This is a genomic window from Allomuricauda sp. MMSF_3307, assembly GCF_030733585.1.
GTDB lineage: Bacteria > Bacteroidota > Bacteroidia > Flavobacteriales > Flavobacteriaceae > Flagellimonas.
On the sequence record NZ_JASHIQ010000003.1, the window covers coordinates 1 to 115,343 of the forward strand.

General features: G+C 44.2%; 103 protein-coding genes, 3 tRNA genes and 1 pseudogene (1 of these 107 running past the window's edge). 57 read left to right on the forward strand and 50 right to left on the reverse strand.

Translation table 11 applies throughout. The features are described 5' to 3' along the window. The 15 genes and pseudogenes from RBB12_RS08380 to RBB12_RS08450 form a co-directional block, all read right to left on the reverse strand. Positions 1-2,180, reverse strand: a pseudogene (locus RBB12_RS08380) (hypothetical protein); the annotation flags it as partial. A gap of 292 nt (positions 2,181-2,472) precedes the next feature. Next, entirely contained in the window at positions 2,473-4,659 is a 2,187-nt protein-coding gene (locus RBB12_RS08385; protein WP_306013808.1) for a DUF5723 family protein, read from the reverse strand. Between the two features lie 562 nt (positions 4,660-5,221). Next, positions 5,222-5,551: a YegP family protein gene (locus tag RBB12_RS08390; RefSeq protein ID WP_179383551.1), complete on the reverse strand. Its 330-nt coding sequence runs from the start codon at positions 5,549-5,551 to the stop codon at positions 5,222-5,224. Between the two features lie 281 nt (positions 5,552-5,832). Then, the gene (locus tag RBB12_RS08395) at positions 5,833-7,032 is read right to left on the reverse strand and encodes a glutamate-5-semialdehyde dehydrogenase (protein ID WP_306013806.1); all 1,200 of its coding nucleotides are present in this window, start codon (positions 7,030-7,032) and stop codon (positions 5,833-5,835) included. Positions 7,033-7,037: 5 nt separating this feature from the next. Further along, the gene (gene proB / locus RBB12_RS08400; protein WP_306013805.1) at positions 7,038-7,808 is read right to left on the reverse strand and encodes a glutamate 5-kinase; all 771 of its coding nucleotides are present in this window, start codon (positions 7,806-7,808) and stop codon (positions 7,038-7,040) included. Positions 7,809-7,811: 3 nt separating this feature from the next. After that, entirely contained in the window at positions 7,812-8,618 is an 807-nt protein-coding gene (gene proC / locus RBB12_RS08405) for a pyrroline-5-carboxylate reductase (protein WP_179383554.1), read from the reverse strand. 39 nt (positions 8,619-8,657) lie between these two features. Next, a complete protein-coding gene (locus RBB12_RS08410; protein ID WP_179383555.1) occupies positions 8,658-8,849 on the reverse strand; it encodes a hypothetical protein in 192 nt (63 codons plus the stop codon). A 32-nt stretch (positions 8,850-8,881) separates the two neighbouring features. Further along, positions 8,882-9,079: a 30S ribosomal protein S21 gene (gene rpsU / locus RBB12_RS08415; protein WP_127140807.1), complete on the reverse strand. Its 198-nt coding sequence runs from the start codon at positions 9,077-9,079 to the stop codon at positions 8,882-8,884. An 8-nt stretch (positions 9,080-9,087) separates the two neighbouring features. Further along, positions 9,088-9,531 (reverse strand): GNAT family N-acetyltransferase, encoded by a 444-nt coding sequence (locus RBB12_RS08420; protein ID WP_306013804.1) that lies wholly within the window; start codon positions 9,529-9,531, stop codon positions 9,088-9,090. A 443-nt stretch (positions 9,532-9,974) separates the two neighbouring features. Further along, complete coding sequence (locus RBB12_RS08425; RefSeq protein WP_306013803.1) at positions 9,975-10,478, reverse strand: pyridoxamine 5'-phosphate oxidase family protein; 504 nt, start codon at positions 10,476-10,478, stop codon at positions 9,975-9,977. 265 nt (positions 10,479-10,743) lie between these two features. After that, positions 10,744-10,817: transfer RNA gene (locus tag RBB12_RS08430), tRNA-Asp, on the reverse strand. Positions 10,818-10,942: 125 nt separating this feature from the next. Then, on the reverse strand, positions 10,943-11,872 hold the full coding sequence (locus RBB12_RS08435; protein WP_306013802.1) for a DUF58 domain-containing protein: 930 nt from the start codon (positions 11,870-11,872) through the stop codon (positions 10,943-10,945). Positions 11,873-12,106: 234 nt separating this feature from the next. Next, on the reverse strand, positions 12,107-12,424 hold the full coding sequence (gene trxA / locus RBB12_RS08440) for a thioredoxin (protein ID WP_127142161.1): 318 nt from the start codon (positions 12,422-12,424) through the stop codon (positions 12,107-12,109). 102 nt (positions 12,425-12,526) lie between these two features. Beyond that, complete coding sequence (dnaE, locus tag RBB12_RS08445) at positions 12,527-16,912, reverse strand: DNA polymerase III subunit alpha (RefSeq protein WP_306013801.1); 4,386 nt, start codon at positions 16,910-16,912, stop codon at positions 12,527-12,529. 148 nt (positions 16,913-17,060) lie between these two features. Further along, the gene (locus tag RBB12_RS08450) at positions 17,061-17,516 is read right to left on the reverse strand and encodes a ferritin-like domain-containing protein (protein ID WP_293288564.1); all 456 of its coding nucleotides are present in this window, start codon (positions 17,514-17,516) and stop codon (positions 17,061-17,063) included. A 265-nt stretch (positions 17,517-17,781) separates the two neighbouring features. Between RBB12_RS08450 and RBB12_RS08455 the strand changes: the two genes are divergently transcribed. Both RBB12_RS08455 and rimM read left to right on the forward strand, forming a co-directional pair. After that, positions 17,782-18,351: a 30S ribosomal protein S16 gene (locus RBB12_RS08455; RefSeq protein WP_306013800.1), complete on the forward strand. Its 570-nt coding sequence runs from the start codon at positions 17,782-17,784 to the stop codon at positions 18,349-18,351. A 12-nt stretch (positions 18,352-18,363) separates the two neighbouring features. Next, a complete protein-coding gene (rimM, locus tag RBB12_RS08460; protein WP_306013799.1) occupies positions 18,364-18,891 on the forward strand; it encodes a ribosome maturation factor RimM in 528 nt (175 codons plus the stop codon). Positions 18,892-19,047: 156 nt separating this feature from the next. Here the strand turns inward: rimM and RBB12_RS08465 are convergent, their stop codons facing one another. Next, positions 19,048-19,557: a hypothetical protein gene (locus tag RBB12_RS08465; RefSeq protein ID WP_306013798.1), complete on the reverse strand. Its 510-nt coding sequence runs from the start codon at positions 19,555-19,557 to the stop codon at positions 19,048-19,050. A gap of 190 nt (positions 19,558-19,747) precedes the next feature. Here RBB12_RS08465 and RBB12_RS08470 point away from each other — a divergent pair, with 190 nt between their 5' ends. Further along, positions 19,748-20,458, forward strand: a complete 711-nt coding sequence (locus tag RBB12_RS08470; RefSeq protein ID WP_306013797.1) for a tRNA1(Val) (adenine(37)-N6)-methyltransferase — start codon at positions 19,748-19,750, stop codon at positions 20,456-20,458. A 44-nt stretch (positions 20,459-20,502) separates the two neighbouring features. Then, the gene (locus tag RBB12_RS08475; RefSeq protein ID WP_306013796.1) at positions 20,503-21,681 is read left to right on the forward strand and encodes an acyl-CoA dehydrogenase family protein; all 1,179 of its coding nucleotides are present in this window, start codon (positions 20,503-20,505) and stop codon (positions 21,679-21,681) included. 9 nt (positions 21,682-21,690) lie between these two features. On the opposite strand, the gene RBB12_RS08480 is transcribed toward RBB12_RS08475, so the two are convergent. From RBB12_RS08480 to hutH, 8 genes are all read right to left on the reverse strand, one after another. Next, positions 21,691-23,991 (reverse strand): FdhF/YdeP family oxidoreductase, encoded by a 2,301-nt coding sequence (locus tag RBB12_RS08480; RefSeq protein WP_306013795.1) that lies wholly within the window; start codon positions 23,989-23,991, stop codon positions 21,691-21,693. 5 nt (positions 23,992-23,996) lie between these two features. Further along, entirely contained in the window at positions 23,997-24,365 is a 369-nt protein-coding gene (locus tag RBB12_RS08485) for a DUF7009 family protein (RefSeq protein WP_306013794.1), read from the reverse strand. Positions 24,366-24,405: 40 nt separating this feature from the next. Next, positions 24,406-27,405, reverse strand: a complete 3,000-nt coding sequence (locus RBB12_RS08490) for a DNA polymerase III subunit alpha (RefSeq protein WP_306013793.1) — start codon at positions 27,403-27,405, stop codon at positions 24,406-24,408. Positions 27,406-27,570: 165 nt separating this feature from the next. Next, positions 27,571-28,785: a DNA polymerase IV gene (dinB, locus tag RBB12_RS08495; protein WP_306013792.1), complete on the reverse strand. Its 1,215-nt coding sequence runs from the start codon at positions 28,783-28,785 to the stop codon at positions 27,571-27,573. 775 nt (positions 28,786-29,560) lie between these two features. Further along, entirely contained in the window at positions 29,561-30,532 is a 972-nt protein-coding gene (gene hutG / locus RBB12_RS08500) for a formimidoylglutamase (RefSeq protein ID WP_306013791.1), read from the reverse strand. A 4-nt stretch (positions 30,533-30,536) separates the two neighbouring features. Next, the gene (locus RBB12_RS08505; RefSeq protein ID WP_306013790.1) at positions 30,537-32,540 is read right to left on the reverse strand and encodes a urocanate hydratase; all 2,004 of its coding nucleotides are present in this window, start codon (positions 32,538-32,540) and stop codon (positions 30,537-30,539) included. A gap of 10 nt (positions 32,541-32,550) precedes the next feature. Next, positions 32,551-33,777: an imidazolonepropionase gene (gene hutI / locus RBB12_RS08510; protein WP_306013789.1), complete on the reverse strand. Its 1,227-nt coding sequence runs from the start codon at positions 33,775-33,777 to the stop codon at positions 32,551-32,553. Position 33,778: 1 nt separating this feature from the next. Continuing rightward, positions 33,779-35,356 (reverse strand): histidine ammonia-lyase, encoded by a 1,578-nt coding sequence (hutH, locus tag RBB12_RS08515; protein ID WP_306013788.1) that lies wholly within the window; start codon positions 35,354-35,356, stop codon positions 33,779-33,781. A gap of 216 nt (positions 35,357-35,572) precedes the next feature. Between hutH and RBB12_RS08520 the strand changes: the two genes are divergently transcribed. Both RBB12_RS08520 and RBB12_RS08525 read left to right on the forward strand, forming a co-directional pair. Beyond that, positions 35,573-36,460: a LysR family transcriptional regulator gene (locus RBB12_RS08520; protein ID WP_306013787.1), complete on the forward strand. Its 888-nt coding sequence runs from the start codon at positions 35,573-35,575 to the stop codon at positions 36,458-36,460. Positions 36,461-36,635: 175 nt separating this feature from the next. Then, positions 36,636-37,190, forward strand: a complete 555-nt coding sequence (locus tag RBB12_RS08525; RefSeq protein ID WP_306013818.1) for a nitroreductase — start codon at positions 36,636-36,638, stop codon at positions 37,188-37,190. Here RBB12_RS08525 and RBB12_RS08530 read toward each other — a convergent pair. Continuing rightward, positions 37,187-37,699: a DUF456 domain-containing protein gene (locus tag RBB12_RS08530; RefSeq protein WP_306013786.1), complete on the reverse strand. Its 513-nt coding sequence runs from the start codon at positions 37,697-37,699 to the stop codon at positions 37,187-37,189. The genes RBB12_RS08525 and RBB12_RS08530 overlap by 4 nt on opposite strands. 115 nt (positions 37,700-37,814) lie before the next feature. On the opposite strand from RBB12_RS08530, the gene RBB12_RS08535 reads away from it, so the two are divergent. The 9 genes from RBB12_RS08535 (at position 37,815) to hemW (ending at position 47,134) form a co-directional block, all read left to right on the forward strand. Beyond that, on the forward strand, positions 37,815-38,267 hold the full coding sequence (locus RBB12_RS08535) for a hypothetical protein (protein ID WP_306013785.1): 453 nt from the start codon (positions 37,815-37,817) through the stop codon (positions 38,265-38,267). A gap of 91 nt (positions 38,268-38,358) precedes the next feature. After that, positions 38,359-40,584: a TonB-dependent receptor gene (locus tag RBB12_RS08540; RefSeq protein ID WP_306013783.1), complete on the forward strand. Its 2,226-nt coding sequence runs from the start codon at positions 38,359-38,361 to the stop codon at positions 40,582-40,584. Between the two features lie 380 nt (positions 40,585-40,964). After that, positions 40,965-41,327, forward strand: coding sequence for a BlaI/MecI/CopY family transcriptional regulator (locus tag RBB12_RS08545; protein WP_179383761.1), 363 nt, complete (start codon positions 40,965-40,967; stop codon positions 41,325-41,327). Next, positions 41,324-43,270: a M56 family metallopeptidase gene (locus RBB12_RS08550; protein WP_306013782.1), complete on the forward strand. Its 1,947-nt coding sequence runs from the start codon at positions 41,324-41,326 to the stop codon at positions 43,268-43,270. The genes RBB12_RS08545 and RBB12_RS08550 overlap by 4 nt, the downstream gene beginning before the upstream one ends. A 22-nt stretch (positions 43,271-43,292) precedes the next feature. Further along, positions 43,293-44,444 (forward strand): tetratricopeptide repeat protein, encoded by a 1,152-nt coding sequence (locus RBB12_RS08555; RefSeq protein ID WP_306013780.1) that lies wholly within the window; start codon positions 43,293-43,295, stop codon positions 44,442-44,444. A 44-nt stretch (positions 44,445-44,488) separates the two neighbouring features. After that, complete coding sequence (locus RBB12_RS08560) at positions 44,489-44,968, forward strand: hypothetical protein (RefSeq protein ID WP_306013778.1); 480 nt, start codon at positions 44,489-44,491, stop codon at positions 44,966-44,968. Position 44,969: 1 nt separating this feature from the next. Further along, positions 44,970-45,521: a crossover junction endodeoxyribonuclease RuvC gene (ruvC, locus tag RBB12_RS08565; protein WP_306013777.1), complete on the forward strand. Its 552-nt coding sequence runs from the start codon at positions 44,970-44,972 to the stop codon at positions 45,519-45,521. A 60-nt stretch (positions 45,522-45,581) separates the two neighbouring features. Then, a complete protein-coding gene (locus RBB12_RS08570; RefSeq protein WP_306013776.1) occupies positions 45,582-45,938 on the forward strand; it encodes a four helix bundle protein in 357 nt (118 codons plus the stop codon). Between the two features lie 53 nt (positions 45,939-45,991). After that, positions 45,992-47,134: a radical SAM family heme chaperone HemW gene (gene hemW / locus RBB12_RS08575; RefSeq protein ID WP_306013775.1), complete on the forward strand. Its 1,143-nt coding sequence runs from the start codon at positions 45,992-45,994 to the stop codon at positions 47,132-47,134. Between the two features lie 62 nt (positions 47,135-47,196). Here hemW and RBB12_RS08580 read toward each other — a convergent pair whose 3' ends face one another. Both RBB12_RS08580 and RBB12_RS08585 read right to left on the reverse strand, forming a co-directional pair. Continuing rightward, the gene (locus RBB12_RS08580; protein ID WP_306013774.1) at positions 47,197-47,679 is read right to left on the reverse strand and encodes a hypothetical protein; all 483 of its coding nucleotides are present in this window, start codon (positions 47,677-47,679) and stop codon (positions 47,197-47,199) included. After that, entirely contained in the window at positions 47,669-48,448 is a 780-nt protein-coding gene (locus RBB12_RS08585; protein WP_306013773.1) for a hypothetical protein, read from the reverse strand. Before RBB12_RS08585 ends, RBB12_RS08580 begins: the two co-directional genes overlap by 11 nt. Before the next feature lie 162 nt (positions 48,449-48,610). On the opposite strand from RBB12_RS08585, the gene RBB12_RS08590 reads away from it, so the two are divergent. From RBB12_RS08590 to RBB12_RS08615, 6 genes are read left to right on the forward strand one after another with little or no spacing between them, the layout of a single operon-like run. Next, on the forward strand, positions 48,611-49,363 hold the full coding sequence (locus RBB12_RS08590) for a cyclase family protein (RefSeq protein ID WP_306013772.1): 753 nt from the start codon (positions 48,611-48,613) through the stop codon (positions 49,361-49,363). After that, positions 49,364-49,714 (forward strand): DUF4260 domain-containing protein, encoded by a 351-nt coding sequence (locus RBB12_RS08595; protein WP_306013771.1) that lies wholly within the window; start codon positions 49,364-49,366, stop codon positions 49,712-49,714. It abuts the gene before it with no gap. Between the two features lie 2 nt (positions 49,715-49,716). Beyond that, complete coding sequence (locus RBB12_RS08600; RefSeq protein WP_306013770.1) at positions 49,717-50,340, forward strand: DUF4230 domain-containing protein; 624 nt, start codon at positions 49,717-49,719, stop codon at positions 50,338-50,340. Between the two features lie 2 nt (positions 50,341-50,342). Beyond that, positions 50,343-50,744 (forward strand): Dabb family protein, encoded by a 402-nt coding sequence (locus RBB12_RS08605; protein ID WP_306013769.1) that lies wholly within the window; start codon positions 50,343-50,345, stop codon positions 50,742-50,744. Beyond that, positions 50,741-51,100, forward strand: coding sequence for an MmcQ/YjbR family DNA-binding protein (locus RBB12_RS08610; protein ID WP_306013768.1), 360 nt, complete (start codon positions 50,741-50,743; stop codon positions 51,098-51,100). The genes RBB12_RS08605 and RBB12_RS08610 overlap by 4 nt, the downstream gene beginning before the upstream one ends. Positions 51,101-51,106: 6 nt before the next feature. Then, positions 51,107-52,876 carry a MutS-related protein gene (locus RBB12_RS08615; protein WP_306013767.1) on the forward strand — a complete coding sequence of 590 codons (1,770 nt, stop codon included), beginning with the start codon at positions 51,107-51,109 and terminating at the stop codon, positions 52,874-52,876. Here RBB12_RS08615 and RBB12_RS08620 read toward each other — a convergent pair. The 3 genes from RBB12_RS08620 to RBB12_RS08630 all read right to left on the reverse strand — a co-directional run bounded on the left by RBB12_RS08620 (position 52,873) and on the right by RBB12_RS08630 (position 56,170). Then, on the reverse strand, positions 52,873-53,973 hold the full coding sequence (locus tag RBB12_RS08620) for a DUF4407 domain-containing protein (RefSeq protein ID WP_306013766.1): 1,101 nt from the start codon (positions 53,971-53,973) through the stop codon (positions 52,873-52,875). The genes RBB12_RS08615 and RBB12_RS08620 overlap by 4 nt on opposite strands. 119 nt (positions 53,974-54,092) lie before the next feature. Further along, positions 54,093-55,805, reverse strand: coding sequence for a M56 family metallopeptidase (locus tag RBB12_RS08625; RefSeq protein WP_306013764.1), 1,713 nt, complete (start codon positions 55,803-55,805; stop codon positions 54,093-54,095). Beyond that, entirely contained in the window at positions 55,805-56,170 is a 366-nt protein-coding gene (locus RBB12_RS08630) for a BlaI/MecI/CopY family transcriptional regulator (RefSeq protein WP_179383589.1), read from the reverse strand. The genes RBB12_RS08625 and RBB12_RS08630 overlap by 1 nt, the downstream gene beginning before the upstream one ends. Positions 56,171-56,330: 160 nt before the next feature. On the opposite strand from RBB12_RS08630, the gene RBB12_RS08635 reads away from it, so the two are divergent. Continuing rightward, positions 56,331-57,533: an NAD(P)/FAD-dependent oxidoreductase gene (locus RBB12_RS08635; RefSeq protein ID WP_306013763.1), complete on the forward strand. Its 1,203-nt coding sequence runs from the start codon at positions 56,331-56,333 to the stop codon at positions 57,531-57,533. A gap of 158 nt (positions 57,534-57,691) precedes the next feature. Beyond that, entirely contained in the window at positions 57,692-58,270 is a 579-nt protein-coding gene (locus RBB12_RS08640; protein ID WP_306013762.1) for a PhnA domain-containing protein, read from the forward strand. On the opposite strand, the gene RBB12_RS08645 is transcribed toward RBB12_RS08640, so the two are convergent. After that, a complete protein-coding gene (locus RBB12_RS08645) occupies positions 58,267-59,655 on the reverse strand; it encodes a dipeptidase (protein WP_306013761.1) in 1,389 nt (462 codons plus the stop codon). The two genes, RBB12_RS08640 and RBB12_RS08645, sit on opposite strands and share 4 nt — an antisense overlap. Before the next feature lie 97 nt (positions 59,656-59,752). On the opposite strand from RBB12_RS08645, the gene RBB12_RS08650 reads away from it, so the two are divergent. The 3 genes from RBB12_RS08650 to RBB12_RS08660 all read left to right on the forward strand — a co-directional run bounded on the left by RBB12_RS08650 (position 59,753) and on the right by RBB12_RS08660 (position 62,222). Beyond that, a tRNA-Leu gene (locus tag RBB12_RS08650) sits at positions 59,753-59,834 on the forward strand. Positions 59,835-60,320: 486 nt separating this feature from the next. After that, a complete protein-coding gene (locus RBB12_RS08655; RefSeq protein ID WP_179383593.1) occupies positions 60,321-60,710 on the forward strand; it encodes a response regulator in 390 nt (129 codons plus the stop codon). A gap of 54 nt (positions 60,711-60,764) precedes the next feature. Further along, positions 60,765-62,222, forward strand: a complete 1,458-nt coding sequence (locus RBB12_RS08660; protein WP_306013759.1) for a sensor histidine kinase — start codon at positions 60,765-60,767, stop codon at positions 62,220-62,222. 4 nt (positions 62,223-62,226) lie between these two features. Here the strand turns inward: RBB12_RS08660 and RBB12_RS08665 are convergent, their stop codons facing one another. From RBB12_RS08665 to RBB12_RS08675, 3 genes are all read right to left on the reverse strand, one after another. Beyond that, entirely contained in the window at positions 62,227-63,162 is a 936-nt protein-coding gene (locus RBB12_RS08665) for a pyridoxal-phosphate dependent enzyme (protein ID WP_306013758.1), read from the reverse strand. Between the two features lie 62 nt (positions 63,163-63,224). Continuing rightward, complete coding sequence (locus RBB12_RS08670; RefSeq protein ID WP_179383596.1) at positions 63,225-64,133, reverse strand: universal stress protein; 909 nt, start codon at positions 64,131-64,133, stop codon at positions 63,225-63,227. Positions 64,134-64,214: 81 nt separating this feature from the next. Further along, a complete protein-coding gene (locus RBB12_RS08675) occupies positions 64,215-64,904 on the reverse strand; it encodes a Crp/Fnr family transcriptional regulator (RefSeq protein ID WP_179383597.1) in 690 nt (229 codons plus the stop codon). Between the two features lie 119 nt (positions 64,905-65,023). Between RBB12_RS08675 and RBB12_RS08680 the strand changes: the two genes are divergently transcribed. From RBB12_RS08680 to RBB12_RS08720, 9 genes are all read left to right on the forward strand, one after another. Further along, a complete protein-coding gene (locus RBB12_RS08680) occupies positions 65,024-67,408 on the forward strand; it encodes a heavy metal translocating P-type ATPase metal-binding domain-containing protein (protein WP_306013756.1) in 2,385 nt (794 codons plus the stop codon). A 59-nt stretch (positions 67,409-67,467) separates the two neighbouring features. Further along, a complete protein-coding gene (ccoS, locus tag RBB12_RS08685) occupies positions 67,468-67,677 on the forward strand; it encodes a cbb3-type cytochrome oxidase assembly protein CcoS (protein ID WP_179383599.1) in 210 nt (69 codons plus the stop codon). A 2-nt stretch (positions 67,678-67,679) separates the two neighbouring features. Then, entirely contained in the window at positions 67,680-69,866 is a 2,187-nt protein-coding gene (gene ccoN, locus RBB12_RS08690; protein ID WP_293287337.1) for a cytochrome-c oxidase, cbb3-type subunit I, read from the forward strand. A 96-nt stretch (positions 69,867-69,962) separates the two neighbouring features. Further along, positions 69,963-70,151 (forward strand): CcoQ/FixQ family Cbb3-type cytochrome c oxidase assembly chaperone, encoded by a 189-nt coding sequence (locus RBB12_RS08695; RefSeq protein WP_179383601.1) that lies wholly within the window; start codon positions 69,963-69,965, stop codon positions 70,149-70,151. A gap of 4 nt (positions 70,152-70,155) precedes the next feature. Beyond that, entirely contained in the window at positions 70,156-71,130 is a 975-nt protein-coding gene (locus RBB12_RS08700; RefSeq protein WP_179383602.1) for a cbb3-type cytochrome c oxidase N-terminal domain-containing protein, read from the forward strand. Positions 71,131-71,180: 50 nt separating this feature from the next. Then, a complete protein-coding gene (ccoG, locus tag RBB12_RS08705; RefSeq protein WP_179383603.1) occupies positions 71,181-72,590 on the forward strand; it encodes a cytochrome c oxidase accessory protein CcoG in 1,410 nt (469 codons plus the stop codon). 12 nt (positions 72,591-72,602) lie between these two features. Beyond that, the gene (locus tag RBB12_RS08710; protein WP_293287333.1) at positions 72,603-73,049 is read left to right on the forward strand and encodes a FixH family protein; all 447 of its coding nucleotides are present in this window, start codon (positions 72,603-72,605) and stop codon (positions 73,047-73,049) included. Between the two features lie 2 nt (positions 73,050-73,051). Further along, positions 73,052-73,762 (forward strand): sulfite exporter TauE/SafE family protein, encoded by a 711-nt coding sequence (locus RBB12_RS08715; RefSeq protein ID WP_293287331.1) that lies wholly within the window; start codon positions 73,052-73,054, stop codon positions 73,760-73,762. A 15-nt stretch (positions 73,763-73,777) separates the two neighbouring features. Next, on the forward strand, positions 73,778-75,046 hold the full coding sequence (locus RBB12_RS08720) for an acetyl-CoA hydrolase/transferase family protein (RefSeq protein ID WP_293287329.1): 1,269 nt from the start codon (positions 73,778-73,780) through the stop codon (positions 75,044-75,046). Positions 75,047-75,138: 92 nt separating this feature from the next. On the opposite strand, the gene RBB12_RS08725 is transcribed toward RBB12_RS08720, so the two are convergent. Both RBB12_RS08725 and hemN read right to left on the reverse strand, forming a co-directional pair. Continuing rightward, positions 75,139-75,963: a universal stress protein gene (locus RBB12_RS08725; RefSeq protein ID WP_306013755.1), complete on the reverse strand. Its 825-nt coding sequence runs from the start codon at positions 75,961-75,963 to the stop codon at positions 75,139-75,141. An 18-nt stretch (positions 75,964-75,981) separates the two neighbouring features. After that, on the reverse strand, positions 75,982-77,340 hold the full coding sequence (gene hemN / locus RBB12_RS08730) for an oxygen-independent coproporphyrinogen III oxidase (protein WP_306013754.1): 1,359 nt from the start codon (positions 77,338-77,340) through the stop codon (positions 75,982-75,984). Positions 77,341-77,525: 185 nt separating this feature from the next. Here hemN and RBB12_RS08735 point away from each other — a divergent pair, with 185 nt between their 5' ends. Next, positions 77,526-79,373 carry a CBS domain-containing protein gene (locus tag RBB12_RS08735; RefSeq protein ID WP_306013753.1) on the forward strand — a complete coding sequence of 616 codons (1,848 nt, stop codon included), beginning with the start codon at positions 77,526-77,528 and terminating at the stop codon, positions 79,371-79,373. A gap of 1 nt (position 79,374) precedes the next feature. After that, a complete protein-coding gene (locus RBB12_RS08740; RefSeq protein ID WP_306013752.1) occupies positions 79,375-80,577 on the forward strand; it encodes a succinylglutamate desuccinylase/aspartoacylase family protein in 1,203 nt (400 codons plus the stop codon). 50 nt (positions 80,578-80,627) lie between these two features. Here the strand turns inward: RBB12_RS08740 and RBB12_RS08745 are convergent, their stop codons facing one another. The 3 genes from RBB12_RS08745 to RBB12_RS08755 all read right to left on the reverse strand — a co-directional run bounded on the left by RBB12_RS08745 (position 80,628) and on the right by RBB12_RS08755 (position 83,255). Next, a complete protein-coding gene (locus RBB12_RS08745; RefSeq protein ID WP_306013751.1) occupies positions 80,628-81,359 on the reverse strand; it encodes an energy transducer TonB in 732 nt (243 codons plus the stop codon). Between the two features lie 111 nt (positions 81,360-81,470). Continuing rightward, complete coding sequence (locus tag RBB12_RS08750) at positions 81,471-82,184, reverse strand: DUF2490 domain-containing protein (protein WP_306013750.1); 714 nt, start codon at positions 82,182-82,184, stop codon at positions 81,471-81,473. A 102-nt stretch (positions 82,185-82,286) separates the two neighbouring features. Further along, entirely contained in the window at positions 82,287-83,255 is a 969-nt protein-coding gene (locus tag RBB12_RS08755; protein ID WP_179383613.1) for an ROK family protein, read from the reverse strand. Positions 83,256-83,449: 194 nt separating this feature from the next. Between RBB12_RS08755 and RBB12_RS08760 the strand changes: the two genes are divergently transcribed. From RBB12_RS08760 to RBB12_RS08785, 6 genes are all read left to right on the forward strand, one after another. Then, positions 83,450-84,241, forward strand: a complete 792-nt coding sequence (locus RBB12_RS08760) for a universal stress protein (RefSeq protein ID WP_293287315.1) — start codon at positions 83,450-83,452, stop codon at positions 84,239-84,241. 18 nt (positions 84,242-84,259) lie between these two features. Next, positions 84,260-86,095, forward strand: a complete 1,836-nt coding sequence (locus RBB12_RS08765; protein ID WP_293287313.1) for an SLC13 family permease — start codon at positions 84,260-84,262, stop codon at positions 86,093-86,095. 18 nt (positions 86,096-86,113) lie between these two features. Continuing rightward, positions 86,114-87,730: a phosphoenolpyruvate carboxykinase (ATP) gene (pckA, locus tag RBB12_RS08770; RefSeq protein WP_306013749.1), complete on the forward strand. Its 1,617-nt coding sequence runs from the start codon at positions 86,114-86,116 to the stop codon at positions 87,728-87,730. A gap of 12 nt (positions 87,731-87,742) precedes the next feature. Further along, positions 87,743-89,065 carry an ATP-dependent 6-phosphofructokinase gene (locus RBB12_RS08775; RefSeq protein WP_306013748.1) on the forward strand — a complete coding sequence of 441 codons (1,323 nt, stop codon included), beginning with the start codon at positions 87,743-87,745 and terminating at the stop codon, positions 89,063-89,065. 76 nt (positions 89,066-89,141) lie between these two features. After that, the gene (locus tag RBB12_RS08780; RefSeq protein ID WP_179383618.1) at positions 89,142-89,441 is read left to right on the forward strand and encodes an HPF/RaiA family ribosome-associated protein; all 300 of its coding nucleotides are present in this window, start codon (positions 89,142-89,144) and stop codon (positions 89,439-89,441) included. 44 nt (positions 89,442-89,485) lie between these two features. Beyond that, positions 89,486-90,112 (forward strand): hypothetical protein, encoded by a 627-nt coding sequence (locus RBB12_RS08785; RefSeq protein WP_293287307.1) that lies wholly within the window; start codon positions 89,486-89,488, stop codon positions 90,110-90,112. Positions 90,113-90,363: 251 nt separating this feature from the next. On the opposite strand, the gene RBB12_RS08790 is transcribed toward RBB12_RS08785, so the two are convergent. Continuing rightward, complete coding sequence (locus RBB12_RS08790) at positions 90,364-91,755, reverse strand: sugar porter family MFS transporter (RefSeq protein ID WP_306013747.1); 1,392 nt, start codon at positions 91,753-91,755, stop codon at positions 90,364-90,366. Between the two features lie 32 nt (positions 91,756-91,787). Next, positions 91,788-93,023 (reverse strand): 3-deoxy-D-manno-octulosonic acid transferase, encoded by a 1,236-nt coding sequence (locus RBB12_RS08795; RefSeq protein WP_306013745.1) that lies wholly within the window; start codon positions 93,021-93,023, stop codon positions 91,788-91,790. A gap of 88 nt (positions 93,024-93,111) precedes the next feature. On the opposite strand from RBB12_RS08795, the gene RBB12_RS08800 reads away from it, so the two are divergent. From RBB12_RS08800 to RBB12_RS08810, 3 genes are read left to right on the forward strand one after another with little or no spacing between them, the layout of a single operon-like run. Further along, positions 93,112-94,266: a DegT/DnrJ/EryC1/StrS family aminotransferase gene (locus tag RBB12_RS08800; RefSeq protein ID WP_293287301.1), complete on the forward strand. Its 1,155-nt coding sequence runs from the start codon at positions 93,112-93,114 to the stop codon at positions 94,264-94,266. Between the two features lie 2 nt (positions 94,267-94,268). Next, the gene (galE, locus tag RBB12_RS08805; protein WP_306013744.1) at positions 94,269-95,291 is read left to right on the forward strand and encodes a UDP-glucose 4-epimerase GalE; all 1,023 of its coding nucleotides are present in this window, start codon (positions 94,269-94,271) and stop codon (positions 95,289-95,291) included. Positions 95,292-95,327: 36 nt separating this feature from the next. Further along, on the forward strand, positions 95,328-95,684 hold the full coding sequence (locus RBB12_RS08810) for a hypothetical protein (RefSeq protein ID WP_293284137.1): 357 nt from the start codon (positions 95,328-95,330) through the stop codon (positions 95,682-95,684). A 7-nt stretch (positions 95,685-95,691) separates the two neighbouring features. On the opposite strand, the gene RBB12_RS08815 is transcribed toward RBB12_RS08810, so the two are convergent. Beyond that, entirely contained in the window at positions 95,692-96,792 is a 1,101-nt protein-coding gene (locus RBB12_RS08815; protein WP_306013743.1) for an acyltransferase family protein, read from the reverse strand. Between the two features lie 208 nt (positions 96,793-97,000). On the opposite strand from RBB12_RS08815, the gene RBB12_RS08820 reads away from it, so the two are divergent. Beyond that, positions 97,001-99,802: a 2-oxoglutarate dehydrogenase E1 component gene (locus RBB12_RS08820; RefSeq protein ID WP_306013742.1), complete on the forward strand. Its 2,802-nt coding sequence runs from the start codon at positions 97,001-97,003 to the stop codon at positions 99,800-99,802. A 23-nt stretch (positions 99,803-99,825) separates the two neighbouring features. Beyond that, positions 99,826-101,046 (forward strand): 2-oxoglutarate dehydrogenase complex dihydrolipoyllysine-residue succinyltransferase, encoded by a 1,221-nt coding sequence (gene odhB / locus RBB12_RS08825; protein WP_293287293.1) that lies wholly within the window; start codon positions 99,826-99,828, stop codon positions 101,044-101,046. Positions 101,047-101,094: 48 nt separating this feature from the next. On the opposite strand, the gene RBB12_RS08830 is transcribed toward odhB, so the two are convergent. Beyond that, positions 101,095-101,535, reverse strand: coding sequence for a retropepsin-like aspartic protease (locus tag RBB12_RS08830; protein WP_306013741.1), 441 nt, complete (start codon positions 101,533-101,535; stop codon positions 101,095-101,097). A gap of 75 nt (positions 101,536-101,610) precedes the next feature. On the opposite strand from RBB12_RS08830, the gene RBB12_RS08835 reads away from it, so the two are divergent. The 9 genes from RBB12_RS08835 to RBB12_RS08875 all read left to right on the forward strand — a co-directional run bounded on the left by RBB12_RS08835 (position 101,611) and on the right by RBB12_RS08875 (position 107,375). Continuing rightward, positions 101,611-102,225 (forward strand): hypothetical protein, encoded by a 615-nt coding sequence (locus tag RBB12_RS08835; RefSeq protein ID WP_306013739.1) that lies wholly within the window; start codon positions 101,611-101,613, stop codon positions 102,223-102,225. A gap of 40 nt (positions 102,226-102,265) precedes the next feature. Continuing rightward, entirely contained in the window at positions 102,266-103,033 is a 768-nt protein-coding gene (locus RBB12_RS08840; RefSeq protein ID WP_306013738.1) for a TatD family hydrolase, read from the forward strand. Between the two features lie 3 nt (positions 103,034-103,036). Then, entirely contained in the window at positions 103,037-104,068 is a 1,032-nt protein-coding gene (locus RBB12_RS08845; protein WP_306013735.1) for an asparaginase, read from the forward strand. Positions 104,069-104,134: 66 nt separating this feature from the next. Then, a tRNA-Ser gene (locus tag RBB12_RS08850) sits at positions 104,135-104,222 on the forward strand. A gap of 78 nt (positions 104,223-104,300) precedes the next feature. Continuing rightward, positions 104,301-105,029 (forward strand): MotA/TolQ/ExbB proton channel family protein, encoded by a 729-nt coding sequence (locus tag RBB12_RS08855; RefSeq protein ID WP_127142235.1) that lies wholly within the window; start codon positions 104,301-104,303, stop codon positions 105,027-105,029. Between the two features lie 26 nt (positions 105,030-105,055). After that, positions 105,056-105,493, forward strand: coding sequence for a hypothetical protein (locus RBB12_RS08860; protein WP_179383632.1), 438 nt, complete (start codon positions 105,056-105,058; stop codon positions 105,491-105,493). Between the two features lie 11 nt (positions 105,494-105,504). Beyond that, a complete protein-coding gene (locus tag RBB12_RS08865) occupies positions 105,505-106,110 on the forward strand; it encodes a biopolymer transporter ExbD (protein WP_179383633.1) in 606 nt (201 codons plus the stop codon). A 12-nt stretch (positions 106,111-106,122) separates the two neighbouring features. Beyond that, entirely contained in the window at positions 106,123-106,605 is a 483-nt protein-coding gene (locus RBB12_RS08870; RefSeq protein WP_179383634.1) for a biopolymer transporter ExbD, read from the forward strand. A gap of 71 nt (positions 106,606-106,676) precedes the next feature. Further along, positions 106,677-107,375: a porin family protein gene (locus RBB12_RS08875; RefSeq protein WP_306013734.1), complete on the forward strand. Its 699-nt coding sequence runs from the start codon at positions 106,677-106,679 to the stop codon at positions 107,373-107,375. Here the strand turns inward: RBB12_RS08875 and RBB12_RS08880 are convergent. From RBB12_RS08880 to tsf, 7 genes are all read right to left on the reverse strand, one after another. After that, on the reverse strand, positions 107,370-107,972 hold the full coding sequence (locus tag RBB12_RS08880) for a hypothetical protein (RefSeq protein ID WP_179383636.1): 603 nt from the start codon (positions 107,970-107,972) through the stop codon (positions 107,370-107,372). The genes RBB12_RS08875 and RBB12_RS08880 overlap by 6 nt on opposite strands. Beyond that, complete coding sequence (gene rpoN / locus RBB12_RS08885; RefSeq protein ID WP_306013733.1) at positions 107,972-109,429, reverse strand: RNA polymerase factor sigma-54; 1,458 nt, start codon at positions 109,427-109,429, stop codon at positions 107,972-107,974. The genes RBB12_RS08880 and rpoN overlap by 1 nt, the downstream gene beginning before the upstream one ends. A 47-nt stretch (positions 109,430-109,476) precedes the next feature. Continuing rightward, positions 109,477-110,910: an asparagine--tRNA ligase gene (gene asnS, locus RBB12_RS08890; protein ID WP_306013732.1), complete on the reverse strand. Its 1,434-nt coding sequence runs from the start codon at positions 110,908-110,910 to the stop codon at positions 109,477-109,479. 90 nt (positions 110,911-111,000) lie between these two features. Continuing rightward, the gene (locus tag RBB12_RS08895; RefSeq protein WP_306013731.1) at positions 111,001-113,400 is read right to left on the reverse strand and encodes an RND family transporter; all 2,400 of its coding nucleotides are present in this window, start codon (positions 113,398-113,400) and stop codon (positions 111,001-111,003) included. Between the two features lie 75 nt (positions 113,401-113,475). After that, positions 113,476-114,030 carry a ribosome recycling factor gene (gene frr, locus RBB12_RS08900; protein ID WP_306013730.1) on the reverse strand — a complete coding sequence of 185 codons (555 nt, stop codon included), beginning with the start codon at positions 114,028-114,030 and terminating at the stop codon, positions 113,476-113,478. 42 nt (positions 114,031-114,072) lie between these two features. Continuing rightward, a complete protein-coding gene (gene pyrH, locus RBB12_RS08905; RefSeq protein ID WP_179383641.1) occupies positions 114,073-114,780 on the reverse strand; it encodes a UMP kinase in 708 nt (235 codons plus the stop codon). Positions 114,781-114,912: 132 nt separating this feature from the next. After that, a protein-coding gene (gene tsf, locus RBB12_RS08910) for a translation elongation factor Ts (protein ID WP_179383642.1) crosses the window boundary here: on the reverse strand, positions 114,913-115,343 show its 3' portion. Its footprint extends 394 nt past the window's final position; the window shows 431 of its 825 coding nt (coding positions 395-825); its start codon lies beyond the right edge, outside the window; it ends in the stop codon at positions 114,913-114,915.

The following is a 115,343-nucleotide window of genomic DNA, read 5'->3' on the forward strand; positions in this document are numbered from 1 at the left end:
GGGGTGTCGTTTATGGTGACGGTAAAGGAGTTCTCGGCGGAGCAGTTGGGCGTTGTCCCTGTCTCTGCGTAGACGTATATGGTCTGGGATGCGGTGATCACGTCCCCTGCGGAGAGGGGGTTGCCGCCCCCGTTGGGGGCATCGAAATAGTCGCCGTCGGTCAGTGCGGGCAGTGTATAGGAATCACATGCGGTGACATCTGCGGGGTCGTCCACCGCGGGTGAAGTATAGACGTATATGGTATGTGTTACGTCTATGAAATTACCGTAAATATCGGTTACGCGATAGGTTCTTACTATGGTTTCTGGATTGGAAAGATTGTCTGTTGTTTCTGATATAAATGTAACGGAAGCAATACCACAATTGTCCGTTTCATCGTCTATGACATCTGGATCCACAGCAGGAGGGGTATCGCAAACTGTGGAGACTTGATCGCTGGCAGTAGGGTCCTCATCATCCAAAAAGGCTATGGTGAAGACTTGAGTGTGCTCAAAGGTGACGTTATCAGAATAGGCATTGTTGGCGCCATCTACGCTAGTGGCGGGGATGGACGTCAAAGTGCCCGTGAGAAAGTCGCCATCACCATCATTATCTATAAGGAGCACTAAAGTGCCGCAGTTGGGATTGGAGAGCATATCTGAACCCGAAAGGTCTACCCTAACACTTACATTGTTTATAGGGTCAACTCCTCCGGGAGACACTGTTTTTTGGATTTGCCATTCCCGTTCTATACGGGCGGAGTATCCTGTGGGCAATTCTACTGCGGTTTGGTTTACGCTTCCCCTATCACTTGCCCATATCAGGTAATTGTGGAGATGTGAATTTAATGACGTAGCTCCCCAAGTGGTATTGTCGATTTCGGTTCTGGATTGGTCTAGGTTATCCGTAGCAAAATTGGTGTTTGTGGACATAGCTACTACGGTTCCTGCATTAACACTTTGGGAAATGCGCTGGTGCTGATCATACCTAAGACTCAGGCCACCAACAGTATCGTCAAACCGGTCCCTGCCCAACCCAGCAATATCATATCTATAATTGGAATCCAATGCTGGATCCCAAATTACCGTACCATCGGATGCAAGATAGGAATACCCCAAGTTACCAACGATGCTTCCCAATTGTCCAGCTCTATTTAAGGTAATGCCATATTTTATAGCCAGATAGGATTCCACCATTTGTCTTTGGGTAGTGCTAAGGGAAAAATCTGCCAGAAGAATTTCTGCAATGTCTCCGGTCAAATTGCGGTTTGAATCGTTGCTGTTAAAGTGTTTTCCTACCCTGTTGAAGAAGAACAGATCATTATCGGCTAGAATATGATTTCTGTCGACACCAATATCGTTCAACCCGTTTACATAGGTATCCAATCTTTCGGAATCCAGACTTGCGCTTCGTGTAAACGTACCGATTGAAGGAAGCCCCATCAGATCAATACTTCCTGGTTGAAAGAATCCACCACCATCACCTTCCCAAGTCCGACCTACTGAAAAAACGTTCCCATCGGCAACACCCAAAGAAAGGTTGGTGGTCCATTGATCCTGATTAAAGCTGGTGTGGTGATTTTCAACATCACCGCCAAATAGGAGTCTCTGTGTTTCTGCTGAGTTTCCAGCACCTTGTGCTCTGAAAACGACAAATACCGTTACGTTTTGTCGTGAATCTGACCTGAAATGCAACGCCTGGCCATCGCCGGAGCCATCAAAATTCACCACAGGATTGAAATTGATGTTACTCAATAAATTTCTTCTTAGGGTAGGTAATCCTGGAATAGAACCCGTTGGAGTCAAATACAAGTCATAGGACCCACTATTTGGAAATGGATAGTCAAATCCTGGTGGTGTTAAAAATGGATTGTTGGGGTAATCAATAGGATTAGGATTTGGAAATAGATTTTGTTCAACACTGTAAACGATATCATACCAAGTCGTAACAGGTGTTCCATCTGCTGGTGGCAACGGATTGGGATCAGCATAGTTAAGAGGACTTGTTGGAGCATTTACTCCTTTCCCAGCTCTAAACCAGGTATCCACTTGTTGTCCAAGGGCAACATGGTTTGATGCCAGTCCCATCAACAGAACAAAAAGTAATACTGTTTTTGTTTTCTCTGGTTTAATTATAGTGGTGATTTGCACCTGAAGTGATTTCAGTGCATAAAAAAATTGGTTAAGTAGAAGTCTTATCATAAGCGTTAAGTTTTATGCTCCTGTTGGGGTAAGGACAGGATATAGATTTGGTATTATAAAGTAAAGCACTATGATTTACATATTTGGGTCCCAATTGATGGATGGTACTTTTGAATTGACGGATGCCCCATCTGGATCAACGGATGAGAAAATCGACCTTTTTTAAATTTGCGGTTTTTGTAGGTTTATTCTTGTAAAAGGAGACCGTCAGGAATTTTCCTGACGGTCTTGACCCACTTATTCAAGAACGTAAGCATTACACCAAACCTGGTTCTTGTTTTGTGAGTTTATCCTATTTGATCAAATTGATTTCCACCCTTCTGTTCTGCTTTCTTCCGCTTGGGGTATCATTGGTTGCAATCGGTTTGTCTTCACCAAATCCAATAGCTGTTAATCTAGTGCTTGATATGCCTTCATTGATTAAGAATTCCAGCACTGCTTTTGCTCTCGCTTCGGACAGTTTCTGGTTGCTTTCGCTGCTTCCCACGCTATCGGTATGGCCTTCAACCGTGAATTTGGCGGTGGGATATTCGTTCAGGATTTGGATAATGTCCACCATAACGGATACAGATTCGGTTTTGATGGTAGCTTTTCCTGTATCGAACAGAATGGTACGAGCGTAGTCGTTCAATTGCTTTTGAATTTCTTGGGTTACTTCTGGACATCCGTTATTGCTTACCGGTCCAGCTACGTTTGGACATTCGTCGTCCACATCCACCAAGGTGTCGCCATCGGTATCAGGGCATCCTTTATTTTCCAAACTTCCTGCTTCGTTAGGACAGCGGTCTTCTTTGTCCATAATACCATCACCATCGGTATCGGGGCATCCATCAAACTCAGCTAAACCTGGTGTTTCAGGACAGTTGTCGTCATGGTCAAGAATCCCATCGTTATCGGTATCTTTCCAAGGACAACCTTGATTCTCTGCTGGCCCTGCTTCATTGGGGCAGCTATCGTCTTTGTCCAAAATACCGTCCTCGTCGGTGTCCTTCCATGGACAACCATTATTCTCTACAGGTCCGGGCTGATCTACACATGAATCGTCTTTATCCAAAACACCGTCTTTATCAGTATCCGGCCAAGGGCAACCTTGGTTGTCCACTGGTCCTGGCACATCTGGGCATGCATCTTCTTGATTAAAGATGCCATCGTTGTCCCTATCCCGTAACTTAGCTTGATAGATGGGTACCTTTACTCCGGCAAAGGCATCGATGGTTCTGGTTTGACCCAGAAATGAGGTGAGCACAGAGCCTGATCCAAGGTAGAAAGGTCCCATTCTTAGACCAGCACCCCATCTAAGACCTATGCCTTGCATGAGACTGATAGGTGAATAAATACTCAACCATGCGGTTTCCAATCTTGGTGTAAGTGATACTTGATTGATGACATGTGCGGTGTTGATTCGATTTCGCTCACGAAGCGAGAGATCTGTATTGAGATTTAGATAGAATTTTGAACCCACATTCCAATCGGCATTGGCATGTAGTGCTGTTGGTAGGGCACTCGGTGCCGATACCCTTGTAGCGCCAATGGTGGCAAAGTTTTCCTGTAATGCTTCATCCAGATCTAGGCCATCGAAATTGTCCACATCTTGGGTAGCGTTCAAATCATAGGTTTCTTCCTCGCCGTTTTCGTTGTTGATACGGCCTATATCAGTAATAGAAAGCCCTAATTTGAGCTTGTATTTATTAACCCCTCTGTTGGGTTTTGGATTGCCATTGGCATCCATTAGGGTGTATTTGGCATGGTCGGGGCGCCATTCGTAAACCAGTCCGAGGTCAGCTCCAAAACCTGATGAGGAACTAAAACTCAAAAGGTCGTCCAATACATCACTGCCTTCCGAAAAATCCCTGCCCTGTGTTAACTGACCTGTGGTGGTTATTTGCCTTGGGGCTGCATTATAATCCAAGCTAATGTCCGAACCGTTGATGTAATTATGGCGTATGCCGGAAAGGTACTTAACGGTAAGACCTCCTTTAAAAAAGTGTTCTTCTTTGTTGGACAGCACACGGGCATAAGTGGCACCTATTTCTGTCCAAAGGTTCAGTTGGCCAGAGATGTTACCCTCGTTCACAAAGAAGTCCTCATTTTCGTTAAAGCCACCCTCCTTATCGATGGTATTTCCGTTGACATCATCAATATTTAAAAAGATACGTCCTCTGGTATAAACGGCTATGGAGTGTTTTTGCGACATGCTCAACATGGTCGCTGGTCCGAGGATGTCCAAATTGGCGGCCAAGAAGTTATTGTTTTTTGGGGTTTTGCTCGCTTCATCGAAGGTATTTTCAAAATCCCGGAATAGATCGCCCAAATTGGCTCCCAAATAATCGTTGCCAAAAAAGGCACTGACCCCGACCAGGTTCACGTCCAACTTTAGACGGGAGTCTGCAATGTTAGCAGGGTTGGAAAGAATTCCATGCACCCCGTTGTAGTTGTCTTCCAAAAATCCCGAGTAGGATTGGGATTGTGCTTTTTGCATTGTTAGTATCAAGAAAAGACCTGCTAATATCTTTCCTGAAAACATCATTTTATTTTTCATCGTTTATGTATTGCTATTGGTTGTTCACCTTTTTAAGGGAACAAAGAGAATACAAATAGCAATACGCAAAGGGTGCCAATTAACGGATGGGGCGTTTGATCTGACGAATGGGGGGGTTGATCTGACGGATGGAAATTTGGGAAGGATTTTTCCTACTATGATGATGTGGATAGGGAACAAACAAAAAAACCATTACAACCAAGGAACCTCTCGATTCCTTGGCGTAACGGAAACCTCAACTAAACTAAACACTTTTATGACTATCAGTCGTCAAAAGTGAATTGCTATATGTGCATGCGTTATATTGACCTTGCTTATCAATATGCACTAACGCTTAAATGCATGACAAACATACAATCGAAAGTTTGAAAAAATTGTGGCCAATTGACGAATGCCCCTTCTGATCTGACGGATGGCCCTTCTGATCTGACGGATGAAAAATAAGCACAAAAAAAACAGCCCGATCGAGCTGTTTTTTGTGATGTAAAGTATGACTTTGTTTTTAAGAAACTTCTTCTACAGATGCGTCAGGAGCATTTTTTTTGACGGAGGCAATACCATTTTCCATGGCAGATTCGCTGGAATACATTTCACTATTTCCGATAACCTGACCGTTGGATGCTTTCAGGTTAAAGTATGGACTTCCGTCCTTTGCCTTGTTTCTTTCAAAATTATCATCGTCCTGCGCATGTTTTTTCACAGAATCGATTCCGTTTTCGCAAGCGGCTTTGGAAGAGTACCCTTGGCTGCTCAAAATTACCTGTCCGTTCCCGGCCTTCAAATTGAACCTGAACTTTCCGGATTTATCGGTTTTAATCTCAAATTTTCCCATACTTATTTGTTTTATGAACTAAATCTAGAGATTTTCTTAAAAAATGACCAATAAATACAATGAAAAATGATGATTGACCAAGCTTTTTCCCTTTTTGATAATGTCAGTTTGTTGTGAACCATTAAAAAAGGCCGTCCAAAAAGCAGCTTATCTGTCAGTTCGAGCGGAGTCGAGAACCTAATGCACATTTATAATTATTGGGTTTCGACTGCGCTCAACCTGACAATGTTCAATATTGCAGCTTTTTAGTGACAGCCTTTTTGTATTGTGATGATTTCGGATTACACCCTAATCTGTCCATCCCCAAATACATAGTATTTGTTGGTGACCAATTGCTTGAGACCCAATGGACCTCTGTGGTGCAATTTATCGGTGCTGATGGCCAGTTCTGCCCCAACGCCCATTTGTCCCCCATCGGTGAATCGGGTGGAGGCATTCTGGTACACAGCGGCACAGTCTATATTCTCCATGAAGGTTCTGGCCACTTCATTGTTCTCTGTCATAATGGAAGCCGAGTGTCCACCGGAATTTTTATTGATTTTAGCAATAGCCTCGTCAATATTGTCCACGGCACCGATAACACACTTCATGGCCAAAAATTCCTCTTGCCAAATAGCTTCATCGGTTATGGTATCTTCGTTGGCCAACGTTTTTTTGACTTCATCATCAACGATAATGGAAACATTGTTGGCAGTTAAGACCTTCTGTAGTTCTTTCAACTTATCTTCATACCCATCGATTTGGGTATCCATCAAAATTTTGTCCAGTGCATTACAGGCAGAAATCTTGTGGGTCTTTGCGTTCAAGATTACTTTCAAACTTTTTTCCCAATCCGCTTCTTTGTGTACATAAAGGAAATTGTTCCCCCTTCCGCTAATAAGTACGGCGCACTTGGCGTGTTCTTTTACAAAAGCGATCAAGCGTTCACCGCCACGGGGTACGATAAGGTCCAGATCTTGGTCTGGATTTCGTAAAAAATCCTGAGTTTGGGTCCTGTCCATTTCCAAGAACTGGATAAAATCCTTGGACAAGCCATTCTCGGTGAGGGCTTGGTGCCAAAACTTGACCAAAGCCTTGTTGCTATGGTAGGCTTCCTTACCTCCTTTGAGCAAAATCTTATTGTTTGCCTTAAAGGCTAGTACGGCCGCTTCCACGGTCACATCGGGACGGGACTCATAAATGATCATGATGGTACCAAAGGGTGCCGTTCTGTTGATGATTTTAAGCCCGTTGTCCAATTCCCTCGTGGAAATTTCCTTATTCACGGGGTCATCTTGTAGGCGCACCTCTTTCACCGCCTGTATCATTTGGTCTACCTTCTTTTGGTCCACTACCAAGCGATCGTACAAGGCTTGGTCGTCCCGATTAAAGGCGTCGAGGTCTTTTTTGTTGGCTTGGAGCAGCTCGTCCCGATTTTCATCGAGAATGCGCTCCATGTCCTGTAATACTTTATTTTTTAAATCTGTTTTTAATAATTTCATTACTGTTATTTTGAAACTTCTGTTCCTACGTTCTTTCCTTCGATTACATCCAAGATTACGTTTTCGCGTTTCCCATTAACGATGTATGAAGGTATATTGGCTGCTGCCGCTTTTTGGGCATAGTTCAATTTTGAACCCATACCGCCACGGCCTTCACCTTCTTGCTTGTTTCCTTCTTCTATGTATTTGTCCAAGTCTTCCTTGGGTTCGACTTTGTCGATTACCTTGGAATCTTCCTTTTCCGGATGTCCGTCGTAAAGCCCATCAATATCCGTCATAAGAATCAGTTTGTCGGCTTTCATCAACTGGGCCAACAAGGTGGCCAGCTCATCATTATCCGAGAACATGGACATGGATACGGATACGGCATCGTCTTCATTGGCTATGGGAATTACTCCTTCGGAAAGGAGGCCTTCCAAACAATTGATCATGTTATCCCGATGCACCCCAGGGTTAAAATCCCTCTTGGTGGGGAGTACTTGGGCACACTTCATACCATAATCGTTGAAAATGTTGTAATAGTGCCGCATCATTCTGGGTTGACCAATGGCAGAATATACCTGTCGTCGTTGGGTCTTATCCTTGATTTTGGCTTTTCCCAGCACCTCTTTACCGGCGATTACCGATCCAGAGGAGACCAAAATGGTCATGATGTCTCTCTCGTATAGCTCGGCAATCTGCTGTACCAAACTGTTGAGCACTGGTCTTACGATTCTATTGTCTTTATTGGTCATCACATTGGTACCTACTTTGATGACCACTAGTTCTTTATACATGGTTTAGTATTCTTCGCCAAGTTCCACAGCTCTACCGAATGCTGCGAAGGCGGCTTCTTTGATTAATTCGTTTACATTGTTGTCCTCCATGGAATCCAAGGCGGCCCTAGTGGTTCCTCCTTTGGAGGCGACCATCTCCATCCAGGTGTCGGGGTTTAGGTTGTTCTGGTTGAACAATTCCACCGCACCGGTAAAGGTTTGGCTCACCAAAACCTTGGAAACATTTTCCGAGAATCCCATTTGTAGGGCGGCCTCCATCATGCTCTGCATAAAATAGAATACGTAGGCCGGACCGCTACCGGAAATACCCGTAGAGGCATCAATGAACTTTTCGTTTTTTACCCGAAGCGATTTTCCCGTGGTGTCCAATAATCCTTCTACCATAAAAAGCTCCAAACGGGAAACTTCTTCTGCGGACACGTAGCTGGTGAGACCCTTGCCTACCTGAGCGGGCAAATTGGGCATCGCACGGACTACTTTTTTGATTCCCAAGGCTTCTTGGATATAGTTAATGGTGACCCCTGCCATGATTGAAATGAACAATTGCTCGGGATTCACCAGTTTCTTCATGCGTTGGAAGAGTTCTTCGGCATGATAGGGTTTAACGGCCAAAAAAATGATGTCGGCCTGTGGTACACAGTCCTCAATCTTATCAATGGCATCGAAATAGGCAATTTTACCTACTTCTTCGAGTCTTTCCTTTGACTTGTCCAATACCATAATGTTGCGTTTCTTCAACAGTTTGGATTTAGACATACCTGTGGCATAGGTAAGCCCCATGTTACCTGCGCCAATAACCAATACTTTCATTGTTTTTATTAAAGGGTTATATAATAAATTAAAATGGTGTTATGCGAGTACATTGCAATCCTTACAATCCTTAATCTTTCCATAATAAGTGGAACGATAGCGGTGCAAAGTGCGGACGGGAAGCCCCATAATATACCTTCTTATGTACGTGACACGGGTGGTAAGCTCCCCCATTTTAACGCTGTAGCGCTTTTCATATCTGGTTTCCCTTTTAATTCTTGAAAGTCTCATTTTGTTGTTGTTGATACTTTTTGTTTTTGATGTTATTGGTCTTCCTGTTCGTTCAGGAATTGTTCCTTGTATTGTGCCTTTTTCAATGTTTTTCGGCGTTCTACTGATTTTTTTGTGTATTCTTGGCGGTCACGAATTTGGTCCAAACGCTTGGTGTTACGGTATTTCCGCTTATAGCGTTTGAGCGCTCGTTCGATACTTTCGCCTGGTTTTACTTCAATTTTTAACATATACTGGTTTATCTGTTCAATCTCATTTCTAAATGGGTTGCTTTGAACCCCTTTTCTTCAAAAAACTCTTTATTGGGATACTGGTTTTCACCGGTAATGTGAACGGCAACATCCCCTTTGCAATATTGGAGCGTATAGTCCAATAGTTTTTTTTCGATATCGTTGTTGCGATGGTCTCTGTGAATCACAAAGAACACCAAGAAATTTTCTGGGATATAATCGCCCATCCCTGTTTTGTTCACAACGGCCAAGCCCAAAATGTCATCTTTCTCTTCCATGGCAAAAACATACCCTCCCAATCCGGGAATGTCTTTGGTGGAATACTGGATAGCCTTTCTAATGGCTTTTTTGGCGGCTTTTTTTCCTTCTTGATGATCAAAAAGAAAATTGGCAAACCGGTCAGCTTCCATGGTAGAAAGTCTAGTATAGGCATCGTAGGTTTTGATTACCATGCTTTTGTTTTGAACGATGATGGATTAAGTTTTAGTTAATGGTTAAAATAGGGCCAACAGGAATTCCGGAAATATTGCTTTGCGAACTTCCTTGGTTACGGAGCTACTTCCCAAATGGGAAGGTAATTATAGGGTAGGCGGAATGAATTTATCTGGCTGGTTTCGAAATACCAGATATTGAAAACTTAGAATCCTGCAATTTTTTCTCTCGTGGAGCTTGACGTTCATCGGGACAAAGGTAAGCAATGCTGCCCTTAAATCCCAATAATACTGGGCTTTATGTTTTTTCTAACGTTCGTCATGCACCGTTTTACGCCTATGCAAACGTTTTAGTTGCCATTTACTTTTGTTTCACCCCTTTAATTTGAAAGATGAACAAAATGGATTCACTTGTACACAAAACCTTCCACGAAGGTATTATTCAATCTTTCCTACCTTATATCTTATAGATTTACAAAACCCTTTGTTTCAGATTCGGATGTCTCCTTTACAGAACCACTTTTTCCAATCTTGAAGAAAGAAACTAATTTGGCGTTTTCGTGGTCCCAATAATAGGCGTTGTCCATATTCACACTGATCAGGGCCAAATCTTCATCATCCTTTCCCTTGAACCAATTTAGTAAATGGGAATTCCATAATTCTTCTCTCTTTTGCTTAGCGATAATATGTGTTGCATTGCCGAAAATGGAAATGTACTGGTCATCATCTTCATCTGCATACAAGAGTTGAACTCGGTTATCCTGCTCAATGTCTTTGAATAGACCGCTTTTCTTGGAAACAAAAAACAAAAGGTCACCCTTTTCATCCATCTGCTGTATGGTCATTGGGCAAACGGAAAAAGGTGTTTTATCCAAGTCACTGGCCATCATTACCGTTTTTTGTTCGTTAATCATGGTCCTGATTTTTCTCAGGCCTTCTGGGTTGTTCATATAATTCTTCTTATCCATTTTTTCGTATGTGTTGATTTCTATTTTCATTTCAGTTCAAGGAAATGCTGCTACAAAACCAATTTTGCGACAGCCAAATCCTTTTTTGTTTTCATTAGATGTAATATAAGGTGTTGGCTCGGTTTGGCTTAGCTCAATAGCGAGGAAGGTTAACGGTATCCATTAATTTTTGAAGGGAAAGGGAATAACGACTAAATAATAGGGAAAGAAAAAGCTAAGTGGTGGGGCAAAAACCAAAAAAGCCCCGATTTCTCGGAGCTTTTTGCGGTCTGGACGGGACTCGAACCCGCGACCCCCTGCGTGACAGGCAGGTATTCTAACCAACTGAACTACCAGACCAATGATTTTATCTTTGTGGGACTCCTGCAACAGCGGGATTCAAATCTTGTTCAATGCTTTTTTAAAGCGAGTGCAAATATACATTCTCATTTCGGATATGGCAAAACATTTTTTCAAAAAAAGCATTAGCCAAATTTTTGCCGCTCTATCATAAAGGAATTCAACACTTGTGAGAAGTCCGATCGAACATCCACCCCCACATATTTTATTTGATATTGCGCGCATTTCATCTGGAGCTCCTTTTGGTATTCGGACACTTTTTCAGAGTAGGCCTTTTTAATGGAATCGGCATATACATCGATGTGGGCACCCGTTTCCACATCCACAAACCGTTTGGGGGCATTGTCAAAATCAAAGCGAAGTTCGTGTTCGTGGTCCAATAAGTGAAAAAGGACCACCGAATGCTTGTTGTATTTTAAATGGCGCAAGGCCTCAAAGAGTTTTTCTTCTTCCGTTTCTGTCTGGAACATGTCCGTGAACAGAAATAGTAGACTTCGTCGGTGTATCTTTTCCGCTATCTGATGGAGAAAGGTATAGGTTTTGGTGGTCTGGCTTTGTTTTTTATGGGCAACCACCTCATTCAATTTGGAATACAGCATTTGAAAGTGCCGTTCACTGTTCTTTTCCGAGGCATGGAACTCATAGCTATCCGAATAAATACTTAGACCCACCGCATCACGCTGTTTTTTTAATACCTGCATCAACGCAGCAATGGATAGCACACCAAAACCGATTTTGTTGAGATTGTCCAGCGCATAATCCTTTACCTTGGGGTAATACATCGATGTGGAGTTGTCCAGAATCATGTGGCAGCGCAGATTGGTCTCATCCTCAAAACGTTTGGTGTACAAGCGGTCCGTTCGGGCGAACAGTTTCCAATCAATGTGTTTGGTGCTCTGTCCAGGATTGTAAATCTTATGCTCCGCAAACTCGGCAGAAAAGCCATGGAAAGGACTTTTGTGGATACCACTGATAAAGCCCTCCACAATCTGATGAGCTAACAGCTCCAAATTTTGGAAAAGATATGCTTTGCTAAGTTCCGACCGTACGTCCATAGTTTATTTCAACAGCAATTGGTTTGATTTCGATTTAGTATCAACGGTTGTCAGGTCGAGCGGAGTCGAGACCTCGCTCATTACTAAAATACAATAAGCCTCTCGACTGCGCTTGAAATGTCATTTGTTAACATCAAACGTAATAACCAATTCGTATGGTTTATGAAGATAAGATAAAATAAAAAAGGCTTGGCAAATGCCAAACCTTTTTTAAAATCTATTATCAGACAATTATTACAGGGCTGCATCGATTGCATCCGTGTAAACTTTTTTGGGAGATACGCCCACTTGACGGTTCACTACCTCACCATCCTTAAATACCAATACGGTAGGGATGTTACGAACACCGTATTTGGCCGCAAACTGTTGGTTTGCATCAACATCTACCTTACCTACAACAGCTTTGCCCTCGTATTCCTGTCCAACTTCTTCAATGATCGGACCTACCATTCTACAAGGCCCGCACCATGCTGCCCAAAAGTCAACTAGGACAGGCTTGTCACTTTTTAAAACTACTTCGTCAAAAGTTGCATCTGTTATTTCTAGTGCCATCTTATTTGTTTTAATATTATGCAAAGTTAGTCAAATAATGCCCACTTAACTTACATTGTGCACATTCGTTTTAATTATTGCGCTATTGGCATTCATTATAGGTCAGTTCAGCTTGTAATGGATTTCATGGGCCTCCAGTTCGGAAAGCAACTCACTATTGATCTTCACTTTCTGTTTTCGGCTCGACAATTTAAGTTTGATTTCCTCTTGCATTTCATAAATTACAAAACTTATCGGATGGTCTCCCTTGTGCATTCTCAGGGTGTCTTTTAAGGTTTGAATACGTTGCTCTTGCAAACGGTCTATGTTCAGTTTGATGGTCAGTTTCTTGGCAAAGGCATCCATAACGTCCTGAAGCTGTTTAAAATCGTTGAATTGAAGCCGAGGCTCACCCTTTTTGCCTGTTTCCCGGTTGACCCAACCTTCGCGAACAAAGGCCCTCACATGCACAAAGGAATTGATCATTAAAAAATGACGGAACTTTAAGTATTCTTCGCCAAAAATGCGCAATTCGTAGGAATCATTATAATCTTCCAAGGTGAAGAGTCCCCAACCTTTACCGTTTTTGGAGACCCGGTGCTGCACGTCGGTGATCACCCCGGCAACCGTAAGTTCACGGTTCACATGCTCCTCCAAACGCGAAAAATCGGATACCGTATTGTTGCAAAAGGCCTTGATTTCCTTTTTGAAATCATCCAAGGGGTGGCCAGAAATATAGATGCCGACCACTTCCTTTTCACGGCGTAATTTTTCCATAGTGCCCCATTCCTCACATGGTGGCACAATGGGTTCGGGAATCTGCACCTCGCTGGCCTCTCCAAAAAGACTTACTTGCGATGAATTTTGATTCTCTTGGAACTTGGAACCGTACTTCACGGCCTTCTCCAAAAAGGAAATGCCATCACCATCATCATGGAAGTATTGCGCCCGGTGTGTATCTCCGAAGGAATCGAACCCTCCGGCAAGGGCAAGGTTCTCAAACGCTTTTTTATTGGCGGCACGTAAGTCCACCCGCTTTGCCAAATCAAATATAGATCTGTAAGGACCGTCCTTTTTACGGTTTTCCACAATGGTCTCGACGGCCGAACGCCCCACACCTTTGATGGCGCCCATACCAAATCGCACCGCATTATCCTTGTTTACGGCGAATTTATAGTAGGATTCGTTCACGTCCGGACCCAAAACTTCAAGCCCCATACGTTTACATTCCTCCATGAAAAAGGTGACCTGCTTAATGTCGTTCATGTTGTTGGACAGCACTGCGGCCATGTATTCGGCAGGGTAGTGGGCCTTTAAATAGGCCGTTTGGTACGCGATATAGGCGTAGCAGGTAGAGTGACTCTTGTTGAAAGCATAGGAGGCAAAGGCTTCCCAGTCCTTCCAGATTTTTTCGAGCACATCACGTGGGTGGCCATTTTTTTCGCCGCCATCCAAGAACTGTGGCTTTAGTTTTTCCAGCAGGGCAAAAATCTTTTTACCCATGGCCTTGCGCAAAACATCGGCATCACCTTTGGAAAAACCTGCCAATTTTTGTGAAAGCAACATCACCTGCTCTTGGTAAACGGTAATCCCGTAGGTTTCCTTGAGGTACTCCTCCATTTCGGGAAGGTCGTAGGTGATTTCTTCCTCTCCGTGCTTCCGGGCAATAAAGCTGGGAATGTATTCCATGGGCCCTGGACGATACAGGGCATTCATGGCAATGAGATCATCAAAAACCGTAGGCTTTAGGTTTTTCATGTGCTTTTGCATTCCTGGGGATTCGTATTGGAATATCCCTACCGTATCACCACGTTGGAACAGTTCGTATGTTTTTTCATCATCCAACGGAAAATCATCGGGTACCAAATCAATTCCCGTACGTGCCTTCACAATCTTAACCGTGTCCTTGATGAGCGTCAAGGTTTTTAGGCCCAAGAAATCCATTTTCAACAGTCCCGCGCTTTCTACTACGGAGTTGTCGAATTGGGTAACGTACAGATCGGAATCCTTGGCTACGGATACGGGCACAAAATTGGTAATATCATCCGGGGTGATGATTACCCCACAGGCGTGGATTCCTGTATTTCGCAACGAACCTTCGAGCACACGAGCCATTTTTACGGTCTGTCCCTCCAAATCGTCGGTTTCTGCAATGTTGAGTAGCTCGTGGACTTTTTCCAGTTCTTCAGACCGGAATTTCTTCTTTAAATCTGCTTCGTCCACCCCAAAAATTTTATTGAGTTTGGACATGTTGGGAATCAACTTCGCAATACGGTCGGCATCACCTAAAGGCAGGTCCAAAACACGTGCAGTATCGCGAATGGACGATTTGGCCGCCATGGTGCCGTACGTAATGATCTGCGCCACTTGGTTGGCTCCGTATTTGTTGATTACATAATCCATCACCCGGCTACGGCCCTCATCATCAAAATCAATATCGATATCGGGCATGGATACCCTGTCCGGATTCAGGAAACGCTCAAAAAGGAGGTCGTACTTCATCGGGTCGATATTGGTAATCGTCAGACAGTACGCTACTACCGAACCCGCTGCGGAACCCCTTCCCGGTCCCACGGAGACGTCCATGTTTCTTGCTTCGCGGATAAAGTCCTCTACAATCAAAAAATACCCGGGGTATCCCGAATTTTTGATAATTTCCAATTCAAAGTCTATCCGTTCCCTGATTTCGTCGGTGAGTTCCCCGTACCGCTTTTCGGCACCTTTGTAGGTAATGTGGCGCAGATAGGCATTCTCGCCTCGATTGCCCCCGTCAATGTCGTCTTGAGGATCTTTAAATTCCTCCGGAATGCTGAATTTGGGTAGCAAGATATCGCTCGCTAGGTCATAGGGCTCCACTTTGTCCACAATTTCCTTGATGTTGAGAATGGCTTCTGGTAGGTCCTTGAAGAGTTCCTTCATCTCATCGGATGACTTAAAATAGTACTCTTGGTTGGGTAGCCCGTAACGGTAACCTCTTCCACGGCCGATGGGAGTGGATTGCTTTTCACCGTCCTTTACACAGAGTAGAATATCGTGGGCCTCGGCGTCTTTTTTGTCACAATAATAGGTGTTGTTGGTAGCCACCAGCTTAATGTTGTGGTCTTTGGCCATGCGCACCAGCACTTGGTTCACCCGGTCTTCGTCCTCTTGCCCGTGGCGCATGATTTCGATGTAAAAATCATCCCCAAATTGCTCTTTCCACCACAAAAGGGCTTCTTCGGCCTGTTTTTCCCCAACATTGAGAATTTTGTTGGGTACTTCGCCATACAGGTTTCCGGTAAGTGCAATTACATCTTCCTTGTATTGTTCTATGACCTTTTTGTCGATTCTAGGTACATAATAAAAACCATTGGTATAGGCTATGGAGGACATTTTGGCCAAATTGTGATACCCTTTTTTGTTTTTGGCCAACAACACAATCTGATGCCCGTAGTCCTTTACATTTTTATTGGTGTGGTCCTCACAAACGTAGAATTCGCAACCCACAATGGGCGTAATCTCTTTTTCGGTGGGCCGCTCGCCATTGGCAATAAGTTCTTCGTTTTTTGCTTTTACTGCCTTGTTGTGTGCCATCACTTCTTTCACAAAGTGAAAGGCCCCCATCATATTGGCGTGGTCGGTAAGGGCAACGGCGGGCATGCCATGATTGGCCGTGGCCTTGACCAAATCTTTGATGTTGATGGTGGATTGGAGCACCGAGAATTGGGAATGGTTGTGCAGATGAACAAAGGGTTCGTCTTCCAATGTTTCCACATTTTCTTGGATTTCTTCGTCGGAAACGCCACCCGTATCTTCTGCCCAAAGGGCATCTGCAATTTCTTTTGATGCGGCCTTTAGGTTGATGTGCTTTAACCCGATGAGTTCGATTTCCTGTGGATTGGCCTCCGAGAACCGCTCAAAATAATCTGGCTGAACATCGAGCTCTTGTTGGGAGTACTGTTTTTTTCGGACCAATTCCAAAAAGCAGCGGGTCGTCGCTTCCACGTCGGCCGTTGCATTATGCGCTTCGGCAAAAGGTTCCCCGAACAAAAACTCATGGAGTTCGGTAAGGGTCGGCAATTTGAATTTACCGCCACGTCCTCCGGGAATCTTACAAAGTTCCGCTGTATGTTCGGTACAGGTGTCCAAAACAGGAAGGGAAGTTAGTGGACTTTCCAATCCTTCGCGATGGAATTCACAACCCATTATATTAATGTCGAACCCCACATTTTGGCCCACTACGAACTTGGTCTGCTGGAGCGCGTGATTGAAAGCTTCCAAAACCTCGCGTAAAGGAGTGCCCTTTTCTTCCGCCAAAGCGGTGGAAATACCATGTATCTGTTCCGATTCGTAGGGAATGTTGAACCCTTCCGGCTTCACCAAGAAGTCTTGGTGCTCAATTAAATTACCGAGTTCATCGTGCAACTGCCATGCTATTTGTACGCATCTTGGCCAGTTGTCGGTATCGGTAATGGGGGCATCCCAGCGTTTGGGCAAACCTGTTGTCTCCGTATCAAAAATCAAATACATAAGCTATCGGTCTCGGGTCAAAAAAAGAGTAGCTAAAATTACGGAAGAAGATAGATTTGGTAAAAAAGAGTTGTGAGGAGTTATTAACTAAAAAAAGCCGGGATATTTCCCGACTTTTTCTTCTGTTGGTATCTATTGACTTTTGGAATTACGATACTGCTGTTTCAAATATGTTTGCCGTCTCCAAGGTCTCCCTGATGGCGTTTCTATGACGCATCAGTAAGCTTTCGGTGGATGGTGGCAACACAAAGTCTTTATCGTGGAGGATATCGTTATAAGTGGCAATAGCCTCTTTCTCCCCGCGGTGCACTTCTTCCAGCATAGCTTCTTCATTGTTTTGCGTAAACAGCGATTTAAAATCTATCCAAGATCGGTGCAAAGTTCCTTTTGCGCTTCCACCTTTTTCAGGAGCTTGCCCAAAGGAGCGTATTTCCGTTTTCAGCTCTTGGCCAAAATTATAACGCTGCTTGGCGCTATCCATGAAAAATTGTTTAATGGTTGTATTGTCTACCTTTTCGGCTGCTTGTTTAAATCCTTTTTCAGCATCATAGGTTCTTTCCAAAAGTTCGTTCAATTTGTTCGACATTTCTACAGTGTACTTCATAATCTATCTTCATTTTATCGGTTATCGGTCACCGGCTCTCGATGACTTCCATATATAAACTACAGATTATCAGTGTAATAACAAATATTAGACCGGGTTTATCAAAGGTTTAACGTGTTGGTGCCCAGTTGTTAAAGTCATTTAACTTTTTTTGTTTGAAACGCTGGGCTATAAACAAATAAGTGTATATTTGCACCCGCTTAAATGATAAGCCGTAAAAAAAGAATTAATAACCAGGGTCGGGCACCCTACAAATTAATGTGATATGCCAGTTAAAATTAGACTTCAGAGACACGGTAAAAAAGGTAAACCATTCTATTGGGTAGTTGCTGCAGATGTAAGAGCCAAAAGAGATGGTAAGTACTTGGAAAAATTGGGAACTTACAATCCAAACACCAATCCAGCTACCATTAACCTAGACATCGACGGAACCGTAAAATGGTTGCAAAATGGTGCGCAGCCAACCGATACGGCCAGAGCCATTCTTTCTTACAAAGGTGTATTGTTGAAGCACCACTTGTTGGGCGGTGTTCGTAAAGGAGCATTGACCGAAGATCAGGCTGAAGAAAAATTCAATGCTTGGGTAACTGAGAAAGAAAATGCCATCCAAGCCAAGAAAGATGGTTTGAGCAAAGCCGAAGCTGAGGCTAAGGCCAAAGCGTTGGAAGCTGAAAAAGAGGCAAACGAGAAGCGAATCGCTGCCGCACAACCTGAAGAGGAAGTAGCAGAGGAAGCTGCCGAAGAAACTACGGAAGCTGCTGCAGAGGAAACTGCTGCTGAAGCACCTGCCGAAGAAGCACCTGCTGCCGAGGAAGAGGCTGCTAAAGAAGAATAGAAAGGTAGGACGATGCGCAAGGAAGATTGCTTCTACCTGGGCAAAGTCGTTTCAAAATATAGTTTTAAGGGCGAGGTATTGGTCAAATTGGATACCGACGAGCCCGAAATCTACGAGAATATGGAATCAGTGCTTGTTTCGTTGGGAAACAACCTGATTCCATTTTTTATTGATAGATGTCGATTGCACAAATCCAACCTGTTGCGTATCGATTTCGAAGAGGTGAAGGACGAGCCTTCTGCAGACAAGTTGATCGGGTCTGAACTATACCTTCCCTTGACGATGTTGCCCAAACTTAGTGGCAATAAGTTTTACTACCACGAGGTCATTGGCTTTACGTTGATGGATGAGGTTCATGGAGATATCGGGGTTATTGCTTCCGTAAACGACAATGCTTCCCAGGACCTATTTGAAGTTAAAAAGGGGGATAAGGAACTTTTTATTCCCATCACCGATGAGATCATCACTAAAGTAGATCGGGAAAATAAAACTATCCATGTAAGGACACCCGAAGGTTTGGTGGATTTGTATCTGAGCTAGTAAAAAGAAAGGAGGCAACTTGGCCTCCCCTCTTACAATCGAAAGCAATGAAAATCTAAATTATCCAGTTGACTCAGGTTTTATGGCCCAAGTGCCAATGCCTTTGTTTGAACCATAATGATTCTTGCTTGGCATACCAGAAAATTTTATAGTAGCTTAGAAATGGAATACGAATCCAATCAACCCTTGAAAAGCACTTTCCGCTTTTAAATCGTCCAAAGTAGCGTTGTAGCGTAGTGTAGGCTCGATACTTACATTGTTGGCAACAAACCAAGCGTATCCGCCCTGAACACCTACCCAGCTGGCACCATCGCCATCAATGCTGGTACCTGTAAAATCGATTCCAACAGGAATTTGACCGATGATGTAGTACTTGGCACCAACTTTATAGTTGAAAGAGTCAAGAAGGCCATCCCCGCCGGAATACCCTAAACCTGCTTTTATGGCTAAATTATCGGACACGAAATATCCACCTTCCATACCAACAGAGTAAGCGGTAAATCCGTCAGACGAGACTAAGGAGAAGGAGGTGTTTCCAGTAGTCCATGAACCAGTATTGGCCTCAATAATCCAGCTTCCCTTGGATAAAGCGCTGGAGCCATTATCATCTTGGGCAAACGCTGACAATCCTACGACAGCAAATATTACAAAAACGATTTTTTTCATAATCATAAGTTTTAAAAATTGGTAATGATTTTATTTGGGGTAATCCCCTTGTTAATAGCTCGGCAAATAACCGTAATCGTTTGGAAAAATTTTCAAAGAATTGACGGATGCCCCTTCTGATCTGACGAATACCCCTTCTGATCTGACGGATGCGATTTTTGGTCAAATCGATCAACGTATATTTGGACACATGAAACCGTTCCAATTCAAACAATTTTCCATTCACCAAGATCGATGCGCCATGAAGGTGGGTACCGACGGTGTTTTGTTGGGAGCATGGGCCTCTTTGGACCATCAGCCCGCAACTATTTTGGATATAGGTGCCGGAACGGGACTTATTGCCATGCAATTGGCCCAGCGTTCATTGGCCGAGACCATAGATGCCGTAGAGTTGGATGATGATGCCTACGAGCAATGCGTTGCCAACTTTGAAGCTTCACCCTGGGCAGACAGACTGTTCTGTTACCATGCCGGATTTGATGAATTTGTGGATGAAATGGACGAGCCTTACGATTTGATCGTTTCCAATCCACCCTTTTATTCGGAAGATGTTGCCAGTGGGGATATGTCTCGGGATAAAGCCCGCCAGAACAATTCGTTGCCGTTCGAGGAATTGGTGCAGGGCTCTGCCCAGCTGTTGACGGAAAAAGGGGTTTTCGCTGTCATCATTCCTTTTAAGGAAGAACAGCGATTTTCAGCATTGGCCCAAAAGGTTGGTTTGTTCCCAATTCGAATCACAAGAGTGAAGGGAAATCCAGAGACCGATTTTAAAAGAAGTTTGATGGAATTTAGCTTTAAAAATTCCGAACCTCAGATAGATTCCCTGATCATTGAAACCGACAGACACCAATATACCGAAGCATACACCAAATTGACCCAAGCATTTTATTTGAAAATGTAACAATGAGCCAATGAAATGTTATATTTACTAAAAATTGAACTTAGATGAAGCCCGACTTATTTGAAGCTCCAGATTACTACAACTTAGATGATTTACTTTCCGAGGAACATAAACTGGTCCGCGATTCTGCCCGCCAATGGGTAAAGCGCGATATATCCCCCATTATTGAGGACTATGCCCAAAGGGCGGAATTTCCCAAACAGATTATTGGTGGATTGGCCGAAATCGGGGCTTTTGGTCCCTATATCCCCGAAGAATATGGTGGAGCAGGTCTGGATCAAATCAGCTATGGATTGATTATGCAGGAGATAGAACGTGGCGATAGTGGGGTTCGTTCCACAGCTTCCGTGCAATCCTCATTGGTCATGTACCCCATATTTGCGTATGGTACCGAAGAACAACGAAAAAAATATTTGCCCAAGTTGGCAACAGGGGAATGGATGGGCTGTTTTGGCCTCACCGAACCCAACCATGGTTCCAATCCCGGGGGAATGGAAACCAAGTTTAAGGACGCTGGCGACCACTATGTGCTCAACGGTGCCAAACTTTGGATTTCCAATTCACCATTCGCCGATGTGGCCGTAGTTTGGGCCAAAAATGAGGAAGGTCGGATTCATGGATTAATTGTGGAACGGGGAATGGAAGGTTTTTCAACACCGGAGACACATAACAAATGGTCGCTTCGTGCTTCTGCCACAGGCGAACTTATTTTTGACAACGTAAAAGTGCCCAAAGAAAATCTCTTGCCAGGTAAAAATGGTCTGGGAGCGCCGCTGGGCTGCTTGGACTCTGCCCGCTACGGCATTGCTTGGGGAGCGATTGGTGCCGCTATGGATTGCTATGATACGGCTTTGCGCTATGCCAAGGAACGCGAACAGTTCGGGAAACCGATTGCGGCGTATCAGCTTCAGCAAAAAAAATTGGCCGAAATGATTACCGAAATCACCAAAGCGCAATTATTGGCATTTCGTTTGGGACAGCTTAAAAACGAAGGCGGGGCAACCACGGCACAAATTTCCATGGCCAAGCGGAACAATGTGGAAATGGCCATCAAAATTGCCCGTGAGGCAAGACAGGTGTTGGGTGGAATGGGCATCACTGGGGAGTACAGCATCATGCGCCACATGATGAACTTGGAAAGTGTGATTACTTACGAAGGTACGCACGATATCCATTTGTTGATCACCGGTGCAGATATTACGGGGATTCAAGCCTTCAAATAAGGAAGCAAATCAAGAAATTTTTTCTACCGTTACCCTTATGGACTTGCTGATCGGTGTCTGACTTTTGTCCGCAAAATGGTTATGCGGCACCAACATATTGGTCTCAGGGAAATAGGCGGCCATGTTCCCTTTGGGAATGTTATAGGTCACTACCAAGAATTTCTCGGCGGTGCGCTGGATACCATCATAATGGCTATGCAGATTTACCAAATCCAATTGTGTCAATCCCTTTTCGGCCATATCTTCCTCATTCATAAAAATCACCCGGCGTTCGTTGTGGATGCCACGGTATCGGTCGTTCAACCCATAAATCGTGGTATTGAATTGGTCATGGGAACGAATGGTCATCAATAATAACTCATTCGCTTGCAATTCGTGATTTGGCAAGGGGGTAATGGACAATTGTGCCATGCCATTGGGAAGCATCCTAAAGTCCCGGTTACGGACATTGTTGGGCAAATAGTAGCCGAAACCCTTAGATCGTTCGCTGGTGTTATCAAATCCTTTTACGGTTTTATCAATCAATTTTCGGATAAGGTTGTAATCCTGACCTAATTCATACCAGTTAATGGAGTGATTGCCCCTAAAATAGGTGTGTGCTAAGAGCGCAATAATCTCTGGCTCACTTTTGATATGCTCCGAAGCAGGTTTTAACAGGCCCTTGCTCTGCCTTACTTTGCCCGTACTGCTTTCCATGGTCAAAAATTGGAGCTCACCGTTTTTCTCATCTTTTTCAGAACGACCAAATGTGGGCAATACCAATGCAGTTTTGCCCGTAATTAAATGACTTCGATTCAGTTTGGTGCTGATCTGTACGGTCAACTCACAATTTTGAATAGCCTCAGCCGTGTATTTGGTATCCGAAGCCGCCATCACAAAATTACCGCCCAAACAAATAAAGACCTTTGCCTTTTTTTCGTGCATTGCCTCAATGGCCTCCACGGTATCATACCCTTTTTCGGTGGGAGGATCAAAGTTGAGGTGTTCTTGGATTTTTTTGTTCAATCTCTTGTTCACGTAGTGCATGATGCCTACGGAGCGATCTCCCTGCACATTGCTGTGCCCTCTCACGGGACAAGTTCCTGCAAAGGGTTTGCCTACGGCTCCTTTGAGCAGTAAAATGTTCACGTATTCCTTGATGCAGTCCACCGCATTCTTGTGCTGGGTAATTCCCATGGCCCAACAGATGACGATTTTGGAGTTTTCGGCCAACAGCTCCACTACCTTGTCAATTTTGTGCATGTAAACCCCACTCCTGCGTTGAAGGGTCTCCACATCGTAGCGGTTCAAATCGTTCAACAGCTCATCATACCCATCCACGTATTCCACGATAAATTCATGGTCAAGAACATTGTGGTTTTTGGCATCCAACGCCACCAGTTTTTTTAGGATCAGTTTGGCCAATGCCACATCCTCATTGATTTTGACAGGTAAGTGAATGTCGGCAATAGGTTGTCCGTTGCCCAACATGTCGGAAACGCTTTGTGGATTTTTAAAGTTGACCAATCCTGTTTCGGCCAAGGGGTTGATGCTGATGACCTTGCCGCCATTCTTTTTGCATTTTTCCAAGGCGGATAGCATTCTCGGGTGATTGGTCCCAGGATTTTGCCCTACAACCAAAATCACCTCTGCACCATAGAGGTCATCCAACTTTACCGAGCCCTTGCCAATGCCCAAGGTCTCAGAAAGTGCCACGCCAGATGATTCATGGCACATATTGGAGCAATCGGGCATGTTATTGGTGCCAAAAGCGCGGGCAAACATGCCATAGAGGTAGGCAGCCTCATTGCTAGACCTACCGGAGGTGTAAAAAATCGCCTGGTTTGGGTCCTTTAGTCGATGGAGTCGCTCCGAAATCAATTCAAAGGCATCTTGCCAAGAAATGGCCTCGTAATGGACACTATTTGGTCTTAAGACCATCGGTTCAACGATGCGTCCTAATTTGTTGAGTTCAAAATCGCTGAGTCGGGAAAGTTCCTCTACGGAATGTTCCGCAAAAAAGTCGGCGCCGATATGGTCTCGGGTGGCTTCATCGGCCAGAGCTTTTGCCCCATTTTCACAATATTCCGCAATTTTTGAGGGATTTTCGGGAACGGGCCAGGCACAGCTTGGGCAGCGAAAACCGTCCTCCTGGTTCATTTCCAACAAACTGCGCATGGAACGCACTATCCCCATTTCCTTAAATCCGTGGCGCAGGGCTTCTTTTACGCCCAGAAGTCCGGCTGAGGTCTCCATGGGTTCCTTGAGGCGGAGCCCAGTAAATTTAATGTCCCCGGTAAGGGAAATGTTGCGTTTTGTTTCGTTCTCCATTATGGTCAGTGTTGCAATTTTGGATTGGGATAATTGTCCGACTGGTCTTCTGCCCGATTCTCAAGGCAAGTAAAGTCTTTTTCCAATAGCAGATGTAATTTTTTCCCTTTCGGAAGCTCCATTTCGTGTTCAAAACCTACGGCATTGTTGTGGAACCAATTTTTTCCATCAGTTTCCGGAACCATCAACAGTATGGTGTGATTAGTATAGGATGCCTGTAGTTGATTTGCTTCTGGCATCAGCTTGACCTGATACCGGAAAACGTTTTCTCCCAATTCAGTGGTTTCCCCGATGGAACCTGTTTCGGATAGTTGTTTTACCTCACTTTGGGTCAATCTAAATCGTATGGAATTCCCTTTGATCCTAATTTTCATGTGCACATTCAATTCGTCTTGGTAAGTTACGGCATTCCGTTCACTTCTTCGAATCAAATAGCTTTTTGCTCATTCTCATATCGGCATATCTAGGGTCCTGTACGTAGTTTTCCTTTTTCATTTTGATGACCTCAATGCTCAGGAACCCGAATTCTTCCACGACTTTACCATAAAATCGGTAAATGCCCTTGCCCCTAAAATAGTATTTGGCGGCAACGGGCGGAAAGAGTACCGTATCGAAGACTTCGCCGTGCTGGTCTACTAAAGTGGCAAAGTGCATGCGCTTGCCGTGATGGGTGGAGGTGTTTTTTACCGTGATCAGATACCCATAAATATCGATGTACTTGTTGAGGTACCGTTCCAAGTCTTTTTGTCCGTTGTCGTTTTTGGGCGCTTCCTCCAACAATTCAAAAGGGCTGCAGAGACAGAAGCCCAAAAGTTCCCATTGTTCAAAGGCGGTCTCCAATGTTGTGCTGTTGAGCTGGGGCATCTGAAATTTTTGATGTCTTGGCGGAAAAAGCTTTGGGTGTTCCAATCGGTCGTTCTTGGAGAGCATCAAGTGGGCTTTCCAGAGCAGTTCGTGCTTGTTGATGCCCGTAAACCGAAACGCATCGATACGGATGAGGATGGAAAGTTGTTCCATTCGGATGAACACGCGGTCCAAAAAATCTTCCAAAGAGGAAAAACTCCCGTGGAGCATCCGTTCTTTTAGGATGCGTTCCATGACCCTGCTCTCCAGGTCGCGGAGGTACATCATTCCCAAATAAATGTGCTTGCCGTAAATTCGGTTGACAATCATGCTTTTGTTCACACAGGGCGGATGAATGGTCGCACCCATCATACGGGCATCGTGCACATAGAATTCCGAACGGTAGAACCCGCCGCCATTATTGAGTACGGCCACCATATATTCCAAGGGAAAATAGGCTCTCAAAAATAAACTTTGATAGCTCTCCACGGCATAGGAGGCAGAGTGCCCCTTGGCAAAAGCATAGCCTGCAAAGCTGGCCACTTGGTTCCAAATTTCGGAGATGAGGGATTCCGCGTACCCTTTCTTCCTGCAATTGGAAATGAACTTGTCCTGTACCTTTTGGAACTCCTCCCGCGAACGAAACTTGCCGCTCATGCCCCTGCGGAGTACATCGGCCTCACCAAGGTCCAGACCGGCAAAATGATGGGCCACTTTGATCACATCTTCTTGGTAGACCATCACCCCGTAGGTGTCCGGCATAATCTCCAACATCACGGGATGTGCCTTTTCCTCGGTTCGGCCCTTATTGCGATGGCGCAGAATATATTCCCGCATCATCCCGCTTTTGGCCACACCGGGACGGATAATGGAACTGGCGGCCACCAAACCCAGATAGTTGTCAACTTGAAGTTTTTTGAGTAGCATGCGCATGGCGGGCGATTCCACATAAAAACAGCCCATACATTGTGCGGTCTTGATCAAGTTGTTGATGACGGGGTCTTTTTTAAACCCTTTGATGTCATGTATGTCGATATCGCCATATTTTTCGGGTTGGTTGTAGGCAACGATTTCCAGTGCCTCTTTAATCTTGCCCAAACCACGCTGCCCCAGAATATCAAACTTGTACAGGCCAACATCTTCAGCGATGACCATATCATACTGCGTAGTGGCGAAGCCTTTCGGCGGCAAATGGGTGGCCGAAAACCAATGCAAGGGCTTGTCGCTGATCAAAATACCTCCGGCGTGAATGCTTAAATAATTGGGTTTACCCTTGAGCAAGCTGCCATATTTCAGTACGAGTTTGGACACATGGTCCAGTTGGTCAAAATCATATCTTCCCGCCAGCAAAAAATCAATGTCCTGTGGCGGGAGTCCGAACACTTTGCCCAGTTCGCGGATAACGCCCCGCTCCTTAAAAGTGACATAGGTACCGAGCAGGGCCACGTGTTCAAAGCGCTCGAAGATGTATTTGGTCATGGCAGGGCGATCTTTCCACGAAAAATCAATGTCAAAGTCGGGCGGATTGGCCCGGTAAAGGTTGATGAACCGCTCAAAATACAGGTCGAGCTCCATAGGGTCCACGTCGGTGATGCGGAGCAAGTAAGCAACGATGCTGTTGGCGCCACTGCCTCGGCCTACATAAAAGAAACCTCTTCGTCTTGCTTCGGAAACAATATCCCAATTGATCAAAAAGTAGGAAACGAAACCCATTTTTTTGATGAGTTCCAATTCCTTGTTCAATCGGTTTTTGATGGAATCGTTCACTTCTTCATACCGATAGGGGAGTCCCTCGGCACAGAGTTGGTCCAAGAGTTGTTCATCTTCTTCCACACTTCCCAAATAGGTTTTCAGGTTTTGGGGTTTTCTGTCTTTGGAAAAATCAAAATGGATACTGCACTTGTTGAGCAGTTTTTCCGTGTTTTCCAGAATAAAGGGGAACTCCGAAAATGCCGCAGCCAGATTCTGGATAGGATACATTTTTTCTTCCTCGCTGGCCTCCTCTTCCTTTGGAAGTTTGCTCAGCAGTAAGTTGTTGTCGATGGCCCTGAGCAATCGGTGGGCGTTAAAATCCTGTTTGTTCCGGAAGGTAACGGGCTGCTGTACCACCAATTTATGGGTGAGCGATGCCAATTTGGAAAAGGGAAGCCTTCGCAAGTCTTTGATGGAGATTCCCACAAACTCATGCTCCTGAAAATTATCCAGTTCGTTGAGCAGTACCTGCTCAAACGGATATACCACAAACGCATTCTTAAAAGCTGGTGCCCGATGGGGAATCTTCAATCCATGGTGAAGGTGTTGGGACAAAAAATCGTTCAGTTCCAGATACCCTTCGTTGTTTTGTGCAATCCCGATAAAGCAGGGGAGCACTCCGTTCCTAAAATCGATGCCCAAAATGGGTTTGATGCCAAATTCCGGTGCTTTCCGAACAAAGTTCAATCCCGCTGAGGTATTGTTGATGTCCGTAAGCACCAGTTGGGTCACATGGTTCTGTTCGGCCAATTGCAATAGCTCCGCCTCCGAGAAAGTCCCGAACCGTAAACTGTAATATGTGTGGCAGTTTAAATACAATTGTCAGTTATCAATTATCAATGTCCAATTATCAGGTTTGGCTGTCGTATCGAGCGTAGTCGAGATACGATACCGATTTGTAAAAACCTCTAGATTTAAACTTAGCTTGCATCCAGAAAGCCGTCTTGTATCTTGTGTCTGACAGCGTAGCGGTCTCAAGTCTGATTACTGTTTTCTATGCGCCAATACCACGGGCGGCTCCCCGTTAAATGGGTTGCGCATGCTTCCAATGGTCTTTGCGTCCATGGCGGAAGCGCGGACCACGCTCCGGCATCCAAATCGGTTCCGCACATAATCCATGGCCTTGTATAGGTTCAAGGTTTCTTCGGTATCCTCGAAAAGGTTGATTTGGTAATTGCCCGAGACCAAGTGACTGAACCGAATCCCGATGAGGCGGACCAGCATCCGTTTGTTGTACAGCGAGTCGAATAGCTCCAATATTTTTGGGATGAGCACATGATCTGCACTTGTGTACGGAATACGGGATTGCTTGGAATAGGTATTAAAATCGGAATACCGGATTTTTACGGCAATACAGGCCGTTAACTTATCGCCCCGCCGTAGTTGGTAGGCCAAATTCTCGGTCATGGCAATCAAAATGCCCCTTAGTTTGATGACATCGATGGTATCCCGGTCAAAAGTCCGTTCGTTGGAAATGGATTTTCTATCGTGGAATGGGATTACGGGGGTGTTGTCTATCCCATTGGCCCGTTTCCAGATGAGTCTACCGTTGGCACCCAATACCCGTTGCATAATGTCCATGGGCATATCTTGAATGGTCTTTACCTGCCGTATGCCCAAATTTCGAAGGGTTTGATAGGTTTTATCGCCCACCATGGGTATTTTTTTGATGGAAAGTGGAGCCAAAAAAGGTTTTTCCAGACCAAAATCGATTTTGAGCTGATTGTTGGGTTTGGCTTCGTTGGTGGCCACTTTGGAAACCACTTTGTTCACCGATAACCCAAACGAAATGGGCAGTCCCGTTTCCCTAATGATTTTCTGGCGCATTTCCGTGGCGTATTTGTAGCAGCCAAAAAAACGGTCCATCCCCGAGAGGTCGGCATAAAACTCGTCAATGCTCGACTTTTCGAAAACGGGTACATGTTCTTTGATAATCTCCGTGACCACATCCGAATATTTGCTGTAAGTGCCGGCGTTTCCACGAATGACCACGGCCTCGGGACAAAGTTCCTTGGCCATTTTCATGGGCATACCGGAATGCACACCAAATCCACGGGTCTCGTAGCTGCAGGCCGCCACTACGCCACGGTCGCTGGTGCCGCCCACCAATAAGGGCTTGTTTTTAAGCTCTGTATTGATGATGCGCTCCACGGACACATAAAAAGTATCCAAGTCAAGATGCAAAATCGTCTTTTCCATTGTTCAGTTGAAGGAAAGCTAAATTATGGAAATATTCCTATAAAATGGAAATAATCCAAAAAATAAATATCAACAACCCGTGCTGTTATTTTTTCCGAAAAATCATCCTATCTTTGTATCGTTGTGTTGGATTCCAGTCGCGATGATTGGAATCAGGTTGAAGCATCAAATCGATGCTCGCCAATGAAAGGCTTTCCTTTTGGAAGGCTTTTTTTGTTCGTGAGACCCAGTTTTGGACTTGTTCAAAATGCTAGGTCGAACAAATTCCGCTGAAAAGCGGAATCCTTTCCTAATGAATTGGGTGATAATGTCACTTTGAGCGCCCGCCTGCCGGACGGGCAGGCAGTCGAGAAGTCTCTTTGCCAAAGGTCTCGACTGCGCTCGACCTGACAAATAACAAAGCATTTTTGGTAATTCGTGCAATTCGTGTCGAGTCACTTAACCAAGCAAAAGATTCTTCGCTTGGCTCAGAATGACACTCAGATTTCTCAATCGTCGTGTTACTCCTAATTTCGAAATGACAGGTTAATTCTCTTTTGACAACGATGTCATTCGAATCAACTGAAGTAAAATACACGTCATGCTGAACTTGTTTCAGCATCTCATTCCAATTTGCTTGAGATTCATCACAAAACCTATCTTGAGCGTAATCGAGAAGTCTCTAACTAGATATTTGGTCTCATATCTCGACTCCGCTCGAGGTGACAGCCCATAAAATATTAGTGAGCATTCGTGTAATTAGTGTCAAGCTATAAATTTAGGTTGGAAGCAATTATTAACTCTGGGTAATAGCATGTGCCACATGATGCACCAGCGAAGCGGCCAATTTTGCCGTTTGCCCATCAATATCGTACTTCGGGTTCATCTCCGCGATATCCATACTGATTAATTTTCCAGAGCCTATAATCGTTTTTAGGCATTCCAATACTATATACGGGCTAAAGCCCATGGGCGAAGGGGCACTGACCCCAGGAGCATAAGCAGAAGAGAATCCATCCAGGTCGATGGTCACGTAAATATGGTCCACATTCTTGGCAAAAGCATTGATCCAAGTGGTAATTTCTTCCACTAGGGGAATTTGGAAGGTATCGTTCATCACGTAGATGACATCAAGGTCCCTAGCGGTTTGAAATAGACTTCGGTCGTTGGCATCCCTTCGGATACCCAAACAGAGATAGTTGAAATCGATACCTTCTTTTTGACAATCCTTGGCTATTTGATAAAATGGGGTGCCCGAGTTGTTCTGCTCCGTGTTTTTCCGCAAATCAAAATGTGCATCAAAATTGATGACACCAATGGTCTGCCTCTCCTTTTTTGAATCCAAATAGTTTTTGATTCCGTTGTAGTGGCCGTAGGCCATATCATGTCCGCCACCCAGAATGATAGGAAATTGCTTCTTCTCCAAAAGAACAGATACGGCTTCGGCGAGTTTTTCTTGTGCTGACTCCATATCATCTCCTTCACAAACCACGGAACCTACATCGTGGAACCGTACATTGCCTCCGAGATGGTTGGGCATTTTGGACAAACTGCTTTTGATGACATCGGGCCCCTCAACAGCTCCGACACGACCTTGGTTTCGGCGTACGCCCTCGTCGCAGGCATAACCCAATAAGGCAATGGATTTTTTCTGGGCCTCTGGAAGCTCTTCCAAAGGGGTGCAATGCACTTTTTCGTGCAAATACAGCCACTTATTGGAGATTCTTCCGGTCCAAAGGTCTTTTTTCGGGGGAGTGTAGTGTTTCATCACATTAAAAAAGGTCGTCCAACATATCCGTCTCCACAAGATAGGGCAAAGTTACCTTTAAATCTGGGGTGCGTTCCATTTCTCGTTCAATGGCAAAACGGGCTTCTTTGTTCCGTGCCCAGCTTCTTCGGGAAATCCCATTGTTCACATCAAAAAACAGCATTTTCTTTAATCGGTTTGATGCCTCTTTGGAACCATCCAGCACCATGCCAAATCCACCATTGATCACTTCGCCCCAGCCAACGCCGCCACCATTATGGATGGACACCCAAGTGGCTCCCCTAAAGCTGTCGCCAATCACATTCTGAATGGCCATATCGGCGGTAAATTTGCTGCCATCGTAAATGTTACTAGTTTCTCGAAAGGGCGAATCTGTTCCGCTTACATCGTGATGGTCGCGTCCCAAAACCACGGGTGCACTGATTTCTCCCTTGGCAATGGCCGTATTGAAGGCATCCGCGATTTTGCTTCGCCCCTCGGCATCGGCATAGAGGATTCGAGCTTGCGAACCTACCACCAATTTGTTCTGTTCCGCTTCCGAAATCCATTTGATGTTGTCCTGCATTTGCTGTTGGATTTCTTCGGGCGCTTCGGATTTTATCTTTTTCATCACCTCAAGGGCAATGGCATCCGTTTTTTGAAGGTCCTTCGGATTGCCCGAGGTGCAGACCCATCGGAAGGGGCCGAATCCGTAATCAAAACACATAGGCCCCAAAATATCCTGAACGTAAGATGGATATCTGAAATCAATGCTGTTTTTGGCCATTACATCGCCGCCTGCCCGGGATACTTCCAATAGAAAGGCATTGCCGTAATCAAAGAAGTAGGTGCCTTTGGCCGTATGTTTGTTGATGGCATTGATCTGTCTCCGCAACGATTCCTGTACTTTCTCTTTGAACGCTTTCGGGTTTTCCACCATTAAGGCGTTGGATGCTTCAAAAGAGAGTCCTGCTGGGTAATAACCGCCTGCCCAAGGATTGTGCAAGGAGGTTTGGTCGGAACCCAGATGAACAAAAATATTTTCCTCATCAAATCGTTCCCAAACATCCACCACATTGCCAATGTAAGCCAAGGAAACCACTTCCTTATTTGCCACGGCCTCTTTGGTGCGAACGACCAACAGGTCCAAATCGGCCAATAATTCATCTACCCAACCTTGTTCGTGTCGTTTTTTGGCAGCTTCGGGGTTGACTTCGGCACAGATGGTGATGCCCCCGGCAATATTTCCTGCTTTGGGTTGTGCACCGCTCATTCCACCCAAACCAGCGGTCAAAAAAATCTTGCCTTCGGTAGATTCATTTTTCTGCAATACTTTCCGGAAAGCGTTCATAACGGTGATAGCCGTTCCATGGACGATACCCTGAGGACCAATGTACATATAGGAACCCGCCGTCATCTGTCCGTATTGTGTTACACCAAGTGCATTGTATTTTTCCCAATCATCGGGTTGGGAGTAGTTGGGAATCATCATCCCGTTGGTGACCACGACTCTTGGCGCTTCCTTGGAGGATGGAAAAAGTCCCATTGGATGCCCGGAATACATGTGCAGGGTCTGTTCCTCGGTCATTTCAGCCAAATATTTCATGGTGAGCAGGTACTGTGCCCAATTTTGAAAAACTGCTCCATTGCCCCCATAAGTGATCAATTCTTCGGGATGCTGGGCCACAGCAGGGTCCAAATTGTTCTGGATCATGAGCATGATGGCTGCCGCCTGATGTGTTTTGGCAGGATATTCCGAAATGGGCCGGGCATACATTTTATAATTGGGCTTAAACCGGTGCATGTAGATTCGACCATAGGTTTTGAGTTCCTCGGCAAATTCGGGGGCGAGTTCCTTGTGCCAGGCTTCAGGAAAATACCGTAGGGCGTTTTGTACGGCCAATTTCTTCTCTTCCTTGGATAGGATATCCTTTCGTTTTGGAGCTGGGTTGCCGTTTATGGAATATGGTTTTTTTGCGGGAAGCTGCTCGGGTATGCCTTGTAATATCTGTTGCTGAAATTCAGTCATGATTCAATTTTTAGTGGATGGGCGTTCCTTTTTTCCAAACTTCACTAGGCTTTAATTGCCCTTGGTGATAGGTGATTTCTTGATAATTAGCCGTCGGGAAGATTACAAAGTCAGCTACTGCTCCAGCCTCCAGTTTGCCCCGGTCTGTCAAACGCAAAGCTGCCGCTGCCCTCGAAGTGATACCTGCCAAAACTTCGGTGTTCGAGAGTTTTTCAAAGGTGCCTAAAATACTGGCTTGGGTCAACAGGTCGCCCATAGGTGCGGACCCTGGATTGTGGTCACTGGCAATGGACAAAGCACCTCCTGCATCCAAAATTTTGCGAGCAGGAGTATAGGCACATCCCAAACCGAGGGATGCTCCGGGCAAGGCCGTGGCTATGGTATTACTTTTGGCCAATAATTGAATCTCTTTTTCGGTGCTGACCTCCAAATGGTCGGCACTTACGGCATCAAATTCAACGGCAACCTGACTGCCGCCCGTGGTAAATTGGTCGGCGTGCACGGTGATGTCAAACCCCATTTCTTTCGCCTTTTGGAAATAAGGTCTGATTTCTTCAGGGGAAAAAGCACTTTCTTCAACAAAGGCATCCACCCGGCGAGCCAAGTTTTCTGCTTTGATCATCGGGAACAATTCATGAATGATAACGTCCAAATACTCCTTATCCTGATGCCAATCTTTGGGTTTCATGTGGGCAGCCAAACAAGTCGGTATCAAAGAGGGGTTAGTGGTTGCATTGGCCTGTTGGATAGCACGGAGCATTTTCAATTCTTCATCCACAGAAAGGCCGTATCCGCTTTTTACTTCTATGGTGGTAACACCGTTTTTGAGATGCTTTGCGCTTCTGGCAAGAATCCCTTCTACCAATTCTTGTTGTGATGCCTTTCGGGTCTGGGTCACTGTGTCCCAAATGCCCCCGCCTGCCTTGGCAATCTCCAAATAGGTTTTCCCAGCATTTCGGTAAGCATAATCTCGGGCACGGGTTCCGCCAAAACAAATATGGGTGTGCGAGTCTACAAAGCCAGGCAAACAAATATGTTCTCCTTCAATATGGTGGATGTCGACATCTTCGGACTTTAAGTCATCAAAAACACCCACTTTTAGAATTTTTCCTTCAGAAATCAGAATGCCGCCATTTTGAATGATGGGCAGTTGCTCATCTTTGAGCGCTCCTTTTAAGGGGAGTCCCGTCATAGGAAGCAATTGGGCAAAGGGGCCTATCAATAGTGGTCTGTTCATGCTAATATGTTTCAAATTCATCAAGGTGTGGTGTATTCCACTTCAGCTGTTTTTCATCCATCACACGGTCTACCAAATCAATGATTTCACCGTTTTGGATGATTTCGATTCCTTTTTCGATGTCATCGGCAAAGACACGGTCGTTTTCGGCAAAAGCCACCTTGGTTCTCAGGAAGGTATGGATTTCATCCAACAGAATGCCCGATTTTAAAGGTTTTCTGTACTCAAAGGCCTGTGCTGCCGTCAACAATTCAATGGCGAGGATTTTCTCTACATTCCCAATAATGTTGAGTGCTTTTCTGCCGCTGATGGACCCCATGCTCACATGGTCTTCCTGTCCCAAAGAGGTTGGGATACTGTCTGCACTGGCAGGGAAACACAAACTTTTGTTCTCGCTGGCCAAAGCAGCCGAAGTGTACTGCAAGATCATATAGCCCGAATTGATGCCCGTATCCTTCATCAATAATTTGGGAACACCTGGGCTATTGCCTTCCAGGGCCAAGTAGATGCGTCGGTCGGAGATGTTTCCGATTTCCGAAGCGGCCAAAGCTGCATAATCCAAGGCCATGGCCAATGGCTGTCCATGAAAATTGCCTCCGCTAATGGTCAATTCATCATTGATAATGACAGGATTGTCGGTGACCGAGTTGAGCTCGATTTCCAATAGCTCTTTCAGGTGAAGCCAAGCATTTCGCGAAGCGCCATGCACTTGCGGCATACAACGAAGGGAGTAGGGGTCTTGCACCCGTTCGCAATCGATATGGTCTTCCAAGATCTCGGAACCTTGGAGCAGGGTGCGGATCCTTCCCGCTACGTGCTGATTGCCTTTGAAGGGCCGTAGTTTATGCAATTCTTCAAAAAAAGGCTTCATGGAACCTTGCAGTCCTTCGAGCATCATGGCACCGACAATATCTGCTTGACGCAGACAGCGTTGCAATTTATGCAGGACCAACACCCCGTGGGCTGCGATAAATTGGGTACCGTTGATCAAGGCGAGACCTTCTTTTGGACCCAATTCCAAGGGTTGCAACCTTGTTTGTTGAAATAATTCTTGCGTTGGGATGGTTTCACCTTGGTATTCCACCTTACCCAAACCAATTAATGGTAAAAACAAATGGGATAGGGGCGCCAAATCGCCAGAAGCCCCAACCGAACCTTGGGATGGCACCACGGGAATGGCATCGTTTTCCAAATGCCAAAGCATGCGTTGCAGGGTGGTTTCGGCGATGCCTGAATAGCCCTTGGCCAAGGCATGGATTTTTAGAATCAACATGATTTTGGCCAATTCCGTGGAAATGGGTTCCCCGACGCCTACGCTGTGACTTTTCAGTATATTGGATTGAAGGATTTTGGTGTCCGCTTTGGAAATTTTGGTGTTGCACAAAGGACCAAAACCTGTATTGATGCCATACACGGTATCGCCTTTTTCCACGATACGTTGCACCCGTTGGTAACTTGCATTCACATTTTTCAGGCATTTATCTGAAAAAATGCCCTTAATGGTTCCTTTGGCCAAACCCAACGCTATGCTTGCGGTTAAATGGTCTTCGCCAAAGTGAAATGTTCGGTCTGTCGCCATGTTTTTAGATTAGATTACTAACTGATTGTCCGCGATACTCCCATGAATTAAAAGATGTCAGGTCGAGCGCAGTCGAGACCTTTTTTTAGGAATCTAAGTTCAATAACTTCTCGACTGCGCTCGAAGTGACATTGAGGTATGATTAATCGCGGTTATTCAAAAGTATCAATTAGGTTTAATAATTGCCAATACTTATTTTTGTATGAATCAATAAGTATGAATTATCAGATAGAGCTTCGACATTTCATCTATTTTTTGGCCGTGGCCGAAGAGCTTCACTATCGGAAAGCTGCCGAAAAGCTATTTATTTCTCAGCCTGGTTTGAGTACCCAAATCAAACAGATGGAGGAAATATTGGGAACGCAGCTTTTTGTGAGGGACAAGAAGAAAGTCAGCCTGACCCCAGCAGGTGAGTTTTTGAAAAAAGAGGTGGAGTTCATCCTGAATCATTTGGAACAGACCAAAAAGCAAGTTAAACTCATTGGAGAGGGACAGTTAGGGGAAGTGCGAATTGGTTTTTTGGGTTCGGCCATGCAAAATGTTGTGCCGAATCTATTGCTGCAGTTAAAGGAAAAGTTTCCCACCGTGCACACTACTTTGGAGGAGCTTTCCAATCGTGCACAGATCAATGCTATTTTGGCTGACCGTTTGGATTTGGGCTTTGTCCGATTGTCGCGTGTCCCCAGAGGACTCGAGGTTAAACCTGTTTTTGAGGATACCTTTTCCTTGGTATTGCCGGAGAATCATCCTTTGGATGAATCCAATTTTATGGGTATCCATCAGGTGGCGGATGAGGATTTTATACTGTTTTCCCAAGATTATAGTCCCATGTACTATGATACGGTGCTCAGTATTTGCGAGGATAGCGGTTTTGTGCCCCGGGTTTCCCATAAATCGGTGCATGCTCAGACCATTTTTAAATTGGTAGAGAACAAACTGGGTATCGCCATTGTACCGACTACGCTTCAATATGGATTCCAAATGAAGGTAAAGTTTATTGAAATGGAAACTATAAAGCAAAGGGCCATATTGAGCATGGTCTGGAAAACGGATAATCGGAATCCTGCGCTCCAAAAATGTATGGACTTGCTCAATAAATTATGATGTGAATATTTTGGGGTGTAACTTTGGATTTGTCAATTCGAGTGATTTTTGGAGGAAGCGAAGAAAATTGTATCGAGAATTAGCATTTTAACTGCCAAGTAGTTCTCGACTGCGCTCGAACTGACGTTTTGTTTGCAATCAGCGTTTGAATACATAAAAATCAATTTTTATGAGTATGATTTTTGAATTAATTAAGGAACGAAGAAGTATTTTTCCTCCGCAATATGTAGATAAGCCCATCGCTAAAGAGACCTTGGAAAAAATTTTGGAAGCGGCCAATTGGGCACCTACCCATAAAAAAACGGAACCTTGGCGCTTTAAGGTGTTGACCGGCTCAAAGAAGGATGAAATGGGTGTATTCCTTTCCAAAAAGTATCAGGAAGTGGACCCAAAACCAAAACAGACCACTATAAACAAATTAAAAGAGAACCCCGCACGTTCCGCTGCCGTGATTGCCATTTGCATGCAACGTGACCCTAAGGAAAGCCTTCCAGAATGGGAGGAAATCGCTTCAACGGCCATGGCGGTGCAGAATATGTGGTTGTGCTGCACCGAATTGGGCATTGGTAGTTATTGGTCGTCGCCAGGACTCATCAAATACATGGATGAGTTTTTTGACCTAAATGAAGGCGAAAAGTGTTTAGGCTTTTTCTATATGGGTTATTTTGATGGAGAAGTGATTCCTTCTGCAAGAACACCCATCGCTGATAAAGTGGAGTGGTTTGACTAACTAAACGTAAACAGGTCGCCTGCGTATTTGATGGTGATGTATACGTAAAAAACAGCGTACAGGGCAGTTACCACAAACTTCATAAAAGTACCGGTCAAAAACCCTAAAAATGAACCGAAAGCCGCCTTCATGGCGGTTTTTTTATTGGCTTTGTTCAGTAATTCACCGACCAATGCACCAATAAACGGCCAAATGATAATACCCAATGGCCCAAATATGGGTACAACCAAGGCAACCAGAAGTCCTACAATCGTACCCCACATGCCCGCTTTACTGCCACCAAAGCGTTTGGTGCCCATGGCGGGTATCACATAGTCCAAAACGGTAATGGCAATGGCAATCACAAAGGTAACTCCCAGAACCCACCAGTTATCCGGAACGGCTTTGGTCAAATAGAGCAGCAGTAGGCCCACCCAGCTAATGGGCGGTCCCGGCAATACGGGTAAAAAACTACCCAATATCCCTATTAGCATTAGAATAAACCCTAAAATAAGGAGAGCAATGTCCATGGTCGTGTTTTCATGTTAGACAAATGTAGCCGACAATTGTTACAAACAAAATCAAAATAAAACCCTGTCCCTAATTTTTCCGTAGGTACGTTTGAAGCGTTATGATGAATAGGTCATGAAAAGAATTAAGGTACAAACCAAATCTAAGTTCCTCCCTTTGGGATGCTTTGCGCTGTGCCTGTTTTATTTGATGGGACTTTTTAACGGACTGGTTCTTGAGACCTTACATGAAGTGTCCCATAGTTGGTCTGAGCAATCCCACCATCATAGTTTCAATTCAGATCACGAAGCTATCGATTATACCTCCTTGGAGGCCATGGCCGGACACTCGCACGAAGCTTTGGAGGCATTGAAGGAATTATTGCAAGACAGTCCATCCGATAAACAGGAAAAGCCCGAAAATAAGAACCTAAAATTGGATAAACATTTTACGGTTGCAAGTAGTACCGAATCCAACCTGCAGGACCTTATAGCTAAAAATGTGTGTTGGGGATATCAAGATGGTGCGCTTGCATGGTACCAAACGGTAAACACGCCTCCTCCCCAGCATCATCAGTACCTAAACTAGACCACTTTATTGTCAGTTTTATTTCCTATTGAAACTGGTCTAGTCCCCTATTGCCAAATTTTAATCATCACACAAATTTAATTACAACGACATGAAATATTTTATGGCGGCATTGTCCATGCTTTGCATGGTTACAATCGCTGCGCAAAACGTAGAGGGACAACTTGTGGATCAAGTTGGTTCCCCGATAGAAGATGCCGGTATTTTCAACAAAACCAGCGGGCAACATAGCCATACCGATGGGACAGGCTACTTTGTTCTCAACAACACATCGGTAAACGATACCATTTACTTTTCCAGATTAGGATATGCCACACTCACTAAAGTGATAGATAAAGCAGATTTGCAAAACCCATTGACCATTGTGATGGAAGAAAGTTCCATTTCATTGGACCAAGTGGTCTTGGTATCCGAGGTAGATGCGCTGAGCAGGGTGGTGGATGTGGATGTAAAGACAGATCCTGTAAAATCATCACAGGAAATCCTAAGAAAGGTGCCTGGCCTGATCATTGGACAACATGCTGGTGGCGGAAAGGCAGAGCAAATATTCCTGCGAGGTTTTGATGTGGACCACGGGACCGATGTGGCCATCAATGTGGACGGCATGCCAGTAAATATGGTATCGCACGCCCACGGACAGGGATATGCGGACCTTCATTTTGTGATTCCAGAGACCATCGAAAACGTAAATTTTGGAAAAGGGCCCTACTATGCGGAACAAGGAAACTTTAATACCGCTGGCTATGTGGACCTAAAACTCAGAAAGAGTTTGGATAAAAGTATGATATCCACCGAAGCGGGACAGTTTGGCGCGCGAAGATTTGTGGGTATGCTCAATCTCATGGACAACCAAAACAGCAATGCCTATATGGCCTCGGAACTGTATCTGACGGACGGCCCGTTCGAATCACCGCAAAATTTTAACCGTATCAATATTATGGGAAGGTATCGTTATGCGCTGCCAGGTGACCAAGAATTGCTGTTGACAGCTTCACATTTTTCGAGTAGATGGGATGCCTCGGGACAAATACCGCAGCGTGCCGTGGACCAGGGATTAATAAGCCGATTCGGTGCTATTGACGATACCGAGGGCGGACAAACGAGCCGGACCAATTTAGTTTTGAACCACAGTAAAAATATGGGAATAGGAAAATCCTTGAACACTACGGCTTTTGTTTCCCATTACGACTTTGAACTTTACTCCAACTTTACCTTTTTCCTGGAAGATCCTGTGAACGGAGATCAAATCAGGCAATTTGAAGATAGGCTGATGGCAGGCGCCAAAACAGTTTTTCAGGATAATTCGGCCAATTTGGATGGTATGGAATTTAAATACAATGCAGGAGTTGGTTTTAGGTATGACAATGTGGATGACAACCAATTGTCCCGAACGCTGAACCGTCAAAAACTATTGGAACGTTTGGCGTTTGGCGATATAGATGAAATGAATGGCTACGCCTTTGCGGGGGCCAGCTTCAAAACGGGAAAGTTTACGTTGGAACCAGCCCTGCGCATGGATTATTTCCGATTCGATTACAACGACAAGACAAGCGAGCTTTACGATAACCGAAGTGAAGAAAAAGTAGCGTTCAGCCCTAAATTCAACACGATTTATAGTCCGACATCGAAAACACAGTTCTTTTTAAAAACCGGTATTGGTTTTCACTCCAACGATACCCGGGTGGTGGTAGCCAATGGAGGGGAAGATATCCTGCCCGCCGCTTATGGAGTCGATTTTGGAACCATTTTGAAGCCAGCTGACAAATTGGTTTTAAATGCCACCTTGTGGAGCTTGTTTCTCGATCAGGAATTTGTGTACGTAGGGGATGCCGCCATTGTGGAACCCAGTGGAAAAACCCGTCGCATGGGGATTGAGGTAGGAGCAAGGTATCAACCTATGGATTGGCTTTACCTGTACACGGATGCCAATTATACCCATGCCCGTAGTACCGAGGAAGCTGATGGTGAAGACTTTATCCCTTTGGCGCCAGATTTTACTATGGTAGGAGGGTTGACCGTGGGAGGTAATCAAGGATTTTCGGGAGGAATAAACTACCGGTATATTGACGATAGACCTGCCAATGAGGATAATAGCATTGTGGCGGAAGGCTATTTTGTGACAGATGCCAATCTGAATTACAGCGTCAACAATTGGACTTTTGGATTGATTGTGGAGAACCTGTTCGACACCGAATGGAACGAGACACAGTTCGCAACCGAAAGCCGTTTGTTCAACGAGCCGAGCTCTTTTGAAGAAATTCATTTTACACCAGGAACCCCTTTCTATCTTAGAGGAAAGGTTACTGTGACCTTTTAATATTTGATAGTGTAAAAAATTGTCACCTCGAGCTCAGTCGAGAGGTTATTTAGTAGGAGATTTATATCGGTGTCGCATCTCTACTGCGCTCGATATGACCGCTCCCCTTAAACTGCTGATAAAGGGTAAAACAAGTTCAAGGACTTACATAATTAGCCGCCAGCATACCACGCTGGCGGATTTTTCATACATTTTATAACTAAAAAATTAGTTTAAACTAAATATTTAGTTATATTAGCGATGTCATTTCAAATTGTCAGACTGAGCGCAGTTGAAGTCAAGATGAGAAATCTGAACTAATGCTCAAGGATTTAGTTCGGATTATAAGGAATATGAATTGGATTCCCGATTGCTTGGGAATGACCACTAAAACGTATCGAATGAAACAACTCACCAAGGCAGAAGAAGAAGTAATGCAGCTCCTTTGGAAAATTAAAAAGGGCAATGTGGCCGCCATTTTGGAAGAATTACCAGAACCGCGGCCAGCCTACAACACGGTATCCACCATAGTTCGGATTTTGGAAGACAAAGGTTTTGTGTCTCACGAAAAAGTGGGCAAGGGCCATGTGTACTTTCCCTTGGTTAAAAAAGAAGAGTATAGTAACCAGCGGTTGAATACGTTGATGGAGGGCTACTTTCAAGGGTCATTTTCCAGCATGGTGTCCTTTTTTATGAAAAAAAACGATATCAGTCTGAAGGAACTGGAAGCTATTATGAAGAACATTAAAGATAAAGAGCAATGATTACCTATATCCTAGAATCCTTAGCATTTCAATTGGTCTTTTTGTTGGCTTACGACCTTTTTCTAAAGAAAGAGACCTTTTTTCAATGGAACAGGGCCTATTTATTAGGCACGTTTGCCCTATCCATTATTTTGCCCTGGGTGAAGATTGATGCCCTGACCACCCCGATGCCGGACGGTTTGCAAACCACAACGGTATTTTTGACCCAATTGAACGGAGTCGTACTTGGACCGGGCGCAGAAGAAACAAGTATCCTGCAACAAATATCATGGCCTTATTTGGTGTTGGGTCTAGGGAGTTTATTGGCGACAATCTGGTTTGCTTATAAATTGGTACAAATAAAAAGACTTCGCCATAAAAGTGCAGTGGAGCATTATCGGGAATTTACCAAGGTGACCGTGCCCCAAAGCACGTCTGCTTTCTCCTTTTTCAGAAACATTTTTATGGGAGAAGAGATTCAAAAGGACAAGGAGGACAACATCTTGGCCCACGAACTGGTCCACGTAAAGCAATGGCATTCTTTGGACCTGCTCTTTTTTGAATTGGCAAGAATAGTTTTCTGGTTCAATCCTTTGGTGTACATCTACCAAAACAGGGTAGCCGAACTTCATGAATTTATTGCCGATGAAAGGGCGGTCAAACATAACAAAGCGGCCCATTTTGAGATGCTGTTGTCCCAAGCCTTTCATACGCAGAACATCAGTTTTGTGAATCAATTTTTCAATAGATCATTAATCAAAAAACGAATAGTCATGTTACAAAAAAAGAAGTCAAAAGCCGTTTGGCAGGTGAAGTATGTATTGTTGTTACCCCTTATTTTGGGTATGCTGGTGTACACTTCCTGCGAAAATGAAAAACCGACCGATGCTGAAAGTACAGCTGAAGAACCAATTGAGGAGATGACAATTGTAGGTTACGGAGCTGGTAAAACAAAAGAAGGAGAAATTCCCTTTGGAGTGATTGATGAAGTTCCTGTTTTTCCGGGATGCGAAGATGCAGAAGATAAAAGAGCCTGTTTTCAGGAAAAAATACAGCGACATATCCAGAAGAATTTCAGGTATCCTGAAGCAGCAGAACAGCAAGGAATAGAAGGAAAGGTCTCAGCCATATTCAGGATTGATTTAGAGGGTAATATTGTTGACATTAACATGAAAGGTCCACACGATCTTTTGGAAAATGAAACAGGTCGTATCTTAGACAAATTGCCAAAAATGCAACCTGGTAAGCACAAGGGTAAAGCTGTAAAAGTGCCTTTTTCCATTCCAATTGTTTTTAAACTTCAAGGCGAGGAAAAGAAGTCCAATTCGGAAGAAAACAGTAGTGATTCATACCCTTTTGCTACAATAGATGAAATTCCCGTTTTTCCAGGTTGCGAAAATGCCATAGATCCAAAAGAGTGTTTCGCTGAGAAATTGGTAGAGCATATCAGAAAGAATTTCAGGTATCCAAAGGCAGCACAGGAACAGGGGATTCAAGGTAGGGTGAGTGTAGTATTTACAATCGATGTAAACGGTAATGTTTCTTCGATTAAAAAACGTGGTCCTCATGAATTGTTGGAAAATGAAGCGGTCAGGATTATAGAACGACTACCCAAAATGCAGCCCGGAAAACATGAAGGCAAAGTTATGAATGTGCCATATGCGATTCCAATTACCTTTAGGTTAAAAAACCAGCCAGAGGGTACCACAGTAAATGGTTCCAAAGATTATTTATTGGTTGAAGGCATGAAGGTAAAAAAGCAAGGGAAAACCTATTTTGAGGGTGTAGTGACAGACAAGGAATCTATGGGTATTTCTGGAGTTGTAATTTCCGTTGAAGGAAAGGAGGCTGGAGTTATGTCAAATTTTAATGGTGTTTTTTCGATAGCAGTCGAAGAAGGTGATATCGTGAAATTTCAGTATGAAGGACTTCCCGACAAACATATTGAAGTATCCCAATATTGATTACTAAAATTAAATTTTAGCTGTGATACGTAAATCAAAAAATATCTACAGTACATTTTTGATTTTGTTCTCATTCCAAGCCGGTGCACAAACATCGGCTTTGTCCGTTGCCGACAGTTTGTATGCCTTGGGAAACTATACTTCGGCTATCAATGCCTATGCCAAGGTGGGGGACCAAAAGTCCAGTCTGCAGATTGCACGGGCCTACAATGCCATCGGAAATTATGACAAAGCCATAGCCCAATACACCGATATTTTGGACAATGACCCTCAATTTGAGTTGGCCCGTTTTGAACTGGGCAAGTTGTTGTTGAAGACCAAAGATTTTGGACCTGCCATGGAAATGTTTCAGGTCCTGGTGTCATCGGAAGGGCAAAACCCCGAATATTTCTACTACCTGGGCAGGGTCTACGAGTCTATCGACAACACCGAAAAGGCCAACTCATCCTACAAAACTGCTGTGAAAATGGACAGTACCCATCTACGGAGCCTTTACGCTTTGGGCAAACATTATGTGGGCAAAGAAATACGGGATTCCGCTTTGGTCTATATCGATCAAGGACTTCGGTTTTATGAAAACGATGTGGCGATGATCAATTTAAAGGCCTTGGCATATTACAATAATGGTCAATTTTCATTGGCCATCCCCCATTTTGAGCGGCTGCTGGAGTTGGGCGAAGAAAAGGCCTTTGTGTACGAGAAATTGGCCTATTGCTATTTCCGAAACTGGGAGCCGGAAAAAGCACTGGAAACCTATCATAAACTGAAGGATTTCCCGGAGAAACTGGCCGTTGCCTATTCGGGATTGGGAGAAGTGTATTTTGAGGAAAAGGAGTTGGACAGCGCACAGTACTATATTGAAAAATCCATAGAGGAACGAAGGGTCTTTTTTCCCCAAGAATATGCCAGTTTGGGTCGGATTGCTCGGCTCAAGGGACAGACCAAAAAGGCTATGGATTACTATGTAAAGGCATGGGAAGAAAACGAAGAGAACTATTATAATTACTATCAGGTTTGTGTTTTGGCGGATGAATATTATAAGGACCCCAAAACTCGACTGAACTATTATGAAAAGTTGCTGGAAATGTACCCTGATTTGGTTCCTTGGCTCGAGGAACGCATCAAAAACAGAATCAGCGAGCTCAAGGAGGAAATCCATTTTGGCAGCAACTGATTTCTTCAAAATGTCGTAATTTCAGCCAAATTCTAGGGGCTGTCATGCAGAAGTTTGTTTTGTTAATCGTTTTTATGGGTCTGCTCGTATCCTGCGAGCTCTTCGAGTCCAAGGAGGACAAGACCCAAAAACTGGTCAATGAGGAACTTTTGGCCATCGATTGGAACGATGTGGACCAATATCCCCTTTTTGAGGATTGCGACGAAACTGCTCCCAAGGAGGCACAGCAAGAGTGTTTCCAAAACGTGATCACCGAATATTTCTCCGAAGCTTTGGCTGGATTGCAGTTTCAGGTACGGAACGATATGAACGATACCGTCTATATCGATTTTTTGATAGATGAACACGGGTTTATATCTGTGTTGGGCGTTGAAGAAAAAACCTCCGTGCTCAATGAGATATCCGATTTCAACACCAAAATATCGGAACGCTTAAACGATTTGACCACTGTGGCGCCCGCATTGAAACGAGGTAACCCCGTAAGCCTGCGTTTTAGGCTTCCGCTGGTCCTAAACACCTATTGATTTGGCAACAGAAAAAATTATATTGGGCATAGACCCAGGCACCACGGTCATGGGGTTTGGTATTATCAAGGTCATCAACAAACAGATGCACTTTGTGCAAATGAACGAGTTGATGCTCCGAAAATATGACGACCCCTATACCAAGCTCAAACTTATTTTTGAGCGGACCATAGAGCTCATCGATACCTATCACCCGGACGAAATCGCCATCGAAGCTCCTTTTTACGGGAAGAATGTACAGTCCATGCTCAAGCTGGGCCGGGCACAAGGGGTGGCCATGGCAGCCGGACTTTCACGGGAAATACCCATCACCGAGTACATGCCCAAAAAGATAAAAATGGCCATCACGGGCAATGGAAATGCCAGTAAGGAGCAGGTAGCCCGAATGCTTCAAAGCGTATTACAACTAAAATCCTTGCCCAAAAATTTGGATAGCACCGATGGATTGGCCGCCGCCGTCTGCCACTTTTATAATGAGGGCAGGGTTGAGGTCGGAAAAAGCTATACCGGTTGGGAGGCTTTCATCAAACAAAACCCGGATAAGATCAAATAATAATGTCCAATAAACAATAATCAATTTACAATTACCAAATCACTTAAATGAACCTACATTATGAAAAAAGAGAATCCCTTAATGAAGAAATCTTATGATTTCGCATTAGAAACAGTTAGATTGTATAAGCGAATTATTGCTTCAAAACGAGAGTTTGTGCTATCTAAACAAATGCTTCGTTCTGGCACATCAATCGGAGCAAACATCGCTGAGGCGAACGGAGCAATTTCAACTGCAGATTTTTCCGCCAAAATATCAATAGCTTATAAGGAAAGTCTTGAAGTAAAATATTGGTTGTCGCTTCTAAAGGATTCTGAATATATCAAGGCAGAAAAAGCAAATAAACTGATAGAACGAGCAGATGAACTCTCCAAAATTATGTTTTCCATCTTAAAAACCACAAAAAGGGCCAAATGATAATTGTAAATTGTTCATTGTTAAATATTTACTGTTAACTGACCACTGATTGAATGAGCGGTATTTATATCCATGTGCCATTTTGCAAGCAAGCTTGCCATTATTGTGATTTTCATTTTTCCACCCAAATGGGAAAAAAGGAAGCCATGGTCCATGCCATTGCCCAAGAATTGGAGTTGCGGAAAGCGGAGGTGCAGGATACCATTGAGACCATTTACTTCGGTGGAGGAACGCCATCCGTGCTTTCCCAAGGCGAGATGGAGACCTTGATTCAGGCAGTTTATGACAATTACAAGGTTGAGGATGACCCGGAAATTACATTGGAAGCCAACCCAGATGATTTGGTCTCATCTCGAGCGCAGTCGAGAGATCTTTTCAAGAGATATAAAAATACTGGCATTAACCGTCTCAGCATCGGCATCCAATCCTTTTTTGAACAGGACCTTAAACTGATGAACCGTGCCCACAACGCCCGTGAAGCCGAACAATGTATTAGGGAAGCCACTGAGCATTTTGATAACATCACCATCGATTTGATCTACGGGATTCCCGGAATGGACAACCAACGGTGGAGGGCCAACATTCAAAAAGCGTTGGATTTTGGTCTGCCGCATATTTCGAGTTATGCCTTGACTGTGGAACCTAGAACGGCCCTTAAAAAATTTATAGAGAAGGAACTGATTCCCGATGTGGACGATGAACAGGCCCAGGAGCAATTCCACATTTTGGTGGATATGTTGGAGGGCGAAGGTTTTGTGAATTACGAAATATCCAATTTTGGCAAGCCCGGATTTTTCTCCCAAAACAATACCGCTTATTGGTTGGGAAAGACCTATTTGGGAGTCGGTCCTTCGGCACATTCCTTTGATGGCAAGCAGCGAAGCTGGAACATTCGGAACAATCCCATCTACCTTAAAAAAATCAACGAAGGCGAACTTCCTTTGGAAATTGAAACGCTTTCCACTACGGACCGGTACAACGAATATGTGATGACCGGACTGCGCACCATTTGGGGCGTGGATTTGGATAGGGTGGCATCCGAATATGGTGAGAATTACTTAATCTATTTGAACCAACAAGCATCCAAATTTTTGGAACAGGGACATTTGATGCTCGAAGATGGCAGACTGCTTACCACCAAAAAAGGCAAGTTTTTGGCGGATGGAATTGCTAGTGATTTGTTTTTCCTGAGATAAGCTAGTGTATTTCTTATCTCTCTGATTTGATGAGTTCACAAATGGTCATTTTTGAGCATTTTTTAAATGTCTAAAATACCAAAAGTTTCAGTGAATGGAACATCAATGGAGATGATCTCAAACTTTGGATTAGTTCCTCTTTTCAAAAGTGAAAGAGTACTTTTTGAACGAATATCAGAAGTTACAAAATGTGTGACTGATTTATCCAAGTCAGCTTGCGCGAAAAGTTTGGAATCGTTCGGAATTATTGCACGTGGCGACAAATCTTCTTCGCTAATCTTTTTTTCAGCAAACATTATATTCGCAAATTCTCCAGTTTTCTCGGCATCCTTTAAATTAAAAGGAACAATTTGAATATTCTTTAATGGCAAATCCTCTAGATTCCCTAGAACACAATATTCAGCGATTGAGATTGTAGAAACTTTTAAACCAGTATCGTTTTCTAAAAAGTATTTGAAATATCCAATTGCGTTTTGATGCAGTGGATCTTCATCGTTAAGAAGTCTAATGAAAAAACTTGTATCTAATAAGACACTATGTTTCATAACCACCTCTTAAGTTAAATAGCCATTCGTCAGGATTAACATTTTTCCAACTATTCTTGGCTTTTTTGATAAGAGAATTCAAGTAGTCGCTATCAAATTTTGGTTGATAGTCAATAAGCTCAATTAATTGAAGAGATTTGGTGTCAACTTCTCCGGTTTCAATGTTTTGTTTGCCTTTAGCTCGAACACCATAATTTTTATAAAGTAAGTTTTCTTCTCTTTCTTTTAAAAATTCTTCTCCAGTCTCTATTGATAAATATCCGAAATCATCGGTGTCTAAATGTATATTGGCTTTGCTTTTACCACCAGCATCTTTTAAAATACCATAAAAATAAAACTCTGCATCAACCCAAATATTTTCTGTTCTGATGAATTTTGTATTTGGATTAATGGTTAATTCATAACCATCATTTAGCGATGTTTTTATTTGAAACTCGTAATTTTTTTGACGAGACAGGTTTTGAATATTTTCAATTGCTCTAGCAGTCTTTAATTCAAGAAAATCGATTGATTCATTGGCTTGGACTTGGGATAAAACTGCACTAAATCCGATTACGGTTTGAATGGTAGTTTTGAATAAGTGACGAACAGAGCCCTCCTGAATATCATAAGTGATAATTGGTCTATCCTTCTTATTAGTAGGAAATAGCAAATCCTCAACATTCTGCAAAATGGATGCAATATGCTTTATGTCATAGTTTTCAGGGCTTAAGTCTTCGTTTCCAGACTTGCCGACAACCCGTATTTCTATCTCTCCAATTTTTTCCACATTTCAAAGATATAATTTATTCAATTTTATTCTTAATCAATATGTTGTGCAATTTAGTTTGATATAGCTAGGCATGAAGTTAGACGATTTCAAGCAAAAAATCTAGATTTATTGCATTTATCAATTGAATTGACTTAATTACTCCAAACTAGTTTAGTATTAATGATAGCCTCTATAAAACACAACTCCCGCAACTACAAAATAGACCTGACCAAACCACTGGATATTTCCATACCGCTCAAGGGTGGGGACAAAAATGTGAACGCCTGGTATTTGGAACCTCCCAAAATTGCCCCACACGAACAGGATGGATTTATTGGCAAGGTATCCGAAGGAGCCTCCACAAATTTCAATGATATTTGGTTCAATCCGCATTCGCACGTAACCCATACCGAATGTTTGGGACATATTTCCGAGGAATTCAATTCCATCAACAAAAAGCTCAAACGGTTTTTCTTTTTGGCCGAGTTGATTACGGTTGCCCCCGAACAGGTGGACGGGGATTTTATCATTTCGGAAAAGCAAATCAAATATGCACTGGGCAACAAAAAGCGCCAAGCAGTTGTGATTAGGACCCTGCCCAATTTGGGCGACAAACGTTCCAAGCAGTATTCCGATACCAATCCGCCCTATCTGATGGAGGCCGCGGCCAAGCATTTGGTAAAAAAAGGTGTGGAACATTTGTTGATCGACCTACCTTCGGTGGACAAGGAACGCGATGGCGGAGGACTTTTGGCACACAAGGCTTTTTGGAACATGTCGGGAAAACCCAGAACAAAAGCGACCATAACCGAATTTATCTATGTGCCCAACCCCGTAGAAGACGGCACCTACTTTTTAAATTTACAAGTGGCGCCTTTTGAGAACGATGCCACCCCCAGTAGGCCGGTACTGTACAAAATTGAAGACCAATAAATGAAAACAACCATAAAATTGGAGGAGTTGCTGATGTTCGTCCTGGGCATATACCTGTTTAGCCTGTTGGATTATGCTTGGTGGTGGTTTTTAGTGTTGATTTTGACACCCGACATTGGAATGATCGGATATGCTTTTGGGAACCGAGCAGGCGCTTTTTCCTATAACCTTTTCCATCACAAAGGTTTGGCCTTGGTCATCTACCTAACGGGGGCGTACTTTTCCCTACCTTTATGCCAGTTGATTGGGATAATTTTGTTTTCCCATTCCGCGTTGGACAGGATGTTGGGTTACGGATTAAAATATGAAAAAGGATTCAAGTTTACCCATTTGGGTGAAATCGGAAAATAACCATGGGTGAGATTGTAGATATCATTTTAGGGCTGATTTTGGGAGCGATATTAATGTATTGGGTCTATTCCCTGTTCCGCAAAAAGAAGAGCAAGGAAATTACCCAACAACAGTCTACCGTTATTCTGAACAAGATTCGAAGTGTTTGTAGATTGGTGTCCGTTGAAGGGGATTTTGCCGAAATCTATCATTACGAAAATACCAAAGATCGTTTTATGAGCCTGTTCCGAAGTAAAAAAAAGGCACTGATCGTGATCAAGGCCAAGGCCCATATCGGATACGACCTGAACAAATTGAATATGCGGGCGGACAATGATCGAAAACGAATCATTCTAAGCCATTTTCCAGAACCGGAAGTGTTGTCCATTGAACCCGACCTGCAGTTTTACGATATCAAAAATGGAATTTTCAATAGCTTTTCGCCTACAGATTTGACCAACTTGAATCAAGAGGCCAAAGAGCACATCAAACAGAAAATACCAGAAAGCGGATTGATGGAAACGGCCAAGAATGAAGCCATGCAGGCTGTTTTGGTCGTGGAAAAAATAGTGGAGACCATCGGTTGGACCTTGGATTACTCCGCTTTGGAACTGTCGGTCACCGAACAACAATCTTTAGAACCCTAATTATGAAAACCAAAATGTTTACCCTACTTCTGGTAGGAATGATATCCGTTATGAGCAACGCACAAGAATCCGATAAAACCACGTTTGACCACACTTTTGCGCACGTGGTCTATTTTTGGTTCAAGAATCCCGATAGTCAAGCCGCCCGGGATACCTTCGAGGCATCGTTGACCAAGTTCTTGAACAATTCCCAATATGCGAAGACCAAATTTATTGGCAGACCGCCAAAGGCGATCCGTGATGTAGTGGATGATTCGTTTACCTACTCGTTGATTCTTTCATTTGAATCTGCCGAAGACCAAGCTGCCTATCAAGAGGAACCACCGCACAAGGTGTTCATTGAGGAGTGCCAAGATCTTTGGGAAAAAGTGATCGTATACGACTCGCAGGGCATACCACAATGAATGTAGAAGAACTTCGCGAACTGTGTATCTCCAAAAAGGGAGTAACGGAGGAATTTCCCTTTGACGAAAGTACTTTGGTGTTTAAAGTGATGGGAAAAATGTTTGCGCTCGTGGCTTTGGAGCGGCTGCCACCCCAGTGCAATCTGAAGTGCGACCCCGAAAGGTCCGAGGAACTTCGCGAGACTTATGATGGCGCTATTGTGCCGGGTTATCACATGAGCAAAAAGCATTGGAACACTCTGTTTTTGGAACAACTCCCACCACAATTGATCAAGGATCTGGTCAACCACTCCTATGAGCTGGTCGCATCGGGATTGACCAAAAAGCTTCAACAAGAGCTACACAATTTAGACTGATAGGGGATGCAGGATTTAAAAGATTTTTATACGTCGCGGCGGAAGCATTTCCAGCAGGAACTTCAACAGGTGAAAAAGCAATTGGGCCTATTGGCCACGTTGCGATTATCCATTTTTGTGGGTATGGCATTTGGAGTGTATTTGCTTTGGGGAAATGTTTTCATTTTTGTGATGTTGCCTTTGGGCATAGCGCTCTTTTTGTATTTGGTGACCCGTTTTAGCAATGTAAAGCGGCACAAGGAATACCTGGAACGTCTTATAGCTATCAATAACACTGAATTGGATATTTTGGACCGCAAGTTTCATCACTTGCCGGACGGGAAGACCTTTTTGCAGCTCGACCATCCCTATGCACAAGATCTTGACCTATTTGGTAGGGGTTCCTTTTTTCAGTACGCTAACCGAACTGTTTTGGTGCAGGGCACGGAAGTATTTTCCCATTTGTTATTGGACGGTCATCCAAAGGATTTGATCAAAAAACAGGAGGCCATTAAGGAGTTGGCGCAATTGCCCGAGTGGCGACAACACTTCTCCGCTTTGGCAGGCGAGACCCGACCCAAAATCTCTCCCGATGTGGTTTCTGATTGGATGAAAAACCACCAACCTTTTATGCCCAAATGGGCAGGATTCGTGCCTCCAGTTTTTGTGCTGCTTTCCATTTTGGTGATTGCTTTGGCCGTTTTGGGCAAAGTGCCCGAAAGCTTGGTACTGTTCTGGTACCTTTTGGGTGTTGGCATGGTGGGTCGCTTTGCGAAGCGGATTTTGGGGTTCACGGCAAAGGCATCCGAGGCACAGGATACCATCCAGCAGCATCAACGGTTGATTTCCGAACTGGAAGACCGGTCGTTCAAGTCAGAATTGCTACAAGAACTTCAGCAAAGACTGGAAGTAAAGGGAGAACGGACGTCCAACATCTTAAAGCGTTTTTCGCAAAAGGTGACCATGCTGGAACAACAATTCAACCTGATCATCTCCATGTTTGCCCAAGGTCTTGGTATGTACAGTATCTATTATGCCTTTCAAGTGGAATCGTGGATAACAAAGTACGGCCACGAAGTGGAAGGTTGGTTTGCCGCCATTGCACAGTTCGATGCCTACATCACCTTGGGTACCTATGCCTTTAACCATCCCGATCACACTTACCCGATTTTGGTAGAGGGAGAAACGGTCTTGAGCGGAAAACAGGTCGGTCATCCGTTGGTGGACCCCAAAAAGAACGTTCTCAACGACTTTGACATCGGGAAGGGACGCTTTTGCATTGTAACAGGAGCCAATATGGCCGGGAAAAGTACTTTTTTACGTGCTGTAGGCTTACAGATTGTGATGGCCAACATGGGCTTGCCCGTAAAAGGGAAAGAAGTAAGGTACCACCCAGTTCGTTTGCTTACCAGCATGCGCTCAGCTGATTCGCTGGCCGATGAGACTTCTTATTTTTATGCCGAGCTCAAACGTCTAAAATATATTGTAGAAGAACTGGAGAAGGACAACTGCTTTGTGATTTTAGACGAAATCCTAAAGGGCACCAATAGTGTCGATAAGGCCGAAGGTTCCAAAAAGTTTGTGGAGCGGTTGGTGCGAAACGGGTCCACAGGGATGGTAGCCACCCACGATTTGAGTCTATGCACCTTGGCCAACGACCTTCCAGAGGTAGAAAACCGCTATTTTGATGCTCAGATCGTAAACGGGGAACTGTTTTTTGATTATCAGTTCAAGGAAGGGGTTTGCCAAAACATGAATGCTTCCTTCTTGCTCAAAAATATGGGAATCGTGGATTAAAGCCCCTTCACCTGCACATTATGAAAGCTATCGGCTTGCAAGCGAAGTAATTCCTCTGCCTTTTGTTTCTTATAGCGGTACAGCTCTTCCTCATTTTTGATATCGGCATAGATTTGCTGGTTGATTTCCCCATCGGTGGACAATAACAGTTTACGCTGTTCCACTTTTTGGGTCACCCAAGTAGCGACGACACTTTCTTGTTCTTCAAACTTGTAATCGTACTCGCCTTTAGGTGCCAACAATTTGGCGATGATAGGTGCTGTTTCAATGGCCAAAAACAATAAAAAAATGAAAAAGGATGGAAACCAGGGCAATTTCCCAAGTGCATTGATGCGCGCCATCAGACCATCAAACCCATCGATAATGGGTTGTGAATTGGCAACTGCGGTATCGTAATCGGTTTGTAGGGCCGCAATCTGGGCCTCAATGTTTTCAATTTTTTCACCGTTGGTCGTCTTCAAGGTATTGAGTTCAGCAAGGGCAGCGTCGTGCTTTTCCCGCTTTTCCTTATACACTGGGCCTTTTCCCAACAGACCCGTTCCAGCAGTGCCTTCGGCTTCGGAAATATAGGTATCGTAGAGTGCATTGGTCTCTGCTTCTTTGGTCGCAATTTCATTTTTGAGATTGGCAATATCCTGATTCAGGCTTTCAATTTTAGGAGTGTACTGCAAGGCCAATTGTTCCTTGTTGTTCAAGGTCATGGCATTCTTTTCTTCCAATAAAACCTGATTGATTTCCTTTTCAAAAATCTTCATTTCCAACGGTTTGGAAATCACCACGGCAATAATCAGGGCCAGCACAATCCGAGGAGCTGCCTGAAGCAATTCTCCCTTAAAATTGTCCCTCTTCTTGATGGTGGAAACAATATATCGGTCTAAATTGAAAATGAGCAAGCCCCAAATCAACCCAAAGAAAATGGAAGTATACACATTGTCAAAAACCGTGTAAAGGGCATAGCCTGAGGCAATAAATGCCATAACGGCCGTAAAGAATACGGTGGCACCTATGCCTGCGTACTTGTTGCGTTCCCCGTTGGAACAAGAGTCTAAAATGTGGGTATCCGCTCCGGAGCAGAAAATGAAAAAGCGTTGTAACATATCGTGTTCTCTTTGATTGATAGGGTATTAGAACGTGATTTTGGGTAATTTGTTACATTAAAAGCCCCAAAATAGGGGCTTTTAACAGTTTTTATGCCGTGAGCTTAGTTATCGATGACTTAGGGTTCTGTGGATAGGTTTACAACAGGGTTGGCTCCATCGGCGTCCATGGTAAGCATGGATATAAATTGTTTTTTTTGAACCACTTCAAGGGCTTTTTTACTGGATATCTTTTTTCCGTTCAAGGTAAAGCTTGCCCCTTTGGCAACCATTTTCTTCACGTGCTCAATGGGTTTTGGTGGTGCTGGGGGCGCAGGAGGCATAGGTGCCGGGGTTTCGGTCGCTTTTATGCTTTTAGGTGGCGCAGGAGGGGTTGGAGGAGTAGTAGCGTCCGGCGCTGGTGGTGGCGGTGGGAAATTCGGGAAAGGTTCCGCATCCGCTCGTTGTTTTTTGGACATTTTGGCATATATTTCCTTTAACCGCATCACTTCCTTCTTTTGGATCACCATGTGGTCACGGTCCATATCGTTATATTTTTTGGCCAGAGCATTGTATTCCTTCATTTCTTCTCGCGTAGCACTTTGTTGCGTTTGCAATCCATGGTCTACTACCGTCATTTTTTTGGTATTCAACAGGGTCGTTGTTGAGGTCACCGGAACATGTTCTTTGAATTGGGCTTTGTCCATAACTACCTCTTCCGCGGCGATTTCAATGGCGGTAATGCCCGTTGTTTTAATTGCTTTGGATAACTCCAATAACAAATCGTAATGTAAAGGCTGAAGCGAATTGATTTCAACCTTCGTTTCTTGGGCTTCGTGGTTTTGCAGATAGTCTTGGAGCAGGGTTTTTGGAACTTCATTTAAATGGACAGTTCTATTTCCCAAGGCTACCATGCCGTTTTCAAGAAGGTTTACTGTGATGATTTGCTCAAAGGTCCCTCCTTTTTCAATTTGACGATGTTCACTGAACCCGAATAACAATAGGGCCGTAAGTGGCAGAAGCAAAAAGCTTCGCAGTACAAATGATTTTTTTGATGTGTTTGTTTTCATGACTGTAAAACGTTTTTTGATTGATGAATAATTAATGGCATTTGCGATGCCGACCGACTGATGATGTTCAATGCCCTTGGATAAGTACGACAGGATTGTTTTTTGATAGTGTGATTGGTCACGTGTTTTATGGATCACCGCTTGGTCAGCCAAAAACTCATGGTTCAGCTTAATGGATGATTTAAAAAAGTAAATCAGGGGATTGAACCAAAAGATGACTTGGGCGATTTCAACAAGAAGAATGTCCCAACTATGTCGCTGACGGGCGTGTGTCTCTTCGTGCAGCAATACTTCTTCTGGAATATTTTTGGCTTCGAATTGGTGTTGGTTCAAAAAAATGAAGTTCAAAAATGTATGCGGTGGAAGGGATTGATTCAAAAGCACCTTGGTCACAAAATTTTCCTTGAACTTAGGGTTCTTTTTGATGCGTAAACGTATTTGGAACAGATTTGCAATAAAGCGAAGTCCAAATCCAATAACTCCTAATCCATAAACAAGCCACAACAAAAGTTGCCAATCAAAAACTGAAGCCTGAGGAATGGGTTGTGCCTTAAAGCCATCAGAAAAGGGGTCTGTATTCGAAGAAATTGCATTGGTTACGGGTTCGACCGCATCAATATATTCGATAAATACCAAATTGGGAATTATAAAGGAAGCGATGAGCGCCCCCAACAAAAAGAACCGTTTAAATTGGTGTACGCTTTCCTTTTCCAGCAATACTTTGTAGAAAATCAGAAAAACGATCAGGCAGGCCGTAGATTTTAAGATAAAGGTGAGCATCATTACTTCTTTTTGATTTCGTTGTCTATCAATTTTTTTAACTCCTCCAATTCTTCCTTGCTCAAATTGGTCTCTTGGGCAAAGAACGATGCAAATTGAGTGGCGCTATCATTAAAAAAGTTTTTGATGAGTCCGTTCACTTGCTTCGAAAAATAGTCTTTCTTCTTCACCAACGGGTAATATTCCCTGCTTCTTCCAATACTGTTATAGGCAATAAAACCTTTGTCCGATATGCGCTTAAGAAGAGTGGCCACCGTTGTGGTGGCAGGTTTGGGCTCGGGGTAGGCGTCCAATATATCCTTCATGTAGGCCTTTTTAAGTTTCCAAACAATGTTCATTAGCTCTTCTTCGGATTTTGACAGCTGCATTTTGGTCTTTTTATCATTCGTTGTTCTACAAACATAGAACAAAAATTGATATTCTACAAATGTAGAGTTGATTTTGTTCGGTTTTGATGCTGTTATGTGCCTTAAGTTACTGACCAAGAGAGATTAGGGTGGTACATTTATAGTATTAAATCAAGCAATCATGAAAACCACAGTAGTCATTGGCGGAAATTTTGCAGGAATGACCGCCGCATTGGAAATCAAAAGAAAAGGGAAAAAGGACCATAAGGTCTTGGTCATCGACAAATCGCCGTTGTTCCTATTTGTTCCCTCGTTGATCTGGGTACCGTTTGGAAGACGGGAAATCAAAGATATTTCGTTTAGAAAGGATACTATACTTGAAAAGAAGGGGGTTGATTTTGTGCAAGCCGAAGCGCTACACGTAGACCCTGAGGCCCAAGTAGTGTATACCAGTAAAGGTGATTTTGCCTACGACCATCTGGTGATTGCCACTGGCCCCAAAGTAAAGTACGATGTTGCTCCTGGAGTTCAGGAACATGCACACTATATTGGCACACCCAACGGCGCCATGAAAACAAGACAAGCGTTGGAGGAATTCAAGAAAAACCCCGGCCCCATCGTTATTGGTGCCACCCAAAATGCGGGTTGTATGGGAGCTGCCTATGAGTTTTTGTTCAATGTGGAAAAATGGTTGAGGGAACAAAAAATCAGAAAAAAGGTTGACTTGTATTGGATTACTCCTGAAACTTTCTTGGGTCACTTTGGTATTGATGGCATCACCGGAGGTGAGACCATGCTCAAATCCTTCATGAAAATGTTCCACATTCATTACAGAACGGAAGTAGGGGTGAAGGAAGTTACCGAAGACAGTGTAATATTAACTTCGGATGAGGTGTTGCCCAGCAAATTCACTATGTTGATGCCTCCATTTGTAGGGGTCGACTTTGTGGTCAATTCCCCAAAATTGGAAGCAACGGCTGCAGGATATCTCCCCGTAGGCGATGATTACCGACACTTGAAATATCCAAATATCTGGTCCGCAGGAATCGCTGTGGATGTAAAATTGCCCTTTAAACCCGGAAAGGTACCCTTTTCTGGTCCCAAAACAGGTTACCCATCCGATGAAACCGGTAAAATTGTGGCCGAGAATATCATTAGGGTCACTAAAGGCAAGGATAAGTTGAAGAAGAAAGCATGGGGAAAAATCCCAGGTATATGTGTGATGGATGCCGGTAAAAAAGAAGTGATCATTATCAGTGATCACTTGTTCAAGCCACGGAACTTTGCCATCATGATTCCCAACATATTTTATGACTTCAATAAGGTGTTGTTCGAGAAATATTTCCTTTGGAAAACCAAACATGGATATTCGCAATTACCTTAAAAAAGTAGACATTCACTAAGCCTAGAGGCCGTCTAAAAACTGGTACTATTTGAACTGACAGGTAAACAGCTTTTTAGACGGCCTCTTGTACTAGCGGACGTTCAAAAACACTTCTACAGAAAAGTGATAAGTTTGCAGCCATTATAAAAATAACGGCCATGACGGTTTTGGAACAATTACAGGAGCGAAGCGGGAATACCTGCGAATTATGTGGGTCAACAGAAAAATTAATGGTGTATGAAGTTCCTCCTGTGTCCACGGGTGGCGTGGATGGGAGTCTTTTGGCCTGTAATACTTGTCTTCACCAAATAGAAAACCCCGATGGTGTGGATCCCAATCATTGGCGTTGCCTTAACGATAGCATGTGGAGCGAACACGACGCCGTAAAAGTGGTTGCATGGCGCATGCTGAACCGTTTGAAGTCTGAAGGATGGCCCCAAGACCTTTTGGGTATGATGTATTTGGATGATACAACGTTGGAATGGGCCAAAGCTACTGGCGACGGACAGGATGAAAGCGAGAAAGTGGTCCACAGGGACGTGAATGGCAACATCCTTGAAAATGGGGACAGTGTTGTGTTGGTAAAAGACCTAAAAGTAAAAGGTTCCAGCATGGTCGCAAAACAGGGAACCGCCGTAAGACGGATTTCCCTGGATCACGAAAATGCCGAATATATTGAAGGCAAAGTAGATGGTCAGCACATTGTGCTTGTGACCAAATACGTAAAAAAGATCTAGCCCTTCATTTCAGTATAATATTTGTAGAAGTAGGGTATGGTTTCAATACCCTTTAAAAAGTTCCAAACACCAAAATGCTCATTGGGGGAGTGGATGGCATCGCTGTCCAATCCAAAGCCCAAAAGAATGGTTTTGCTGTCAAAAACGTTCTCAAACAATGCTACAATGGGAATGCTTCCGCCAGTTCGTTGAGGAACGGGAGTTTTGCCAAAAGTGGTTTCCATCGCTTTGGAAGCCGCTTGGTAGCCATCACTTTCAATAGGAGTAACATAAGCCTGACCACCATGGTGCGGGGTCACTTTTACCTTCACACTTTTTGGGGCCAAGGATGTAAAATGTTTGGTGAACAAATCGGTAATCTCGTGCCAATCTTGGTCCGGAACCAGACGCATGGAAATTTTGGCGTAGGCCTTGCTGGCAATGACCGTCTTTGCGCCTTCCCCAGTATAGCCTCCCCAGATACCGTTCACATCCAACGTAGGTCGGATGCCAAATCGTTCGGGTGTGGAGAATCCTTTTTCCCCGTGAACATCACCGATGTCCAACGATTTTTTATAGGCTTCCAGATCAAAGGGGGCTTTGGCCATTTCGGCGCGTTCCTCTTCGGAAATCACCTGTACCTTGTCATAAAAGCCAGGAATGGTGATATGATTGTTTTCATCATGTAGCTGTGCAATCATTTTGGCCAGCACGTTGATCGGGTTGGGTGCTGCCCCACCATAAATTCCGGAGTGCAGATCGCGGTTGGCCCCGGTCACTTCCACTTCCACGTAGCTCAGTCCACGTAGCCCTGTGGTGATGGAAGGGGTATCGTTGGCTATCATACCAGTATCGGAAATCAGGATGATGTCATTTTTGAGCTTGTCACTGTTTTCCTTTAGGAAATCTCCCAAACTATCGCTGCCCACTTCTTCCTCGCCCTCGATCATAAACTTAACGTTGCAGGGCAAGGTGTTCTTTTGGATCATATACTCCACCGCTTTCACGTGCATAAAAAATTGCCCTTTGTCATCACAGGCACCTCGGGCAAAAATGGCCCCATCCGGGTGCAGTTCGGTTTTTTTGATGACAGGCTCAAAAGGTGGGGAGTCCCACAGATGAATGGGGTCTGGGGGTTGCACGTCATAATGTCCGTACACGAGAACAGTGGGTAAATTGGGATTTATGATTTTATCGCCATATACGACCGGATACCCTTTGGTCTCACATATCTCCGTATTGTCGCAACCTGCATCGTCCAATGATTTTTTTACCACTTTGGCAGCTTCCAAAACATCATTTTTATAGGCTTTGTCGGCACTGATGGAGGGGATTTTTAAGAGGTCGATCAACTCGTTTATAAATCTGTCCTTGTTGGCACTGATGTAATTTGTTATGTCTTTCATAAATGGTTTTAAAAGGACCCTAAAAGTACAAAAAACAAGTTTTTAAAGGGGGTGCGTTTGCAAATCGGAAAATTGATTTATATTTGCACTCCAATTCGCGGGTGTGGTGGAATTGGTAGACACGCTAGACTTAGGATCTAGTGCCGCAAGGCGTGGGGGTTCGACTCCCTTCACCCGCACAGAAAGCTCTTCAGGTTCTGAGGAGCTTTTTTTGTTTGCAAAATTTTGAATGCTCACCTTCAATTAGGAATGTCGCAAACTCTTGTGGTTGGATAGTAGCGCTCCCTGTTCCTTTATCCACCATATTCTTTAGTTAGTATTTGACATTGAATTCCTTACATCAATTTGGGATGGAAAAGGCTTATGGTGTGGGGTTGTTGTAAAGGTGGTTCGATTGGATTGACAATTATCAAAAAAAGATAGGGCGGCTCTAAAATTATAACCAGTATTTTGTTAAAATCCGAGAATATTACTAAATTCAATTCAGAAAGGTACAGAATACATCTAGGTTTTATGCTGAAATTTTTTGGCAACTGTTGTAAAGAATTTCTACAATAAAAATTTGCAATTTCAGTTTTACTAAAGACTAAATGTTGATATTTATCAATTTTTTGACAGTCACCTAAAACCACAACGAAACTAAAAACTTAATTGACCAACGGACTATGTACAAGGAAATATATCTGGTCGACGACGAAGACCTCGTGAATACAGTGAATGCGATTCATTTCAGACGAATGGGACTTGAGGAAAGGGTAAAGAGTTTTACCAATCCAGAACTAGCCTTGGATGACCTTCGCTACCGGGACAACCCCAACGTAAAAACACTTATCTTATTGGATATCAACATGCCGGAAATGAGCGGATTCGAATTTTTGGAATTTATGATGCTCGAGGATTTTCCGGAGACCAATGAGGTGCTCTTGGTGACTTCTTCCGAATCGGAAGCCGATAAGGAGGAAGCCGACAAATATGGAAAGTATGTGAAGGAGTTTATCACCAAACCCCTTCGCATTGAGCATTTGGAGGATTATCTCCAAAGTGCCAATAAATAGTTTCCCGATATTTTTCGGAAATAGGGCTGGTTTTTATTCTCAAAACAATTACCGTTGAAACAGAAGAACGCTTTTATTCAAAATAAAGTTGAAATTGTTGAGGATAGGGAGGACGTGGTATGGGCCATGGACAGGGACTACAGACTCACTGCTTTCAACACCTGTTTCAAAAATCAATTGAAAGAAAAGGGCCTGGGCGATGCCCAAAGAGGTATGGACCTTAGGCAGGTATATCAATCCGATTGTTTTTTTAACCCCTGTGAGCAAGGCTGCCAAAGGGCCCTAGATCGTTATGCCACAACTTCAAGGCATACCTTCGAGACCGAGGGAAAAATCGTGGTGCACGAATTTGCCTTCCAGCCCTTTATGGACAGTGCTGGCGAAGTGGTCGGTTGTTCTATTTGGCAAAAGGACATCACCGAAGAAGTTGAGAACAATTACAGATTACGCGAAAGTGAACGCAAGTACCGAGAGGCCCAAGAAGTGGCCAATATTGGACATTGGTATTGGGATATGCGGGAGGACCAAATCGCTTGGTCCAACCAATTATACCGAATCTTTGAACAGGAACCCGGAAAATTTGACGCTACTTTCGATGCCCTTTCGGAGATTATCCACCCGGACGACCGACAAGCTTTTGTTGATGATGTTGAGAATTGCATCAAGAACAATGAAATGCACGATATTACCCATAGGATTGTTGTGGGAGACGGTGAAGTCCGATATGTGCACCAAAAGGGAAGAGCTTACTATGATGAAAACGGCAAGCCCAAATCCATGTCAGGGACCACCCAAGATGTCACCAATGCGGTGTTGGCCAATCAACAGATAGTAGAGCAAAACCACGAACTACAGAATTTTGTGCGGATTATTTCACATAATTTGCGCGGACCCATCTCCAACCTCCTCATGTTATCCAAAATTTACGAATGGGGCAAGGATGAAATGAATGATGACATTGTCCGAAAAATAGAACATACTACCGAAGCATTAGATCAAACCATCAAAGACCTTAACCTCTCATTGTCCTTGAAAGCGGCCGATAAGGAGCAGTTTAGGGAGGTGCCCCTTAGGGAGGTAATGAAGGATGTGGATGGATTGCTATCTGAGGAAATTAGCAGGAGTAAAGCTTCCGTGGAAACGGATTTTTCCAATGCGAGCTCGATATTTGGTACCAAGAGCTATGTGGTGAATATTTTTTACAATCTTATCCTCAACGCCATTCACTATGCCAAAGAACATGTTCCTCCCGTTATAAAAGTCACCACACAAACAATTCCCGAAGGCATGGTTATCCAATTCTCCGATAATGGCATTGGAATGGAGCTTACTCCAGAGCGGGAACGCAAAATCTTTGATATGTATGGCAGGCTTAGCGGTGCCACCGAAGGCAAGGGCTTTGGGCTGTACTTGGTAAAGACCCAAGTGGAGGCCATGGAAGGCAAAATCCGTGTTGAAAGTGAAAAGGACGTGGGGACTACCTTTACAATCAGTTTCCCTTTACCATCTTGATGCCCTAAAAGGGTAACCGGCTCAAATCTACATTTCCGCCAGAGATAATAATGCCTATTTCCTTAGCCTTGAATTTCTCCTTTTCGCGAAAAACCGCTGCCAATGCCACGGCACAAGAAGGTTCGCATACTATTTTAAGCCGTTCCCAAAGCAATCGCATGGATTGGATGATTTCATCCTCGGTCACCCTAATAATTTCTTCCACATGCTTTTGGATGATGGGAAAGTTCCTGTCGCCCAGTTGTGTCTTAAGTCCATCAGCGATGGTATTGGTGGTAGAATTGGTCTCAATTTGTCCGCTTTGCAAGGACCGATAGGCATCATCCACTTCAAACGGTTCTCCGCCAACAGTTTTACATTGATTCCCGAAGTAATGGGCCGCAAGGGCAGTTCCGGCAATCAATCCGCCACCGCCAACAGGGGTGACCACATAATCCAGGTTCGGATGCAGTTCCAACAACTCCTTACAGGCCGTGCCTTGGCCTAAAATCACATGGTCATCATTCGAAGGATGGATAAAGGTGGCTCCATGTTTTTCTACGATTTCTTGCGAGGTACGTTCCCGAGCTTCCAAGGTCGATTCACATTCCACCAAAACCCCACCATACCCTTTTACGGCATCCTTTTTCACTTGGGGAGCGGAATCGGGCATCACAATATAGGCCGTTACGCCCAAGCTTTGGGCAGAAAGGGATAGGGCCTGTGCAAAGTTGCCCGAGGAGTGTGTTACCACGCCATTTTGTTTTTGTTCGTCCGAAAGCTGCATAATGGCATTGGCGGCCCCGCGCATTTTAAAGGCACCCATTCGTTGGAAGTTTTCACACTTAAAAAAAAGATGGGCACCTGCCATCTCGTTGATAAGGCGAGATGTGAGTACAGGGGTGTTGTGGATAAAGGGTTTTATCCGCTCGTGGCAGTCAATCAAATGTTGTTTGTCCATAGGTTACCTTTCGTTCTTTATGCAGGAAAACAGTTAAGAACGATAAAGATACTACAGGAAGCTTAATTGTGCGACTGCACCTCTTCCTCTTCTTCCTTGGCCTTGGCCGAAATGCCTTCCATGCCCAGTTCTGGAATCACCAACAAAGGAATTTGGGTGTGGAACGCCGTGCGCTTGACAATGGGCTCCCGGGTCATTTTCTCCATATAGCTGTGCTGGTAATTGAGCATGGCCAGGAGATGGATGCCCAATTCTTGGGAAAATGTTTCCAAGGTATGGGAAACCGAATTGAGTTCGGAAACCGTGTGCACATAATGCTCTACACCGTTCAAATAGCGGCGTAGCATGTTCAGGTTGAATTGTTGCAGTTCCGTTAAGGCCTTAATGCCATATTGCACGTGGACAATTCTGATGGTAGCCTTGAACATTTTTGCCATTTCCAAAATAGGCTCCAATTCCGAAGAAGTGTAGAATCGATTAAAATCGGTGGCAAATGCAATTTCGGAAGGTGTTACATATTCAAAGTGATAGGGAATGGCCAAAACGGGGCATTTTTTGGTGGATTTTATGATCCGTACCGTATTGCTGCCCATAAAAACCTCGTCTACGCCCGAAGCGCCCTTGGTTCCCGTAATCACCATGTGGATGCCAAAGGTCTCCACAATATCCTTTACCTCCTCCACCAAAAGATTGAAGGAGGAAATGGTCTCAAAACTATGGTTGGGATTGCCGTATTTGGATTTGATTTTTTTTACTGTTTTATCCAAACCTCGTTCAGAATTCTCCCGTACCGCATCCACAATACGTACTCCATCAATCATTTTCGCCATAAATCTGCTGCTCGGAATAACCGGGGTATAGGTGTTGAGCAGATAGAATGTACAACGCCTGTTACGGAACAATTGCATGGCATAATCAATGGCATTCCATGCATTTTCCGAAAAATCCGTAGGTATTAATATCTTTTGCATCTGACTAAGATTTACGATGCGATAAAATTAGACCTAAGGGACAGGGGATACTATGACAAAAGTCAGGTTTGGAAAAATGGTCTAAAAACCTTCGACCATTTCAAGAAGTTTTTGCTGGTTTTTGATACCTATTTTTTTGCCCGAAGTGTGTATGAGGCCTTTCTTTTTGAACTCAGAAATGATTCGGATGGCCGATTCGGTAGCGGTTCCAACCACATTGGAAATATCCTCTCTGGAAAGGGTAAGTGCCAAAAATCCATCCGCATCTTCGCCAAAATTGTTCTGAAGGTACAGAAAGGCTTCGGCCATACGTTGCTTTACGGTTTTTTGGGAGATATTGACGATAACATCGTCGGCCTCCTTTAGATCGTGTGCCATGTGCCGTAACACCTCTAGCGTAAAGTTTGGATTTTTTTGAAGGGTATTGTTAATGCTCTCCTTTGGGATAAAGCAAACCTCCATGTCTTCCACTGCAATGGCGGAAAGGTTGGCACTCTCTTCGGAGACTACCGACCGTTGGCCCAACACTTCGCCCTTGCTGGCCAATTTTACGATCTGGTCCTTGCCGTTGGCACTGAGCTTGGAAAGTTTGGAAACCCCATTGCGAACGCAATAGACACCATTGAGTTTTTCGCCCTCTTCAAAAATGGGCTGTCCTTTTTTAATGGTCTTGGTCGTTTTGGAATCGGAGACCTGTTTCAACTCCTCTTTGCTCATGGCCCTGAGGGAGTTAAATTGTCGGATGATACAATTTTCACACCTGCTTTCCATACTGTTGGGTTTACCTGATGAGGCAAATTTAATGGACAAAGATTTATTGGTAACTGATAAATATCATATTTTTAAGAGGAAGAGTATTACAATTTTGCGTCAGGTAAAGCAAATGTGAAATGGCAGATTCGACCTGTTATCATTGTGGAGATCAATGCGGTAGCCGCAGCGTGCAGTTTGATGATAAGGATTTTTGTTGCAATGGTTGCAAAACCGTTTATGAAATCTTTACATCGAACGGCCTGTCCACCTTTTATGAAATCGAGAGCAAGGCGGGGACCACACCAAACGAGATCAGACAGAAATATGATTTTTTGGACAACCAAGAAATCGTAGAGCGATTGGTGGAGTTCAATGAAGAAGGGGTGCAGGTGGTAAGCCTTAGCATTCCCACCATTCATTGCAGTTCCTGTATTTGGGTCTTGGAAAACCTGAACAAACTGCATCCCGCTATATCCGTTTCACAAGTCGACTTTCCAAAGAAGACCATTCGGGTCACCTATAAAACTGCAGATTTTTCCTTGAAGGCGCTAGCGCTTTTATTGGGAAGCATTGGGTACGAGCCTTATATTTCTTTAGAGGAATACAATAAAAAAGGGAAAAAGGTCGATCGTTCCTTAATATATAAATTAGGGGTAGCCGGATTTGCCTTTGGCAATGTGATGCTGTTTTCCTTTCCCGAGTATTTTGAGGTGGAGGAGTTTTGGTTGGACCAATATAAGCATGTGTTCCGCTGGTTGATGTTTGCCTTTTCCCTTCCCGTCGTGTTTTATGCGTCGCAGGATTATTTTATTTCCGCCTACAAAGGCATTCGTTCCAAATTGTTGAATATTGACGTGCCGATCGCTTTGGGGATACTGGTACTTTTTTTAAGGAGTACCGCCGATATCATGTTCGATTTGGGTTCCGGTTTTTTTGATAGCCTAACAGGACTGGTGTTCTTTTTGTTGTTGGGCAAATTTTTTCAGCAGAAGACTTACGCCTATCTGTCGTTTGAACGGGATTACAAATCCTATTTTCCGATTGCCGTAACCCGTTTGAAGAAGAATGGGGAAGAAGAAAATATCCAAATCTACAATATCGAGGTAGGTGACAGGGTGCTGATCCGTAGCCAAGAGATCATTCCTGTGGATTGTATCCTGATCAAAGGAACGGCCGAAATCGATTACAGCTTCGTAACCGGAGAATCGGAACCTGTCTTTAAGGAATCGGGAGAGAAACTGTTCGCCGGTGGCAAGCAGCTTTCAGGTGTCTTGGAGGTGGAAGTGCTCAAATCGGTCTCCCAAAGTTATTTGACACAACTCTGGGGCAACTCTATATTCTCCAAGGATAAGGCCAGTCATTTCCAGACCCTTACCGATAGTATTGGCAAACGCTTTACCATTGCGGTGCTGAGCATTGCCACCATATCCACGCTGTTCTGGTTGATTTTTGACCCAAGCCTGGCCTTAAACGTATTTACCTCGGTGTTGATCATTGCCTGTCCCTGTGCCATTGCTTTGGCAGCCCCATTTACCTTGGGCAATATGCTTCGCATTTTTGGCAGATACAAGTTTTACCTGAAGAATACCAATGTAATTGAACGCTTGGCCAAAATTGATACGGCGATTTTTGACAAAACAGGAACGCTTACCACCAACCAAAAGGATACCATACACTATGAAGGTATGGAACTCACAGAAGAGGAAACCGCACTTTTAAAAACGACCCTACGGGCGTCCAACCATCCCCTGAGCCGATCACTTTATAATATTTTAAAGTCCAATGCCATCATGACTTTGAAAGAGTTCCAAGAACATACTGGAAAAGGGATTGAGGGTAAATACAACCAACACTCCATCAAAGTAGGATCTGCATCTTATGTAGGAGAAAAAACATCAAATGCCATTGCGAACACCTCGGTCTATATCAGTGCCGATGAAGATGTGAAGGGACGGTTTGTGTTCAAGAATACCTATCGAGAGGGGATGAGCGACATATTTGAAGAACTGTCCAGTGATTTGGAACTGGGCATTCTTTCGGGGGATAATGCCGGTGAAAGAGGGCAATTGGAGAAAGTGTTGCCGACGAAAACAAGGATGATGTTCGATCAAAAGCCCGAGGATAAGTTGGAATACATCAAAACGCTACAAGAAAAACACAAAGTGTTGATGGTAGGCGACGGCTTGAACGATGCCGGTGCCCTTGCACAAAGTGATGTAGGCTTGGCAGTTTCAGAAAACATCAACGTGTTTTCGCCCGCTTGTGATGGAATTTTGGATGCCAGCCAATTGAGGCTGCTTCCTAAGTTCTTGCAACTGTCCAGAAAGTCCATTCGGGTAATCAAATTGAGTTTCTTGCTCTCGCTCTGTTACAACGTGGTCGGCTTGTATTTTGCCGTAACCGGGCAGTTACAGCCAGTAATTGCAGCTATTTTAATGCCTTTGAGCTCCATTAGTATAGTGGTGTTCACCACATTGGCCACCAATTATCTCGGTAAAGAATTAAAAAATCAAGAAAGCTGATATATGTCATTTTCTGAAGAATACCATCACAGTAGTTTTACACCTAAATTCAGGCAGGTATGAGTGTTATTTATGTGTTGTTGGCCATAAGCATTACGGTGGCCGTAGTCTTTTTTATAGCCTTTGTTTTTTCGGTAAAAAGCGGACAGTACGATGATACCTATACCCCATCGGTAAGAATGTTGTTTGAAGATGAGGTAATCAGGAACAAGGATAAATCAAACTCAAATAAAAAGGAAATCAAACAAACTAAAAGTACAAACCAATAAATATGGAAATACAACAGTTCCGTTACGATAACAAAATCGTACAAAAGTTCTTATACGCCACCATACTTTGGGGCGTGGTGGGTATGGCAGTAGGCCTTTTGCTGGCCTTTATGTTTTTGTTCCCTAATGTTACAGAAGGTATCTCTTGGTTGAGCTTTGGACGCTTGCGCCCATTGCACACCAATGCCGTGATCTTCGCATTTGTGGGAAATGCCATTTTTGCAGGGGTATATTACTCGCTGCAACGCTTGCTTAAAGCTAGAATGTTCAGTGATGTCCTGAGCAACATCAACTTCTGGGGTTGGCAATTGATCATTGTCGCCGCGGCGTTGACCTTGCCCTTGGGCTACACGACCTCCAAGGAATACGCCGAATTGGAATGGCCCATAGATTTGGCCATTGCAGTAGTATGGGTAGTTTTTGGTTGGAACATGATAGGTACCATCTTAAAAAGACGGCAAAGACACCTATACGTAGCAATTTGGTTCTACTTGGCCACCTTTGTTACGGTAGCGGTGTTGCACATCTTCAACAGTTTGGAGTTACCGGTAACCGCTTTAAAAAGTTACTCGGTGTACGCTGGTGTTCAGGATGCGTTGGTACAATGGTGGTACGGTCACAATGCGGTAGCATTTTTCTTGACCACGCCTTTCTTGGGGTTGATGTACTACTTCGTGCCCAAAGCGGCGAACCGTCCCATATATTCCTATAGATTGTCCATCGTCCACTTCTGGTCGTTGATATTCATCTATATCTGGGCAGGTCCTCACCACTTGTTGTATTCCGCATTGCCCGATTGGGCTCAGAACCTTGGAGTGGTATTCTCCGTAATGTTGATCGCTCCATCTTGGGGTGGTATGATCAACGGTCTGTTGACGCTTCGTGGGGTATGGGACAAAGTGCGTACCGATGCTACGTTGAAATTTATGGTAGTGGCCATTACCGGTTATGGTATGGCAACCTTTGAGGGTCCCATGCTTTCCTTGAAAAACGTAAATGCCATTGCGCACTTTAGTGATTGGATCATTGCACACGTGCACGTGGGCGCCTTGGCTTGGAACGGATTCTTAACCTTTGGTATGATCTATTGGTTAGTGCCCCGAATGTTCAAGACCGAACTGCACTCCAAAGGCTTGGCCAACTTCCATTTCTGGATCGGAACCTTGGGTATCGTATTGTATGCGCTGCCCATGTATGTGGCCGGATTTACCCAGGCACTTATGTGGAAAGAGTTCAACCCCGATGGCACCTTGGTATACGGTAACTTCTTGGAGACCGTAACCCAGATTATCCCTATGTACTGGATGAGGGCCATAGGAGGTTCCTTGTACATCTTGGGTATGTTCGTACTGTTGTACAACGTAGTTATGACAATCAAGGCAGGCAGCAAAGTTGAGGATGAAGCTGCAGAAGCCCCGGCTTTGGAGCGTGTCGCCAAACGAAGAGTGGCAGGGGAGACCTTCCACAACTGGTTGGAAAGAAAACCGGTACAGTTGACGATTTTGGCTACCGTAGCGATTCTAATCGGAGGTATCGTTCAGATTATCCCAACTATCTTGGTGAAATCCAATATCCCGACCATTACCAGTGTGAAACCCTATACGCCTTTGGAACTGGAAGGCCGAGACCTTTATATTAGGGAAGGTTGCGTGGGTTGCCACTCACAAATGATACGTCCGTTCCGAAGTGAGGTGGAGCGCTACGGCGAGTATGCCAAAGCAGGGGAATTCGTGTACGATCACCCATTCCTATGGGGTAGTAAGCGTACAGGCCCCGACTTGTTGCGGGTTGGAGGCAAATACTCCGATAGCTGGCACCTGAACCATATGTACGACCCACAAAGTACCTCGGCAGGTTCCATCATGCCATCCTATCAATGGTTGGTCACCGACGAGCACGATCGTAGCGATGTAGAGGCTAAAATGGAAGCCATGGTACAACTGGGGGTTCCCTATACCGAAGAGGACATCGCCAATGCCCAACAATCCATGGCCGAGCAGGCAGAGGAAATCGAAAAGAGTCTTTATACAGACCCAGAATTCGAAAGGACCTATGAGGCGGACAAGAAATACGCCCAAGAAAACGGATTGGATTTTGTGGAAATGCGAGACCGTGAAATCGTGGCCTTGATAGCTTACTTACAGCGATTGGGTACCGATATCAAGATTGTTGATACAGCTGAAAAATAGAAAAAATCATGAATCAAGAGTCAAGAACCAAGACGCCACTAAAACAGACTTCCAAGTCTTGTGTCTTGATTCTTGCATCTAAAATCTAACATAACCATGTTGAAATTTGTAAAAGAACATATGGAAACCATCGATGGGATAGCCAACTATCCCATGGTTTCCCTGCTCATCTTCTTTGTATTTTTCGTTCTATTGTTCTGGTGGGTCTTCACGGCTACCAAAGAGCACATAAGGGAGATGTCCGAATTGCCACTGGAAAACGAAGATCAACCAAACAAACTATAATATTATGAGCACAAAAACACCTTGGTGGATAAGAGTCCCGTTCCTATTCTTCCTAATCTTCGGATTGATGGAATTCTTTATAGACTCAGGGGACAAACCAGCAATCATAGAATATCCCATCACACAGTTTTTTATGCTGTTGGTGTTGATGATCCTTATTGCGATCGAACTGATCTTGGCTTCCATTGAAAACATTATGTTCCAAACCCTTTCAGAAGAAGGCAAGGAACGTTATCTGGAAACCAAGAGCAAGAAATATGAATGGACATGGGCCAAAAACCTCATGGAAAGACTAACGCGTAGCCGCTCCATAGAGCGTGAGGGCGAAATTGTCCTTGATCATAATTACGATGGTATCCGCGAGTTGGACAATGTATTGCCTCCTTGGTGGGTGTACCTGTTCTATGCGACCATAGTTTTTGGAGTGGTGTATTTGGTACGTTTCCATGTAATTGGTGATTACGACCAGAAATTGGAATATGAGCAAGAAGTAGCCGCAGCGCAACAGGCCATAGAGGAATACAAAAGAACGGCCAAGGATTTGGTCGACGCCAGCACCGTGGAGTTCCTTTCGAATGAGTCGGATTTGGCAGCGGGTGAGAAAATATTCGAGTCCAATTGCGTAGCCTGTCACATGGCAGATGGAGGCGGTGGAATCGGCCCCAACCTAACCGATAAATATTGGATTTTGGGCGGTGGTATCAAAAATATCTTTACCACCATTTCCGAAGGTGGACGCGATGGCAAGGGTATGGTCGCTTGGAAGCAGACCTTAAAGCCGGCCGAAATGGCCCAGGTTGCCAGTTATGTGATGACCTTGGGAGGAACAACACCTGCCAATCCAAAGGAACCTGAAGGAGAAATATGGGTAGACCCCAATGCTCCTGAAGATGCCAATGGTACCGAATCTGAAACCGAAGAAACTGCACCGGCAGAAATGGGGCAGGCTACAGATTCAACAGAAGTTGCCATGAACTAGTCCCGTTGGGACACCCGGCAACCAAATATTATCCATAAACCACAAATGCGATGGAAGAGAATTTTAGGGATTCCATAGGCACAATCACACAAGAAGGTAAAAGGAACTGGATTTTTCCTAAGAAACCCAGCGGAAGGTACTATGATTACCGAAAGTATGTTAGTTACTTTCTGCTGATTTTCTTGATTGCAGCTCCCTTTGTCAAAATCAATGGGCATCAATTTTTGCTGTTCAATGTGCTGGACCGACGGTTCAATATTTTTGGACTTCCGTTTTGGCCACAAGATTTTCATTTGGTAGTGGTGTCGATGATCATTGGAGTGATTTTCATCGCACTCTTTACGGTGGCTTATGGCCGTATTTTTTGTGGGTGGATGTGTCCCCAGACGATTTTTCTGGAAATGGTCTTCCGCCGGATAGAGTATTGGATCGATGGGGATAGGGGTGCTCAAATGCGATTGGCCAAGGCGCCTTGGACAGGTAAAAAGCTGAGGAAAAGATTGCTGAAGTGGTTCATCTTCTTTGTCATCTCCTTCTTTATAGCCAATATATTTTTGGCCTATTTGATCGGAAGCGACCAGTTGTTGGCCTACATTACCGATGGGCCCATGGCCCACTTGGGAACCATGATTCCCTTGTTGATTTTCACTGGAGTGTTCTATTTCATTTTTGCGTGGTTCAGAGAGCAGGTATGCATCATTGCATGTCCTTATGGACGATTACAGGGCGTGCTCTTGGATGATAAATCCATTGTTGTGGCCTACGACCACAAACGTGGAGAGGGTGAAAATGGCCGGAAAAAGTTCAGAAAAAATGAGGATAGGGAAGCACTTGGACATGGTGACTGTATTGATTGCCTGCAATGTGTAAATGTATGTCCCACGGGGATTGATATCCGCAACGGAACACAGTTGGAATGCGTAAACTGTACTGCCTGTATTGATGAGTGCGACCATATTATGGAAAGTATCGATAAACCCAAAGGGTTGATCAGATACGCCAGCGAGGACGAAATAACCAATAAGAACAAATTTAAGTTCACCGCCCGTATGAAGGGATACACTGCCGTGCTCGTGGTTTTGATAGGAGTTTTGGTGGGAATGTTGTTCATGCGGAACGAGGTCGAGGCAAACGTATTAAGGTTGCCTGGACAGTTGTACGAGCGGAAGGCGGACAATATCATCAGCAATGTGTATACCTATAAATTGGTGAACAAAACCACGAAGGATATCGAAAATGTGTCCTTTAAGCTTATGTCTCACAATGGAGAAATCAAAATGGTGTCACAGGATACATTCACAGTCCCAGCTGAAGAACTTGCGGAGGGAACGCTCTTTATAGAGATCAACGCATCCGCACTCAATGGGGATAAAGATCAACTCGAAATTGGTGTTTACAGCGGAGAAAAACTCATAGAAACTACGGTGACACAGTTTTTGGCACCGAGAAGTTATAATTAAAAAAAGAAATCGATGAAAATCAATTGGGGAACCGGAATCGTATTGGCATTTATAGGCTTCATAGGCTTTATCCTGTACTTTGTGGTACGCATGAGTACCGATGACAGGGCCAACCACGATTTGGTTACGGAAGAATACTATAAAAAAGAGCTGACCTATCAAAAACAGATAGACGCTTCAAAAACGGCGACTGAAATGGGTGCCAACCTTACCGTTGAAAAAACGGACGAGGGTTTGGTCATTTCTTTTCCGGAACGTTTCGACCCCAAAAAAATAAGTGGAACAGTGTCCCTATACAGACCGTCTAACAAGCACTTGGATACTAACTTTCCTATAAGTTTGTCCAATACACATTTGCTCATACCTGACAATCGCTTGGTGGACGGTCGCTGGGACATTTCCATAGACTGGAATTACGAAGGTAACTCCTTTTTACATAAAGAAAAACTGGTGTACTGATCATGTTGACCTCTGCTTTGGTTCTGGGACTTTTGGGAAGTCTGCACTGTTTGGGCATGTGCGGACCCATAGCTTTTATGTTGCCTTTGGACCATAGCAACACCGTGAAAAAGACCACACAGCTCTCCATTTACCATTTGGGCAGATTATTGGCCTACGGAATCATAGGGGTGCTATTTGGATTGTTGGGCAAGGGATTGGCCTTGTTTGGGATACAACAAAAGCTCTCTATCGGGATAGGTCTGCTCATGATTGTCTTGGTATTGGTTCCTGCAAAATATTTGAACGGGCATAAGCTTTTAACGCCCATTTATTCGATAATTGGTAAGGTGAAATCCAAACTTGGGGCCGAATTGAAAAAGAAAACACCGGACACTTTTTTGACCATTGGATTCCTGAACGGGTTTTTGCCCTGTGGTTTGGTGTATATGGCCCTTTTGGGCGCTGTAGCTATGGGCAACGCTATGGAGGGAGGTCTTTATATGATGATTTTCGGCCTGGGAACCGTCCCGTTAATGTCTGTCGTAGTCTATTCCAAAGGAATGATCAGAGGTGCCATTAAAGCTAAAATTCAAAAATTGATACCGGTATTTGTGGTGATCATAGGTATTTTGTTTATTATACGTGGACTTGGATTGGGAATCCCTTATGTTTCCCCCAAGGCGGCCCCTGCGGATGCAGTAACGGCGACCATAGAATGCCATCAACCCTAAAAAATCAAATCCATAATGAAAATAACATCAGCGGAAGAAGCGGTAGGAATTGTAAAATCAGGAGACCGGGTCTTTTTCCAAGGAGCGGCAATGACGCCCAACGAATTGATCGATGCACTCTGCGACCGTCACAAGGAATTGAAGGACGTGGAAATCATTTCCATTCATACCGAAGGAGATGCCAAATATACCAGGGAACCCTATTGTGAGGCCTTCACCCTGAACGCATGCTTTGTGGGCGGAAACGTTAGGAACTTCGTAAACTCGTATATGGGGGATTACATCCCTGTTTTTTTAAGTGAGATACCTTGGTTGTTTGCCGACGAGTATTTGCCCTTGGATGTGGCCTTTGTTCAAGTATCTCCTCCGGACAAGCATGGTTACTGTTCTTTGGGAGTATCGGTGGATGTGGCTTTGCCGGCCATCCGTACTGCAAAAAAAATAGTGGCACAAATCAATCCTCAAGTACCTCGAACCCATGGTACAGGTATTGTCCATGTCGATGAAATCGTGTTCGCCACAGAGGTAAACAGGCCCATTCATGCACATCTGCCTACAGAACCTTCCGAAGTGGAACACGCCATTGGCAAACACGTGGCATCGTTGATCGAGGATGGCGCAACCCTACAAATGGGAATCGGTAACATTCCCAATGCGGTCTTGTCCAACCTGGGCAACCACAAAAACCTTGGTATCCATACCGAAATGTTCTCGGATGGCGTACTGCCCTTGTTGGAAAGTGGTGTGATCAATGGAAAGGAAAAGGCGGTAAAACGCGGTAAAATTGTGAGCTGCTTTGCTGTGGGCTCACAAAAATTATATGATTTCATCGACGATAACCCCATTTGTGATTTTAGGGATTCCGGTTATACCAACGACACGGCCAGAATCCGAAGAAACCCCAAGGCAACGGCCATTAACAGTGCCATAGAGATCGATCTTACCGGTCAGGTTTGTGCCGATACCATTGGAGGGTACCAGTTCTCCGGGGTAGGGGGTCAAATGGATTTTATGAGGGGAGCTTCGCTTTCCAAGGGAGGAAAGCCTATTATCGCCATGTCAGCTACCACCAAAAAAGGTGTTTCCAAAATAACCCCATTTTTGAAACAAGGAGCGGGTGTAACCACCACTAGGGCACATATGCACTATGTGGCTACCGAATATGGCGTGGTAAACTTGTTCGGTAAAAACCTAAAACAGCGGGCCAGCGCCTTAATTTCGATTGCCCACCCCGATCATAGGGAAGAGTTGGAAAGAGCCGCTTACGAAAGATTCCATGGTTAAGTGGAAAATAAAGACAGAAATAAAAAGGGGGCAATTTTAAAATTGCCCCCTTTTCGTTAGAATTACACGAAACCAATCAAAAATGTAATCCATTAAATCTTAAAGGTGATTACAGGTGCTTTGGCATGGTTGGCAATGTCCTCGCCAATACTTCCCATAAAAAAGTGGGACAACCCTCTTCTTCCGTGGGTAGGGATGCCAATAAGATCTGCATCAACTTCATCACTGTAATTGAGAACCCCCTTTTCAACCGTATAATCGTTGAAAATCTCGACGGTCAAATCTGTATTGGCCTCCTTCAAAAAGGCATCGATCTTGCTTTGGGCATCAGTGGTGCTCAGGAACTCATCACCTGGAGTATTGATGTACACCATATGTAATTTTGAGCCAAGGATTTTTGCCATTTTTTGGGCTTTTTTCAAAGCAGGGACACTTTCTTTCTCAAAATCACAGGCAAAAACGAAGTTTTTTGGGTCAAAATCCTCTGCCTCATTCCCTTTGATGACCAATACGGGTACATCTGAGGTGCGCACCACTCTTTCAGTATTGGAGCCTATAAAGATCTCTTCCAATCCATCAACACCGTTGGAACCCATCACAATAAGGTCGGCGTCGTGTTTTTCGGCCACTTCCGCCACTTCACTGAATACCTTGTAATGTTTGATAATGGGGGTGAGTTTTATTTCCTTGAGATAGGGTTGGTCCAAAAAGTCGGCAAATCGTTGTTCACCGAGTTTGATAAGGTGCACCACTTGTTCCTGTGAAATATATCCAGAATCTCCCATAATGGCGGGGGAGAGTTCCAGCATATGGAGCACAAAGAGCTCAGCTTTTTGCTGTTTTGCCAATGAAGCGGCCACTTTTAGGGCCTTTTCTGATTGATTTGAAAAATCAACCGGTACAATAATACTTTTCATCTTGTTGTTTTTTTTAGGTTAAACGGTCATGGAAAATATTCGGGTATCTGGTTTTTTTCTTTGCAGCTTAAGGTCAAAGGCCATACTGATGTTTCGTACAAATGGTCTTCCCTTATCGGTTACCTTAATCTGTTGGTTGTCCAGTGCTACCAATCCGTCCTTCTCCAGTTCGGAAAGGTTGTCCAATACCATATCAAAATCAACCGATTTTTCGTCCTCCTCGCTCCAGCTTGTCTCAAATCGGCACATGATATTGAGTATGTGCCTTCTGAGGATTTCATCCTCTTCATTAAGGATATGTCCTCTAAAAATAGGGATAACTCCATGCGAAACCAAATTCTGGTATTCCTCCACATTCTTCACATTTTGGGCAAATCCATACCAGCTATCGCTGATGCTGGAAGCGCCCAAACCGACCATTAGTTTGGTCTTGGATGGGGTGTAGCCCATAAAGTTTCGATGCAGTGTCCCATTTTCCAAGGCCTTGTACAGACTGTCCGTGGGCAATGCAAAATGGTCCATACCCACATCCTTGTACCCAAATTCGGAAAGCATTCGTTTGCCCATTTCGTACTGGGCTTTTTTTTCTACGGATGATGGTAGATCTTCCTCCTTGTAGCCACGTTGTCCGTTGCCCTTGAGCCATGGCACGTGCGCATAACTATAAAAAGCAATCCTGTCGGGTTTGATGGCGTTGGTTTTAATGATGGTGTTCTCCACATCAGCACAATTTTGAAACGGAAGACCATAAATAATATCGTGTCCCACCGAGGTATATCCGATTTCCCTGGCCCAATCGGTAACGTTCTTTACATTCTCAAAGGGTTGAATCCTGTTAATGGCACGTTGAACGGTGAGATTGTAGTCCTGTACTCCAAAACAGACCCTTCTGAACCCTACATCATAAAGGGCCTGTAAGTGTTCCCGTGTAGTATTGTTCGGATGTCCTTCAAAACTAAATTCGATATCATCGGTTTTGGTGCTCAGCCGAACAATTCCTTCAATCAATATTTTAAGGTTCTCGGGAGAGAAAAAAGTGGGGGTTCCGCCGCCCAAATGAAGCTCTTTTATAACGGGTTTTGAGCCCAAAAGGTCAACATACAACTCCCACTCTTTCAAAACCGCTGTAATATAGGGTCGCTCCACTTCGTGGCGCTTGGTAATCCTTTTATGGCATCCACAAAACGTGCACATATGCTCGCAAAATGGCAAGTGGATATATACACTGATACCCTCTTCGGGATTTTCTTCGAATGCCCTGAGTACACTCGAATTCCATTTTTTGCCTGAAAAACTATTGATGTCCCAATAGGGCACAGTAGGATAACTCGTATATCGAGGGCCCGGAACATTGTATTTTTGTACTAATCCGCACATAAGCTGCATACCTTTTGATTATAGGCCAAAAATACCGTTGATGGCTCTCATAAAACATGATAATTGTCAGGATAGCCGCCCAAAAAGCTGATATGGTAAATGCTTGTACTGACGAGTATCATATTTTGCCCTTTATTGAAGCTGTACTTTTATAGGGAGGAGAAGTAGGCACAAACTTAGGTCCCATGGGAGAACATATTGCAAAAAGCGCTTTCAACGAGGAAGAACGGAAACTATTTGTACAGCAACTGATCGATGACGTCCACGCCTTGGAAATCATGATCAAAGACGGCTTGATCGAAGATGATATTGTGCGAATAGGGGCCGAACAGGAAATGTGCCTCATCAAAGATGATTATAGGCCCGCTTCAAATTCCTTGGATATTCTGAAGGATTTGGACGACCCGCACTACACCACAGAATTTGCCACCTATAATATTGAGGCCAACCTTGATCCCATTACGCTGAAAAAGGATAGTTTCAGTTCCATGGAACATCAACTGACCGAACTGGTCGAAAAGGCAAAACAAATTGCGAAAAAGCAGGGTAGCCGGATTTTGTTGACCGGTATTTTACCCACCATCAGCAAAGATGAGTTGGGCATGGATTTTATGACCCCGATACTTAGGTATTTTAAGATAAACGAAGTCCTGAAAGCATGGCGTGGGGATGATTTCACCCTGCGCATAAAAGGCGTAGATGAATTGTCGCTACACCATGATTCCGTCCTTTTTGAAGCTTGCAATACCAGTTTTCAGCTGCATCTTCAAATACCTCCCGAAGATTTTACCAAGAGTTACAATTGGGCACAGGCTATTTCCGGACCGGTATTGAGCATGTGCTGTAATTCACCTCTGTTATTGGGTAAGGAACTTTGGCGGGAAACACGGATTGCCCTTTTTCAGCAAAGCTTGGATACCCGGGTTTGGACCAAGGCCCTACGGGAGGAAGTGGCAAGGGTAGGTTTTGGGGAACGCTGGCAAAAGCACTCCGTTGCCGAAATCTTTAAGCAGGATATTTCCACCCATCGCATTCTATTGACCAAGCCGATTACCCAAAACTCATTGCACATGTTGGACAAGGGTGAAATACCGAAATTGGAAGCACTTAGTCTTTTCAATGGAACGGTGTATCGCTGGAACCGACCCTGTTATGGAGTTGGCAACGGAAAACCCCATCTGAGAATCGAGAACAGATACATTCCAGCTGGACCAACAGTTTTGGACGAAATGGCCAACTTTGCTTTTTGGGTCGGACTTATGGCCGGTAGACCCAAAAAATATGACGATATGCCCAGCCTAATGGACTTTAGGACCGCCAAACTCAACTTTTTAAGGGCGGCCACAAGTGGTAGGAATGCCATGTTTTCCTGGATGGGAAAGGATATGACGGCTAAAAAATTGGTTAAGGATGAATTTTTGCCCATGGCCTATGATGGCCTGAGAAAGTTTCATGTTGATGAAAAGGATATTGAACGACTTTTGGGAGTGATTGAAGCGCGAATGAAAGGTAATACTGGTGCAGAGTGGCAGATCCATAACTTTAGGGAACTCCGCAAACAAATGAAACTGGACAGTGCCATCGTACAATTGACCCGATCTATGTACAAAAATCAACAGACGAATATTCCCGTACACCAATGGAAGCCCATCGAGAATATGGGAGAGACCAAGGAAGCCTTTAAGTGGGTCAACCAAATCATGTCCACCAAGCTTATGAAACTTTATGAGGATGATTATGCCAATTTGGCCCTCTCCATCATGCAATGGAACAACATACATCACCTGCCCGTAGAAAATGGAAAAGGTGAGCTCGTTGGCCTACTTACTTGGAGCCATATCGAAAAGTTTGAGCAATTGGACAAGAAGGGGGCCAGGGTAGGTGATATCATGGTCAAGGATGTCATCACCATAACGCCCAAAACGGAGATAAGCAAAGCAAAGGAATTGATGAACGAGCACAATATCGGCTGTTTGCCTATTTGTGTGGACACGCACATTGTGGGAATCATCAGCAAAGTTGATTTGAAGTAGTATGGTATTGGTTCATAGCACGGCATTGGATGAGACCGTAAAAATTGATAGGGTCATTGATCATATTCGTGGAAAAAAGGGAGGCCCCACACTTGTTTTTTTTGGCGGGGTACATGGTAACGAAACAGCAGGTGTGTTCGCTTTGAAGGAAGTATTTGATGAACTTAAGTTGAACAACACCCCCATCAACGGAGAAATTTATGCGATTTCTGGAAACTTGGGCGCCCTTACAACAAGACAACGGTTCCAGGACGAAGACTTGAACAGGATCTGGTTTTCGGAACGAATTACAAGGATTGTCGAGAAAAAGGAGATTCACAATAAAGAAGAAAAGGAACTACATGATTTGTATGTCCTGATAGATTCCATCCTCGAAACAGGAAACCCTCCATTCTATTTTTTGGACCTTCATACCACTTCGGGCGATACATCACCTTTTATGGTGCTCAACGATAGTTTGCTGAACCGTACCTATGCATCACATTACCCATTGCCCATTATATTGGGAATTGAGGAATACTTAAAAGGAGCTCTATTGAGCTACATCAATGAACTGGGCTATGTATCGCTGGGTTTCGAAAGCGGACAGCACGATGATGGCAAGGCGGTTCAAAGTTGCATTGAGTTTGTTCGGTATTCCTTGGCACTGACCGAATCAATGCCCGTTTCTTCTGAAAAATTTCAGGAATTGAAGGGGGCTGTCGCCGAATCCAGTAGACCCAGACACCGGTTTTTCGAGATTTATCATCAGCATGATATTGGTCCCGGGTCAACCTTTGAAATGTTTCCTGGTTTTGTCAATTTTCAAGTGGTGCCCAAGGGGGTCAATTTGGCCTCGGTGGATGGTGTGGCCCTCAAAACCACAAAGACCCGGCAAATCTTCATGCCGCTTTATCAAAAACAGGGCAACGAAGGATTCTACTTTATTCGTCCAATTCCGCAATTTTTGTTATGGCTTTCCAAAAAGTTACGAAAGTTTAAGGTAGACCATATTTTGGTTAAGCTTCCCGGGGTATCGTGGGCGGATGAGAAAAAAGACACTTTGTTGATCAATCTTCGCATAGCCCGATTTTTTGCCAAGCCCTTTCTCCATCTGTTGGGGTATCGGGCCCGCAGGTACGATGGCGGTCACCTCATCGCCAAGAACAGGGAAAGCGCATCCAAATCGCAGGAGTACAGCGAAACAACTTGGTTCAAATCATAAAAAAAGGCCCAAGAACTGTCTTGGACCTTTAGGTATAGAGGATAGTTGGCTTAATTTCCTTTCATCACAAAGTTAATGGGAATACTGTATTTAACACTTACGGCCTTGCCTCTCTGCTCACCGGGTTTCACTCTGGGCAAGGAAGCGATGATGCGTTCAGCTTCTTTTTCCAAAAGTTTGTCAGGACCTCTTTTTTGGATGCCGGTAACCCGACCCTTGGAATCGATGACAAATTGAAGATATACCCTTCCGGTAATTCCCATCTCTAGTGCAGCGGGCGGATAGGTGAAATTTGCTTTGATGTGTTCCTGAACCTTTTCGTTAAAGCATGCTTTGCGTTCTTCTTGACTTTGAAGGTTTTCACAGCCCGGAAACACAGGTACATTTTCAATAACGGCAAAAGGTATTACTATGTCATCTTCGACCTCTTCCACATTTACATCCTCGATGCTTACCACGGCATCCTCGATAAAGGTCTCTTGGCTACTCTCGGTGCTCTCTATTACAGTCTCTTTTACATCTTCCACGTCCTCTACAATCTCAATAACATCAGGGGCCGATGGCGGAGGTGGTGGAGGCGCGGTGCGAATTACTTCTGTAATGGGTACATCTTCCTTAAGTTCGTCGGTTACCTGTACAACTTCTGAAACTTTGGATTCCTCGTCATAGAACTTTACTTCAAAGGATTGCCATGTCATGAACAATACCGAAGTAAGTCCTATCATAAAATAAAGACTGCTATTGCGTCCTATTTCTGCGTTTGGGTTCTTTTTTGGTTTCATGACTTCTACTATTTAACTCTGTTAAAGGTAGCTTTCTTCAATCATGCAGAATATGATAATAATCAGGTTTTGGGCTGAGGTAAGGTTTTTGTTGTCAAAAGGTTGCGCAATTTAATCCGTCAATAGTGCCATGTCTTTTTTTGTAAGATCAATAGAGAATGAAATACTCAACCGCAACATATGATCGCTGGAATCGCTGAACTTATGATTAAAGTAACCGATGTCTGCCTTGATCTCCTTGCTCATTTGACGACCAAAACCAACAAATACCCGATTTTGATCAAATGTATCTCCATCAATGGCAAGGAACAGTTCATCAAAGGCCTTAAAATAGAAACCGTTTCGGATGGGCCGTACATATTGTAGCCGATATCGGATCCTATTGTTAACTTTTGTTGGCTCACCACCAATGGAACGTCTATTCTCAAATCGTATTCGATGGGAAATGGAATTATCGTTGAATTTGGAATTTAAGGTGTACTCACCATACAGCCAGAGCTGATTGGTATTCGATACTGTACTGGTTTCGGAATAAGAACTGGAGTTGAGCAGGGCAAGTCCACCGGTAAGTTCTGAGTTTTGGCCGGTTTGATACGAAGCACCCGTCCTAAAGAAAAAGAACCCGTACCTATCCAGCATGTGGTGGTGCCGAATGATGCCTACAGCGGGTATGCTCCAATCCTCATGTACTTTGGCCGTTCCGCATAGCAGGAGCCATGAGCCATACTCGTTTTCTTCCGGATGCTGTGCAAAAAGGGATTGGGATAGCAGAATGGAACATATAAAGGAATAGATCCATCCACAATAGTACTTTGCAAACCCCATGGTCAATCGCTTTTGATTGTTGGAGTACAAAGGTTTTCATTAAATACCACGGCAAAGTATGACGTTTGTCATAGACTGCCTTTTTCGGCAAAAAAAGATGGGTTAGGCTTGTTTTTTCTTTTCGTTTTCCCAAATAAGGGCCGCAGCACCGCAGATGGCAGCGGTTTTTCCTTCCATGCTGGAATGCAGGAGCTTCACCTTGCCCTTGTAAACATCAAGTAAAAACCCGTTGAAGTACTTCTCCAAAGGGGTCATGATCCATTTGCCACTGTTGGTGAGTCCACCCATTAAAATAAAGGCTTCCGGTTGGGTAAAAGCGGTAAAATTGGCCAGTGCCTGCGCCATGATGCGAGCGGTATAATCAAAGGCCTTCAGGGCAATTTCGTCTCCTTCCTCCGCTGCTTGGGTAATATCTTCCCCATGCAAATCATTGTAGGCGATATCCCTAAAACGGCTATCCACCAAATATTTGCTCTGCATGTACATTACTGTTCGCTTAAGGCCCGTGGCTGAAACATAGGCTTCCAATCCGCCTTTTACGCCAAGCCCGGTCAATCTGCCGTCTCCCATCGTCATGTCCACGTGGCCCAATTCGCCGGCAAAGCCGTCATAGCCATCAATCAACTGACCGTTGGCCACAATCCCCGCACCAAAACCGGTACCGAGGGTAATCACGATAAAATCGGTCATGTTTTTGGCACCGCCGAAGAGCATTTCACCCAGTGCGGCTGCACTGGCATCGTTCATAATGCGCATGGGCATAGGCATGCGCTTCTTTAATTTTTCAATCAAGGGAACGGTACCCTTCCACAACAAATTACTGGCATTTTCAATGGTGCCATTTTTACTGGATGCATTGGGTGCCCCAATACCGCAACCGATCACATTGGCATCTTGTCCCAATTGGTCCAATAGCTCATCGGAGGTAGACTTTATTTTGTTGAGGTACTCTTCCAAATTGGGGAAATCCTTCGTTCTAAAAAAGGTTTGTTCGTGGCAAACACCCTGTTCATCAACAAGGCCGATCTTGGTTTTAGTGCCACCAATGTCTATCCCAATGACTAAATCCATAACTAAAGCGGTGTTGTTTTGCGGTTTCTAAATATAACCAAAAAGGTGGCAATAAAATAACCCTCTCGATTTTTATGGCGGCCGTTTTTTTGCTAATATCATGGAAAAGTTGAAAACACTGACTTCTGTCATGTTATAGATCGTAGTCCAATTCTACTTTTGAAAACAAATACAACCAATTAACAATTTTAGGTATGAGCAGTTTAAAAAAAGTATTGATTCCATTTGATTTTTCAGAGGCGTCCGTAAACGCCCTGGAATATGTAGTCAGTTTTATAGGTACCCAAAGATCAATCGGCATTTTGGGGCTTTACGTAGGCACTATGCCCTTGAGCGAGGCTGATAACGAAAAACTTCGCAAAGAATTTTTGCAGTTGCTGGATTCATTCAACACCAAATTAAAAGTGGCCCCAGAGTTCACCACGGATACGGGAGAGGTGATCAGTACCATTCTTTCGGTACAGGAAAAGAGCAAGGCCGATTTGATCATGATGGGCACCATGGGCGATAAGATTACCGATGAGGCCATCACCAATACTTCAAAATTGGTCTTGAAGGCCGATTGCCCGGTTCTTGCCATTCCCTACGGCACCGGTATTAAGGAGCCCAAGAACATTGCGTTGGTCATGGGAGGTGAAAAAATTGAGGATAAAGCCGTGTTGGGAACCTTGTTGGACTTGGCCCGCTCTTTTGATGCCAGGGTCCATGTACTCACCATTTACAAAGAATCCGTATACGATGAGGAGGCTATAAAGGAATCCAACGAGAACCTTTTGGAGTACTATTTGGAGCATTTTTATGCGGACCATACTTTTATTAAAAGTGAAGATGTAGAGCAAGGGATATTGGACTACATCAAAAAGAAAAATATTGACATGTTGACCATATTGCCCCGTAACCATACCGAAAAAAGTACACCTTCGGAGGGCAGGCTCACCAAACTATTGACCTTGCACTCCGAGATCCCGGTGTTGGCACTGGACTAACCTTCTGAAATAACTAGCATGCTGCCACTGCTGATCATTCTTGGAATTACCATCATATTGTTTATATGGGGGAAATTCCCACCCGATGTTGTGGCTCTTATGGCCATGCTATCGCTCTTTTTGACCGGTATTTTGGATTTGGGTGAGACCTTGGCAGGTTTCAGCAACCCCACCGTGATCATGATTGCGGCCCTTTTTATTATTGGTGAAGGACTTTCCAGAACAGGATGGACCGCCATGGCCGGACAATTTTTTGTGAAATGGGCCCGTAGGAACGTTTCCCGACTTTTGGTAATTGTCACCTTGGGGTCCAGTCTATTGTCAGGATTTGTGAGCAATACGGGAACCGTGGCAGCTTTGCTGCCAGTAACCGTCACCGCGGCTTGGAATGCAGGTACCCTACCTTCCAAGTTATTGATTCCGGTGGCTTTTGGCTCCAATACAGGTGGATTGTTGACCCTAACAGGGACGCCCCCCAATATTATTGTGAGCAATGCCTTGGCCCAAAATGGTCTTACAGGGTTTTCGTTCTTTGAATTTGGTTTGATAGGAGTGCCATTGCTCCTCATCTCCATCCTTTACTTTCGATATGTAGGGCATAGGTTGCTTCCCGAACATCGGACCAATAACAAACCGATGGCCATTGATCAGGAAATGCACAAGTGGATTGAGAACTACAGTATTGGGGATAACCTATATCGCCTGCGTATTCGCTCCATGTCCCAATTGATCAATACCAAGATCGGGGATTGGAATTTTGAGTCGGAACACAAAGTGTCCGTGATGCGGCTTAAACGAAGACATCCCAACAAACTCCAAAGAATTCCGCAATTTGTGGAAATGCCGGGCTTGGATACCGAAATGCGCTATCACGATATCATAACAGTAAAGGGAGAGCCTGAAGATGTGGATAAGTTGGTGCTTAAGTTTCATTTGGGGGTGATTCCATTGAAACCAGAGAAGGATATGCTCAAAAAGGAGCTGATCAATCAGGAGGTGGGCATGGCAGAAATGATCATTACCCCAAAATCGGTTTTCGTTGGTAAAACGGTGCCATTGGGACACTACCTCAAACAGGCGGGAGTCCAACTCTTGGCGGTTTCGAGAGATAACGTTCCCTTGATGGGGAAAATCAAGATCAAGGCCGGGGATGCCTTCGTGATCCGCGGACAGTGGGAAAACATTATTGCCTTGAAATCCGTGTACGAGAATCTGGTGATATCTGGAAGTCCGGAGGCGCTGTCCAAAAACGTGGATCAATTGACCACAAGGAGTTACATCGCCTTGGGTACATTGATATTGATGATTCTTCTGTTGGTTCTCAACATATTGCCAGGTGCAATGGCGGCCCTAATATGTGCTGGGATTATGATGTTGACAGGATGTGTGCCCATTTCCAAGGCATACCAAGGGATAAGTTGGACCAGTGTGGTGATGATTGCTGCCATGATTCCAATGGGATTGGCATTGCAAAAAACAGGAGTGGCACAATTGGCCGCAGAAAGTTTAGTGAGCAGTTTGGGAAGCATACACCCAGTCGCTTTATTGGCTGGTATCTTCCTGTTGACGGCAGCTTTCAGTCAAACCATCAACAACTCGGCAACTGCGGTTTTGATGGCACCAATCGCCATCATTGCATCGACCACATTGGGAGTTTCGCCAAAACCTTTCATGATTGCAGTCGCCGTTAGTGCATCAACCGCATTCTTGACCCCAGTGGGAACCACCACCAATGCCATGGTGATGGTGGCAGGAGGATATAAATTTATGGATTATGTAAAAGTGGGCGGCCCCTTGCTCCTGCTTTTCTTTATAGCAACATTAGTATTGGTTCCATGGATATGGAGCTTCTAACCATTAAAATCGAAAGATATGAGCACAAACAAAGATCTTGGTAAGTACGGATTAAAAAATGTCCAGGCGCAATGGAATTTGGACGCTGAAACATTACAAAAACTTACTCTGGAAAAAGGCATGGGTGTCGAGACCGAAAATGGTACCCTATGCATCAATACCGGAAAATTTACCGGACGTTCTCCAAAAGACCGCTTTTTGGTGAAGGACGATTACACCAAGGACAAGGTTTGGTGGGGCAGGATCAATAAGGCCGTGTCGCCAGAAAACTTTGACAAATTATATGATGAGGTAGTCAACTACCTCAGTGGAAAGGAAGTTTTTGTTAGGGATGCTGCAGTATGTGCCGATCCCAAATATAAGATGAACGTGAGGACCATTACGGAGTATCCATGGTCCAACTATTTCATCAAAAACATGTTTCTACGCTTGGATGAAAGCGAACTGGAAAATTTTGAAGAGGAGTGGCTGGTGTTGTGTGCTCCCGGATATGAAGCTACCAATCCATCCCAATACGGAATCTTGAGCGGAAACTTCTCCATCCTCAACTTTACCAAAAAAATTGCATTGGTCGCGGGTTCTGCATATACCGGAGAGATGAAAAAGGGTATTTTCTCTGCCCTTAACCTTATTCTTCCTACCGAAAAGGACGTTTTGCCAATGCACTGCTCGGCCAACGTAGGTGAAGCTGGAGATACCGCCATTTTCTTTGGGCTTTCCGGTACCGGAAAAACAACTTTGTCCGCCGACCCAGATAGAAAATTGATCGGGGACGATGAGCATGGGTGGACCAAGGAGGACACCATATTCAATTTTGAAGGGGGCTGCTATGCGAAGGTGATTGACCTGACGGAAGAAAAGGAACCCGATATTTACAGGGCCATACGACCAGGTGCCCTATTGGAAAACGTAGTTTTTAAGGAAGGGACCAAAGAGGTGGATTATTTTGATAGTACCATTACCCAAAACACGAGGGTAAGCTATCCCATCTATCATATCGACAACATCCAAGAGCCTTCGTACGCATCCAATCCCAAAAATATCTTTTTCTTAACTTGTGATGCCTTTGGTGTTTTGCCCCCAGTCGCTAAATTGACCCCTGGGCAAGCAGCCTACCACTTTATTTCGGGCTATACGGCCAAGGTAGCTGGTACAGAGGCAGGGATTACGGAGCCGGTACCTTCGTTCTCGGCCTGTTTTGGGGAACCCTTTATGCCATTGCATCCAGCGCTATACGCCGAAATGTTGAGCGAAAAAATGAAAGCTTCCGGTGCAAACGTTTGGTTGATCAATACTGGGTGGAGCGGCGGACCCTACGGAGTGGGATCCAGGATCAAATTGAAATATACGCGGGCAATGATTTCCGCGATCTTGGAAGGTAAATTGGAAGATGTGGATTATGATACCCATCCTATTTTTGGGCTGCATATGCCAAAGTATTGCCCTGGGGTTCCAACGGAAATTTTAGACCCCATGAACACCTGGCTTCAAAAAGGAGCCTATGTAAGCAAGGCAATCCAGTTGGCGCATTCGTTCCATATCAACTTTGATAAGTTTGCAAGTCAAGCTTCCGAAGAAATTATGAACGGGGGACCACTGATCGATTCGCACCATAGTTTGACAGAACATCTTTAAGATAAATTAGAAGTGACCGATACAAATAGATTCCACATAGAAAGCCTAGGGGCGTCCAAGTACAGTTCGCCCCTACAATTGAGCACCGTTAAGGGCGACAACATCTTTAATTTCGTGAGCGATGCGGATCGGTTGATATTCGATCAGTCGATTTCCTATTTCAATCAATGCCTTGCGAATAAGGAGGAACCAGTCTGTCTGGAAAAAGCCGGTCCACGACAGGACCTCTTTTTTGATGCCCAAAACACGACGGCGGCCATAGTCACCTGCGGTGGCTTGTGCCCGGGCATCAACAATGTGATCCGTGGCTTGGTGATGGCACTACATTATTTCTATGGGGTCAAGAAAATTATCGGTATTCCATATGGTTACGAAGGGTTGAATCCAGATAAAGGCCATAAGCTAGTGGAGCTGACACCGGATAAAGTAAAGGATATCCATCAGTTTGGAGGTACCTTTTTGGGATCTTCACGCGGTGCACAGGATGTTTCGGTAATGGTGGATACCTTAGAAAACAATCAAGTGGACATGCTATTTGCCATTGGTGGCGATGGAACCTTAAAAGGGGTGAACGCCATTGGAGAGGAAATTGCGAAACGGAACGGAAAAATAAGTGTGGTCGGTATTCCAAAGACCATCGATAACGATATCGACCTCATTGATGAGTCCTTTGGATTTGAGACGGCTTTTGATGTGGCCAGTCCCATTTTGCGCGATGCCCATAACGAGGCTACGGGCGCCTTCAACGGAATTTCCATCATTAAACTAATGGGAAGGGATAGTGGATTTATAGCTGCTTCGGCAGCACTGGCCATGCCCGTGGTCAATTTTGTACTGATTCCCGAGATGGATTTTACCTTGGAAGGGGAACATGGTTTTTTGAACATCCTCGAAGAACGGTTGAAGCATAAAAAGCATGCTGTAATTGTAGTGGCCGAAGGGGCCGGGCAACAATTGTTCACTAAAAAGGAAGAAGTAAAGGATGCTTCGGGGAATATCCAGCACCAGGACATTGGGGTTTTCCTAAAGGAAAAAATCGCGGCCTATTTTAAGGAGAAATGTCCGGTGACGATCAAGTACATCGACCCTAGCTATATTGTGAGATGTGCTCCGGCGAACTCCAGCGATAGTGTTTACTGTAGCCGATTGGCTTATCACGCCGTGCACGGAGCCATGACAGGCAAAACCAAGTTCGTGGCCAGCAAGATCAATAACCGATACGTGTACATTCCCATTACGGAAGTGACCAAAAAGCGTAAAAAAATCGACTTGGAAGGAGAGTTTTGGTTCTCTGTGCTGCAAAGTACGGGACAGCCATTTTCGTTGGGACAATAATCGGATTGAAAATGACAATTGTCATTAAATTTAAAATGAAAGGGTCATAGATTTGACCATAATCAAAACAATAATCATGGAAGTACATGTTCAATATCAAAAGATGATGACCAGCGATTCGCTAACCCAAATATTAATGAAAAAGTTAGAGGGGCTGGAGCAAAAATATAGTTGGTTGATCAAGGCCAATGTGTTGTTCAAAACGGAAAACGATAAAACCGGAGAAGGCAAAATCTGTGAAATAGAATTGAGTGCCCCTGGTCCACGAATTTTTGCAAAGTCCAATACCGACGATTTTGAGAAGTCCATGTCCAAAACCATAGACGACCTTAAGAGGCAATTGGAGAAAAGACAGGCTACTTTTAGTACGCACTGACAATAGTTAGGTCCTTGCTGCGAACGAACCTTTAAACCTAAGCAATGAAAGCGACATTAATCGGTATAAGTCTTCTGCTCCTCATGGGATGCTCTTCCACCAGATTGGTGGGCACATGGAAGAATCCAGATACGGTGATCTTTGATGCCTATCAGGTGTTGGTGGTCGGAATGACACAGGAAGATGCCACTCGCGTGGAATTTGAGACCAAATTTGCCGAAGCGCTCAAAAGTCAAGGTGTGGATGCCGTTCGCAGCATCGATCTTTTTGATGTGGAATTTACTTCTGCCGAACGATCTGAGCAGGAACTGGCCGAGGTAGAGGAACAGCTGCTGGATAAAGGGTTCGATGCCATCCTTTTTACCAAACTTGTGGGTACGGAAAACAGAAGGACGTTTAAAGAACATCTTAATGATGTGGACAAGTTGTTCATGCGGTTCAGCACGGATTATCTAGAGCATCAAAATATATATTACGATCCTGAATACTACGATACCTTTAATATCTATCACGCAGAAACCTCACTCTATTGTATCTGTATAGGAAAAGAGATTGAACTGATCTGGAGAGGAGAGGTAAATGTCACCGAACCCCACAACATCAATAAGGCCATTGATTCCTATATCAAATTGGTGACCAAATCAATGGGAGAGGTGGATGTGATTTTTTAGGACGACATGCCAAGGGCCTCTAGAACCCCTAAAAAGTCCAAAATAATCAAAACCGGAATTGCGATCAGAATCACAATCAATATGAAGACCATGATCCGCAAAAAACCGACCATAAGTTTGTTTCCAAAGCTAATTTCATCTGGCATAATAGTGTAATTTCTTTCAATTTAAGGAATTATTTGCGCATTCCCTCTATGCCTCACTGTACTATTCGACTAACGGGTGTATTTATGGCATGTGCTGTAAACCAATTATTTGGAGCGTTCGTTTTTGCGGCTGAGCAATTTGCCGAGTTCCTCAAGGCTGATGCCCTTGGTTTCTGGCATCATAAAAATGACCCAGAGCAATTGGAGCACCATCATACCGGCAAAGAAGATAAAAATGGGCCAGGGGTTGTCCTTGAAAATACCAATTTCAGCATCGAGGAAGGTAGGGGTGAGCAGGGTGATGAGAGCGGCAAATACCCAATGAGTGCCCGTTCCCCAAGACTGCCCGTAGGAACGCACCTTATTGGGGAATATCTCGGAAATGAACACCCAAATCACAGCGCCCTGCCCCACAGCATGGGAAGCAATAAAAATCAAAATGAAGGTAAGCAGCAATACCGAACTTGCGCCCGAATAAAAGCACCAGCCTACCATGGCCAAGCTGATGATATAGCCAATGGAACCAATATACATTAATTGCTTGCGCCCCAGTTTATCGATCAGGGAAATCCCCACGAAGGTGAATATCAGATTGATGACCCCAATGGAAATGGAACTAAAGAGTGATTCGCCCGAAGCAAGACCTGCCCGCTCCAAAATTTCCGGAGCGTAGTACAGCACAAAATTGATACCGGACAGTTGATTGAAAAAGGCAATCAAGAAGGCCAGCATGAGTGGTTTGTTATATTTTCCTGAAAACAGGCTGTCCCGTTGTTTTTCGGTGGTCTCCACCAAAGCAATTTTGATTTCTTCCAAATGGATGGATGCCCTATCCTTGGCAATGCCCAGCAGGGTGATGGATTCCATCACAATGGCATCGGCACGATCCTTCATGAGCAACCATCTGGGGCTGTTCGGTATTTTGAAGACCATTAGGGTGTAGATTAAGGCAGGGAGCCCTTCAATCCCCAACATCCAGCGCCAAGCAATGCTTTCATCAAAAATAATTCCGATGAGATAGTTGGAAATAAATGCGATGAGGATACCAAAAACAATATTGAACTGGTACATAGCCGTCAACCGGCCCCGGGTCTGCGCTGTTGAAATCTCTGAAATATAGACTGGGGCTGCCACGGAGGATGCCCCTACACCAATACCACCGATAAACCGGAATAGCGAAAAACTGTAAGGTTCAGGCGCAAAGGCAGAGCCGATTGCCGAAGCAAAGTACAATATCCCAATCCAGAACAAGGTTTTCTTGCGTCCCAACCTATCGGTAGGGATTCCGCCAAAAAGCGAGCCCAATACGGTTCCCCAAAGGGCCATGGACATGATAAAAATACCATGGAACGTAAAAATGGAATCGCCCAAGAACCAGTTGGTCTGCCAAATTTCCTTTATGGGCTGGTTGGCACCGGAAATGACAACGGTGTCGAAACCAAACAAAAAGCCCGCTAGGGCCGCTGTCAACGAAATTCTGAAAATACGCTTGTCCATGTAGGCTTAATTTTGCTAAAGCTAACCAAATTTTACAAAACCTTGGAAATGTATTTCATGATCAAATCGGATGCCCCCTTGTTGGAGTTGATGTAATCTGAATTGATTTTCCCCTTGTTTTGTAGCGTGGTCGGATGAGTGAGCAAATCGTTCATCAGATTTGAAAAACTGTCTTTGCTGGATACCGGGACGATTCCCCCCTCACGGACCAAGTCTTCTGCTTCCTTAAAACCTTCAAATTGTGGCCCAATGATGATGGGCACCCCAAAAACTGCAGGCTCCATGGTATTGTGCAATCCTGTGGCAAAGCCACCGCCCACATAGGCGATATTGGCATAACTATAGATTTTGGTCAATAACCCAATAGTGTCGATGATCAGTACATCGATTTCCTTTAGGTTTTGGTCACCCAAGGCCGAATAACAGATGGAAGGTTTTTGGAGTGCAGCGGTAATTTTAGCAACATGTGCCGGTTTAATTTGGTGGGGGGCGATGACAAATTTCAAGCGTTCTTCGGAACGGTTGATGTAATCGATAAGAATGGACTCGTCCTCTGGCCAAGTGCTTCCCGCGACCAAACACAGTTGATTGTTCTTGAAACGGTCCATAAAATCCAAACGGTTGTTGTGTTCCAGAATTTCGGAAACACGGTCCAGACGGGTATCGCCTCCCACTTGCACCTTCGTAATGCCAATGGAGTCCAATAGTTTTTTGGAATCATCGTCCTGTACAAAATAGGTATCGAATTTTTGAAGGCTTTTCCGCATAAATCCTCCATACGGCTTGAAATAGATCTGCCTCTTAGAAAAAATGGCCGATATCAAAATCGTAGGGGTGTTGCTCTTTTTTAACTGATGGAGATAATTGGGCCAAACCTCATACTTCACAAAAATGGCCAGTTCGGGATGAACGAGCTTTAAAAATTGTTTAGCGTTCGATAGACTGTCCATAGGCAGATACACCACCACATCGGCTGCTGTGGTATTCTTTTTAACCTCATAACCGGAAGGCGAGAAGAAGCTGAGCACCAATTTATGATTCGGATATTGGGCGCGTAAACGCTCCAAAATAGGCAGTCCCTGTTCAAATTCACCCAAGGAAGCCACATGCATCCAAATGGTTTTGTCCGTAGGGTTCAATTTGTCCTCTAAAATAGAAAAAGTCTGTTTCCGCCCCCGTACGAACAATTTGATCTTGGCATTAAAGAGTGCGACCACATGCAGGCCAAACCAGACTATGTTTAAAAGAATATGGTAGATAAAATGCAAAGGCTTCTTTTTTGCTAAAATACATTCTTTCGGTCAAGGGCCATTATGGCATCTTAATTTCTTAATTTTGAAGCATTAATTTATTCGGATGAAAAAAATTCAAATGGTTGACCTCAAAGGTCAGTATGAAGGGATAAAAACCGAGGTCAACGAAGCCATAGCGGAAATCTTGGATTCTTCCGCATTCATCAACGGCCCACATGTGCAAGCGTTCCAAAACGAATTGCAGGATTACTTGGGGGTAAAACACGTGATTCCGTGCGCCAACGGAACCGATGCCCTCCAAATTTGCATGATGGGACTCGGTTTGAAACCTGGCGATGAGGTGATTACGGCCGATTTTACTTTCGCTGCAACTGTGGAGGTAATAGGTTTGTTGCAATTGACCCCCGTTTTGGTGGACGTGCGTCAAGATACCTTTAATATTGATGTTGAAGCCATTGAAAGGGCCATCACACCAAAAACAAAAGCCATTGTTCCCGTACATCTGTTTGGGCAATGTGCTGATATGGATGCCATTATGGAACTGGCTAAAAAGCATGACCTATACGTTATTGAAGATAACGCACAGGCCATAGGTGGGTCTTATTTCTCCAAGGATGGTTCCAAACAGAAAGCAGGAACCATAGGTCATATAGGAGCCACTTCTTTTTTTCCATCAAAGAACTTGGGCTGTTATGGGGACGGGGGTGCCATTTTTACCAATGATGATGATTTGGCACATACCATTCGTGGAATTGTAAACCACGGGATGTACAAAAGATATTATCACGATGTGGTCGGTGTCAATTCGCGTTTGGACTCCATTCAGGCCGCGGTATTGCGCGCCAAGCTCCCGAAATTGGATTATTATAACCAAAAGCGCTGGGAGGCAGCATCAAAATATACCAAGGCGTTCCGTGGACAGGAGCATATTGTGCCACCGCGTATACCCTGTGACTGCGAAATTGGGAAAAGTCTTTGCGACTGTCATGTGTTCCATCAGTATACCCTTCGTATTTTGAACGGTAAACGGGACGGTCTTGTGCAACATTTAAACGATAACGACGTTCCTTGTGGTGTATATTATCCAGTACCGTTGCACAAGCAAAAGGCCTATGCTGATGAGCGATACAACGAAGATGATTTCCCTGTGACCAATCAGTTGGTAAACGAGGTGATTTCCCTGCCGATGCATACGGAGTTGGATGACGAGCAAATTGATTACATCACCAATTTGGTCATTGACTTTGTAAATACATAAATATGAAAATACTCGTAACCGGTGGTTTGGGCTTTATTGGTTCCCATACCGCAGTGGAACTACAGAATGAAGGCCATGAGGTGGTCATAGTGGACAATCTTTCCAACTCTTCCAAGGATGTTTTGGACGGCATAACTGCAATCACCGGGAAAACACCCATTTTTGAAGAATTTGACCTTCGGGAAAAAGCAAAGGTCCAAGATTTTTTCAAAAAGCATAGCGACATTGTAGGGGTAATTCATTTTGCGGCATCCAAAGCGGTAGGGGAAAGCGTGGAAAACCCATTGTTGTATTACGAGAACAATCTTGGGGTGTTGGTCTACATTCTTCAAGAGCTGAAGAAAAAAGGCGAAGCCAATTTTATTTTCAGTAGCTCTTGTACCGTTTATGGCCAAGCGGACCAAATGCCGATTACCGAATCCGCCCCGGTTAAACCAGCGGAATCCCCATACGGAAACACCAAACAGGTAGGTGAGGAGATCATTCGCGATGTGTGCAAGGTAACACCAGAACTCAAAGCGATTGCCCTCCGCTATTTTAATCCCATTGGTGCGCACCCTTCGGTTAAATTGGGTGAATTGCCCATTGGAGTGCCCCAAAATTTGGTTCCTTTCATTACCCAAACGGGAATCGGTTTGCGCAAAGAGCTTTCTGTATTCGGGGATGACTACCCTACCGAGGATGGTACATGTATTCGGGATTACATTCACGTAGTGGATTTGGCAAAAGCGCACGTCGCTGCTCTTCAACGATTGTTGGAAAACAAGAACGAAAGCAACTACGAGGTCTTCAATCTAGGTACCGGAAAAGGCAGTTCTGTTTTGGAGGTAATACAGAGCTTTGAGCGTGTTTCAGGGGAAAAGTTGAACTACAAAATCGTGGGCAGACGTCCAGGGGATGTCATTCAGGCGTACGCCGACACCACTAAGGCCAACCAAGTATTGGGGTGGAAAGCGGAGTCCAGTTTGGACGATGCCATGACATCGGCCTGGGAATGGGAGAAAAAGGTAAGAAATGCCACCTAAGTCGTCCTGAATCACCTTTTTTATCGTAAATAGGGTATGCTATCCAACTTTACAAACAGTCTGGAGTTGCTGGAAGCGGTCCAGCAAGAGCAACTCTATCACAAATTGCTGCATCAGCTCAAAAAGGATTTTGAATTGGCCAATGTGCCCATCAATATTCCTTTGGACATCACTCCGGAAGAGCTCAAAAGTACCATTCACGAGAAAGTCTATTTTCTAATGGTGGAGAAGTTCCCGGAATACCTGAACTTGTTGTATGTAGTGGATATTTCCGAAAAAGAAGTCAAACAAATAGCTCCCGCCGATGTGGTCGACATTTCGGCGGAAGTATCCTTCTTGTTGTTGAAACGGGAATGGCAAAAAGTCTGGTACAAGGCCAAATATAGCCGCTGACCAAAGGTCAGACTTTTACATAAATGCCTTTCTTGTCCATAATATACCCTACCAGCCAACAGGTGAGCATCACCCATAGCGCAAATAGGAGCGAGCCCACATAGCCGCCCGACCAAGAGATAAAAACGGTATCGGCTATCCAACTGTACAGCGATTGCCCGTTCATATCAATGGCGAATAAGGTGATGATGAACAGTTCCGATAAAAGGTAAATGAACAAGGTGTTTTTGCCAAAGACTTCAAAAAAGTAACTCCACCCCTTCATTTTTTTCATATCGAGGAAATAGATGAGAATGGCGATGACAAAAAGATCAATACCGCAGGTGAGCAACACAAAGGAACTGGTCCATAGCTTTTTATTGATGGGCAATAGAAGGTCCCATGCCAGGCCTGCAAACACCAATGCAAAACCGACCATCATCAATTTGGCAACGGTTTCGAAGTTTTGACCATTGTTTTGGATAAACCGTCCGGCCAAATACCCAATAATTACGTTGACGATGGCGGGCAGGGTGCTCAGCAATCCTTCAGGGTCAAAAGGGATGCCCTCACCTTTATACATATGGTCGGTGCCGATCAACCATTTGTCCAGTTGAAGCACGGCATTTCCGGTCAAGGTAAGATCCCCAAAACCAATCAAGATCAAATGATAGCCCACCAAAAAGGCCAGACTGAGCCAAATGGCGGTCTTGGTCTTCACGAAGTGAAGAATGATCGAGGCGAACATGTAGCAGAGTGCGATTCGCTGTAAAACTCCAAAAATTCGTGTTTCGGAAAAAGGTTTTAGCTGTCCATCATCAAAAAATGGGTACCAGTACATTAAAAAGCCCAACAAAAAGATGATGGCCGTTCGCTTCAATATTTTTTTGAACACCGCCGATTGCCCCATGCTTTCGTACTTCTTCATGCTAAAGCTCATGGAATTACCCACTACGAACAAAAAGGTGGGGAAAACCAGGTCGGTCAACGTAAAACCGTTCCATTCGGCGTGCAACAATGGCGAAAAGGTCGTGGAATAGTTTCCGGGAGAATTTACAATGATCATCAAGGCGACATCCAATCCCCTAAAGACATCCAAGGAGAGGTATCGGTTTTTGAATAAGGACATATTGGTTTGATTAGTTGGCCCTCGAAGTTAAATTATTTTTAGTTTCCCCTGTTAATTTCAGTTAAAAATTTCATTTTTAGTGCTATCCTGTTTATTCTGTGATATAGTTGTAAATTTGAAGAAGAATTTATGGGCATTGCAAGCATATGAACGCTAAAACCCGTATTTTTGACAAAATTTTCCATAAAGTTTTGGAGAAACAGAAAGAATGGACAAATATTCATTTTTAAACGCTGCGCACACATCATTCTTTGCGGAGCAATACGATAAATACCTAACGAATCCAGATAACGTAGAGCCCAGTTGGAGGGCTTTTTTTCAGGGTTTTGATTTCGGTTTGGAAGGTTCCTTGGAGGATTTGGGCATCGACTCGGACAAGAGTGGCATGGTCGTACTCACCAATGGAAGAAAGGTGGAAATGCCGGAAACCCTGCAAAAGGAGTTCCAGGTCATCCGCCTGATTGATGGGTACCGTTCCCGAGGGCACCTCTTTACAAAGACGAACCCCGTTAGAGAAAGACGCAAGTACGAGCCTACCTTGGATATCGACAACTTTGGCCTTACCCAAGAAGATTTGGATACCGTTTTTGATGCCGGCAAAATCCTGGGCATAGGACCAGCATCCTTAAAAGAGATCATCCGTCACTTGGAGAGTATTTACTGTGACGCCATTGGGGTGGAGTATATGTACATCCGGACCCCGGAGCGTATCCAGTGGATTCAGGATTGGCTCAACAAAAACGATAACCATCCCGATTATACCCCAGAGGAAAAGAAGAATATTCTACGGAAATTGAACGAGGCTGTGTCCTTCGAAAGTTTCTTGCATACCAAATATGTGGGACAAAAGCGTTTTTCGCTTGAAGGGGGTGAATCTTTGATTCCTGCTTTGGACGTAATCATTGAAAAGGCTGCGGACCAAGGAGTGAAGCAATTTGTGGTGGGAATGGCCCACCGTGGACGTTTGAACGTCCTCACCAATATCTTCGGAAAATCGCCCAAAGATATTTTCAGCGAGTTTGATGGAAAGGATTACGAGGAAACCATCTTCGATGGTGATGTGAAATATCACTTGGGATGGACATCCAAGCGCGAGACCGATTCGGGCAAAATGGTCAATATGAACATTGCTCCGAACCCGTCCCACTTGGAAACCGTCAACTCCATAGTTGAAGGTATCGCCAGGGCCAAACAAGATAGAGACCATGGTGACAATATTTCCGAGGTACTCCCTATATTGATTCATGGAGATGCCGCCTTTGCAGGTCAGGGTGTGGTGTACGAAGTGATACAGATGGCCCGTTTGGAGGGATACACTACCGGGGGTACCATCCATATTGTGGTGAACAACCAAATTGGATTTACCACCAACTATTTGGATGCAAGATCATCAACGTACTGTACGGATGTGGGCAAAGTGACCCTTTCCCCAGTACTTCACGTAAATGCCGACGATGCAGAGGCCGTGGTGCATGCCACTACCTTTGCCTTGGAATATAGGATGCGTTACAAACGCGATATTTTCTTGGATCTGCTGGGTTACCGTAAATATGGTCACAACGAGGGTGACGAACCCAAGTTTACACAGCCCCTGTTGTACAAGTCCATATCCAAGCACAAAAATCCAAGGGATATTTATGCGGAGAAGTTGATTGCCGAAGGCATTATCGACGAGAACTACGTAAAAGAACTCGAGGAAAAATACAAGAACGATTTGGAGGAGAATCTTATGGATTCCCGTAAAATCGAAAAGACGAGAATTACCCCTTTCATGCAGGATGAATGGGAAGGGTTTGAGCAGGTTACCGAAGAGGTGATGCTGAAACCTATAGATACCACGTACGATCTTAAAAAATTGGACGAAATTGCCAAGAGCATTACCAAACTTCCGGAGGATAAAAAATTCTTGAGGAAATTGGAGCGATTGGTGGAAGGCCGTCATCAAATGTACTTTGAGGACAACAAGCTGGATTGGGCCATGGGTGAGTTATTGGCTTATGGATCTCTGATCGAGGAAGGTTATGATGTACGTATGACGGGGCAAGATGTGGAAAGGGGAACCTTTTCGCACAGGCATGCGGTCATCAAAACCGAAATGCACGAAGAAGAAGTGGTGTTGTTGAATGAGATGGGGGAGAACCAAAACGGGAAGTTCCACATCTATAACTCATTGCTTTCGGAATATGCGGTGATGGGATTTGATTATGGTTATGCCATGGCGAGCCCAAAAACATTGACCATTTGGGAAGCACAGTTTGGGGATTTCAGTAACGGTGCCCAAATCATTATTGATCAATATTTGTCATCCGCAGAAGATAAGTGGAAACTGCAAAATGGACTGGTGCTCCTATTGCCTCACGGATATGAGGGTCAAGGGGCAGAGCATTCATCAGCACGTATGGAAAGATACCTGCAATTATGTGCCAAGGACAATATGTTCGTGGCCGATGTGACCACCCCGGCCAACTTGTTCCATCTCTTCCGCAGACAAATGAAGGCCAACTTCCGTAAACCATTGGTCGTATTTACGCCAAAGAGTTTGTTGAGGCATCCCAAAGTGGTCTCGACAAAAGAGGAGATGGCCAATGGAAGTTTCCAAATGGTAATCGATGATGCAGATGTTAAGGCTAGCAAAGTGAAGACCTTGGTATTCTGTACCGGTAAGTTCTACTACGATCTTTTGGAGAAAAGAGAGGAGCTTGGCCGTGAGGAAGATGTGGCCTTGGTTCGTTTGGAACAATTGTTCCCGTTACCGGCCAAAGAAATGCGAAGCATTATCAAAAAATACAAGAATGCGGACGACATTGTTTGGGCCCAAGAAGAGCCTCGAAACATGGGCGCTTGGAGCCATATGTTGATGCATTTGGACGAGGCCAAACAATTTAGGGTGGCTTCCCGAAGATTTTATGGTGCTCCTGCCGCAGGTAGTGCCGTACGCTCCAAAAGACGTCATGCCGAAGTACTGGACTACGTTTTTGATAAGAGCAAGGACAATATGCAAATAAGATAATATCACGTATAAACGATAATAGAATGGTTTTAGAAATGAAAGTTCCCTCACCAGGGGAATCCATTACAGAGGTAGAGATCGCCGAGTGGTTGGTAGAGGATGGAGACTATGTGGAGAAAGACCAGGCCATAGCCGAGGTAGACTCGGACAAGGCAACATTGGAGCTTCCTGCAGAGGAGAGCGGAATTATTACCCTTAAGGCCGAAGTAGGCGACGCCGTAGCCGTTGGCGAAGTAGTATGCCTTATCGATACCAGTGCCAAAAAGCCTGAAGGTTCATCAGACGCTTCCGATAAAAAAGAGGAGTCCAAAAAAGAAGAGCCTAAAAAGGAGGCGCCCAAGAAAGAGGAGCCTAAAAAGGAAACCTATGCTTCTGGGACACCATCCCCAGCAGCCAAAAAAATATTGGATGAAAAAGGTATTGAACCTTCATCCGTTTCCGGTACTGGAAAAGATGGCCGTATCACCAAGGACGATGCCGTGAAGGCAAAGCCATCCATGGGTACGCCCACCGGAGGAAACCGTGGTGAGAGCCGATCCAAACTTTCCATGTTGCGCCGAAAGGTGGCCGAGCGATTGGTGTCTGCCAAGAATGAAACAGCGATGTTGACCACTTTCAACGAAGTGGACATGTCGGCGATTTTCGAGTTGCGTAGCCAATACAAGGAAGAGTTCAAGGAAAAGCATGGGGTGAGTCTTGGATTTATGTCCTTCTTCACCAAGGCCGTTATCCGCGCCCTTCAAATGTATCCCGCCGTTAACTCCATGATCGATGGCAAGGAAATGATCACCTATGAGTTCTGCGATATCAGTATTGCGGTGTCAGGACCGAAAGGTTTGATGGTGCCCGTTATCCGAAATGCGGAGAACTTGACCTTCAGAGGAATCGAATCCGAAGTAAAACGATTGGCCATCCGTGCCAGGGAAGGTGAAATCACTGTGGATGAAATGACTGGTGGTACCTTTACCATTACCAACGGAGGTGTGTTCGGTTCCATGTTGTCCACCCCGATTATCAACCCGCCACAAAGCGGAATCTTGGGCATGCACAATATTGTGGAACGAGCCATTGTTAGAGATGGTGCCATAGCCATTGCTCCGGTAATGTACGTAGCACTTTCTTATGACCACAGAATCATTGATGGTAAAGAGTCCGTTGGGTTCTTGGTGGCTGTGAAAGAAGCTTTGGAAAGTCCAGAAGAATTGTTGATGGACGGCGATGTTAAAAAAGCGTTGGAATTATAAGTGAATGTCATCTCGAGCGCAGTCGAGAGATTTATAAAACAAATGCCTTTACTTTTTTAAGTAGAGGCATTTTTTATGGTAGTCAATTACCGCTTTTCCCTTATTCAGGAGGTCGGCGCCAATAATGCCATCAACCGGCAAGGCATTGTGGTTGACCAAGGCTTGGTTGACATGGGTAAGGTCAAAAAGAACGACTTTCTGTTTTTTCTTTTTCCAGTCGCCGATTTGGATTTTGTTTTTGTTGGAAATCAAGGTTTCCATTTCCGTGGCGCCTGCTCCGGCAGCTTTAATGTCGGTTGCCTCTGATAGCATTTTAAAAAACTCGATTTTGTCCATGCCTACGCAGGTGTTGGAGGCTCCCGTATCCAAGATGAACCTACCCTTTACACCATTAATGCTGGCTACTAGTTCAAAGTGGTTGGTTTCGGTCAATACCAAAGGTATTTTAAGGTAGTCTTTGGATTTTAGGAATTTTTTGAGTGATGCCATATGGAAATATGCTCTTGAAGGGCTTTAATCGATAACAAAGTTTTGGGACGTCTAAGATAAGCCTATTTTTGTGTTATGTGTAAATCTCATTTCAGTAAGGTTACCGGTCTTAGTTTCATTTTGGCCATGATGATCTTTGTGTCTTGTAAATGGAAACACCATCAGGAAATTGACTCGATTGAAATTGCCGATGACTATATAGATGCGTTGAATGCATCGGATTACGATAAGCTGGTCGGGCTTTTTGTTGACAGTATTCGTTTTAATGAAATGGATTATATCCGAACCTTTAGTAGGGAAGAGTATCGCTCTTTGTTCCAGTGGGATTCTGTTTTTGCACCAACATATAGAATTTTGAACGTGAAAAAGGCAGGTGGAGAGCTTCATTTGAAAGTTTCAAAGGAATGTGAAAGAATTATTTTTTTGCATGAAAAGCCCTTTGTCACCAACGAAATCATGCAAATCAAAGACGGGGGCATCTATCAAATTGATGTTATCGAGTATGTTGATTTTAATGATTCCCTCTGGGTGGATAAAAGGGAAAAACTAGTGTCTTGGATTGAGAAGAATCATCCAGGGCTAAACGGATTTATTTATGACCAAACCAAAGAGGGAGCTGTCAAGTTTCGAAAGGCAATAGCCTTTTATAAGAACAGCAGAGATTTCAATAATCAGCAAGAAAATAACTAAATGGATTCCCGCCTTCGCGGGAATGACATAACAATTACTTATGATCATCACCGACACCCATACCCATTTATACAGCGAAGCCTTTGATGAAGACCAGGATGAAATGATGCAACGAGCCTTGGATGCCGGAGTAAAACGGTTCTTTGTTCCCGCCATCGATTCCACCTACACCCAATCCATGCTCGACTTGGAAGCCAATTATCCCGAGAATGTATTTTTGATGATGGGGCTGCACCCAACCCATGTAAAGGAAAATTACAAGGATGAGCTGGCCCATGTGGAACAATGGCTGGACAAGAAAAAATTCTATGCCGTTGGAGAAATCGGAGTCGACCTGTATTGGGACAAAACCTTATTGAAGGAACAGCAAGATGCTTTCGCCTATCAGATTCGGTTGGCGAAGAAACATCAATTGCCCATTGTAATTCATTGTCGTGATGCCTTTGATGAGGTATTCGAGGTATTGGAACAGGAAAAGGGGGAGGGGCTTTTCGGGATTTTCCATTGTTTTACGGGAACCTTGGAGCAAGCACATCGCGCCCTTTCCTACAATATGAAGTTGGGTATTGGGGGGGTGGTCACCTTTAAAAATGGTAAAATCGACCAGTTTTTGAATGAAATTGACCTTAAACACATCGTTTTGGAAACGGATGCACCCTATTTGGCACCGGTCCCCTATCGCGGAAAACGGAATGAAAGTGCCTATGTGGTTAAGGTGTTGGAAAAACTATCATCCCTTTATGGTATGCCGGAAGAAGACATCGCAGAAATCACCACAGCAAACTCAAAAGTGCTATTCGGAATCTGACCTATGAAAAAAAAGACCAACATATTGCTCATCTATACCGGAGGTACCATCGGTATGGTGAAGGATTATAAAACCGGTGCGCTCAAGGCCTTTAATTTTGAGGAGCTGGTGAAGAACATTCCAGAGTTGAAGCAATTGGATTGCAATCTTCGTGGTGTCTCTTTTGATGATCCTATTGATTCTTCCAACATGAATCCACATTATTGGGCCGTAATTGCATCCATTATAGAGGAGCATTATGATGATAACGATGGTTTTGTGGTGCTCCATGGCAGCGATACCATGAGTTATTCTGCGTCGGCATTAAGCTTTATGCTGGAAAACTTGGAGAAGCCAGTCATCTTTACAGGGTCGCAATTGCCCATCGGGGATTTGCGTACCGATGCAAAAGAGAACCTGATTACCTCCATCGAAATTGCCGCGCTTCAGAAAAAAGGGAAGCCCGTGCTGCAGGAAGTTGGACTGTATTTTGAGTACAAGCTCTACAGGGGCAATCGCACCACCAAGATCAATGCGGAACACTTTGAGGCTTTTGATTCCTTGAATTATCCACCTTTGGTGGAGTCTGGTGTGCATTTAAAGGTGCACCATAATTATCTGATCAAAAAAGTAACTAAAAACAAGTCGCTCCAAGTGCACAAGAAAATGGACAATCGGGTGGCGATACTCAAATTGTTTCCGGGAATCAACCAAAATGTGCTCCAAGCGGTACTGAACATTCCCGATCTAAAGGCATTAATCTTGGAAACCTACGGTGCAGGGAACGCTCCTATGGACGATTGGTTTTTGGATGCCATAAAAAAATCGGTGGAAAAAGGATTGCATATCATAAACGTGACGCAATGCTCCGGAGGAAGTGTTTTTATGGGGCACTACGAAACGAGCGAAAAGCTCAAGGAGATGCAACTGGTTAATGGCAAGGATATTACAACCGAAGCAGCTGTTACAAAAGCGATGTACCTATTGGGGACGGGGGTTCCCGACAAATTGTTCAAGACAATTTTTGAGACGCCGCTACGTGGTGAAATGGTGTAAAATTAACGCTCCAAATTTCTATAACTGATTATTTTTTTGTTTATTGGTCGCCCTAAATGAAACAATAGAGAGGTGGCCGAGTGGTCGAAGGCGCACGCCTGGAAAGTGTGTATACACCAAAAGTGTATCGAGGGTTCGAATCCCTTCCTCTCTGCAAGGTATTTTAGTTTTTCTATTATAAAATTTTTATATCTTTAACATTATTAACTAACTAAATTTAAGTTTAAGTAAAATGAAAAAAATATCCTTTACTCTGGCTGCTGCCGGAATGTTTGTGATGGGAACTACAACTGCGTCTGCAGCAATGTTGCAAGAAGAAGCTGAAGCCAGCAAAGGTTTCACCCAGGTATTGAAAGAGCAATTTATCCAAGGGGGACCTGCCTTCATGGGAATCGTATTGCTATGTTTGATCTTGGGATTGGCAGTTGCCATCGAAAGAATCATCTATTTGAATTTGGCAACTACAAATTCCACTAAACTGAAGCAACAAGTTGAGGACGCTTTGGCTTCAGGAGGTGTAGAAGCAGCCAAAGAAGTATGTAGAAACACTAAAGGACCTGTTGCGTCTATCTACTACCAAGGTTTGGATAGAGCTGACGAAGGATTGGAATCTGCTGAGAAAGCGGTTGTTTCCTACGGAGGTGTACAAATGGGCCAGTTGGAGAAAAACGTATCTTGGTTGTCCCTGTTTATCGCCATTGCCCCCATGCTTGGGTTCATGGGTACGGTAATCGGTATGATCCAGGCCTTCCAGAAAATTGCAGCTGTAGGTAACTTGAGTGCTTCCTTGATTGCAGGAGATATTCAGGTGGCGTTGTTGACAACCGTATTCGGTTTGATCACTGCGATTATCCTTCAGATTTTCTACAACTATATTATTGCTAAAATCGATAGTATCGTAAATGACATGGAAGACAGCTCCATCGCTTTGATCGACATGTTGGCTGCCCACAAGAAGTAATTACGAATTAAAAACTATCGAGAATCATGAATAAAATAGTTAAAATATTGCTCATCGTCATTGGATTGGTAGCTGCCGTACTTTGGTTCTCCCTTCCCTCTGCCGATGATCCAAGCGCCATCAACAGTGGAGCCATGAACTTTATGTTCGTCATTATGTATATCCTGTTGGCCATTGCCGTAATCACTACGGTTGTCTTCGGGTTTGCAAAATTGTTCTCTACTAAAGGAAGTTTAAAGAAGGCCCTTTTCGCCATCGGTGGATTGGCCATCGTAGTGGCCGTATCATACGGGCTTTCATCTGATAATATGGCCGTGGTCGAAGCAATGTCCGAAAGAGGCGTTGAGACTACGGAAGGAACTGTGAAAAACATTGGAATGGGATTGAACGTTTTCTTCATCCTTACCGCAATCGCGGTAGTTCTAATGGTAGTACCAGGTTTGAAAAGAATGTTTGTAAAGTAAAAAGTTGAATTATGCCTAGAAGAAAAGGAGCACCGGAAGTAAATGCCGGCTCCATGGCGGATATCGCGTTCCTCTTGCTTATCTTTTTCTTGGTGACCACCACCATTGAAACAGATGCGGGATTGGACAGGATGTTGCCGCCGATAGAGCCGCCAGATCAAGATGTTGTAATTAAGCAGAAGAACATTTTTACTGTGAACATCAACAAGAATGGACAGCTTTTGGTCGAGGATAATTTGATGGAAATGAAGGACCTTAGAAAGGCCGCCACCGCTTTCTTGGAGAACGGTGCAGACGGAACCTGCTCTTATTGCAAGGGTAAAAAGGACCCTTCCTCATCAGATAACCCAACAAAAGCCATTATCTCGTTGAAGAACGACAGGGAGACCAAGTATAGCACCTACATTACCGTTCAAAATGAGTTGGTTGGTGCTTACAACGACTTGCGTAACCGTGAAGCTCAGCGTTTGTACGGTAAGGATTTTACCGATATGGAAGCGGATTATTTGGATCCTGAAACCCCATCGAGCGTTAGAGATGACTTGAAAGACAAAGTGAAACGTATCCAGGATATGTTCCCACAAAAGCTTTCAGAGGCAGAAACCACAACCAATTAATAACTATTTAATATGGCCAAGTTTAATAAAAAGAAGGATGGCGATTTGCCAGCGGTATCAACAGCTTCGTTGCCCGATATCGTTTTCATGCTACTGTTCTTCTTTATGACAGTAACCACAATGAAAGATAGTTCTCTAATGGTTGCCAACACTCTTCCCAATGCTTCCGAAATCAAGAAGTTGGAGAAGAAGGATCGCGTTATTTACATTTACGTAGGAACACCTACGCAAGAATATCAAAAGGTTTTTGGTTCAGAGCCAAAAATCCAATTGAACGATAAGTTTGCCAATGTGGACGAAGTAGGTTCATTTATCTTGGCAGAACGTGCAAAAAAACCGCAAGAACTTCAAAATGTATTGACTACCGCTTTGAAAGTGGATAAGGAAGCCAATATGGGCCTTATTACCGATATTAAGCAAGAATTGAGAAAAGTGAATGCCTTGAAAGTGAATTATACCACTTACGAGGGAGATGCTTTTAACAATCTACAGTAGGCAATAGCTTAGATTTAGTGGGAAACGCTCCAAATTTTTAATTTGGGGCGTTTTTTGTTTTAAATTCACCTATGATTCGTTTTCTATTTCAATTAGCTCTTTGCGGCTTTCTCCTTTCCTCTGTATCTGGGTGGGGACAAGAAGCAACCGACAGCATCCAAGAGTTGGACCAAAAGTATCTGGAGGACCAGTTTTATACAGGGGTAGCCTACAACGTGTTATTGGATACGCCCGACGAGATGGATCAGCGCAATTTTAGCTATAACCTTCAAGTGGGTTTTATCAAGGATATTCCTTTGAATAAGAGAAGAAACTTTGGTTTGGGCCTCGGTGTCGGTTACGCGGCCAATTCCTATTATTCGAATGTGGTGGCCTCGGAAGAAGAGAATGGTATTGCGTACAACGTAGCGGTAGATGCTGACTTTAACCGTAGCAAGTTGGAAACCCATGCCATTGAGTTTCCCTTGGAACTACGTTGGCGTACTTCCACAGCGGCCGATTATAAGTTTTGGCGTGTATATGCCGGCGTAAAATTGGGCTACGTGTTCTCGGGTCGATCTAAATTGGTGATGGATAGCGGCAATGAATCGTTTTCCAATCCTGATATTGAAACTTTCCAATATGGCGTCATGTTGAATTTTGGATACAACACATGGAACGTCCACGCCTATTACAGTTTAAATTCCGTGCTTGCGGATGGGCCAACCTTGAACGGTACAGCTCTTGAATTGAACGTGCTGCGAATTGGGCTCATTTTTTATATCCTATAACCAGTATTTCAGAATAATCAACTGGGAACAGCTTCCCAGAAGAAACCCTATCAACAGTTCGTTGGCGGTATGCGCCTTTAAATATAGGCGGGAAGTGGCCACCAGACCCGTACAAAGCGTAAACAAACTAATGGCGATGGTAATGTTGATCTCAAAATGGATGCTCAGTGCCACTAAGAAGGTCAAGATGCTTCCCATACCCAAAAGGTGCATGCTGGTCTTAAATTTAAAGAACAATAGTATAAGTGTTGCAGACGTGGCCGTCAACAGTCCCGTAAAATAGTAAAAGAGCTCGTGTACGTAATTATTGGGTATTACTTTGTACAATATCATTAAAAAAATGATACAACTAATATAAAGCGGGTATTTGCGCTCTTGAACAGTGGGAAGGAATATGGAATGGATAATCCCCAAGTTCTTTAAGATCAGGAAAAAGATAATAGGGATGATGACAGTCAAAATAAAGATAGGGAGAATGTTGCCACTTTGGGTTTCCAAGGTGCTGTATGGGGCCACCAAAAAATAAGCAATCGTACCTCCAATCGGTATAAACAACGGATGGAACAGGTACGATATAATGTGGAATAGGTGGCGCATTAAATCTCTTTTCGTAGTCGGGCCACTGGAATGCCCAACTGTTCCCGATATTTGGCGACCGTTCGCCGGGCAATCGGATATCCCCTTTCCTTTAGGATTTTGGCGAGCTTTGCATCGGTGAGGGGCTTTTTCTTTTCCTCATCACGGATAACGGTTTCCAGGATTTTTTTGATCTCTTTGGTCGATACATCTTCGCCCTGCTCATTTTTCATTGCCTCGGAGAAGAAATCCTTGATCAATTTGGTGCCGTAGGGAGTGTCCACATATTTGCTATTGGCCACTCGCGACACCGTGGAAACATCCATGTCAATCCTATCGGCAATATCCTTCAAGATCATGGGGCGCAGTTTCCGCTCGTCTCCGGTCATAAAATATTCCTTTTGATATTCCATGATGGTATTCATGGTAATGTACAAGGTTTGCTGTCGCTGGCGAATGGCATCAATGAACCATTTGGCCGCATCCAACTTCTGTTTGATGAACATGACCGTATCCTTTTGGGATTTGGACTTTTCCTTGGCGTTTTTATACCCTTCGAGCATGTTGCTGTATTCTTTGGATACATGAAGCTCTGGTGCATTTCTGCCATTTAGGGTCAGTTCCAGCTCCCCGTCCACGATTTTAATGGAAAAATCGGGCACTATGTGCTCTATCATTCGGGTATTTCCCGAGTAGGAGCCTCCTGGCTTGGGATTCAATTTTTCAATTTCCGAAATGGCCTCCTTAAGCTCTTCTTCGGAAACGTGATGTTTCTGGATGAGCTTGGTATAATGTTTCTTGGTAAAATGTTCAAAAGACCGTTCTAGGATATTAATGGCCAAATCTATTGAAGGTTTTGGCTCTTTGCGTTTGAGCTGAATGATCAAACATTCGTCCAATGAACGGGCAGCCACACCAGGGGGGTCGAGATCTTGTACAATACCAAGCACCTTTTTGATCTTGTCCTCTTCCACATATATGTTCTGGGTGAAGGCCAAATCGTCCATAATGTCCGCAAGGGGTCTGCGGATATAGCCACTTTCATCCACGCTGCCCACCAAAAACTCAGCTATGGCCCATTCTTCATCATCCAGATAGACGGTATTGAGCTGGTTGAGCAAATATTGGGTAAAGGATGTTCCCGCCGCGTAGGGGACCCGTTTGTCCTCGTCGTCCGCACTGTAATTGTTGGCTTGGGTGCGGTAATCGGGGATTTCATCATCACTGAGGTAATCGTCTATGTTGATCTCCTCGGTGTCGATGTTTTCATGGTCCTCCGATTCATCATAGGTATCCTCGTACATATCATCCAAGGTATCCGTTTCCTCTTTGCCGCTCTCCAATGCAGGATTTTCCTCCAGCTCTTGCTTCAATCGCTGTTCAAAGGCCTGCGTGGGCAATTGAATCAGTTTCATGAGCTGAATCTGCTGCGGAGACAGTTTTTGGGAAAGTTTAAACTGTAGATGTTGCTTCAGCATATGAATTGATGAATTGGAATCTTACCTTTTAAAATACTAAAATCAAATTAAAACTCCGCATTCTGCGGTGTCCTAGGGTAGGGGATTACATCTCGAATGTTGCCCATTCCCGTAGCGAACTGCACCATGCGCTCAAACCCAAGGCCAAATCCACTATGCACTGCGGTGCCGAATTTTCGTAGGTCCAAATACCACCAAAGTTCCTTGGCGTCAATGTCCAGTTCCTTGATTTTTTGCTCCAGCACATCCAATCGCTCTTCCCTTTGTGAACCACCCACAATTTCGCCGATGCCCGGGAAAAGTACGTCCATAGCTCGAACCGTTTTGCCATCGTCGTTTAGACGCATGTAAAACGCTTTGATGTTGGCCGGATAATCGAACAGGATTACGGGACATTTAAAATGCTTTTCCACCAAAAAGCGCTCGTGCTCACTTTGTAGGTCAGCACCCCACTCTTCGATAGGGAATTGGAATTTTTTCTTTTTGTTGGGTTTGCTGTTTTTCAATATCTCAATAGCCTCCGTGTAGGATACCCTTTTGAAATTGTTTTCTACCACAAACCTCAATTTTTCGATGAGTGCCATTTCGGAGCGTTCGTTTTGGGGTTTGCTCTTTTCCTCATCCAACAATCGTTTTTCAAGAAACTCAAGGTCATCTTGGCAATGGTCCAACACGTATTGAAGAATGTATTTGATAAAATCTTCGGCCAAATCCATGTTGGCATCCAGATCATAAAAAGCCATTTCGGGTTCTATCATCCAAAATTCTGCCAAGTGACGGGATGTGTTGGAGTTCTCTGCCCTAAACGTAGGGCCAAAGGTGTATACTTTGCCCAATCCCATGGCATAGGTCTCTGCTTCCAACTGACCGGACACGGTCAAATTGGTTTCCTTTCCAAAAAAGTCCTCGGTGTAGTCTACCTCCCCGGCATTGTTCAAAGGCGGATTCTTCTCATCCAAGGTAGTCACCCTGAACATTTCCCCGGCACCCTCCGCATCGGAACCAGTGATGATAGGAGCGTGCATATAGTAAAAACCATTTTGCTGAAAATAACTGTGTACAGCAAAAGACAGCACCGAACGTATGCGCATGACTGCGGCAAAAGTATTGGTGCGCACCCTGAGATGTGCTTTTTCCCTTAAAAATTCCAAGGAATGCTTCTTGGGTTGAATAGGGTAGGTCTCCGGGTCGGCAGTGCCGTGCACAAATATATCGGTAACTTGGATTTCAACACTCTGTCCACGTCCTTGGCTTTCTTCCAAGGTTCCAGTGACCTTTAGTGCTGCTCCGGTAGAAATTTGCTTTAAAAGAGCCTCGTCCAAATTTTCAAAATCCACCACACATTGCATATTGTGAATGGTGGAACCATCATTCAAGGCAATGAACCTGTTGCTTCTAAATGTTTTGACCCATCCATTTACTTCAACGGAATCTCCTACGGGTTGCTTCTCCAGCAATTCTTTTATGGAATAAGAAATCATTCTAAAACTATCTTTATTGAATCGGTAAAGATAGGTTTTTGATGAAAAATGATGGCAATGGAACAGCCTAATTTATGGGAGTTTCCGCTACTATTTGTCCTTGGGGCCGTCCTCGTCTTTGGGCAAAATATCGATTTGTGGTTTTTTGAGCACTTGTTTATTGGCAATGCTCCTTTCCAAAGAAAGCAATAAGGATGGCAACAAGATCAAATTAGACAACATGGCGAAGAGTAGGGTTGCAGACACCAATCCTCCCAAGGCCTTGGTTCCACCAAAGCTGGAAACAATGAATACCGAGAACCCGAAGAAAAGCACGATTGAGGTATAGAACATACTCACTCCTGTTTCGCGAAGGGCCGCATACACCGAACGTTTGATGTGCCAACGGTTGGCAGCCAATTCTTGGCGATATTTTGCCAAAAAGTGGATGGTGTCGTCCACCGAAATACCAAAGGCGATACTAAATACCAAAATGGTGGATGGTTTGATGGGAACTCCCAAATAACCCATGACTCCCGCAGTGATAACCAAGGGCAAAAGGTTGGGCACCAACGAAATGATGACCATTTTATAAGACCGGAACAGATAGGCCATGAACAAGGAAATCAAACCGATGGCCAGCGCCAAGGAAAGCAGCAGGTTCTTTACCAAGTATTTTGTTCCTTTTAGGAACAGGAGTGCCTTTCCTGTCATGAAAACGTCAAAGCGATCCGCTGGAAATTGCTTGGTGATAGCTTCCTGTACATCTTTTTCGATTTCTTCCATGCGGTCAATCTTCACATCGCGCATGTAAGTGGTCAAACGGGCGGTTTGTCCGGTGCTGTCCACAAAACTTTGCAAAAGGTCCGTGCCTCCTGTGGATGACTTTTGCACAGCGTTCATGATAAAGGTGTTTTCCTGGCTGGTGGGCAGTTGATAGTACTTTGGGATGCCGTTATAAAATGCCTGCTTGGAATATTTTACCAAATCAACAATGGAAATAGGTCTTGATAATTCTGGTATCTCGTCGATTACGGTACCCAATCGGTCCATGCGTTTGAGGGTAGCCGGTTTTACCACTCCATTTTTTCGTTTGGTGTCCACCACAATTTCCATGGGCATAATGCCATCAAACTCCGCTTCAAAGAATTGGATGTCCTTATAAAAATGACTGTTTTTGGGCAAGTCCTCGATTCGACTCCCTGTAATGCGCATTTGATAGATACCTACAATGCTCAATACCAAAACCGCTACGGTGGTGATGTAAACAGCAATACGATGGTTGCGCACCATATTTTCCATCCAGTTCACAAAAAAGTCCATCCACTTTTTGTTCAGGTGCTTCAAATGCTTGGTCTTTGGAAGTGGCATAAAGCTGTAAATGATGGGGATGATCAACAACGAAAGGATAAATATCCCAATAATGTTGATGGAGGCCACAATACCAAATTCCTTGAGCAGGTCGCTGTCCAATATGATGAAGGTGGCGAAACCCGAGGCCGTAGTAATATTGGTCATTAACGTGGCGTTCCCGATTTTGGAAATTACCCGTTGCAAAGAAAGCGCTTGGTTTCCGTGTTTTTTTACCTCTTGTTGGTATTTGTTGATGAGGAAAATACAATTGGGTATACCGATGACTATGATCAGTGGGGGAATAAGGGCGGTAAGGATGGTAATCTCATATTTGAGTAGTCCTAAAATACCAAAAGCCCACATTACCCCGATGATAACTACGCACATGGATATAAATGTGGCCCTGAAACTTCGGAAGAAAAAGAAAAAGATGATAGAGGTCACCAACAGAGCACCAACGATAAAAATACCGATTTCGTCCACGATGGATTTGGTGTTCCATGTTCGAATATAGGGCATACCGGAAACACGGACATCCAACTGGGTCTCTTGTTCAAAATTCTCCACGAGGTCGCCCAGATCGTTTAGGATAAACTCGTTCCGTACAGCGGTGTTCATGATATCCTTATCCAAATACACCACCGTTTGGATGGTGCCACTCTTAGGGTTGTACACCAGATTATTGTAAAAAGGAAGTTCGTTGAAAAGGTGATTGGTAAGCGAGTCGATTTCTTGCTTGGTCTTTGGGGGCGACTCGATCAGAGGGGTCATCACAAAGGTTTGAGTCTCCGAGTCTTTCACCAGCTCCTTTAGGTTTTCCAAAGAAATCACGTAATCGACTTCGGGGAAAGCGTCCAGCTGTTTGCTGAGCGTGTTCCACCGATTAAAATTTTTCGGTGTGAACAAAGCCGAATCCCGAATGGCCAAAACAATGGCGTTGCCCTCCTCGCCAAATATTTGGGTAAAGGACTTGTATTGAATGGTAGCGGGATGGTCGTCAGGAAGTATGTTGGCTTCGGTATTGGAAAACTGCATGTTTTTCCATTGCAAGGCCAAAAAAACGGTTACTCCTGCTACCCCCAACAGGATAAGAATCCTATTGCGGAGAATAATGCTTGCGACCTTAGGCCAAAATCCTTTAGTGAGCTTTGCTACCATGTGGGTTTTGTTGGGCGCAAAGGTAGAAAATGATATGTTGTGTTCCTAGGAATGGGCCCTACCAAAACCCAAGTTTTATACCTTCATGATTTCCGCTTCTTTTGACGATAGGATGTTATCGACCTTATCACTATAGGTGTTGGTCAATTCCTGAACGTCAACTTCTGCGTTGCTCAACAGGTCCTCGGAGATATCTAATGCCTTCAGTTCCTTATTGGCTTCCTGTCTGGCACTTCGGATACTTACCTTGGCATCCTCTGCTTCGGCCTTGGCTTGTTTTACCAATTGTTTTCTGCGTTCCTCGGTGAGTGGTGGTACGTTGATGATGACCATTTCTCCGTTGTTCATTGGGTTGAAGCCCAAATTGGCATTCATAATGGCAGTCTCAATATCGCCCAAGAGTTTTTTTTCCCATGGCTGCACAGATAGGGTACGTGCATCTGGGGTATTGATGTTGGATACTTGTGAAAGTGGGGTTTGCGAACCATAATAATCCACCATCACGGTAGAGAGCATCATGGGGCTTGCCTTACCGGCCCTAATTTTGGTCAATGCTTTTTGCAAGTGGGCAATACTGGCCTCCATGCTTTCTTTGGTGCTGTCCAGAATAAATTTTACATCTTCGTCCATAACAATCAAATTTATAAAAATGAAACCAAATTGTGTGTCAGTTTACACATTGACCACGGTTCCTATATTTTCTCCAGATACTATTTTGTTCAGGTTGCCTTTAGTGTTCATATCGAAGACCACAATGGGCAATTCGTTTTCTTGGCTTAGGGTAAATGCCGTGGTGTCCATCACCTTGAGTCCTTTGGAAAGTACTTCATTAAAGGAAATGGAATCAAATTTTGTGGCGTCTTTGTCTTTTTCTGGGTCGGCGGTGTAAATCCCGTCAACACGGGTGCCCTTCAATATCACATCTGCCTTGATTTCAATGGCACGTAGCACGGCTGCAGAATCGGTGGTGAAGTAAGGGTTTCCTGTTCCACCTCCAAAAATCACTACACGTCCTTTCTCCAAATGGCGGATGGCCCTGCGTCTGATAAAAGGCTCTGCCACTTCGTTGATTTTGATGGCGGATTGCAATCTGGTCTGAACACCTTTGAGCTCGAGTGCGCTCTGCAAGGCCAGGCCGTTGATCACGGTGGCCAACATCCCCATGTGGTCGCCTTGCACCCTGTCCATTCCTTGACTCGCCCCGGCGAGACCCCTAAAAATATTGCCTCCCCCGATTACGATGGCGACTTCAACTCCTTTTTCGATTACCGATTTTATTTCATCGGCATATTCGTCCAATCGTTTGGCGTCTATACCGTATTGTTGTTCGCCCATGAGGGCTTCTCCGCTCAATTTTAATAAAATTCTTTTGTAATGCATTTAGAGTTTCTTGAAGTCCGGACAAAAATAATCAAAATTATTTATGGGATAGGAAGAATTGCAGGTTTGGTTTGGCCATAAAAAAACCGCTTCTTTTTGGGAAGCGGTTCGTGTATTTGTGCTTGTGGTGAATTAACCCAATGCCACTCTTGTGAAACCAGTTACCTCCAAAGCGGAGTCTACTGATTTTACATACTGGGCAACACTTTGCTTGCTGTCTTTTATGAAATCTTGGTTCACCAAAGTATTGTCTTTAAAGAAACGCTTCAATTTTCCTTGGGCGATTTTGTCCAACATTTCCTCAGGTTTGCCTTCTTGACGCAATTGATCTTTTGCAATTTCGATTTCTTTGTCGATGATGGACTGGTCCACACCTTCTTCGTTCAATGCAACAGGATTCATCGCGGCAGCTTGCATGGCCACATCTTTGGCAGCTTCGGCAGCACCGTCAACGTTGGCGGACAGTCCAACCAAAGTAGCGATTTTGTTCCCTGCGTGGATGTATGACCCTACGAAAGGAGCGCTCAATCTTTCAAAGCTTCCGATTTCGATCTTCTCACCGA

Coding starts and splice junctions, on each gene's coding strand:
- RBB12_RS08465 (WP_306013798.1), bottom strand. CDS start 19,557: ATGAAAAAAATCGTTTTTGTAATATTTGCTGTCGTAGGATTGTCAGCG.
- RBB12_RS08640 (WP_306013762.1), top strand. CDS start 57,692: ATGACGGTTTTGGAACAATTACAGGAGCGAAGCGGGAATACCTGCGAA.
- RBB12_RS08755 (WP_179383613.1), bottom strand. CDS start 83,255: ATGGATTTAGTCATTGGGATAGACATTGGTGGCACTAAAACCAAGATC.
- RBB12_RS08530 (WP_306013786.1), bottom strand. CDS start 37,699: ATGGACATTGCTCTCCTTATTTTAGGGTTTATTCTAATGCTAATAGGG.
- proC (WP_179383554.1), bottom strand. CDS start 8,618: ATGAAAGTATTGGTTATTGGCGCAGGTAACATGGGGCTTACCTATGCC.
- RBB12_RS08810 (WP_293284137.1), top strand. CDS start 95,328: ATGCTATCCAACTTTACAAACAGTCTGGAGTTGCTGGAAGCGGTCCAG.
- RBB12_RS08470 (WP_306013797.1), top strand. CDS start 19,748: ATGAAACCGTTCCAATTCAAACAATTTTCCATTCACCAAGATCGATGC.
- hutI (WP_306013789.1), bottom strand. CDS start 33,777: ATGAACAGACCACTATTGATAGGCCCCTTTGCCCAATTGCTTCCTATG.
- RBB12_RS08630 (WP_179383589.1), bottom strand. CDS start 56,170: ATGCAGCTGTCAAAATCCGAAGAAGAGCTAATGAACATTGTTTGGAAA.
- RBB12_RS08800 (WP_293287301.1), top strand. CDS start 93,112: ATGAAAAAAATTCAAATGGTTGACCTCAAAGGTCAGTATGAAGGGATA.
- pckA (WP_306013749.1), top strand. CDS start 86,114: ATGAGCACAAACAAAGATCTTGGTAAGTACGGATTAAAAAATGTCCAG.
- RBB12_RS08780 (WP_179383618.1), top strand. CDS start 89,142: ATGGAAGTACATGTTCAATATCAAAAGATGATGACCAGCGATTCGCTA.
- RBB12_RS08615 (WP_306013767.1), top strand. CDS start 51,107: ATGCAGGATTTAAAAGATTTTTATACGTCGCGGCGGAAGCATTTCCAG.
- galE (WP_306013744.1), top strand. CDS start 94,269: ATGAAAATACTCGTAACCGGTGGTTTGGGCTTTATTGGTTCCCATACC.
- RBB12_RS08820 (WP_306013742.1), top strand. CDS start 97,001: ATGGACAAATATTCATTTTTAAACGCTGCGCACACATCATTCTTTGCG.
- RBB12_RS08435 (WP_306013802.1), bottom strand. CDS start 11,872: ATGGACGTACGGTCGGAACTTAGCAAAGCATATCTTTTCCAAAATTTG.
- RBB12_RS08505 (WP_306013790.1), bottom strand. CDS start 32,540: ATGACTGAATTTCAGCAACAGATATTACAAGGCATACCCGAGCAGCTT.
- RBB12_RS08895 (WP_306013731.1), bottom strand. CDS start 113,400: ATGGTAGCAAAGCTCACTAAAGGATTTTGGCCTAAGGTCGCAAGCATT.
- RBB12_RS08595 (WP_306013771.1), top strand. CDS start 49,364: ATGAAAACAACCATAAAATTGGAGGAGTTGCTGATGTTCGTCCTGGGC.
- RBB12_RS08750 (WP_306013750.1), bottom strand. CDS start 82,184: ATGGGGTTTGCAAAGTACTATTGTGGATGGATCTATTCCTTTATATGT.
- RBB12_RS08740 (WP_306013752.1), top strand. CDS start 79,375: ATGGTATTGGTTCATAGCACGGCATTGGATGAGACCGTAAAAATTGAT.
- ccoG (WP_179383603.1), top strand. CDS start 71,181: ATGGAAGAGAATTTTAGGGATTCCATAGGCACAATCACACAAGAAGGT.
- RBB12_RS08635 (WP_306013763.1), top strand. CDS start 56,331: ATGAAAACCACAGTAGTCATTGGCGGAAATTTTGCAGGAATGACCGCC.
- RBB12_RS08390 (WP_179383551.1), bottom strand. CDS start 5,551: ATGGGAAAATTTGAGATTAAAACCGATAAATCCGGAAAGTTCAGGTTC.
- RBB12_RS08680 (WP_306013756.1), top strand. CDS start 65,024: ATGGCAGATTCGACCTGTTATCATTGTGGAGATCAATGCGGTAGCCGC.
- RBB12_RS08880 (WP_179383636.1), bottom strand. CDS start 107,972: ATGCGCCACCTATTCCACATTATATCGTACCTGTTCCATCCGTTGTTT.
- RBB12_RS08580 (WP_306013774.1), bottom strand. CDS start 47,679: ATGAAACATAGTGTCTTATTAGATACAAGTTTTTTCATTAGACTTCTT.
- RBB12_RS08645 (WP_306013761.1), bottom strand. CDS start 59,655: ATGAAAGACATAACAAATTACATCAGTGCCAACAAGGACAGATTTATA.
- RBB12_RS08605 (WP_306013769.1), top strand. CDS start 50,343: ATGAAAACCAAAATGTTTACCCTACTTCTGGTAGGAATGATATCCGTT.
- RBB12_RS08395 (WP_306013806.1), bottom strand. CDS start 7,032: ATGAAATTATTAAAAACAGATTTAAAAAATAAAGTATTACAGGACATG.
- RBB12_RS08830 (WP_306013741.1), bottom strand. CDS start 101,535: ATGGCATCACTCAAAAAATTCCTAAAATCCAAAGACTACCTTAAAATA.
- RBB12_RS08745 (WP_306013751.1), bottom strand. CDS start 81,359: ATGAAACCAAAAAAGAACCCAAACGCAGAAATAGGACGCAATAGCAGT.
- RBB12_RS08785 (WP_293287307.1), top strand. CDS start 89,486: ATGAAAGCGACATTAATCGGTATAAGTCTTCTGCTCCTCATGGGATGC.
- RBB12_RS08480 (WP_306013795.1), bottom strand. CDS start 23,991: ATGGAGAACGAAACAAAACGCAACATTTCCCTTACCGGGGACATTAAA.
- hemN (WP_306013754.1), bottom strand. CDS start 77,340: ATGTGCGGATTAGTACAAAAATACAATGTTCCGGGCCCTCGATATACG.
- hemW (WP_306013775.1), top strand. CDS start 45,992: ATGAGCGGTATTTATATCCATGTGCCATTTTGCAAGCAAGCTTGCCAT.
- RBB12_RS08860 (WP_179383632.1), top strand. CDS start 105,056: ATGAATAAAATAGTTAAAATATTGCTCATCGTCATTGGATTGGTAGCT.
- RBB12_RS08840 (WP_306013738.1), top strand. CDS start 102,266: ATGATCATCACCGACACCCATACCCATTTATACAGCGAAGCCTTTGAT.
- RBB12_RS08875 (WP_306013734.1), top strand. CDS start 106,677: ATGATTCGTTTTCTATTTCAATTAGCTCTTTGCGGCTTTCTCCTTTCC.
- RBB12_RS08410 (WP_179383555.1), bottom strand. CDS start 8,849: ATGAGACTTTCAAGAATTAAAAGGGAAACCAGATATGAAAAGCGCTAC.
- RBB12_RS08550 (WP_306013782.1), top strand. CDS start 41,324: ATGATTACCTATATCCTAGAATCCTTAGCATTTCAATTGGTCTTTTTG.
- RBB12_RS08790 (WP_306013747.1), bottom strand. CDS start 91,755: ATGGACAAGCGTATTTTCAGAATTTCGTTGACAGCGGCCCTAGCGGGC.
- RBB12_RS08760 (WP_293287315.1), top strand. CDS start 83,450: ATGAGCAGTTTAAAAAAAGTATTGATTCCATTTGATTTTTCAGAGGCG.
- hutH (WP_306013788.1), bottom strand. CDS start 35,356: ATGGCGACAGACCGAACATTTCACTTTGGCGAAGACCATTTAACCGCA.
- RBB12_RS08665 (WP_306013758.1), bottom strand. CDS start 63,162: ATGGACAAACAACATTTGATTGACTGCCACGAGCGGATAAAACCCTTT.
- RBB12_RS08765 (WP_293287313.1), top strand. CDS start 84,260: ATGCTGCCACTGCTGATCATTCTTGGAATTACCATCATATTGTTTATA.
- RBB12_RS08560 (WP_306013778.1), top strand. CDS start 44,489: ATGCAGAAGTTTGTTTTGTTAATCGTTTTTATGGGTCTGCTCGTATCC.
- proB (WP_306013805.1), bottom strand. CDS start 7,808: ATGTATAAAGAACTAGTGGTCATCAAAGTAGGTACCAATGTGATGACC.
- RBB12_RS08520 (WP_306013787.1), top strand. CDS start 35,573: ATGAATTATCAGATAGAGCTTCGACATTTCATCTATTTTTTGGCCGTG.
- RBB12_RS08540 (WP_306013783.1), top strand. CDS start 38,359: ATGAAATATTTTATGGCGGCATTGTCCATGCTTTGCATGGTTACAATC.
- RBB12_RS08590 (WP_306013772.1), top strand. CDS start 48,611: ATGATAGCCTCTATAAAACACAACTCCCGCAACTACAAAATAGACCTG.
- rimM (WP_306013799.1), top strand. CDS start 18,364: ATGCGCAAGGAAGATTGCTTCTACCTGGGCAAAGTCGTTTCAAAATAT.
- RBB12_RS08485 (WP_306013794.1), bottom strand. CDS start 24,365: ATGAAAATTAGGATCAAAGGGAATTCCATACGATTTAGATTGACCCAA.
- pyrH (WP_179383641.1), bottom strand. CDS start 114,780: ATGCATTACAAAAGAATTTTATTAAAATTGAGCGGAGAAGCCCTCATG.
- RBB12_RS08735 (WP_306013753.1), top strand. CDS start 77,526: ATGGGAGAACATATTGCAAAAAGCGCTTTCAACGAGGAAGAACGGAAA.
- RBB12_RS08855 (WP_127142235.1), top strand. CDS start 104,301: ATGAAAAAAATATCCTTTACTCTGGCTGCTGCCGGAATGTTTGTGATG.
- RBB12_RS08870 (WP_179383634.1), top strand. CDS start 106,123: ATGGCCAAGTTTAATAAAAAGAAGGATGGCGATTTGCCAGCGGTATCA.
- RBB12_RS08600 (WP_306013770.1), top strand. CDS start 49,717: ATGGGTGAGATTGTAGATATCATTTTAGGGCTGATTTTGGGAGCGATA.
- RBB12_RS08700 (WP_179383602.1), top strand. CDS start 70,156: ATGAGCACAAAAACACCTTGGTGGATAAGAGTCCCGTTCCTATTCTTC.
- RBB12_RS08545 (WP_179383761.1), top strand. CDS start 40,965: ATGAAACAACTCACCAAGGCAGAAGAAGAAGTAATGCAGCTCCTTTGG.
- RBB12_RS08655 (WP_179383593.1), top strand. CDS start 60,321: ATGTACAAGGAAATATATCTGGTCGACGACGAAGACCTCGTGAATACA.
- RBB12_RS08845 (WP_306013735.1), top strand. CDS start 103,037: ATGAAAAAAAAGACCAACATATTGCTCATCTATACCGGAGGTACCATC.
- dinB (WP_306013792.1), bottom strand. CDS start 28,785: ATGGAAAAGACGATTTTGCATCTTGACTTGGATACTTTTTATGTGTCC.
- odhB (WP_293287293.1), top strand. CDS start 99,826: ATGGTTTTAGAAATGAAAGTTCCCTCACCAGGGGAATCCATTACAGAG.
- RBB12_RS08670 (WP_179383596.1), bottom strand. CDS start 64,133: ATGCAAAAGATATTAATACCTACGGATTTTTCGGAAAATGCATGGAAT.
- dnaE (WP_306013801.1), bottom strand. CDS start 16,912: ATGTATTTGATTTTTGATACGGAGACAACAGGTTTGCCCAAACGCTGG.
- trxA (WP_127142161.1), bottom strand. CDS start 12,424: ATGGCACTAGAAATAACAGATGCAACTTTTGACGAAGTAGTTTTAAAA.
- ccoS (WP_179383599.1), top strand. CDS start 67,468: ATGAGTGTTATTTATGTGTTGTTGGCCATAAGCATTACGGTGGCCGTA.
- RBB12_RS08570 (WP_306013776.1), top strand. CDS start 45,582: ATGAAAAAAGAGAATCCCTTAATGAAGAAATCTTATGATTTCGCATTA.
- RBB12_RS08715 (WP_293287331.1), top strand. CDS start 73,052: ATGTTGACCTCTGCTTTGGTTCTGGGACTTTTGGGAAGTCTGCACTGT.
- RBB12_RS08625 (WP_306013764.1), bottom strand. CDS start 55,805: ATGATGCTCACCTTTATCTTAAAATCTACGGCCTGCCTGATCGTTTTT.
- RBB12_RS08725 (WP_306013755.1), bottom strand. CDS start 75,963: ATGAAAAGTATTATTGTACCGGTTGATTTTTCAAATCAATCAGAAAAG.
- RBB12_RS08425 (WP_306013803.1), bottom strand. CDS start 10,478: ATGGATAAGAAGAATTATATGAACAACCCAGAAGGCCTGAGAAAAATC.
- RBB12_RS08865 (WP_179383633.1), top strand. CDS start 105,505: ATGCCTAGAAGAAAAGGAGCACCGGAAGTAAATGCCGGCTCCATGGCG.
- RBB12_RS08695 (WP_179383601.1), top strand. CDS start 69,963: ATGTTGAAATTTGTAAAAGAACATATGGAAACCATCGATGGGATAGCC.
- RBB12_RS08675 (WP_179383597.1), bottom strand. CDS start 64,904: ATGGAAAGCAGGTGTGAAAATTGTATCATCCGACAATTTAACTCCCTC.
- asnS (WP_306013732.1), bottom strand. CDS start 110,910: ATGATTTCTTATTCCATAAAAGAATTGCTGGAGAAGCAACCCGTAGGA.
- hutG (WP_306013791.1), bottom strand. CDS start 30,532: ATGAAACACTACACTCCCCCGAAAAAAGACCTTTGGACCGGAAGAATC.
- rpsU (WP_127140807.1), bottom strand. CDS start 9,079: ATGTTAAAAATTGAAGTAAAACCAGGCGAAAGTATCGAACGAGCGCTC.
- RBB12_RS08720 (WP_293287329.1), top strand. CDS start 73,778: ATGAAAATAACATCAGCGGAAGAAGCGGTAGGAATTGTAAAATCAGGA.
- RBB12_RS08815 (WP_306013743.1), bottom strand. CDS start 96,792: ATGTCCTTATTCAAAAACCGATACCTCTCCTTGGATGTCTTTAGGGGA.
- RBB12_RS08710 (WP_293287333.1), top strand. CDS start 72,603: ATGAAAATCAATTGGGGAACCGGAATCGTATTGGCATTTATAGGCTTC.
- frr (WP_306013730.1), bottom strand. CDS start 114,030: ATGGACGAAGATGTAAAATTTATTCTGGACAGCACCAAAGAAAGCATG.
- RBB12_RS08610 (WP_306013768.1), top strand. CDS start 50,741: ATGAATGTAGAAGAACTTCGCGAACTGTGTATCTCCAAAAAGGGAGTA.
- ccoN (WP_293287337.1), top strand. CDS start 67,680: ATGGAAATACAACAGTTCCGTTACGATAACAAAATCGTACAAAAGTTC.
- RBB12_RS08450 (WP_293288564.1), bottom strand. CDS start 17,516: ATGAAGTACACTGTAGAAATGTCGAACAAATTGAACGAACTTTTGGAA.
- rpoN (WP_306013733.1), bottom strand. CDS start 109,429: ATGCTGAAGCAACATCTACAGTTTAAACTTTCCCAAAAACTGTCTCCG.
- RBB12_RS08525 (WP_306013818.1), top strand. CDS start 36,636: ATGATTTTTGAATTAATTAAGGAACGAAGAAGTATTTTTCCTCCGCAA.
- RBB12_RS08420 (WP_306013804.1), bottom strand. CDS start 9,531: ATGGTAATCAAAACCTACGATGCCTATACTAGACTTTCTACCATGGAA.
- RBB12_RS08620 (WP_306013766.1), bottom strand. CDS start 53,973: ATGTTACAACGCTTTTTCATTTTCTGCTCCGGAGCGGATACCCACATT.
- RBB12_RS08475 (WP_306013796.1), top strand. CDS start 20,503: ATGAAGCCCGACTTATTTGAAGCTCCAGATTACTACAACTTAGATGAT.
- RBB12_RS08535 (WP_306013785.1), top strand. CDS start 37,815: ATGAAAAGAATTAAGGTACAAACCAAATCTAAGTTCCTCCCTTTGGGA.
- RBB12_RS08385 (WP_306013808.1), bottom strand. CDS start 4,659: ATGCAAAAAGCACAATCCCAATCCTACTCGGGATTTTTGGAAGACAAC.
- RBB12_RS08835 (WP_306013739.1), top strand. CDS start 101,611: ATGTGTAAATCTCATTTCAGTAAGGTTACCGGTCTTAGTTTCATTTTG.
- RBB12_RS08455 (WP_306013800.1), top strand. CDS start 17,782: ATGCCAGTTAAAATTAGACTTCAGAGACACGGTAAAAAAGGTAAACCA.